The organism is Bacillus pretiosus (assembly GCF_052947655.1).
In genome coordinates, this window is sequence record NZ_JBRFUV010000002.1 from 346,029 (window position 1) to 429,962 (window position 83,934).

Annotated in this window: 69 protein-coding genes and 12 pseudogenes; 32 read left to right on the top strand and 49 right to left on the bottom strand. The window is 32.7% G+C overall.

The features are described 5' to 3' along the window. Window positions 1-774: 774 nt before the first annotated feature. Window positions 775-2,244: pseudogene (locus ACU8YW_RS28805) on the bottom strand (HAMP domain-containing methyl-accepting chemotaxis protein); the annotation flags it as partial. 317 nt (window positions 2,245-2,561) lie between these two features. Next, the gene (locus tag ACU8YW_RS28810; RefSeq protein WP_446894131.1) at window positions 2,562-3,359 is read right to left on the bottom strand and encodes a cell wall hydrolase; all 798 of its coding nucleotides are present in this window, start codon (window positions 3,357-3,359) and stop codon (window positions 2,562-2,564) included. 308 nt (window positions 3,360-3,667) lie between these two features. On the opposite strand from ACU8YW_RS28810, the gene ACU8YW_RS28815 reads away from it, so the two are divergent. Then, window positions 3,668-4,141, top strand: coding sequence for a CDI toxin immunity protein (locus ACU8YW_RS28815; protein ID WP_001283878.1), 474 nt, complete (start codon window positions 3,668-3,670; stop codon window positions 4,139-4,141). A gap of 32 nt (window positions 4,142-4,173) precedes the next feature. Here ACU8YW_RS28815 and ACU8YW_RS28820 read toward each other — a convergent pair whose 3' ends face one another. From ACU8YW_RS28820 to ACU8YW_RS28880, 13 genes and pseudogenes are all read right to left on the bottom strand, one after another. Further along, the gene (locus tag ACU8YW_RS28820; protein WP_179875871.1) at window positions 4,174-4,335 is read right to left on the bottom strand and encodes a hypothetical protein; all 162 of its coding nucleotides are present in this window, start codon (window positions 4,333-4,335) and stop codon (window positions 4,174-4,176) included. 377 nt (window positions 4,336-4,712) lie between these two features. Continuing rightward, the gene (locus tag ACU8YW_RS28825; RefSeq protein WP_426934412.1) at window positions 4,713-4,877 is read right to left on the bottom strand and encodes a hypothetical protein; all 165 of its coding nucleotides are present in this window, start codon (window positions 4,875-4,877) and stop codon (window positions 4,713-4,715) included. A gap of 1,448 nt (window positions 4,878-6,325) precedes the next feature. Further along, window positions 6,326-6,637 (bottom strand): annotated as a pseudogene (locus tag ACU8YW_RS28830) (Rpn family recombination-promoting nuclease/putative transposase); the annotation flags it as partial. 9 nt (window positions 6,638-6,646) lie between these two features. After that, a complete protein-coding gene (locus ACU8YW_RS28835) occupies window positions 6,647-7,231 on the bottom strand; it encodes an SMI1/KNR4 family protein (protein ID WP_098230687.1) in 585 nt (194 codons plus the stop codon). Window positions 7,232-7,323: 92 nt separating this feature from the next. Beyond that, window positions 7,324-7,752 carry a hypothetical protein gene (locus tag ACU8YW_RS28840; RefSeq protein ID WP_088062825.1) on the bottom strand — a complete coding sequence of 143 codons (429 nt, stop codon included), beginning with the start codon at window positions 7,750-7,752 and terminating at the stop codon, window positions 7,324-7,326. Between the two features lie 46 nt (window positions 7,753-7,798). Continuing rightward, a pseudogene (locus ACU8YW_RS28845) lies at window positions 7,799-8,130 on the bottom strand (transposase). A 345-nt stretch (window positions 8,131-8,475) separates the two neighbouring features. Beyond that, window positions 8,476-9,168 (bottom strand): hypothetical protein, encoded by a 693-nt coding sequence (locus ACU8YW_RS28850; RefSeq protein WP_426934413.1) that lies wholly within the window; start codon window positions 9,166-9,168, stop codon window positions 8,476-8,478. 543 nt (window positions 9,169-9,711) lie between these two features. After that, complete coding sequence (locus ACU8YW_RS28855) at window positions 9,712-9,921, bottom strand: hypothetical protein (protein WP_446894132.1); 210 nt, start codon at window positions 9,919-9,921, stop codon at window positions 9,712-9,714. A 1,147-nt stretch (window positions 9,922-11,068) separates the two neighbouring features. Then, window positions 11,069-11,509 (bottom strand): hypothetical protein, encoded by a 441-nt coding sequence (locus tag ACU8YW_RS28860; protein ID WP_426934414.1) that lies wholly within the window; start codon window positions 11,507-11,509, stop codon window positions 11,069-11,071. A 402-nt stretch (window positions 11,510-11,911) separates the two neighbouring features. Then, the gene (locus tag ACU8YW_RS28865) at window positions 11,912-12,895 is read right to left on the bottom strand and encodes a hypothetical protein (RefSeq protein ID WP_426934415.1); all 984 of its coding nucleotides are present in this window, start codon (window positions 12,893-12,895) and stop codon (window positions 11,912-11,914) included. 218 nt (window positions 12,896-13,113) lie between these two features. Continuing rightward, window positions 13,114-13,689, bottom strand: a complete 576-nt coding sequence (locus ACU8YW_RS28870) for a DUF2306 domain-containing protein (protein ID WP_426934422.1) — start codon at window positions 13,687-13,689, stop codon at window positions 13,114-13,116. Window positions 13,690-13,998: 309 nt separating this feature from the next. Beyond that, complete coding sequence (locus ACU8YW_RS28875) at window positions 13,999-14,970, bottom strand: hypothetical protein (protein ID WP_426934416.1); 972 nt, start codon at window positions 14,968-14,970, stop codon at window positions 13,999-14,001. Further along, a complete protein-coding gene (locus ACU8YW_RS28880) occupies window positions 14,970-15,839 on the bottom strand; it encodes an RNA-binding protein (RefSeq protein WP_426934417.1) in 870 nt (289 codons plus the stop codon). The genes ACU8YW_RS28875 and ACU8YW_RS28880 overlap by 1 nt, the downstream gene beginning before the upstream one ends. A gap of 108 nt (window positions 15,840-15,947) precedes the next feature. Here ACU8YW_RS28880 and ACU8YW_RS28885 point away from each other — a divergent pair, with 108 nt between their 5' ends. Further along, entirely contained in the window at window positions 15,948-16,292 is a 345-nt protein-coding gene (locus ACU8YW_RS28885; protein ID WP_426934423.1) for a hypothetical protein, read from the top strand. 92 nt (window positions 16,293-16,384) lie between these two features. Here ACU8YW_RS28885 and ACU8YW_RS28890 read toward each other — a convergent pair whose 3' ends face one another. After that, a complete protein-coding gene (locus ACU8YW_RS28890) occupies window positions 16,385-16,495 on the bottom strand; it encodes a YjcZ family sporulation protein (protein WP_000505681.1) in 111 nt (36 codons plus the stop codon). Window positions 16,496-16,774: 279 nt separating this feature from the next. Here ACU8YW_RS28890 and ACU8YW_RS28895 point away from each other — a divergent pair, with 279 nt between their 5' ends. Beyond that, the gene (locus tag ACU8YW_RS28895; RefSeq protein ID WP_025118671.1) at window positions 16,775-17,200 is read left to right on the top strand and encodes a DUF4879 domain-containing protein; all 426 of its coding nucleotides are present in this window, start codon (window positions 16,775-16,777) and stop codon (window positions 17,198-17,200) included. A 470-nt stretch (window positions 17,201-17,670) separates the two neighbouring features. On the opposite strand, the pseudogene ACU8YW_RS28900 reads toward ACU8YW_RS28895, so the two are convergent. The 13 genes and pseudogenes from ACU8YW_RS28900 to ACU8YW_RS28960 all read right to left on the bottom strand — a co-directional run. After that, window positions 17,671-17,874 (bottom strand): annotated as a pseudogene (locus tag ACU8YW_RS28900) (hypothetical protein); the annotation flags it as partial. A 492-nt stretch (window positions 17,875-18,366) separates the two neighbouring features. After that, entirely contained in the window at window positions 18,367-18,966 is a 600-nt protein-coding gene (locus ACU8YW_RS28905) for an NDxxF motif lipoprotein (RefSeq protein ID WP_136804545.1), read from the bottom strand. Beyond that, window positions 18,963-19,538, bottom strand: a complete 576-nt coding sequence (locus tag ACU8YW_RS28910; protein ID WP_086396668.1) for an HAAS signaling domain-containing protein — start codon at window positions 19,536-19,538, stop codon at window positions 18,963-18,965. Before ACU8YW_RS28910 ends, ACU8YW_RS28905 begins: the two co-directional genes overlap by 4 nt. Next, window positions 19,492-19,845: a PadR family transcriptional regulator gene (locus tag ACU8YW_RS28915; RefSeq protein ID WP_000993663.1), complete on the bottom strand. Its 354-nt coding sequence runs from the start codon at window positions 19,843-19,845 to the stop codon at window positions 19,492-19,494. The genes ACU8YW_RS28910 and ACU8YW_RS28915 overlap by 47 nt, the downstream gene beginning before the upstream one ends. 303 nt (window positions 19,846-20,148) lie before the next feature. Further along, window positions 20,149-21,855, bottom strand: coding sequence for an ABC transporter ATP-binding protein (locus ACU8YW_RS28920; RefSeq protein WP_086396667.1), 1,707 nt, complete (start codon window positions 21,853-21,855; stop codon window positions 20,149-20,151). Window positions 21,856-21,938: 83 nt separating this feature from the next. Beyond that, the gene (locus ACU8YW_RS28925; RefSeq protein ID WP_189340011.1) at window positions 21,939-22,058 is read right to left on the bottom strand and encodes a class III lanthipeptide; all 120 of its coding nucleotides are present in this window, start codon (window positions 22,056-22,058) and stop codon (window positions 21,939-21,941) included. Window positions 22,059-22,099: 41 nt separating this feature from the next. After that, window positions 22,100-22,219 (bottom strand): class III lanthipeptide, encoded by a 120-nt coding sequence (locus tag ACU8YW_RS28930; RefSeq protein WP_189340010.1) that lies wholly within the window; start codon window positions 22,217-22,219, stop codon window positions 22,100-22,102. Between the two features lie 41 nt (window positions 22,220-22,260). Beyond that, window positions 22,261-22,380 carry a class III lanthipeptide gene (locus ACU8YW_RS28935; protein ID WP_189340010.1) on the bottom strand — a complete coding sequence of 40 codons (120 nt, stop codon included), beginning with the start codon at window positions 22,378-22,380 and terminating at the stop codon, window positions 22,261-22,263. Window positions 22,381-22,421: 41 nt separating this feature from the next. Beyond that, a complete protein-coding gene (locus ACU8YW_RS28940; protein ID WP_189340010.1) occupies window positions 22,422-22,541 on the bottom strand; it encodes a class III lanthipeptide in 120 nt (39 codons plus the stop codon). 41 nt (window positions 22,542-22,582) lie between these two features. Then, on the bottom strand, window positions 22,583-22,711 hold the full coding sequence (locus tag ACU8YW_RS28945) for a class III lanthipeptide (RefSeq protein WP_189340009.1): 129 nt from the start codon (window positions 22,709-22,711) through the stop codon (window positions 22,583-22,585). Window positions 22,712-22,833: 122 nt separating this feature from the next. Next, the gene (gene lanKC, locus ACU8YW_RS28950) at window positions 22,834-25,437 is read right to left on the bottom strand and encodes a class III lanthionine synthetase LanKC (protein ID WP_426934715.1); all 2,604 of its coding nucleotides are present in this window, start codon (window positions 25,435-25,437) and stop codon (window positions 22,834-22,836) included. Window positions 25,438-25,505: 68 nt separating this feature from the next. Further along, window positions 25,506-25,643 carry a class III lanthipeptide gene (locus ACU8YW_RS28955; RefSeq protein ID WP_100910529.1) on the bottom strand — a complete coding sequence of 46 codons (138 nt, stop codon included), beginning with the start codon at window positions 25,641-25,643 and terminating at the stop codon, window positions 25,506-25,508. Between the two features lie 117 nt (window positions 25,644-25,760). Continuing rightward, window positions 25,761-26,402, bottom strand: coding sequence for a trypsin-like serine peptidase (locus ACU8YW_RS28960; RefSeq protein WP_254914779.1), 642 nt, complete (start codon window positions 26,400-26,402; stop codon window positions 25,761-25,763). Window positions 26,403-26,958: 556 nt separating this feature from the next. On the opposite strand from ACU8YW_RS28960, the pseudogene ACU8YW_RS28965 reads away from it, so the two are divergent. Then, a pseudogene (locus ACU8YW_RS28965) lies at window positions 26,959-27,280 on the top strand (IS4 family transposase); the annotation flags it as partial. Between the two features lie 300 nt (window positions 27,281-27,580). Here the strand turns inward: ACU8YW_RS28965 and ACU8YW_RS28970 are convergent. From ACU8YW_RS28970 to ACU8YW_RS29010, 9 genes are all read right to left on the bottom strand, one after another. Then, entirely contained in the window at window positions 27,581-28,177 is a 597-nt protein-coding gene (locus ACU8YW_RS28970; RefSeq protein WP_426934716.1) for a YddI family membrane protein, read from the bottom strand. Window positions 28,178-28,228: 51 nt separating this feature from the next. Then, window positions 28,229-29,467: a bifunctional lytic transglycosylase/C40 family peptidase gene (locus tag ACU8YW_RS28975; protein WP_446894133.1), complete on the bottom strand. Its 1,239-nt coding sequence runs from the start codon at window positions 29,465-29,467 to the stop codon at window positions 28,229-28,231. Between the two features lie 97 nt (window positions 29,468-29,564). Beyond that, entirely contained in the window at window positions 29,565-31,964 is a 2,400-nt protein-coding gene (locus tag ACU8YW_RS28980; protein WP_446894134.1) for a CD3337/EF1877 family mobilome membrane protein, read from the bottom strand. Between the two features lie 32 nt (window positions 31,965-31,996). Next, window positions 31,997-32,479, bottom strand: coding sequence for a hypothetical protein (locus ACU8YW_RS28985; protein WP_262750156.1), 483 nt, complete (start codon window positions 32,477-32,479; stop codon window positions 31,997-31,999). A gap of 1 nt (window position 32,480) precedes the next feature. Then, on the bottom strand, window positions 32,481-35,021 hold the full coding sequence (locus ACU8YW_RS28990) for an ATP-binding protein (protein ID WP_426934719.1): 2,541 nt from the start codon (window positions 35,019-35,021) through the stop codon (window positions 32,481-32,483). Between the two features lie 59 nt (window positions 35,022-35,080). After that, complete coding sequence (locus tag ACU8YW_RS28995; RefSeq protein WP_097890861.1) at window positions 35,081-35,485, bottom strand: TcpE family conjugal transfer membrane protein; 405 nt, start codon at window positions 35,483-35,485, stop codon at window positions 35,081-35,083. 39 nt (window positions 35,486-35,524) lie between these two features. Next, a complete protein-coding gene (locus tag ACU8YW_RS29000) occupies window positions 35,525-35,815 on the bottom strand; it encodes a hypothetical protein (protein ID WP_000421394.1) in 291 nt (96 codons plus the stop codon). Window positions 35,816-35,817: 2 nt separating this feature from the next. Next, window positions 35,818-36,924, bottom strand: coding sequence for a conjugal transfer protein (locus ACU8YW_RS29005; RefSeq protein ID WP_426934720.1), 1,107 nt, complete (start codon window positions 36,922-36,924; stop codon window positions 35,818-35,820). Window positions 36,925-37,926: 1,002 nt separating this feature from the next. Then, window positions 37,927-39,636 carry a hypothetical protein gene (locus tag ACU8YW_RS29010; protein WP_426934721.1) on the bottom strand — a complete coding sequence of 570 codons (1,710 nt, stop codon included), beginning with the start codon at window positions 39,634-39,636 and terminating at the stop codon, window positions 37,927-37,929. Window positions 39,637-42,090: 2,454 nt separating this feature from the next. Here ACU8YW_RS29010 and ACU8YW_RS29015 point away from each other — a divergent pair. Next, window positions 42,091-43,788: a helix-turn-helix domain-containing protein gene (locus ACU8YW_RS29015; RefSeq protein WP_098133170.1), complete on the top strand. Its 1,698-nt coding sequence runs from the start codon at window positions 42,091-42,093 to the stop codon at window positions 43,786-43,788. Window positions 43,789-43,907: 119 nt separating this feature from the next. Here the strand turns inward: ACU8YW_RS29015 and ACU8YW_RS29020 are convergent, their stop codons facing one another. Both ACU8YW_RS29020 and ACU8YW_RS29025 read right to left on the bottom strand, forming a co-directional pair. Beyond that, window positions 43,908-44,717: an alpha/beta fold hydrolase gene (locus ACU8YW_RS29020; protein WP_426934652.1), complete on the bottom strand. Its 810-nt coding sequence runs from the start codon at window positions 44,715-44,717 to the stop codon at window positions 43,908-43,910. A 136-nt stretch (window positions 44,718-44,853) separates the two neighbouring features. Next, a pseudogene (locus tag ACU8YW_RS29025) lies at window positions 44,854-45,121 on the bottom strand (CD3324 family protein). 103 nt (window positions 45,122-45,224) lie between these two features. Between ACU8YW_RS29025 and ACU8YW_RS29030 the strand changes: the two are divergent. Next, a complete protein-coding gene (locus ACU8YW_RS29030) occupies window positions 45,225-45,383 on the top strand; it encodes a hypothetical protein (protein ID WP_426934653.1) in 159 nt (52 codons plus the stop codon). A 140-nt stretch (window positions 45,384-45,523) separates the two neighbouring features. Here ACU8YW_RS29030 and ACU8YW_RS29035 read toward each other — a convergent pair whose 3' ends face one another. From ACU8YW_RS29035 to ACU8YW_RS29045, 3 genes are all read right to left on the bottom strand, one after another. Beyond that, window positions 45,524-46,114 carry a hypothetical protein gene (locus tag ACU8YW_RS29035; RefSeq protein WP_446894135.1) on the bottom strand — a complete coding sequence of 197 codons (591 nt, stop codon included), beginning with the start codon at window positions 46,112-46,114 and terminating at the stop codon, window positions 45,524-45,526. 171 nt (window positions 46,115-46,285) lie between these two features. Beyond that, window positions 46,286-49,360, bottom strand: coding sequence for a type IV secretory system conjugative DNA transfer family protein (locus ACU8YW_RS29040; RefSeq protein WP_426934654.1), 3,075 nt, complete (start codon window positions 49,358-49,360; stop codon window positions 46,286-46,288). Next, a complete protein-coding gene (locus ACU8YW_RS29045; RefSeq protein ID WP_426934655.1) occupies window positions 49,332-50,882 on the bottom strand; it encodes a replication-relaxation family protein in 1,551 nt (516 codons plus the stop codon). Before ACU8YW_RS29045 ends, ACU8YW_RS29040 begins: the two co-directional genes overlap by 29 nt. Before the next feature lie 474 nt (window positions 50,883-51,356). Here ACU8YW_RS29045 and ACU8YW_RS29050 point away from each other — a divergent pair, with 474 nt between their 5' ends. The 3 genes from ACU8YW_RS29050 to ACU8YW_RS29060 all read left to right on the top strand — a co-directional run bounded on the left by ACU8YW_RS29050 (window position 51,357) and on the right by ACU8YW_RS29060 (window position 54,526). Continuing rightward, complete coding sequence (locus tag ACU8YW_RS29050; protein ID WP_098858627.1) at window positions 51,357-52,043, top strand: hypothetical protein; 687 nt, start codon at window positions 51,357-51,359, stop codon at window positions 52,041-52,043. A gap of 600 nt (window positions 52,044-52,643) precedes the next feature. Further along, window positions 52,644-53,078, top strand: a complete 435-nt coding sequence (locus ACU8YW_RS29055) for a hypothetical protein (protein WP_064472955.1) — start codon at window positions 52,644-52,646, stop codon at window positions 53,076-53,078. Next, the gene (locus ACU8YW_RS29060; RefSeq protein ID WP_064472956.1) at window positions 53,078-54,526 is read left to right on the top strand and encodes an FtsZ/tubulin family protein; all 1,449 of its coding nucleotides are present in this window, start codon (window positions 53,078-53,080) and stop codon (window positions 54,524-54,526) included. Before ACU8YW_RS29055 ends, ACU8YW_RS29060 begins: the two co-directional genes overlap by 1 nt. Before the next feature lie 25 nt (window positions 54,527-54,551). Here the strand turns inward: ACU8YW_RS29060 and ACU8YW_RS29065 are convergent, their stop codons facing one another. Then, the gene (locus ACU8YW_RS29065; protein ID WP_064472957.1) at window positions 54,552-55,301 is read right to left on the bottom strand and encodes a MerR family transcriptional regulator; all 750 of its coding nucleotides are present in this window, start codon (window positions 55,299-55,301) and stop codon (window positions 54,552-54,554) included. Window positions 55,302-58,176: 2,875 nt separating this feature from the next. Between ACU8YW_RS29065 and ACU8YW_RS29070 the strand changes: the two are divergent. The 8 genes and pseudogenes from ACU8YW_RS29070 to ACU8YW_RS29105 all read left to right on the top strand — a co-directional run. After that, a pseudogene (locus tag ACU8YW_RS29070) lies at window positions 58,177-59,160 on the top strand (DNA primase); the annotation flags it as partial. Between the two features lie 739 nt (window positions 59,161-59,899). After that, window positions 59,900-61,777 carry a group II intron reverse transcriptase/maturase gene (ltrA, locus tag ACU8YW_RS29075; protein WP_426934656.1) on the top strand — a complete coding sequence of 626 codons (1,878 nt, stop codon included), beginning with the start codon at window positions 59,900-59,902 and terminating at the stop codon, window positions 61,775-61,777. A 103-nt stretch (window positions 61,778-61,880) separates the two neighbouring features. Further along, window positions 61,881-62,249: pseudogene (locus ACU8YW_RS29080) on the top strand (DUF3854 domain-containing protein); the annotation flags it as partial. Between the two features lie 282 nt (window positions 62,250-62,531). Next, entirely contained in the window at window positions 62,532-63,653 is a 1,122-nt protein-coding gene (gene tnpB, locus ACU8YW_RS29085; protein ID WP_426934657.1) for an IS200/IS605 family element RNA-guided endonuclease TnpB, read from the top strand. A gap of 334 nt (window positions 63,654-63,987) precedes the next feature. Further along, window positions 63,988-64,218: a hypothetical protein gene (locus ACU8YW_RS29090; RefSeq protein ID WP_353841944.1), complete on the top strand. Its 231-nt coding sequence runs from the start codon at window positions 63,988-63,990 to the stop codon at window positions 64,216-64,218. A gap of 22 nt (window positions 64,219-64,240) precedes the next feature. Continuing rightward, on the top strand, window positions 64,241-65,212 hold the full coding sequence (locus ACU8YW_RS29095) for a sigma-70 family RNA polymerase sigma factor (protein ID WP_426934658.1): 972 nt from the start codon (window positions 64,241-64,243) through the stop codon (window positions 65,210-65,212). Window positions 65,213-65,912: 700 nt separating this feature from the next. Further along, window positions 65,913-67,610 (top strand): hypothetical protein, encoded by a 1,698-nt coding sequence (locus ACU8YW_RS29100; protein WP_446894136.1) that lies wholly within the window; start codon window positions 65,913-65,915, stop codon window positions 67,608-67,610. Window positions 67,611-67,630: 20 nt separating this feature from the next. Further along, window positions 67,631-69,754 (top strand): adhesin, encoded by a 2,124-nt coding sequence (locus ACU8YW_RS29105; protein WP_426934660.1) that lies wholly within the window; start codon window positions 67,631-67,633, stop codon window positions 69,752-69,754. Between the two features lie 125 nt (window positions 69,755-69,879). Here ACU8YW_RS29105 and lepB read toward each other — a convergent pair. Further along, window positions 69,880-70,433 (bottom strand): annotated as a pseudogene (lepB, locus tag ACU8YW_RS29110) (signal peptidase I). Window positions 70,434-70,702: 269 nt separating this feature from the next. Here lepB and ACU8YW_RS29115 point away from each other — a divergent pair. The 5 genes and pseudogenes from ACU8YW_RS29115 (at window position 70,703) to ACU8YW_RS29135 (ending at window position 72,792) form a co-directional block, all read left to right on the top strand. Beyond that, a pseudogene (locus ACU8YW_RS29115) lies at window positions 70,703-71,223 on the top strand (peptide ABC transporter ATP-binding protein). Between the two features lie 21 nt (window positions 71,224-71,244). Next, window positions 71,245-71,430 (top strand): hypothetical protein, encoded by a 186-nt coding sequence (locus tag ACU8YW_RS29120; protein ID WP_088062789.1) that lies wholly within the window; start codon window positions 71,245-71,247, stop codon window positions 71,428-71,430. 72 nt (window positions 71,431-71,502) lie between these two features. Then, the gene (locus tag ACU8YW_RS29125; RefSeq protein ID WP_306008713.1) at window positions 71,503-71,856 is read left to right on the top strand and encodes a hypothetical protein; all 354 of its coding nucleotides are present in this window, start codon (window positions 71,503-71,505) and stop codon (window positions 71,854-71,856) included. 306 nt (window positions 71,857-72,162) lie between these two features. After that, window positions 72,163-72,504 carry a DUF4257 domain-containing protein gene (locus ACU8YW_RS29130; RefSeq protein WP_330939196.1) on the top strand — a complete coding sequence of 114 codons (342 nt, stop codon included), beginning with the start codon at window positions 72,163-72,165 and terminating at the stop codon, window positions 72,502-72,504. A gap of 93 nt (window positions 72,505-72,597) precedes the next feature. Next, window positions 72,598-72,792: a hypothetical protein gene (locus tag ACU8YW_RS29135; protein WP_426934661.1), complete on the top strand. Its 195-nt coding sequence runs from the start codon at window positions 72,598-72,600 to the stop codon at window positions 72,790-72,792. Between the two features lie 1,072 nt (window positions 72,793-73,864). On the opposite strand, the gene ACU8YW_RS29140 is transcribed toward ACU8YW_RS29135, so the two are convergent. Both ACU8YW_RS29140 and ACU8YW_RS29145 read right to left on the bottom strand, forming a co-directional pair. Beyond that, window positions 73,865-74,029, bottom strand: a complete 165-nt coding sequence (locus ACU8YW_RS29140; protein ID WP_088123255.1) for a hypothetical protein — start codon at window positions 74,027-74,029, stop codon at window positions 73,865-73,867. A gap of 380 nt (window positions 74,030-74,409) precedes the next feature. Next, window positions 74,410-74,706, bottom strand: coding sequence for a hypothetical protein (locus ACU8YW_RS29145; RefSeq protein WP_426934662.1), 297 nt, complete (start codon window positions 74,704-74,706; stop codon window positions 74,410-74,412). A gap of 129 nt (window positions 74,707-74,835) precedes the next feature. On the opposite strand from ACU8YW_RS29145, the gene ACU8YW_RS29150 reads away from it, so the two are divergent. From ACU8YW_RS29150 to ACU8YW_RS29190, 9 genes and pseudogenes are all read left to right on the top strand, one after another. Then, entirely contained in the window at window positions 74,836-75,465 is a 630-nt protein-coding gene (locus ACU8YW_RS29150; protein ID WP_426934663.1) for a Holliday junction resolvase RecU, read from the top strand. 138 nt (window positions 75,466-75,603) lie between these two features. Continuing rightward, entirely contained in the window at window positions 75,604-75,975 is a 372-nt protein-coding gene (locus ACU8YW_RS29155; RefSeq protein ID WP_426934664.1) for an ArpU family phage packaging/lysis transcriptional regulator, read from the top strand. 333 nt (window positions 75,976-76,308) lie between these two features. Beyond that, a pseudogene (locus tag ACU8YW_RS29160) lies at window positions 76,309-76,587 on the top strand (hypothetical protein). Window positions 76,588-76,946: 359 nt separating this feature from the next. Further along, a complete protein-coding gene (locus ACU8YW_RS29165) occupies window positions 76,947-77,138 on the top strand; it encodes a hypothetical protein (RefSeq protein ID WP_088064891.1) in 192 nt (63 codons plus the stop codon). 236 nt (window positions 77,139-77,374) lie between these two features. After that, window positions 77,375-77,563: a hypothetical protein gene (locus ACU8YW_RS29170; protein ID WP_088610551.1), complete on the top strand. Its 189-nt coding sequence runs from the start codon at window positions 77,375-77,377 to the stop codon at window positions 77,561-77,563. Between the two features lie 109 nt (window positions 77,564-77,672). Then, a pseudogene (locus ACU8YW_RS29175) lies at window positions 77,673-77,918 on the top strand (response regulator transcription factor); the annotation flags it as partial. Window positions 77,919-78,344: 426 nt separating this feature from the next. Continuing rightward, a complete protein-coding gene (locus ACU8YW_RS29180; RefSeq protein WP_426934665.1) occupies window positions 78,345-78,944 on the top strand; it encodes a hypothetical protein in 600 nt (199 codons plus the stop codon). A gap of 64 nt (window positions 78,945-79,008) precedes the next feature. Further along, entirely contained in the window at window positions 79,009-79,320 is a 312-nt protein-coding gene (locus tag ACU8YW_RS29185) for a hypothetical protein (RefSeq protein ID WP_097890072.1), read from the top strand. Window positions 79,321-79,505: 185 nt separating this feature from the next. After that, a complete protein-coding gene (locus ACU8YW_RS29190) occupies window positions 79,506-79,667 on the top strand; it encodes an aspartyl-phosphate phosphatase Spo0E family protein (protein ID WP_097890037.1) in 162 nt (53 codons plus the stop codon). Between the two features lie 240 nt (window positions 79,668-79,907). Here the strand turns inward: ACU8YW_RS29190 and ACU8YW_RS29195 are convergent, their stop codons facing one another. Then, a complete protein-coding gene (locus ACU8YW_RS29195) occupies window positions 79,908-80,315 on the bottom strand; it encodes a YndA family protein (RefSeq protein WP_000734339.1) in 408 nt (135 codons plus the stop codon). Between the two features lie 398 nt (window positions 80,316-80,713). On the opposite strand from ACU8YW_RS29195, the gene ACU8YW_RS29200 reads away from it, so the two are divergent. Continuing rightward, on the top strand, window positions 80,714-82,144 hold the full coding sequence (locus ACU8YW_RS29200) for an IS4 family transposase (RefSeq protein ID WP_426934666.1): 1,431 nt from the start codon (window positions 80,714-80,716) through the stop codon (window positions 82,142-82,144). Window positions 82,145-82,411: 267 nt separating this feature from the next. Here the strand turns inward: ACU8YW_RS29200 and ACU8YW_RS29205 are convergent, their stop codons facing one another. After that, complete coding sequence (locus tag ACU8YW_RS29205; RefSeq protein ID WP_446894068.1) at window positions 82,412-83,842, bottom strand: IS4 family transposase; 1,431 nt, start codon at window positions 83,840-83,842, stop codon at window positions 82,412-82,414. Window positions 83,843-83,934: the final 92 nt, after the last annotated feature.

An 83,934-nucleotide genomic window follows, 5' to 3' on the forward strand; every position in this document is an offset into this window, starting at 1 on the left:
TGCATGCTGTTGTATTCTTTTTTGTACGGTTTGGGCAGGTCTCGAATCATTTATTGTTTGGTTAGTACTGCTACATGCTGCTATTTGAGAAACGAATGCTGTTATGCAAGCGATCTTAATCCATGATTTTCATCGTAATATCTTCCTTCTACTAAAGGCGTGTAAAGTACTATCTTCATTTTATTCCCGATATTTTTAAACAACTAAAAAAGGACACACCTATGGCATATGTATGCTTAGGTATGTCCTTTTGCAAGATAGATTTAGAGATATTTTGTTACTTTCATCATATCATAATTCGCTTTAATTTTATATACAAAATTAAAGATGTTAAAATATTATTTCTCCTTTACAAAATTAATTCTCTTCTGCGCGGAATCATATGATAATTTTGCCCCAAGCGATGTCCCTGTTTTTTTGATTTAAATCCTGAGATTATATCTGTCATATTCTTTTTTTATAACTTTTTAATCTGGCTTGCTTTGATTCTTTTTTCAAGTATCATACCAGAAACGATGAACTCAAAACCCTTTTTATATTGTTTGCATAGATAATTTGTTTTCCTTATAATTACCCTCCCTTGACACAAAGGACATTTTGTCACCCCCTCAAGATTGCTAGATAACAAAAAATTAGAGAAAATACAAATTATGGAGGGAACGAAACACAATAATGAATCGCAATTTTACTAAATAAAAAATCATCCTTTGTAAGAAAGGATGATTTTTTATTTAGTGCGTGGATTTCTACTAATATGTAGACTTACATACACTACTACTTTTGAAGAGTAAATTGGGAAACAATCTGTTTTAATTCCCCAGCTACGCTGTGCAGATGTTCAACTGAAATTGAAATCTCCTGAACAGATTTTTCTTGCTGTTGAATAGACTCTTTTACCCTATCGGCTCTATCAGATGATTTTTGAGAAATTTGAGCCATGTCTTCTGCAGAGGCAGAAACCTCTTCACTACTCGTTGCAATTTCATCTGTAGACATAGATACCGTTTGAATTTTCTCAGATACTTGCTGTACTTTTTCTGTGTGCATTACTACTTGTGTACCTGCTTGTACCTCATTATCCACTTTCCCCATCATGTCTACGGTGTGGTTCGTTGTTCCCATAACTTGAGTAATAAGCTTCTCAATTTGTTTTGCAGACTCACTAGATTGTTCGGCCAGTTTTCTTACTTCATCTGCCTCAATTGCGGCGTTTAATGCTAATAAGTTAATTTGAGAGGTAATACCTTGCATAACATCAATTATTTTTACAATTTCTTCCGAATGCACCTTCATAGTCTCAGCCTGTTTAACACTGCTTTGTACTGAATTTTGGATTGTATCCATTTGTTGAATCATTTGTTTCATTAATTGGTTACCACTCTCTGCATCTAACGCTGATTGAGCAGACAGTTCATTTACAGAGGATGATGTATTCACTATACTCTGCATTCCCTGTGTCAACTCTTCCATCGCACTCGCAGTTTGTTCCATTGCTTGCATTTGGCTCTCTGCGCCATTGGCAACTTCCTCAATATCCATCGTAATTTTCTTTGCTGCACTGCTAGACACTTCTGATGCAGATAGCACTCCGTCTGCATGTTGGAATAAAAACTGAACATTATTCTCTACTTCTTTCATATTTGTTCTTAGCCCTGCAATCATCTCGTTAAAATCACTTACTAATACACCTAATTCATCTTTAGCATTATAATCACTATTTACAGTTAAATCTCCTTCTTTTGCCCTTTCCATCATACGACTAACCGTTTGTAAAGGAGCAACTATAAGCTTGCTAATAATATAACTTACTATACATATAACGATTGTTATAACAACAACAATAATAATAAAAGTACTAATGGATCTACCTATCATTTTTTGAGAATCCTTAAATACTTGGTCAGCTAATTTCGATACATACTTTTCTAAATCTAAAGCATAACCAGCTAACTCTACTCCCCTCGGTTTTAATTCCTTTTGAAATTCATTTATCATGTGGGAGTCGGTTGTTACTTTTGCTTTTTCAAATAACTTTTTATATGTTTCCATATAACTTGGCAAGGATTTCTTCAAATTCTGAAATAGCTCATCCTCTTGCATGCTTAAATTAAAGCCATCATCATATTCTCTTAATAAAGAATCATATTTCTTAAAATCATTTTCAATATTACCGATGATTTCCTCTTTATTTGCTCCCTCATTTTGTGAAGCTGTAATTAATTCTAGTAGGTTATATTCTAATGAATATAGTACTAAAATTCAAAAGAACGTGTATAAAAAGTGACAAACAAAAGATATATTGTTAATAGCAATAATATTAATACACAAGTAAAATACACGATAGAAATATGCTTTCTATTCTCTTTCCAATTACGTATACTGGAAATTATAAAACTTACTATCACCATGCAACAAATCCCTACCAAAAACACCAATACATACTCGTGAATAATAACACCACAAATTAAAAATATAACTGCTAATATTGCTAATAGTGAATGAACTACACGCAAAAATAACCTCTCCTTATCTCATTGGAAACATATTAATGTACTGTTAGTTTATTTAGCAAACAGATGGTTTCCAATTTGGGCAACGGTTTGACGTGTTGTAATCCATTTATCAGTCGAGGTTTTGGGATTGTAGAAATAAAGCCAATCAGAATTTGTTCCTTTTGAAGTGAGAGCCTCTTCTACTGCTATTTTTGCTTCCTGTGTAGCAGGCTGATTAATTCTACCGTCTGTAACAGGAGTAAATGCATAACCATTTTTAATCGGTTCATAAATTACGTCTGTAATTGTATTTGGAAAACCATTTGCGTTAGCACGATTTAATACTACCTTTGCAACCGCAACCTTTCCTGCATGCGGTTCTCCCCCTGCTTCTGCATTTACTAATCGAGCCATTAAGTCCACTTCTTGTAATGAAATACCAGTATCAATCTTTAAGTGTTGACCGACAAAAATATGGTCTTCATCTACGTTATTGTTTTGTTTTATAGACTGTATTGAAACTTTATATTGTTGTGATATAGAACTTAATGTATCCCCGCTTTTCACTTGGTAAATTGCTTGATATGTATTAGTTGAAACTGTTGAATTATTTTTTTGAACATATTCGTTTGCAGTTGACGCTACCGGAATTGTTAAACGTTCTCCAATATTAATTTGATCATTTGCTTTATTGTTTTCTTGTTTAAGTGATTGTACGGACACCTCATATTGTTTATTTATTGCTTCTAGGGTATCATTCTTTTGAACCGTATAAACCGTTGAAGCCGCAGTCCCTACTGGACTTGATACTACTGTAATCATTGCAGCAGATAATGGTAACCAGGTTTTCGCCTTACATAACTTCATTCAAAAAAGCCTCCTAAAAATTATTAAGTACTCTTAATATGTTTAAGTTAAAACAAATCAAGCTATCTATAGCGTAACAAAACATTGAATTCAAGTCATTGAATTTGTATTTCTATATAATAACTGAGTTGCTTACGATATTGAAATTGAATTATTATAGTTATGTTTCAAAAGGATTGAACAATCTAATTCTTAAACTAAATATGGTGAAAGTAGAGGCTGATTTCAATCGCCTAATAGTTTCTTTCCAAAGAACTGTTTCTATATGCTATACTGACTCCTAATTAATTGTAGAAGGAATGATAAAAATGAGTGATAGATCCTCAAGACGATGGAAAATGCAACAAAAATTACGGGCACTGAAAACCAAAAATAACAATGATACAAACCCTTTGTTTAATGAATGTATTGAATCCCTCGGAGCAGAAACTCTCATTTTCTCTCAAAATAAAAGCCAACAGATTGTAAATACTTTAATAAATTCATTTCCTATAACTGTCTCTGGAAGAATAGATTGGGAACAGATAGACAATCAATTAATAGCTTTAAATAAAGAGCAACTAATTTCCCTTATTAAAGAAAACAAACCAGATTTTGATGAACAGATTTTTATATTATGGGATAATAATGAAATCCCTGTAATAAGCACAAATCTTGATAAAGTATTCCAATCACTAGTTGATATTGATGCAGTCAGTTTTTATTTCTGGTTATTGGATAAAGAATATAAATTTATAATTGAAATAAAAAATGAAGAAATGATTATGGTTGGATTTAGCTAATAATCCAATCCACTTTCCTCATTCTTTTTTTTCTATAAATGAGCTTTTTCCACCGAAGCTATGTCGCCTTTAGCAATACGAGTACCTCTTTCAATTTCATGATCTTGCATAATTTTCCTCTTTAGGAACTTCATTGTTAACAACCAACACTCCGACTTCTCCGTGGCAACTACTGTCCACCGTTCCAAGAACATTGTGTTCCTCGTTATACCGATACGGGGATGTACCTGCAATTCATATCCTGGTAGAGCCTTAAAAACTTATATTTTTGGGACACTAGCATGTTTCTTTTTTCATTTATAAGTTTAATATTTCTTATACGGCATTTGGATTTTGCGATGTAATTTCAATCGAGAATGGGAATTCCCTCTCACTACTTGTCTATTGTCTTGTTATTCGCTTTTTCCTAGTGGGTTATAGCAAACGACAAGACTATTATTTTTTCTTCTAATCCCGTACTTATATTCTTTGATTTTGTTATTTTTCCTTAACAACAAACAAGACGCCAACCAGATCACGGAAGCGCCTACAATACTTGCTATAAACTTAACTAAACCTATTTACCTTCACGTCATTTACTTCTTTGTTTCCATACCCCATTCTCTTTACGATAAGTATTCTTTCCATTCATGAATCCCGCTGTATTACCAGGAATGCTATATTTTTTATTCTTAGCTTTCTGAACAGCTTGCAGATCCACCTTCCATTGTTTTAACAAATCCTCTTTACGTCGCATCGAATTTGTACCCCTTATATTGAAAAATAAATTTAATAATCATATTATATATATTTAAATATATTTTTTTAATAAAAAGAGAGCACCCCCGCTACCGGTGCTCTCAATGTGAATCGGGGTTATCCTGAGCATTGAATAGGACACGAAGAACTCGTCCTATTACATAATATGCTTGTCCTTATAATAATGTGCATTAAAAAAGCACCCTCGCACAGGTTCCAAATAATACATATACTTTGAATTAACTAACATGTTCGAAAAGACCTTTCCATATCATTGTATGATTATAAATTATCTTTATACTTAAATGACTCCTTAAGTATGTTTAATGTATAATTTCTATATAACTAAAAAAAGCACCTGCATCATATAACTTTCTATTTTTCTTAACTATTCGCTTTATGTTTGGTGGTTGGGAGAAAACCAAGAATCTTCTCATTTATACCCCGTAGGTCCAGTCAGTACTTCTGTTGTCCCCTCACCTTCGCTAACCAATTATGGTTACGCAACATGATACCTATTAACACATAAATCTATATATATAGTTGTAAAAATGAATGGTTAAGTGTTAAAATTGCATAGGTACTCTTTAAGGAGTTCTCATATAAATTAACAAGAGTTTAAAAATTCTCGAATCTTAGCCCCTTGGAGCGCCCTCCAAGGGGCTGAACTAATTAAAATATAAATTATATGCACCTTTATCATTTTCATTGACTCCATATATTGCATATACGTAATATTTTTGTGAAACATCACGGGTTTCAAATACAACATTTTTAAAAAAACTCTTATCTTTCCATAAGAGTTCTTTTTTTAATAATGCATTTGTTTAAATTCTTAAATTTTGCCAGACAGTCCAGTAATTCTCAATACTTTGTCAATCTTCCTGATTGTCGAAACCCATATACATAATTATTTTCACCTTAGCATCCTAATAATAAAATAGTAAAAAGGTACTCGAAAGAGTACCTTTTTTCTCACTGACCACCATTACATAACGCGGGAAAATAAGATGTGGATGAGAATTCAATACATATTAATAAAATTAAGACGGTTCAAGTTTGAGAAGGGCTCCTTAAGTTAACTATTCTTTTTGGAAAGTAACTTTACACATAGAAAAAACCTCATATATTGAGACCTTATAGTAAACATTTTAGTATTTTCTTCCTACAAAATCTCAGCGAGAAGAATCATAAAAAAACATATTGAATTACTGAAGAATTCTGTTCTCAACATTACATTAGATTTGCATCATATTTATTAATCGTGAATACATTTCACGTTCTTCTTTCGAATTTTTTATATAATTGTGAGCAGCATGAAAAACATCAAAAAATTGATTAAGAAAAAGCACTGCCAAAATCTTCAGCAATGCTTTCCCATTAAACGTACTATGATAACGAACGTCTATTTTTTTCTACTCATGAGTTCTATATACTCGCATATATTTATTTTAGATTTAAGATACTTTTTATTTCCTTCACACTCAACTTACTTGCTTTTGCAATAGTTTCAAGCGGTACACCAACTTCATACATCCCTCGGATTATCTGCATCTTACCTTGCTCAATTCCTTTTTCCATGCCCTCTTGTTCTGCATGCGCTAACTTAGCTTGTTCATCTAGAAGTAATTTCTCTCGAGCTTCATATGCTGTTCGGAAAGAAGAATCATAGCTCATATTTTCCCCTTTATTTATTGCCTTTTGTAAAATTGGATCTTGATTCATCGCAATCTCCTCCAATATTTGAGTAAAATTCTTCACACATTATTAAGATTCTTCTTCGTCTAGAAAATTAAAATTACCATCAATAAGACTCTGTAAATACTCATCAAAGCTGTTTGCAATCACTTCATATTCATCAGGATCATGTAAAAAACGAATGATTTGACCACATACACCTTCATCAGAAGGGTTAAAATCAATATACAGCTTTGATGTTCCACCGTTGTTCATACAATCTGAAAAGTGAATATACGTGCCAGGGAGAAGTCCTTCTGGATTTATCTTGGAGTCAACAGCATCCTCGTCATCTTGGTATTCTAAAAGATAGGAGACGTCTTCTTCTTCTTTTGAACTTTCAATCATCTCCTGTGTAGAAAGCAAATAATATGGATACTCTTCAACATCTGAACCTAAAATACATACCGTGACTTCGTTTTCTCCATATTTCCGCCAATATGTACCATCGATATTTTCAAGTAAAGTGATTAATGATTCTGGACAATTTGGATATTTCGTCCTTAATATATCAATATCTCCTTTTGTAGCACCGTATGCTTTATTTAGTGCTTCGAGATCATCTGTTGATAATGCTGCTTTCAAACCGTTTAAAAATTTGTTTACCAAATCCATTATTTTGTCCTCCCCAAAAACAAATATAAATTTTCTTAGTCTATATACCTAACATAAATAAGATTTGACCTTTAACCGTTTACACATCTAATTTAATTAGTACCATTACGTTCTAGCTCTTCTCGATTAAAGTACTGTTCTAGTAACTCTTTACCTGTTTTGATTGTAGTATAGTACTCTCCACCATACAGTTTCCCTTCTGATGGTTTATGGAAATCTTCGTATTTAGGGAAGTCTTCATTCTCTTCAAATGATTTCTTTGCAATTTCCATGTCTTCTGCTTCTATTTTAGCAAACAATCTACCTATACCGAATAACCCTTCATCATCAATACTTTCTTCTACAAGATAGTGTTCCTCTTCCTCTATAGGTGTCATTTTACTTTTTCTAACAGAATATAGATGACCCGTTTCTTCTTCTCTTACCGTAATAAAAATCCAACCAACTCTTACAACTGTACAAGGTTCTAATCCTAATAGTGTATAAGCAACTACCTTTTGGTCTTTCACATATTTCCCCATTTTATCTACCCCTTGTTGTTTATTTTGTTTAAAAGTTAAAATATTTTCAACGTGGTGATACATATCTATAACCATATAAAACAGTAATTCCCTTTACTACAACTGTTTTTTTTCAATGCTTTTCACTACCTCCTTTCCTGTTAAACAATTCATATATTAAATATAAATTGCAAATTCTATAGGTTCCTTTTTGGGTTTTGCTTCTTCAAAATAATATAATTCTTCTTCATCGGCACTTAACTCTAACTCCCAATCTTCAAAGTTAGTTTTATGTATGGATAGTGCATGAGATTCAGGCGATCCTATTTCATATTTTAAGTCTTTAACAAAAACACGGTCTATGCCATGCCAGTTCCTTTTTCTTCCCATTTTGGTCATCCTTTTCGTTCCTATTAATAATTTTTTCTACTTCTATTAAGCCAATTATTATCTATGAAAACATTGGAATATCTCCATTTTTATCATACAGGATAAAGAATAATTAAACCAATTATTACCATGTGTTTCTAAAGTTTTTTGAAATGGCGTTATTACTTTTTAACAAGTTTATTATTCGCGTACATCAAGTGTACAATGATATTTATTTTGCCATTATTGAAACAGAGTAAGATAGTAGCTAGTTCATCTTAAAGCGAGCTTTTTAATTCTAAATACAAAGAGCTATCATCATTAAACATGATGATAGCTCTTATATTAATCCAAACTAATTTCTTGATTATTTTTTTATAAATCCCCACCAACTAAAACAAGTTGTAATTGTTCATATATTTCCTGTGTATCAGGTGTACTTTCTGCCTGCTTACGTTCACGTTTAACTGTAGTATCATTTTCCACTAGTATTTCTTCTTTAGTTTCTGCGACCATTTCTATGTGCTCTAGTACAGCTACACGCTCTAAGCCTTCCATTTCATCTAAATCTTCTACATCATCTGCATCGTCAATTATTTCTGATCCTTCTGTTTTTATAATCTCCCTCTGTTCTTTTTTCAATTCAATTACTGCTGGTTGCTCTTGTACTATGCTCTCTTTTTCAAGGTTAAATTGAGCAACTTCAATTACCTCTAAAGGTTTATTTTTAGTATTTGAAATTTTATTTGCTTTTGCTATAGCAATTTTCACTTTCATCGCTCTTAATGAAGAGGATATTTTATTTAGTATTCTTCCTAATCCATAGAAACGAATTGCCTCAACTATAACACCCATTGCAATTCCAAAAATCCATGAGCTTGAAAAATACCCAACTAAGCTAAATGTTATAACTCCTGGTAAATATAAGCTAGCATAGGCTATTAAATTAGGTATAGCTTTTTCTACTGTTAATTTGAAGCTATATTTAATTATTAAATATATAGCACTTAACCCCACTATTAAACCAGCCAGATTTAATAATAAATTTTTAAAAGTTTCACCTATCATTGTAATTTCCTCCCTTTATGAAAGAAAATGCTCTAAAGGCAAATCTATTAGAGGGTTATAGGATGGTTTCACCTCATGTAAAACCTTCTCTACTATAATTTCTGCATATTTAAGCATGTAATCAGTTAAACTATTACCCTCTTCTAACACGCTTCCACAATCCGCCTTCGGAAACAAGATTTTCTACTCTTTTACCATTTCACTAATACAATAATTCATTTCATATTCATTGAAATTGAACTTTAACACCTAGAAATATTTAAATAACTTATTGTCATAATAACAAGGTACAGTCTCCATCTCTTTTTTCTCTAATAATCTTTGATAAATAGGTTCTCCCAATTCTTTTAAAGTACCAATTCCATACTTTTCTCACCTATAACGTTACGTATTGCAGCAGCTGGTGATTCTTCAAATGAAAAAGGTATATGATCTTTCTCTTACCAAATCATGTCCCCTAATGATTGGTTTACGGCCATTAATTATAATTAGAAATATTGTATATTTTCCCTTTTCAGCATAAAACTGAAACTGTGATTCAAATTAATAACTTATTGAGTTTTTTTCTTCAGTACCAAACTTCAAATTGGAAATCCCATTATCAATCGCATCTTTTATACTTTGAACTGTACTCTCAATGCCCCCAATTATTGTGCAAAGTAGTAAGGAAACACACTGTCCTATATCCGCAACAACATGTGCAAAGCAAAAGGCAGATTGATATGTTTTACCTTCTACTAGAACTTCTATCATCTGCTGATGAGTACCAGATCTCTCAACTTCCTCTAAAATCTTAGCTATTCGCTCAAATCCATTTAGTTCATTCGTTTTAGTAGTAACATAAATTATGTTTCCTCCTACTACTTAGTATGAAATTTGTTTAATAAGTTAGTGGAAGTGTTACAAGCCCTTTAGAGTAACTGCATAATAAAATTCCTTTTCAAATATATACAACACCCTTCATCCTTTCCTTATAGAAATATCTATATAAACGGCATAAGCCTAATTGTTTTTAAACACAAAAAACCCTTTCGGGTATATGAATTTTTGTAAGCAAGGCTGCTTTACAAAGTCATTTCCCCGAAAGGGTTGTAGTATTTATGGATTATAAAAAAAAAGAAAGTCTTACATACATTATATAAATTATCATCATCATATTCAATTTATTTTCAACAGAATATTCAGACTCCTATTTGTATTCAAGTTCTATTTTTCTTTATAATATGGATATATTTTAAAGGATTAAGCTATAATTCCTCATTACCTTCTGATATGCATGTAGAAAAAAGTCAAGATTCTAATAATTTTCCTTTTTTACTATAATTAGATTGATATATATGCAGACTATTTGTTTGCTATAGTTTCTTATCACTTCTTGATATTATATGATATTTCACCACTGAAGACCTCTAAAATAACATTATTTAGGGATCTCCATTTATGTATAAAAGCACTAACTTTATATACTTAAAATATAACATGTGTAACTTTTGACTAAGTTTGATAATTCGCCTTTAACTATTAGTTCTATATTAGGAGTGGATCTTATGGAAGGAAAAACATTGATAAAATATATTTTTTACTTTTTTCTTATTTACTTGTTTATATACCCTCATTTCCAGTTATAGTTGTTCTTAGTATGGCTGGTGCTTCTCCTGATGTAGAACATACTATACTAGAATGGATAATTACGATTTTTGAGTTATCTGTTACAATTTTAGGTGCTTGGTTTTTTAACTTTATTTTCAAAAATATAATAGGAATTAAGAAGAATACAAAATTCACCTGGACTATCTGTATTTTTCATTTAATTCTTATTCCTTTGACCTGGAGACTTCTTCTTTATTATTAGGTTATCAATCTTTTTTATTAATAAAACTACATTTCAAACCCTGATTATTTAATCGTGTACTTGCATACTAAAAAAATAAATTCCTGTGTTTGTCTTAAACAAATATTCTTCATAACAGCATGCATAATAACCTCCTGGATCTAATTTAATCCAATAAACCTCATCTGGTTCTTGTTTGAATACATTTAATAAATGCTCTATTATAAATTCCTTCGAAGTCAATCCATTTAAATCATATCCGCACGGTATTTTCCCAAACCAAGAAGACTCTCCATTGGGATATTGGCAAATTAGGAATTCTTTTTTCCACTCTTTCAAGCGGATGAGTTCTAACGTGTCATTACTAGTAGCATATGTCGCCTTTTTGGCAAGTACAAAAACATTGTCCTTTTTATTTTCTGACATAATACTAAGCTCATAATAATTCCTCACGTATTCGGCTGTATTTATATCTGCAAAATCACTTAAGATTTTATTAATTGTATTCATTTTTTACTCCTTTTAAACGATGCTTTAAAATAAAGTTTGATCAAAAATCTCTTACCAAATTAGATTCTATGACTTACAAAAAGAATCGATTTTAAAAAAAGATTGATTAAAGCCAACTCTTTCCTTAGGATTGCATGAACAGTTTTCATAAAAAAATTTGTTCATTTTCCTAGAAAATATAAACTTTTGGTTGATTCATTCTAAAGAGATATTTCATACTGATACAACTTAATTCATAACTTTATACTTTTTAAAATTATACGACTTTCATTTGAAAATATAGCATTAATAACTAATACAAACTTTCATTTTCTTTAAAAAGCAGCAAAACCATTCATGCACTTTGCATCGAAAAAACAAAGTTATCAATAGAACCTATTACATATTATTTTTGATATACAATTATTTTATAAGTTCATAGATGTTACTACTGTTTTGAATTTTCTCTGACGTTAGCCAGAGTGAATAGCTTGTTCTATCTTTGTTGGATACAAATATATCAAATTTCTCGTTATGTAGTTCTTCTTTAAGAATCGTGACCACCTTTGTCAAATCCTCCATTACATCGGGATCATTTTTATACTCCATAGAACTGTCATTAAAAACTATCGTAGCTTCATATTTTGGACATTTCCCTTCCTTCGGATGTGCACAAGTAATATCTTTAATTACAAAGCGGTCATTTTGAATTTCTTTTAATCTTTCAACGACTTTTGTTTGTGTTTCAATTAAATATGTCCAATAACCGCTTACTTTGTCTTTCATTGTTAGTAGAAGTTCTTCTTTCGTTATACCCTTTTGCACATCTTCGAAAGGAAGACCAATCGATTTACCATTATAATCCTCAATTTCAAGTTCTGTTATCTTTCTATTACTCTTTTGAATGAGTTGGAATAATATATGTAAACGATCTAATTCTATAGTTTCAAATTGACTATAATCGATTTCCTTACTCATTTTTAAGGTTAATAACAACTCATCTGTTGGTTTTTCTGCTGCATTGTTATAATCTACTATATATTGAAGAACATTTTTATTTTCAGATTCCTCGTAACCTAACTTTTTCATTTCTTCAAGAATGGGTTTGAATTTCTTATATTCCTCGTATGTGTTTTTCCCATATTCGTATTCATCACCTTGTATTGTGGAATAGAAGATGCCATTTACCTCTACTCGAAATTGAATATTTTTATTATCCTTTGCCTGAACAGTATGGTACGTATGTCCCATATTTCCTTCATGTATCCCGCCCCAATCTGTTACAACAACATCGAAACCATATTTTTCTTTTATATATTTTTTCACCTGATTTTCATTTTCATAATTGCACCCACTCAAACATAAGAAACATAACACTAATAACCATACATTTTTCATTCTTTTCATATAACCCCTCATATCCCTTCCTTACATAAGAAACGTTCTCTGGTTGAATACCGTAAAAATATTAAAAGGTAAAGTATTTTTTGAATAACGTACTTCATTCGTTCAATTATTTTTTCGCTAGCGTCACCGTAGGTTACTCCATAATCTCAGCGGGAAAAATCACAAAAAAACATTGAATTGCTGAGGATTTCAATCCTTAACATTAAATCAGATTTGCATCATAAATGTACATCCTCATTTAACAGGTATTTTCCTTTATTAAGTCTTTGTCTTATAAATAATTCTGCAATAATTAGATTTGGTACCCATGCTAACCAAGCAATAACAGTGTAACTAACTTCAAACTGCTCTAATCCAAATAGCAATACAAACAAAGGTAGCCAAATTCTTAATGTAACTGCCGCAAAGGTTAAAGAATAATTTCTAATCACCCAATTTCGATGGTCTTGAATTTTCTTATTCTTAACTCTATTTAATGCTTGATATGCTGATGTTAGCCAAAATACGGATAACAAACCGAGACCAAGCTTTGCTACCAATCCCCCCATAGCGTAAAAGGATAAGTACAGTCCTGAAACGCCGCCTAATAATATACCAACCATATAGATTCTCCCAACTATTCGATGACGGTTAATATTCTTTCCTCTAAATTTTGTGGATAATGTAAACGGACCGATTACTAATGCTACTATACTAGTTGTAATATGTATAAATAACATTATATACCAAAAAACAATTAATTTAGATACAAACATAAGCTTCATTTTGACAAGTCCTGTTTGAAATCCATCCATAATAAAATATTGGGCCACAACATAACTAGCTACTAAAATAGCTAAAAAAATGAATATAAACCAAATTTTACTGCCCCCTTGTTACATTTAGGGCCATTTGATTATACATTACTGTTCATTCTAGGAAGGAATAGAAAAGCCTTATTTAATTATCTATTCAACACATTGTTTTTTCATTAAAACAACTCTAATTGAAGTCTATAAAAAATGAAATTAGATATATTGCAAACAAAAATTGAGTTATGAAAATCCATTCGTCGTTAAAACAACAAAGAACCGCTTCAGCATATTTAACTGAAGCAGCCCTTGTTATCTCAAAAATGGTAATGCTGCTTGCTGAATACTGCTTTGAGTTGAGACATAAAATGATTTTGCAAACCCTTCATTGTGAATACATTCATCTATTACAAGCATTATAGGAATCTTCCGTAAGTCTAACATTAGCTCCTTTCTAACATGTTCTGCTAAAGCAAGATTAGATATAGATAATATAAAAATTCCTGGTAAACTCTTCGTGTTTTCGAAATTCAATAAATTATTTGGTCCATTTTGAATTTGATCTTCCCAAATTCTCAATCTCGATTTTAAGTGCTGTGCATATCGCTGCCCCTGTTGCACCCTTTCAAATATGAAGTTTTGATTTCCAATTGGAGTTTTAATTTCTCCAACAGCAATGGGATTATATCCGGTACCAGTACCTTGTAGCTTTGGATACCAGCACCAATTTTTTAATAACTGTTGGCCTACTGCAAACTCATATTTTATTTGATTCATAGTGACAAATCTTTGTATACTCGCCACCCCAAGTTTTAACCACTGCTCTGGCTTTAAAGAATAGTTTGTATTACGGTTATGATAAGCCCACATCATCAAATGACCTGCAGTATTTAATGTAATTGGAGCAGATGTTTTAGGCTGATCCGGAAATAGCCCCGATTTCATCTCCCATCTACTAACAAACCCATACAGTACTAGTTTTTTCAGCGATTCCGAAACCTGAGACCTACTAATTTTAGACTCCACAAAATTTTTAATTTGAGCTTCTGTAATCGCTAATGAATCCCAAATAAGTTTTAGTATTAAATTGTCTTTTTCATTTATAAAACCTGAATTAATTCTGTCATAAATACTACGTAAATCTGTGAGTGGTTTGAATTTATCTGGAAGAATTGGTCCCCCCTGTAAAGAGGGGTCATCCCAAAGTGATAAAGATTGGTCCCTATTAAGCCAAAATTGAACCGCCTTTCCATTCTCTTGTACGGAAACCTGCGGCGCACTCATTAGTTATATAAAAACGCCGTTGGGTCGTTAACTTTTTTACGTCCAAAAGGAAACTTGAAGATAACCCCCGACCCTCTCTCTTTTTCTACATCCACATTTACAATTCTCATACTTACTACTTCATCCAATACTGGCTGTTCGATTGTTTTAGGGACAATTCCTTTAATTGTGCAGCCTTGGTCCAATTCAACAAAAACTCCAAAACGCGGGTCAACATTTACAACTCGCCCTACAATTGTGTCCCCTTCAGCTAATTCAGATAACAACTGATAAGGATTTTCCACTGCCGCTTTCCTAGAAACGTGAATTAGTCGTTGCTCCGGATTAAATTGTAGAACCTTAACTGGGATACGTTCACCAATAGGTGCATAGCGATCCACTGCGTTTTTATACACTCTTCCATAGTTTAGTTCATGTAACTTCATGAAGCATTCCGCACCATTAATGCGTAAAAATATAGTAGGAACCTGAGCATTCATATTGTATCCAGTTACTTCTGCTTCGTAGGTTGGCTCTTGCAGTCTTTCATCTTGCTCCAATTCTATTAATTCACGCATTAAAGCATCCGCAGATCTTCTGCTTGCTTCTTTTACTGAAACCTGAACTTTATTTACATCTAGTTCATCAGACATTTGAGTAATTACTACGTTAAAAATATTACCTGTGAATTGTGTAATACTTCTAAAAGAATAATCTGAGAAGTCCTCTTTCTTACAAATACCTATAATCTTTCCGTTTTCAAGGGCGAACTCAGCATATTCAGTATCTGGATCGTCTTTATCGTGTCTTTTAACCGCTCTCAATACTGCTTGAATTGGCTCTTTATATCTACGTAGTCCCTGTAGCTTTTCATAAGTTTTTGAATCCATAAAAATATCTCCTCTCCCTCGTTCAATATTTATAAAGTTCAAAAATAATACTTCTACTTGAATTATTGATACTTTTAGCTAAGAAACTAAGATTTTTAGAAATATTTTCTGAAATTTATAATCTTGCTATTTTTCATATTTATAATCTCTATTATTTTTTCATTATTTTCAAAAGGTGAAACTCAGCAAGAAGCAAAAGAAGTTGTAGACGACATTGTTACCGGTCCTAATGGGAAAACACTCTTAATCGTTGCTGTGGTATTTGTAATCGGAGGGATATTTATTGTTGGTAGTATTGTAAATAATGGCTATGAACCACCTTCAAATCCAAGTATGCGAAACGATCGTACACCTTTGAATTGTGCTCATTATGGTGGCGAATGGGACACAGGTGGTCTTTTTGGAGAAGCTAAATGTGTTTATAATAAAACTGATGAATTGGATAATGAATAGTATATAAAGGCCTTATCTTTTCTATAGGAAGATGAGGCTTTTTTATGCATAAAGAAAAGACACCCAAATAAGAGTGTCTTTTCCCATAGTTTTTAGCAGAAGCAAGAAGCTCCGACAATTATTAATAAGATAAATAAGACAACTAATAAAGCAAATCCTCCTGCAAAGCCACAGCCGCCACCGCAGCTACCACCAAAGCCCATAATATTTCCTCCTTTAAATAGTAGGAGAAAAATAAGGAGTCACTCATGTATTTTAATGGATTCAAATTACTTTATGTTTTTATGGATTAATTGAGCAGGTCCTTTTGAAAATAGTTTGTATATCGAAAGTAGAGGATTAATTATCCTGCATGTCAATCAATATGCTAAATTGCATATCTAAAAAAGTAGAATTTGTTAACGTTTTCAAAATAAGGAATATTCTTATAAATTTCTGTTAATATCAAACTTGTACTTATTATAAAACAAGGGGATGTTTATATGTTTAAAAAAGTTACATTGGGGATATCATCATTAGCAGTGGCAACGGTAGTTGGGTTAGGAATGGCATCGGAGGCATCAGCAGGGCCAGCAGCACCTCTAACTTCTTTAAGTGTAGTAAAAGTGGAATCACAATTGGGTGGAGTTGAATACATTACCCCTAATAGTTTTAGTACAACTAAAGATCATGGGGGAAGTTACTTATATGTTTACACAAAAGAAATAGGGTATGGACAGTTTCCTTTTGCCAAAATGAATGGATTTGATGTAAAAAGTATTGGTTCACAAATAATTGGTGGTAATCCTATTGTAGGTTGGGAATATAAATGGGACGCATCAAATCATCAAGAAGGGACTTTTGAATATCAAAAGACTTCAATAAACTATCCAAGAGATACGTGGCGCACTTCGTTATATATTAAATAATTAGTTATATATATTCGTAGCATGATAATCCCTTCACAATGTGTGGGGATTTTTTCATAAAAAAAAGACACCCTAAGGTGCCTTCCTCCGACCTGAACCACGTTCATTTAGTATAAACCTATCCGTATTATCCCTTTGTTATACGTGTAAACACATCCTATAAAACAGAATCGTCTATATACACCAGATTGCTAGTTCACAAAATATCAAGAGATTTGAGATCAATATGTTACGTCTTTCAAAAGAATCTGCTTTATAGAATGTATCCACAATATATATTTTACTACATGTAATATTTATATAGTGTATTTTTTTACAAATATGTATAATTGCATAAAGTTTACAAGAAAAATAGAGTATACTTTGGTATTGTGTAATAAAGATATAGCCCACCTCCGGAAATAGGTGGGCTTGTTTATGTAATGTAGAATAGATTCAATGTATACTGTGAGGGGGTCAGTAGGTATTAATCATAGCGCCAAACTTTGTTCATATTTCTCTACATCTTCCATAGTTTTAAATATTAATACATCAAAAATTCTTTTTTCATTCCCACATACGACAACAAAACCATCCGTTGCTTCCAAAACCCTACCGACGACGCCATCCGTAAGTTTAATACTGGTGAGATGTTTTACGTTCAGTTTTTCTTCTTTTTGAATATAAGGGGTCACCTTACATGCCCATCAACTTAAGAAAACAAATCCACCCCAAAACGAAAAAATGAGCTTTTTCATTACAAATTAGCACAAAATCTTGTTCTGGGGGTAGTTGCATTTTCTTAGCTTGATAGCGATGGGGTGGTACCCCTACTTGGCTAGAAAAAAACTTATAAAATATAAGGTAATAAACAAAAAAACACCTACCAATATGAGGTGAACCCGAATATTGGTACATGAAAAAAACACCTCCTGAATTCGCATACTAAATATGCAAATTCAATGGAGGTGTTTTTTTTCATCTCCCCTCTTCCAGTCGCTAACATTTAAAATACAGAAAGCCTTCCTTTGTTTTACTTTCGATATTGTAGAGAGATAAAACTTGTATAACAATTGAAGATTTTAGTAAAGTAACTTTGAATATATTTTTCATGTAAAAATATTCCTTAACGTACAATTTTCTTTTTTGGGTCGCGTGCTCCCTATAAGTTCTTGAACTAAATAACATTACCCTCCAAATGCTTTAGTATCAATATTGTTCTTATTAAGGAAATTTTCTATTTTTTTCTGCTCTCTTCCATTCACTACATCGACTTGATCAATTATTGGTTTCTTTGGAAGATCTCCGTTACTTACGTCATCTATAAAATGATCAAGTCTTTCATCTAGTTTATAAAGGGTCTCATTTAAAGCTGTGATGTACTGGCTAATTCTTTTAGATTCTTCTTGATAGCTTTCGGGCAATGTATTATTTAAAATATAGTTAGAAAAATTTTTATCATTTTCTTTTAGAAGCTTGTAAATTTGGCCTAATTTCTCTAATTCATTTCCTTGCAATTTTTTTTCTTCGTCTATAATCTCTTGAAATGGTTCACTAGCATTAGATAACTCTTCATAGCTATCCAAGTATGTTTTTATACTTGATTTTATTTCTTCTTCGTCTATTATTCTATTTTGTTTTTCAGAGGTAAAAATATTACTAGGAATCTCTACGTTTTGCATAGGAGGCATTTCATCTTTTGTAGTATCAACATTTTCCTTTTCCTTTTGTGAACATGCGCTTAATATAAAAAGAATAAAGGCGCTATAAAAAATCTTTCTCATCATAGTTTATTCCCCCTGGCAATTAACATATTCCATCTCAAGTATTTAATGAATAGTCTAAAAAAGGACTTCCCAATATAATACCCTAGGAATGCTAAAATAGAACCCACGATAACCCCTTTTATAGAATCGAAAACTTCTCCAACTCCAATTGTACTAAATCCATTAACAAATCCCATTATAATTAAAATCAATGGAGACAGAATCATGATAGGGACACTGATGATATAAGCTAATATAAATGGTGTCAATATTACCAGTGTAATTAAACTCACTATAATAATAATACAATTTATTAAACTTAATCCCATAATTGACAACATTGCTGTAAGCATATTTTTAATATTTTTATGCTCGTCAACCTTCTTAATAGAATAAATTGCATTTAATTCTTTAGCAATCTCTACAGGATTTCCTAATTCTTTAGAGATTTCCTCTTCACTTTTATTTGTATGTTTTCCCTCAGTAAAGTGAATAACATATTCAGCTATTATATCCTTTTTTTCTTTTTCAGGCATAAACTTCAAACTATTTTTGAGTATTTTCAAAAAATCCTTCTGGTTCAAGTTTATCATTCTCCTCGATAAAGCGATTAATTATTAGGAAAAACTCATTCCATTCAAATTTCAAATCTTCAAGTTTATCAACCCCATCCTTTGTGATTGTGTAGTATTTTCTAAATGGTCCTTCTGTTGATTCTTGATGATAGGTAGTTAGATGTTTTTCTTTGACTAGTCTTCTTAATATTGGATAAACAGTGCCTTCAGATATGACAATTTTACTCGATATTTTTTTTACTAATGCATATCCATATTCATCCCTTTTATTTATTATCAATAAGACTATTAACTCAAGTACGCCTTTTTTAAACTGAGCATTCATACTTTATCACCAGCATTTTTAATTATTTCTAATCGAAATATTCTAATAATAGTTTATATTAAAATGGAAAATAAGTCAAGAATTCCCTTTTAAGTAAGAAAACGAATCATCTTCGTTTTCTTACTTAAAAGAGAATTCTAAGAAACATATAACAAATCTTTGAACATTAGGCATACTAATATTCGTACTAAAAAAAAGAACGTGAGGGGTATGGAAAATCAAAACTTATTCAAGTAAAAACACTATCAGTCTGATGCTGTTTCTATTTAAATACATATTGGTTTTCCATACTAGAACCACTTATTACATTACCATAGATATAAACTCTTTATATCTTTTATTTATTTCACTAACTCTTTCATGTGAGCCTTTGCATACAATCTCTCCATCTTCAAGGAATAATATATTATCATCCGGTTTTACTTCTTCTAAATTATGAGTTACTTTAATTACTGTCTTCCCCTTTGTAAGTGTCTTTATAGACTCTAAGACTAAATTTCTGGATTCTATATCTAGATTAGATGTAGGTTCATCTAACAAAATTATATCCGGGTTTTTTAAGAATAATCTGGCTATATTCAACCTTTGTTTTTCCCCCCCTGATAATTTATCACCACTCTCGCCTATGTTCGTATCAAGTTTATCTTTTTGCTTTTCAACAAATTCTTCTAAATTTGCATATCTTAAAGCTTCTCTTATATTAGATTCATCAATATACTTTTCATCAAGACCATACAGCAAATTTTCCAAAATAGTACCACTAATTAATGAGGAACCTTGACTTACTATACCTATGTTTTTTCGCAACTCATAAGTATTCAATTGATTGATATTTACATTGTCTATCGTTATTTCACCATTTGTTGGAAAGTAAAACTTCTCCAATAAGTTAATTAAAGTTGTTTTTCCGGATCCAGACGGCCCAACAATAGTTAAAGCTTCTCCACGTTTTATATTGAAAGTAATATTTTTTAGAATCAAGTTATCTTTATATCCAAAGTTAACTTGTTTAAAGGATACCTCGTTTTGAAATGCATATTTAGTATTGCTAGTTTGTTCAATTTCATTATTATTCATTATAGTATTTAAACTCTTGATAGCACCGTTTGCTTTGTGGTACTCTCCAATAAACCCACTAATTGAGCTCATTGGGGTCATCATTTGAAATGCATAAATAACGAACGCAATTAATGTACTGATAGATAACGTTCCTACCGATATTCTATAAGCTCCATACCCCACCACTATTAATAAACCTAGAATAAGTAAAAGGCTCACTAAAGGTGCTACCATGGCGAAAATTTTACTTTCATATAAGTTTGCATTATACAGCCTGTCAATACACTTATACATTATTGACTTTTCATGCTTTTCTGCTGTAGAAGCCTTCACCATTTTTATATTTTTAAAAGTCTCTTGAGTTTTTGCAATAAAAACAGAAATTTCCTTTTGTTGTCTATCCCCCGTTTGTTCCGTCTTTCTCATAAGAGGAAAGATGATACCAAATATAAATGGGGAGATTATTAGTATAACAATCGTTAATTTCCAATCTAAAATAATTGTTAATGTTAATCCACCAAGTATCATAATAACACCCGTAACTAATTTAGGGATGTGGTACGTTATTAGATCCTTTATAATTTCCGTATCATTAACAATTCTACTGGATAATTCCCCACTATGGTGCTCATCAAAAAAGTCAACTTTAAAATGGAGCATCTTAGTATATATATTTTTTTGTAAATCACGAATTATCATGTTACCAAATTTAGCTATTATATACTGATTTACTGATTCAATTATAGACTTTGCTATTAGAAATAATACCAACCCACCAATCATCCATAGACTGATCTTATTAACTGAAAATTCATCGACAATATCTTTCACTAAAAGCGGGAATACTAGGGATGCTACTGTAAATAAAATTGATACAATTATTATCGTACTTAGAAGTAACTTTTTTCTTCTATCGTTAATTGCTAGAAGGAGCACTTTATATGCATTCATTTATATTCACCTCATTAAATTAAGACAATAAAGTTTGATTGATCAAACTCTATTGTCTTTATGGAGAAACAAGTATTTAATGTTTAGCAGAAGAACCAGCTTGCATTGCTACTTGTTTTACATTGAACACTTTTAGAGGATTGCGCCTTCAGTTGAACATCTTTAGAAATAGATTCTTTTTGTAAAGATAGTACTTTATTCATTTAATACCCCTCCGTTCTTTCTATATTTGATGTTTTAATGCTTAGCAGAAGAACCAGCTTGCATTGCTACTTGTTTTACATTGAACACTTTTAGAAGATTTCGCCTTCAATTGAACATCTTTAGAAATAGATTCTTTTTGTAAAGATAGTACTTTATTCATTTAATACCCCTCCGTTCTTTCTATATTTGATGTTTTAATGCTTAGCAGAAGAACCAGCTTGCATTACTACTTGTTTTACATTGAACACTTTTAGAAGATTTCGCCTTCAATTGAACATCTTTAGAAATAGATTCTTTTTGTAAAGATAGTACTTTATTCATTTAATACCCCTCCGTTCTTTCTATATTTGATGTTTTAATGCTTAGCAGAAGAACCAGCTTGCATTGCTACTTGTTTTACATTGAACACTTTTAGAAGATTTCGCCTTCAATTGAACATCTTTAGAAATAGATTCTTTTTGTAAAGATAGTACTTTATTCATTTAATACCCCTCCGTTCTTTCTATATTTGATATTTTAATACCTAGCAAAAGAACCAGCTAGTATTACTTGATGGGGAACACCCCAGACTTATGCTTGATTTTGCTGGATTTTGGCCCTTACCCTTTTGTTTTGTTTTATTCATTTTTTGTAATGCAAGAACATCTTTCATTTTTATCACCCCCTTTTATATAAAGTAATTTCCCTATCCGTGTAAATAATTCCTAAAGTAAATCTGATGTTTTTCTTTGGACTATATCGTTTACAAATCTCAGTATCCTTATGGTTGAAGGGTCATCTTTCGATAGAAGAAAGGGGTTCAACTATATTTTGTAAACTTTCTTCTGTAAAAGTTGAAGAACTAAATACTTTTTCTAAATTGAGTATGGGTATCCATGAATGGTTCTTACTTTCTAAAATATCATTTATCGTTAACAATAAACCAGAAGAGCCAGACATGATATCACCAGAAATTCTAAAACACGAATCACCAGGAACAAATATACAATCAGCATCCTCTAATAAGTGTAAATTAAGTGTAAATAATGCCGAATTAACCAAACTACTTTTTTGGGTATATAACTCTAATAAATTTGCAACAGCTAAAATGCCCGTAGTTCCTTGAAATAATCCAGCATTATAAAAGCATTTACTTTTTGATATTTTACTAATACCCTCAATTTCTTTATTCCATTTCTTCAATTTTGCATTTATCTCTAATTCAACAATCGGTAAAGCTAAACCACTTCCCCCACCGGCAAGATAAGGTAATATCCTAAAATCATCATCAATTTGATACAAGCCAGTATCATCGAATATCCCTAGTTTCATTTCCTTTTCCAATGCCTGTTCTGATAATACTAACCATTTATTATCGTTTGTTTTTTTATACAGTGCAGTAAAATACAGGGAAACCCCAGCCCAACTGGTCATAACCCCTTTATCAACAACATCGTAATCATAAGTAATAATTGGTGCATCAGCATTCAACTTGTTTATTAATAATTCTCCGATATAGAGACAAATATTTAAATATTTAGGATCATTGACTTCGTAACTAAATCCTAAGTATGCAAATCCAATTCCACTTAAACCTGTTGCAAAAGAAATATCTTCAATGTGTTTAAAATCAATAAACGAGTCGAATAGAGCCTTTGCTTTCTCCTGATAACCTAGTTCCCATAAAACCGATGCTATCCCCATATTACCGGTGAATAAACCATTTTCTAATTGAATAAGTTTATTAATATCTTGATTTTCAACCCAATCTTTTGCTTTCTGATTTATTCCTCCAGTTCTATGTAATGCCATTGCAACACCAAAACCACCGGTTAACACATTTAGCATGCCTGTCTCCATTTCATATTGCCGAATGTCTCCAGGTAATAGCCTCTCTTCATTTTTAACGTCCTTTAAAATAGAATTACGCAATTTTAATTTCATGGCTGATAGGTCAAATTTTTGTTTCATTTGTCCATTTGTAGTCAGTAATTCTTCCATAGGACGTGATCCGTAAAATTCACATAATGACTCAATACGTTCAATTATTGTATTTGCTTTTTCTCCAAATACAACTCGAATCCAATTACTATGAATAGTGTCCATATTCCAGGATATATCTTGGACACAACCAATTGGTACAAATAGCTGTTTTGCTATCCTTAATAATGCAAACCAATCACTTTGTTCTTTATTCATTTCTTGATTCCCTATGAAACCGGGAGTCATTAATCCAGAAAGAGAATCGCTTGTTGAACTTGCAGTTTCAAAATCAATTAATCTAATTTTCTCTTCTGGTGTAATTATGATATTAGCAGGTTGTAAGTCCCCCATACCTATATCATTTCTATGAAGTTCGTGTATAGACTCAATTAGTTGATTGATGATATTTATACAGGATTTTGTATAAGATTCGTTTTTTATATTAGAACTAAAAGGGTAGTTCTTCACTAGCCATTCAGATAAAGAATCACCTTCAATATACTCTTCTTCTATAAAATAATGTTCCCAGGCACGGAAAGAACTTATTTTTTTAACTGGGTATTGTGCCTTTTCTAATTTATCTAATATCTCGCTTTCATTAACAATTCTAGAAAAAGCATCCTGCCCTTGAGCGTCTACTGCAGCATGAGGCCTTCCTTCTTTTAGAATGACTTTCATATTATTACTTTTATTTTTACAGATATAAACGCCACCACCATTACTAAAATGCAATGCTTCATTTATATCAAAATTATCTAGAGGAGATGAGGTGTCAACTTGATTCAACTCTTCATCCATTTTTCTAATTTCTATTGGCTCTTCTACAAAATTAGGTAAGTAATAGTAAGGAACTCTTTTATCTTCAATAAGTTCACCTTCTAAATTTTCTATAGCATCAACTTTCTCGCCATCTATATATACATACCTAGACATGAAAGCACCATATCTAAAATATATATTAGAGTTATACCATCTTTTGTCATTCAATATATAAGGGCCAGGTTTTAAATGGGCTAAGTTGCTTTCTAATAACCTCAATAAATCAATAAATTGATCATCATTTTCAGGATATATAGTTATAAACTTCCCTGACGAACCTCTATCTCCGTATTTAGAATCCTTCAGTACTAGCTCCTTATTACTTCGGACATATTTAAACGATATGTTTCTTTCTATCATTAACTTGGAAACAATATCTAAAGTTTTTTGCGATTCTCTGATATCCGTACTAACATGAATTTTCCATCCTTGTTTAGGGAGTCTTGCACTTTTAGGCATTAGGTTTGTCCAATGCTCACCATCAATTAATACATAATTATCAAATGGATAGTCTACGTTTAATAACCCTTGACTAATTTCATCAGCAACACTATAGTAAGGATTTTTATTTATATACTTTATATACCTATTATCCATTAGAACCCCCCTATATAATACATAAGCACAAATTAACTAAATTGATTTGTGCTTATGTATTTAAATTATTATTTAGGACTAACACAGAAAAAAAGGCTTAAACCACTTTGGGTTTTACAATTAACACTAACATTTGAACCAATGGGCTTATCATTATTTTTATGTTTTTTTAAACTTTGCAATGATAAAACATCAAATCTAGACATAGATATCACCACCTTTCTATACTGTGTACCAATTTTACTGTATCACCTTAATTGGCAACCTTATTCAACATGCGGATACATCAATTTTTAAAGAGGGCTTATATAGTTTATAAATATTCATAGTTTATAAATATTTATATTTTCCAAGTTACTAACCTTTTTATTTGCTTGTAGAAATAAATTTTCTATATGTTCTCCCCAATAAGGTCCCCAAATTATATCTTTAACACTATTAAACGACAAACTTGTATTAGAAAATTGAAAATATTCATTATTCATTTTCATTATCCAAGGACTTCCTGAACTGCCCACGCCCAACTTTCCTTTTAAACCTAACAATGTTGAATTATATATATGGTCTTCAAAAGTAATATTTCTTATTACCTCGACTTTTTTCTTTCTGAGGAATTTTTTACTTATGTAAGGTACTAATGCATTCTGTTTTTTTGATGAGTTATTAAATATAGGTTTGATTAAATTGTCCATTGCTACAGGAGGTTCCCTTAATGTCAAAAAAGCAGTGTCATAGTCTACTATCCCATTATTAACCCACTCAGTACTAATGTAGATTTCTTCAATTTCATATTCTTTATTATCATTCGTTATAAAGGTTACTTCATTTGCAGATAATTGTTTATACCAGTCAAAGACACAATGTGCAGCAGTACAAACTATGGGATAGTCCAATCCTTTAATTAAGGAAGCATTACTTATAAACTTGGTTTTATTTTGTTTTATTTTCAATAATCCTGTATTCATTGTTTTTTTTTCATTATTTTCCATAGTAGATAATTTGATAATTATTCCTCGCTTCTTTAATTGGTATAAATATACAATAATCCTAAAATGAGGATAACTCAATATTTTCTTTGTAAAGTAATGTGTTATGTATAATAGTGTTCTATACATAAGACTAGGGTTTCAAACGCAAAATTCTTAAAGTAACTGTAGGGTACAAGGAGTATTACCAGCATTTTTTAAAAACCTTCACGCTAAGAATGGTTCTGTTGCAAGGTTTTTAAAATTGAGCTTAAATTCTGCAACAGAACCCATAAGTTCCCCACTCAGCCTCCTGTAAAAAGGGAGGAAATGATTTATAAAATAAGGATTCATGATGTACCATACTAGATATTTGGTAGGTGACGTGCCTCTTCTGTCTATATTCTCTTCACCAATCTTCTATATCGCTTGTTGGCATCGTATTATAAAAGATCCTTAATCCTTTGAACTGTATCCATAAATCATGGACACTAAAAAAACCCCATGATTCGGGGTTTTTGTGTATTTTTATCAAAAAACCTCGTTATAATGGAACCAACGATTGGAATGCCATTCGTATTGGTAACTGATTGCCATTCTATTCTGCTCTTCTACCATGTTTCAAATGCGGCAATTACTTCTTATGAAAAAAACGAGAACTGAGTGAATATAAGGCCATATATATGATTAAAGATTACTTTCTTCTTCTTTTCCAATCTATACAGAAAGACACCCAAGTGCTATCAAAGATCCTAATTCGCCTGTTCAACCTCCTACAGCAAAACAGGCAAAAATCTCATCGATATGAGAAGCAAATAGTCTTTGATATATTAGGTGTCGTTTACAATTGTACTATGTCTGATAATCAAGCGGCTTAAATCAAAAAATTGAAACCCATTAGGGTTTATTTCGTATGCAAATCTTTAAATTCCCTACACGTAGCTTTTAAAAAAAAGAAACAACCTCTACTATAATTAACGTTGTATGGGCTTAGCTTGATAGCGATGGGGTCCTGCCACATCAGGTATTATCTACATAATTGAAGAGATAAAACACCCATACATTAGTAATTACTTCACGACCCTATTGTAAGTTTACAAAATTCCCAAAAGACCCCTCTCATTAAAAATAAAAAGAGGCACTTTTTTAGTAATCTACATGTTAAGTGTGTACAAATCCTAAGGCATACGATCTTTTAAATCTGCTAAAGGTATAAGCTTGTCGACAAGCCATAATTTCTTATTTCCATCATAGATAAGATTTATTTGCATTAATGACATATTATCAGATGAAACACCATTAACTGTAATTTTACTTTTCACTTTTGCCAATACATTTGCTTTTGTAGTATCCAAAAATGCATAATACAACTCGCCACCTGTGTATTCAGATTGAAATGAAACTTTCTTCTTTTCTTTCTCATCTCCAGTTCCAGGAGCAGATTGCGTTGGTCCACCTGGTGGTGTTAATTCTTTCTTTGCATTTGGTGTTATATATGCATCGATATTAGCAAGGTAAGATTCGCCTTTACCTGTATCATAAGTACGGAAAGCTTTAAGAAATCGTTCTGCAGCTTCTTTTACTTGTTGTTGATTATTACTCTTTAGAGCTGACAATTCCTTTTTCGTATCGATGTATTGTGCCTCCACCTTTTCCACTTTTTTCGTTAATTTTATATTATCAGTTTTAAGTTTTTCGTTATCAGATTGATACTTTATCAAAAAACCTACACTAGCTATTAATAAAATTGCTATTATAATGGTGATTTTATTCATGATTTACCTCCTTTTCGCAGTTTCATAAGTTGCTAGGTGTTACATGCATTATTATCTAACTACACGACCATACCCCGCAAAATGCTGTTGAAAATATGGTTTACTTAAATCAGCATAGCCAATTGGATCGCCAGCATGATACATTGTATTATTTCCTACATAAATGCCAACATGCGTAATGTAGTTACTTGTAGCATAAGTGCTATGGAAAAATACTAAATCTCCTGGCTTAGGATCTGTTACACGTTGGGTTTTATCCCATTGGGTTTGTGCAGTACCAAATAAATTAATACCAACCCTTGAATAGGTATACTCAACAATTCCACTACAGTCAAATGATGTATTTGGTGTTCGCCCTCCAAAAACATATGGCCATCCTTGATACTTTAGTGCTTCTGTCATAATTGCTTGGAATACATCATCACCTAAAACGCTACCACCAGCAATTCCACCAGAACCACCAGGGGTTTGACCAGGTTGATAGTATCTCATAATATGTGGGACATAGTCTGGATCACCATAACACCAATTATTAGCTACTGCCTCTGCACTTCGCCATGAACCACATTTATACCCATTTTTAGCTGATTGCTCTGCAGAAAATGCCCTTGCATTCTCGTGAGTATATCCACCTTTCGAAACTGCGTAGTTAGCATAGCCAGTTCCGTAGTTATAGCACTGTAATGTAATATTTTGATCGCCGTTGGATTTTTTATGACAATCAGCAAAATGCATTAAACCATATTTAATACTTTCTTCTGGATCTGTAAAATAACCCGGAGGATGATTTTGTGATTCAGAACTTTGCATAACATCCAATTGTGTTCCAGAACTTTCTTGTTGAATAAGAGCTAATATTAATGGAGTCATTGCTTCTATGCCATGTTGCGCCGCATATTTCCTTACCAATGGCTCCCATCTCATTACTTCAGGACTGACACTTGCAGTACCTGGGGCAAAAGGACCACCAATTCCTCCAGGACTAACTTCATCTTCACTCATTGTGGCGGTTAATAAAAATATCACTATACCTAAACCTGCAACAACAGCCAAAATAACACCGGCTACTATTAATAATGGCTTTGCAACAGCAACTGTAGCTGCCTTCTGTGCTACTTTAACTGCTACTTTCTTACCTACTTGTGCAACTGCTTTACCCGCTAATTTTGATCCTTTACCAGCCGCCTTCCCTAAAGAATGGCCTGCCTTTTTCAAGGCAGGCTTAGCATTCCCTAGTTCAGCTTCAGGATGATGTTCATTTTCATGGTCGCGATTTGGTTCCGCACTCAATGTATAAACCCTCCCTCGTGTGCTGAATTATTTTGGTTTTATGGTTTCTTTTGCTTTTACATTTTTTAAAGCTTCTTGTTGTGTTTATGCTTTTGTGTCAACTTTTTTTAATTGCTGCCCCTTCTTTTACCTGTTGCTGATTATTCACTTTAGGAACACTTTTAGTTTGTTGTGGATTAACCGATTTTACTTCTACTTGTTTTTGTGGCGTACTTACATGTGAATTAGTGACTGGTTTACTCTCAATCGATTTCGGTTGTGATGGTGTTGTTCCTGACTGTGGTGCTGTGATTGGTTTACTCTCCATCGGATTTGACTGTAATGGTGTTGTTCCTGACTGTGGTGTTGTGATTGGCTTACTTTCCATCGGATTCGATTGTAATGGTGTTGTTCCTGACTGTGGTGCTGTGATTGGTTTACTCTCCATCGGATTTGACTGTAATGGTGTTGTTCCTGACTGTGGTGCTGTGATTGGTTTACTCTCCATCGGATTTGACTGTAATGGTGTTGTTCCTGACTGTGGTGTTGTGATTGGCTTACTTTCCATCGGATTCGATTGTAATGGTGTTGTTCCTGACTGTGGTGTTGTGATTGGTTTGCTCTCCATCGGATTCGCCGGCGATGGTGTTGTTCCTGACTGTGGTGTTGTGACTGGCTTTGTTTGACCTGTTGGTGTTTTAATTGTTGCTGCTGGTTTTGCTTCTGCTTTTACATCTTCTTCTTTACTATTTAATTCCTCATTTGATTGCGCTACTGGTTTAACATCCGCTTTTACATCCTCTTCTTTACCTTTTAGTTCTGCCTGTTGCATTTCAGTGTCATTACCTTCATGATTCCCTCGTACTGCTAATTCTGGATTCTCTTTAGTTGCGGCTACTTCTTCCTTAACCCTTTCCTGCTCTTGATTACCTTTTCTATCGCGAACACCTAAATTTTCTTCTTTTTTCATTTGATTTATATTTTTTTCTTTTTCTGCTTGCATTTGTTCTTTTCCCTTGCGTTTACCATCTGCTACCTTTTCTTTTCTATCTGCATAGTTTTCTTTCAACTGTTTAAACTTACTATAGCCTGATTTCCCAATTTTCCCTGCTGTCACAGCACTCGCACCAGCTACTGCTACACCTTTTCCAACTGCCTTAGATCCATGTTTAACATCACGATATTTCTGCCTAATATTACTCATAGCATCTGAAGCTCGCGCTGCTCCTGCACTTGCCGGTACTGTAGTAATTGCATCGAAAATTGTTTTACGGTATAACCAAACACCTAAGAATGAAAGTACTTGTAATGCAGCTACAACTAAATATCCATATTTATCGGTAGCGCTAAATAGGATTGACGATACCCAAAACATTAAAGTTACCAGAAAGCCTATTGCTACTTTCATTAAAAGTGTTCTAAATAATTCAGCTAAGAACCTTTTAGCTGTTCCAGTCCAGGCTGGAACTAATGCCATTAATAACATTACAGGTGACATTAAAGCTACAATAATAAACATTAATTGATAGAATAACATCGCCATACTGCATAATCCAAGAACAATCCATAAAGGTAGATTAATTGCTCCAAGTAATAAAACAAGTGCCCCTCTTTCAAAAGTAGCATCTAACGAGAGCGTTTGGTTTTTCTGAACCTCAACTTCATCCTTTAAAAGAGCTTTTCTTTCATCAGGATCTGTCGTTGTTAACATTTTCTTAATTCTCTCATCACCAATTTTCTTCATATCTGTTGTACCAAACTGTAATAACGTATAAGGTTGTTTGATTAATAGAGTATGCGTTAAATCAGTGATAGAATCGACACCACTTGAATATCCTTCACTTGCTCCACTAATACTTTGAGTTGAATCAAGAACAGTTTTATTTACTTGTTCGGAGAAAGTATTAAGTCCTTTGATGATATAACTTGAATTCGCAAAAAAACCTAGGGTGAAAACTAAAATACCTAATGCTTTTAACAATCCTCCTAGCATCTCTGACTGGCGTCGTTGTACAAAGCCTACCCAGATAACCCAGCAAGCTAATAAAGCTAACATGAGTCCAATTAATTCACTATATATTCCATTTCCCCAAGAACCATTGAAGCCTGCCGCTTTAGAGATTACATCACCTAACTTATCTCCAACATCAGCTACTATATTTAAACTCATTGATTGGCCTACCATACTAGTCACAAAACTACTAATTGCAAGGTTTACTGACCACCCAATACTAATTAATATAAAAATAGTTGCTACAATTTGTTCTTTAATATTATCTTTCCATTTCCAAAATTTAAGAGATTCTCCAAATCCACCTTCTGAAGTATAAACATCGATGCCATAACTACTTGGTGGATATTCTTCATATTTTAATGTTTCCTTATTCTTTGGAATGATATCGTCTATAAGAGAAGGTCTGGGTTCTTCCTCTGCATATACTGGAGCAGCTTTAAAAAGTAAATTAAATGCTAAAAGCAAAGTACAAATTAATAACAATAGGGTAATAAACTTTTTCATTACATGTTACTCCCCCTTTTATGGGAAAACCATTAGTCTTTGGAACTAAACTCATTTGTCGGTTTAGTATTTGCTAATTCATCAATTTCATTTCGTTCAGGGCCGGTATAACTTCGAACTTTGAACCCATCTTCTGTACGAACTACTCTTACCCATTTCACTGCTTTATCGATATTCTTAGGGGGCTTCTTTGAAATAAAGTTATACATAATTGTGTCCTTATCTACCACATATTCTTTTACAGTGTAATCTTTGTAAGATAAATTATTTTGAGGTCCTTTATTAGGGTCCAATATTTTATTTTTCTCCCCATCGACAACTAATTTACGTATTGTTTTATAATCATGTTGTAAGTCAGCCTTTACAAAGTCCAACATCATTTCTCTAGGAGTGTGTCCCTGTCTATCTTTTTCTTCTCCTACATTTGTTTCGCTATTTCCACATGCTGCGCTCAAAATTAGAGCGCCAGCACATAGGCTAGATAGCATTAATTTTTTTAGTTTAGTTTTTACCATGTTAACTCACCCCTACATTTATTTTTTCTCCCCCTTCTTCGACAAAGGTTGCATTAACTTCCTGCTTTTCATCATCATTTGACTTTCTATAATTCTTTCTTGCATTTGGTCTTGTATCGAATGCATCGTATAAATCCTTAAACACTACATCCATTGTGACAACACCTGTTCTTCCTTGGATATCTTGGAATAAACATTGTCCTGTTTCTAAATTAGTAATAATCGCATGATTTTCCTCATTATCAGGTAATCCAAAGAAGTCTAAAATTGAAGAAATCTCTTTACTGTCGGTATTATGGAATGAGAACTTCATACCGATATTATTCTTAAATGTCTCATCACCAAGGTCACTTGCACTTTGAGTTGCAAAGTATACTGCAGAGTTTAAGGCACGACCTTCACGAACTAGCTTACGAGCCAACTCTCGCCCTTGAGAAGTTCCCATGATTGCCCATGCTTCATCTAATAGAACAATTTTGAATTTAGTAGGGTCCTTTTGAAAGAATTTTCTTGCAAATGAAGATAGAGACATCAGCATACTAACTGATAGATTTTCCTGTAAGGTATAATCTTTCGGATCTTTTTGAATATCTGGCATATCAAGATGTTGAATTTGTATGATATTTACTGCTGTATCAAGTTCAATATCTCTATTTGTTCCATCACCAAAGATTAAGTGTGCAAATGATAAATTCTCAAATGCTTGAATATGAGCGGCTAATTGTTGATCCACTTTATCATCACTATCTTCAAGATATTGAGACACCGCTGTTAAGCACGGCTCTTCCATTCCTGCTACGAATTCTACAGCTGAAGCCAAGCGCGGGAATTTCTCCGAGTTATCAGGTTTAATACCTGTAATGAAAGTAAGAATTGTCATAGCTAACTCAATTGCATCTTTTCGGCTATGTTTATGAATAATAAATGGGTCTAATTTCCCTTCATCTCGCCTATCAGTCCCCAGTGTAATTACGTTTACCTTACCTTCTAAGCCGTGTAAATCTTCTGTCCAGTTCCCCCTCTCACCTTTCGGATCGACTATTAGTGTTTGAGCTCCTCCTAGTACTGCTAGGTAAACAATTAAGTTCGTTCCAAATGATTTACCAGAACCAGTACTTCCTGTTACCGCAACTGAAAGTGCGCTCGTTTTTTGATTTGCAACAGTATTTGTCGCTGCGAGAGAAGGTGTCATATAAACTGCTTTGTTTAAAATACCAGTTGTACCTATATAAAATCCGATATTATCACCTAAATCTTGTGTTGCACCAAACATACCGGCCGCCAGAACCCCAGGCTCCATAAAGTGTATATAATCATTTACATATCTTCTAGCACCAGGGATAAATTCATTAAACAGCAAGAACTGGTCTCCATATGGTCTTACTAGTTCAATCATCATCTCTCTATAAATAGAAATGAGTGAATTGGTATTTCGACGCATTGTATCCAAATCTTCAGCACATATACAGAAGGATACTGATGTCTTAACAAGTGGCATACGTGTCTTTTGTATAAGGGCTTGTAATTCAGTAGCTTCTTGAACACCCTCATACACGTTTAGTCCAACAGTTTGTGAATTTTCCCTTGCATGTGTTTCTTGATCTTCTAAATCTTTTTTCTTTTTATTTAGTTTAGATAGAGCTTTACGGTGGTTAATATTTTCTGTGCGTATACTTAGTTCGATTGGGAAATCTATATTTTGGATCATATACATCCACTCTTGGTCTGGAAATTCCATTGTGTATGGAATCTTCGATGCCGATAAGAAACTCATATACGCTGGATACTCTAATCCATCAGAACCGATTTGGGACATTTCTATATGTCTTCCTTTAACGTCTATCTCCGATTCTGTTAGGCGTAACAAGCTCTCTTGATTCGGAAAGATAGCAGAATCGTCATCAACTACCGGTGGCGTCCATCCTGCTGTAACAGGTGCTTCCAATGTACGATAGAAGTTGCGTAATACAATCCATTGTGTTTCATTGGTTTCTAAACTTCTTACTGCTAAATGTTTTCTTATTTTATTTCTAAAGGCGCTAGCTTCCCGTTTATACATCTCCAAATCAGTTTTTAGTATTTTGGTATCACCAAGTAATCCAAACTGTTCTGCAGTGTTTTTAAAGGTATGAAATGCAGTGTAAAGCATTTCCTTAAGTCCTTCTTGTATGTGTCTTACTTTTAATTTCACACCTATAAAATAACGATATTCTACAGCGTTTTTACCAAATTTTCTTTCTAACTCATGGACAACGTCATCAGTATGATCGATTGCCAGCTCTTTTAGTTCACCGCTTACTGTTTCTTTAAACTCATCGGCTTTTTCTTTGAAATTCTGATAAACAGGTATCATTAATAGATGTTTTTCTTCTTCATAATTCCAAAATAAGCCGAGTTGTCGCATAAACAACGTATTTTTATCATCGTCTCCTTTAAATTCATAAGGAATCCCGTATACCTCATAATACGCCCAGCAAGAACCATCTTGGTTAAAAATCAAATTATCATGAAAATATTTGACTGGAAATTCAACCTGATTCATTTGTGCCTCCTTAGAGAAGAATATGAGACTAAACTAATTCTTCCGTATAGATTAATTAATTACTTTTTCTTAATTGAATCATCCTTAAATCGAACTACTGTCTTATATTGATAGCTTCCAATATTTCCAGTTGCATCTTTATAACGACTCAACTTCTTTTTTTCAAATGTAAATACAAAGAATCGATACATAAATTTGTGTGGGCTTTTTCCATCCAATTCTACATTTCCAAAGAAGTACGCTACACCACCAGGTAATATTAGATATTTAAAAAAGACGTTGTCTCCTAATGGTAAAATCTGTTGTAAGAATATTATTATTAATAGTGTTCCAACAAAAATCCCCAGCTGCCTGTAAGGTACAGGGAAAGGGAGTGTTATATCCCTTATCCCATATAAACTCTTAGGAATATCCCATATAGAGTTGTAAGTCCTTACTTCCTTGCGAGTCGGTTTCTGAGTCACTTATACCAACTCCTTAAAATTTCTATTTTTTACTAATAATTATTTAAATAATAAATTATATAATTTTGTTCCAAGATCTTTGAATACATCTGGAGTGAATACAAACACAGATACAATCGCACAAAGTACTAACCAACCAATTAGACCAGCCATTTGTCTTTTTACAAGTAAAACTATTACACCGATGATTGCTACAACTAAAAAAATGGGACCTAACTGAGCTACTAACCAGTTTTTTGCATTCACTCCAAAATTAATGTTGCCTAAGACCGCTGCATCCGTAATAGCAGGTAATTGCTGAGCAACCATATCTAATCCCAAAAGCTCCATAATTATTTACCCTCCACTTTCTCTAATGTGTTTTCAAATTTCTTCATAGAGCTAATTGAAAACTTGTTATCTTTATTTACAAGATTTAAATCATATGTGTATGTGTACTCTAAGCTGCTATCATTGTCTTTTAACTTAGCATCAACTAAGACTCTGTATCCTTTATCCTTATCTTCATAAATTTGTAGGTTTTCTAATTTGCTAAATGTCATAATACCTTTTAGTCCATTTGTTATATTACTTTTTTCAAAGTAGTAAGCAATTTCTTCTGGTGTTCCTTCTGTATACACTTTAAATACAGATTGTAAAAATTGTTCTACTTTTTTTATTTCTGCATCTGTATTAATTTCTCGTCCTTCTGATTTGAAAGTGGCTACTTTATAAGATGCCTTTTCTCTCTCTCCATGAACGATTGTAGGATTGTTAGGGACTACCATCTTCCCTTTCTCCATTAAAACTGGTATAGAGAAGTACCTTATAACTTCTTTTGGTTCTTTTGATGTGTCTGGAGCTTGTGTCGTTCCAGGAGCAGGATTATTTACAGGTTCTAGTTTCTGAATGATTTTCAATGTAACTTCTGCTTCATTTCCTTTTTGTCGGACCTCTACTGCTTCCGATTTAACTAAAGTACTAGAAGCGTTTTTTAAAGTATCTCTATTTAATCCACCTTGCTCATCAGATCCTTCAACTAGAAATTTCTCTAATCGTTTTCTTCGTTCTTCAGCTACATTCATATCAACTTTCCAATTAAAATAATTAGCGGCAAAATTATTCGCATATGCAATTAATTCTGCTTCTGACATTTTAATTTTTACGGGTTCCTCTTTCTTTTCCTGAACAGCTACTGCTCTAGGAGGACCGGCAAGTTGGATAAATGAAAGGGAGCTTCCTGCAATCATGAATCCCATCACACACCAAAATGTAACCTTACCTACTTTTCTTCCTGTTATTGCTGGAACTTTCTCCCTTGTTTTACGTTTCTTCTTTTCTTTAAGTGCTTCTGAATTTTCTTGTTGCATATCTAATATTTCAGTTGTTTTATTCTTTGCTTTTTTAAAGAATGTAAATTTCTTTTTTTCGGCGTTTTCCTGGGATTTCTTTTTTACCATGTCTTCACCTCTCTTTTTAAATGGTTAGGAGATTACAAAGTTCATTGTAATTTCCACTAACCAACTATCTACTTTAAGTATGATTTACTTTTTTCGGAAATCTAAGAGAAATAAAAAAAAATTATGTTTTATATCAAAATTTTTTTAGAATGATTAAAACTAAATATAATGTTTATTAAAGTACATAAAAAAAACAATTCCATTAAGAAATGAAATTGTTTTTACACAGGATCTATTCTTTATAGTAAGTATTACACAATATAAAAACCTAATATAATATATATCTTTAATATATATAAAGAAAAAAGATAAAACTTTTATACAGAGAAAAAATCGTCTTAAAACATTGCTATACTAAGGGTTCATCATTACTCTAGCCGTAAAAAATCATAAAAAGTAAATACTGGGAATGTACTTAATGAGCTGGATGATGATTAAAAACTACATAATATCGTAAAGTAGGTATATAAAAACTACATATAATCATCGTTAATTTGATGCAAGTAACAGAATAAATAATAAATGTAAATTCTGATGACTTACGAACAAACTTTCCACATTTATAAAAAACTACACACAATTTATTAACAAATTGGTCAAAGTTAGGAACAGTATCCACTTTTTAAACAGAATTAACAGATGTTTTTCTGATTTTAAGTAGATTAAGAGATAGAACATGATAAGAACAGTACTTATGGCTATATCTTATACACATCAGATCAAATTTATTAAGATATCAACAGAATAATAATAAATATTTCTGCTTTTTTGTAGGTGAAATGATATAAAAAGATTGAAAATTCAGATTTAATAACTTAAAAATTGTGAATATCTCATTTTGTTTCACATGCACTGTATGTAATTGCATAAAAAATAGAGAGTTGTGATCATTAAATTTGAAAACTGACTCTCTACTTTGCTTGAAGTAATACACTCCACAAGTTATCTCCAACACGAATAGCCCTCCACTTTTGTTTTTTTCAAAAGTAGAGAGCTGTATCATTACATTGCTGGAAGCAGCTGATCAACCGTATGTGGTACTTCACTTGTTGAACGGTAATATGCTTCTAAGGACTGTAGAAACTGAATTAAATTAAAGTCTTCAGGGACCTCAATTACACGAATCTTTTCCTTCGGCAATTTATCAATTTTTTCAATGAACAGTTCACGAATTTCACTAGGGATTTGATTTCCCTTATGCCCACTAGACTTTAAGAGTTCGCGTATTTCAATTTCTAATGCTGTATATGCGTTAATGTTTACGCCTTGCTCATAAGCATACTTTCTAAATAGTGATTCTTCTTGATACTGCAGGTAATTACGATGATAAGTATCTATAGTTACAGGTACAGCATATTTCGCATGAAGCAGGTCATGCGCTTTACGGAATAGCTTTTGAACATTACGTAAAGAGTATATAGCAAAATGAGTACCAAATTTAAAAATGGCCTCTTCTTGTTCATGTTTAGGTACATTGTGTGTAATTAAAGGATAAATTCCAGTTTTAGCAGCTGTGTCTAATACACGATATTGAGAAGATTGCTTTAATAATTTACTTAGTGTATAAACAAGCTTTTTAGGATATCCTTCTTGTCGATCAATCATTTCTCGTAAACCACGAACTACTTGGCGAATTTGACGGTGACAAGAGTGTTTTAAAACATTAATGAATTGGTTCATATCCTTGGCAAATTCAGCAATATTCATTTCAACTAACAAGTTTTCTATAAATTTAACTTTACGCTTATATGTATCTCGTGGTGTAAATGGATCACGGTATTCTGCTCCTTCTTCTTTCGCGCATAAGAAATCAGGATGCACAGATAAATGCAATGTTGTGTATTGCTTTTTATTCTTCTTCCCTTTTTCTAACTTGCAAATTTTAAATAAAGGAGATCCGGTAGCAGATAGTTTTGTTTCTAGTTCCTCAAGTACAGCACGAATCTGATGTGGGTATTTCTTATGTAAGTAACGATACATACCACCAAAGTGTGTTGAGTTTCCTTGTTCGTCAACTTTGAATAAAGAACGTTTCAGGGTAGTTTCGCGTTTCTGCTGCATTGCTACATCCATGAATAGTTTCTTAGCTGCAATGGATAACTCAAAGAATTCTTTGGTAAATACGATCGGGCTAATAAATGTATAGGCATTTGCTTTATTTGTTTCCTTATTCATGAAATCATTTAAGATGATTTTATATTTACCACTGTACTCATTTTCGATTGTAATGATGTTATGGAAGCTTAATTTCTTCAAAGCCACATAAAATTGTGAGTGGTGAATATGTGCAAATGCTTCTTTATAATTTTTATAATCTTCCCAAAGCATATGGATCGATACATGTGAAAGCTCACCATATGTATTACATTTTTTATGAAGAAATAGAAATACTTCTAAATCAGCATTTGTAATTCCGTATAGCTTATGTTTTCTGCCTTCGTTTTTATCAAATTCACTTACTTTATCTACAATCTTTTTCATTTTCAGTGAAAAAGATGGCTTTGCTTTAGCAACAAACCCCTCTTCATCTGCAATTCGTTCTTCATAAGACATTGAATTCACAATGTCTTCTAAATAAGTATCTTTAAAACCGTAATATTTACCTTCTAAAGCTTCTACTAACTTTTGCCATGATTTAATTGTTACAATTACCGGTGTTGTTGTTTCACCATTCAAACTACGTTTGTTCTTTATAACGAAAGGTTTTGCCATCTTTTTCACCTCCTTATATATTAAGTTGCAGTTTTCCCCACAATTAGATATAAATTATCATTTTTGATTATATCAAATCGAATACTGGTGAAATCTGTCCCTTTAAGAGAAAAAACAAAAAAATGAAACGTGCCTCTATCCCTTGTGCGACAAGGGGTTTGACGTTTCATGAAAAAAAGTTTGTTGCCACCATAGGGCTATGAAGTTTTTTGAATATGAAACGTAGTATATAGTGGGAGAAATCCTCTGAAACCATTGATTTTATAGGGTTTTCATCCAATTCCGTTTGAACGTTGTAGCCATCATATAGCTATAACGTTTCATGTTTTTAAAACAAGTTATATTTTATTAAAAACTGCTGTAACCCTTGGTACATATAGGTTGTTTGGGTTTTTAAAGTGAAAGTTGTAGCCATCATATAGCTATAAACGTTTCAGTTCGTTTCATGTTTCCTGCCATCATATAGCTATAACGTTTCATGTTTTTAAAACAAGTTATATTTTATTAAAAACTGCTGTAACTCTTGGTACATATAGGTTGTTTGGATTTTCAAAGTGAAAGTTGTAGCCATCATATAGCTATAATGATTTTAGCATTTTTTCTTTCATATTTTATGAAATGGCTTTATATCAACGTTTATTACTAATTTACATAGAATAAAAAAATTTTTAGTCAAATGATTTTCAGGATATTCTCGTTTCATTTTTTCAACGTTGTAGCCATCATATAGCTATAACGTTTCATAAATTACGAAATTGTAGCCATGATAAAGCTATTCATTATTAAAAGTAAGAAGTAATAGCCATGATAAGGCTACATAGTTTCAAATAAGAAGTAATAGCCATGATAAAGCTATACAGTTTCAAGTAATAGCTTATAGCCACGATAAAGCTATACAATTTCAAATAAGGGCTTATAGCCACGATAAAGCAATATAGTTTCAAATAAGAGTTAATAGCCACGATAAAGCTATACAATTTCAAATAAGGGCTTATAGCCACGATAAAGCAATATAGTTTCAAATAAGAGTTAATAGCCACGATAAAGCTATACAATTTCAAATAAGGGCTTATAGCCGCGATAAGGCTATATAATTTCAAATAAAAAGTAATAGCCGCGATAAGGCTACATAGTTTCAAGTAAGAAATAATAGCCACGATAAAGCTATACAATTTCAAATAAGGGCTTATAGCCATGATAAGGCTACATAGTTTCAAATAAGAAGTAATAGCCATGATAAAGCTATACAGTTTCAAGTAATAGCTTATAGCCACGATAAAGCTATACAATTTCAAATAAGGGCTTATAGCCACGATAAAGCAATATAGTTTCAAATAAGAGTTAATAGCCACGATAAAGCTATACAATTTCAAATAAGGGCTTATAGCCACGATAAAGCAATATAGTTTCAAATAAGAGTTAATAGCCACGATAAAGCTATACAATTTCAAATAAGGGCTTATAGCCGCGATAAGGCTATATAATTTCAAATAAAAAGTAATAGCCGCGATAAGGCTACATAGTTTCAAGTAAGAAATAATAGCCACGATAAAGCTATACAATTTCAAATAAGGGCTTATAGCCATGATAAGGCTACATAGTTTCAAATAAGAAGTAATAGCCATGATAAAGCTATACAGTTTCAAGTAATAGCTTATAGCCACGATAAAGCTATACAATTTCAAATAAGGGCTTATAGCCACGATAAAGCAATATAGTTTCAAATAAGAGTTAATAGCCACGATAAAGCTATACAATTTCAAATAAGGGCTTATAGCCATGATAAGGCTACATAGTTTCAAATAAGAAGTAATAGCTTATAGCCACGATAAAGCTATACAATTTCAAATAAGGGCTTATAGCCACGATAAAGCAATATAGTTTCAAATAAGAGTTAATAGCCACGATAAAGCTATACAATTTCAAATAAGGGCTTATAGCCGCGATAAGGCTATATAATTTCAAATAAAAAGTAATAGCCGCGATAAGGCTACATAGTTTCAAGTAAGAAATAATAGCCACGATAAAGCTATACAATTTCAAATAAGGGCTTATAGCCATGATAAGGCTACATAGTTTCAAATAAGAGTTAATAGCCATGATAAAGCTATGCAGTTTCAAGTAAGAAGCAGCTGGCGTATTTAAGTTGTGACCTAAAGTAACAAGTTTCTAGTCGTTAAGCAAAAAATCAGTGTATTTAACTAATTTACTTTTAAAAATTGAAATTGTATTGTAAAGTAGTGATTTTACAAATAGAAGCAGTTTTATATAATTAAAGACAAGTAAAGAGAATTTAAATGATCCACAATAAAAAGAGTAAAAATCAACAATTGTGCGGATTATTCAGATAACATTTCAACTTAAAGGTTATGTAGCCATCATATAGCTATGAGGTTTCATAGTGTTAGGATTTATATTATATTGGTTATTAACATTGTTAGGAGGTACTTAAATATGGAGAAAGTATTAGTATTGTTCAGTGATGCCCTCCTACTTGCTGCTCCAATCTATGAAGAAAATAAGCAGTTATGGGCCAAATGGCAAAAATATTATAACGAAGTACAAGAGAATCACGATAAATTAGTAACATCAGCTAATATATCCCCTTCATTCTCAACACTTGTTTCTTGGCTGGGGCAGAAACAAGAACAAGGAATATCGTTGTTGAACATTTATGCGAATCTAGATAAATATAAAATTGAGATTCAAAATGTATTAGATAAAATCATTGAACAAGAGTTTGGAGAAAAGTTTGAAGCAGTTGAACCAACTCAAATTTTAAATCCTGAACATGGTCATATAAAAGATTATATAGCAGATATACCTGACGAATATTATCCTGTATCAAATGACGCAATGTACTATCAATTACGTGATGGAATAGCAAAAAATCAGTTTGAAGAAGATGAAGCAGCAGCAAAAACGGTACTGCCATTAGAAACAAAAAATTCAAGCGGAGTTGCACAACTATCTTCACATAAAGATGAGGATTTGAGATTAGTGAATACAAATGAAGCAGAAAGATGGTCTATATTGGTTGATGGAGTAATTAGTAATATGGATGATCTTACAGCAGATTGTTTGGATACCATTACAATACAATGGTTGAATCAAGCTAAATCTCCAGATGAATTCATAGATTTTAGTTATGAGAATGTATTGGAATTATGTAATATGCCAAAAGCATCAGCAAACGGTGTAGAGTATTATCGTGCAGAAGATAAGATAAAGGTAGCACAACGTATTGCAGCGTTAGCAAGCATCTTTATTTATTTGAATGATGATAATGAAGTTGTAGTATTGAACGATCAAGCTGAAACTGGGGAAAAATTTGAAGTAAAACGTGAAGTAATCAAGAGACTATTCGTACTGGACTCTGTAGTGTTATGGAGAGATAAGAATACTAATGAATATATGGGGATAGAATCCTGTAAGATTAAACCAGGTAGTTTCTTATCGGGCTATTTGTATGGATCTAATAGCACAACTGCTTTATTATCGAAAAAAGCATTAGAGTATAATAGCTATAGACACAAGTTTCATAAACGTTTAATACGTTATTTATCCTGGCAGTGGCGAATCCGTCAACAATACAGTACTTTAAAAAGACCATACTCCATTGGTGGGGAAAAAGGTCTACTATCTGTAATGGGTATTACAACTACAAAGGGTCGCCCAACTCGAATTCGTGAACAACTAGAAAGTGTTTTAATTGATTTAGAAAAAGAATGTGTCATTTCACATTGGGCGTATGCAGAGGAATTGGATGAAACAAGGATAGGAGAACGTAATTGGTTTAAGAATTACTACTCCAAATTAGGAATCATTATCTTACCACCAAAAGAATTGATGGATAATATAGATAGTATGGTAAAGAAAAAAGTAATAGGTATGCAAGAGAAGCAGGAGGATCATTATATTGCAGAGACAGTAAAACAAACTCCTGAGGGATCAGAAGATGTGATACGAGAAAAAATTATGTATCAGCATATGCATCAAAATAAAACAATGCGTGAGATAGCAGATGAAATAGGTTTATCCCCTGCTACGCTTTCAAGATTCTGTAATAACAAAATGAAGCGTATTTCAAAAAGTGTTAATGAAAAGCTAAACAAGTGGTATGAAAGACAAATGATTATAGAGTCTATGTAAAGAGAAGCAGATACCTTTAAATGGAGAGGTAACTGCTTCTTTTTAGTTTGTTCATATTCTGCTGTTGATATCTATACGCGCCATTGTGCTCATACCTTACCCATTGATACGTTTCCTGATTAATTCTCAAGAACGTCGTGTAACCTCTCAGCAAACTCTTTATGATGCACTGTGTTATAGCCCGCATGGTGTCCGGGAAACTCTACGAATTCTGTTCCGAGGTGTTCTGCTAAGTTGACTGCGCAATGGTAAGGAAAAAATTCTCTTGAAGTACTTCCGCCGGCTGAACGTACCTGTATCGATGTAGGTTTTAATGGGGTCTTTAATGCATTGATATTTAAAGTATAGCTGAGAATTCCCGGGATTTCATACTCAGTGAAATAAGTCGAATTACCGAGTAGTCGCTCTGTTAGCATATCCTTCGATAGTCCGAAATTGCTATCATCAATATTTGACAATAACTTTATGACCTCACTTTGATGATTTGTCTTAAGGTCTTCCATGAAATTTATAGCCTGCTTCAACTCATTTTCAGGTAAAAGTTGTAATAAAACCGGCTCGTGTGGGATTAGTAACTGTACTTGCTCAGGATGGCGTATGCACAGATCAAGTCCGATGACAGCACCAGAACTACTTCCGAATACATAAGCCGGTTCATTGGTCAGATTAGCTAGCAGCAGGTGAGCGTCTTCGCTATGTGTGTGCACATGATAATCCTCAGTTTTATTGACGAGGTTGCTACGGGAATGACCACGACGATCGTAAGTAACAACGGTATACCATTTAGCAAGATGGTCGGCGATATTATGGAACTTGTCGGCATCACCACCCCCACCATGGATCAAAAGAAGAATTGGACCTGAGCCACGCACCTCATAGTAGATGCTTGCTCCAAGTACTTGCAATGTTCCGTTTTTTACTATCCTCATTTGTACATCCTTCCTTTCTTCTGTCATTTCCCTTAACATTACACAATTGGCGAATGATATAAAATGCAGGAAATGACTAAGAAACAAATTCGCCATAAGAAAAAACAATGAGCATCATTTCATAAGTGTATCCTTTTTATTTATTTAGAGTAGACAATTTTTTGATTGTTTCAATGGAGAGGTGATATTCATCAGCTATTTGATTAATCGTTCTACCGTTTAATAGAAGCATTTCTGTCATCGATCAGCTTTCTTGTCCCAGAACGTATACCCCGTCTCTGATGAGAGGTTTTAGGTTTAGGAATATATATTATTTCTCCTGGAACATACTTTTGAATTTCTAATATCAGCTTTTTAGGTAAAATAGCCGTTGTTTTTAAATAGCCCCTTTCTGCTAACTTCATATCTGTCCGTATTAATCCATAAACGCACTCGATTACTCGGTGGATATCATGTGTACTTTTGTACATAATAAGGTTTGCAAATGTTAAAGTCAGGAGGGTTTGTATGCAACATGATAAAAAAGATATAGAAACGTCTGGTTCTATTATGAAACCAAATTTTGCAGAAACTGATGCACAAAAAGTGAAACAAGAAATTCAAAATGATGTAAGAGAAGGACAAGGCGCAATGACTTCCCGAAAAGCAGGTGCAATGCGGGATTAAGAAACCACTCCTTACTGTTTTTTATTTAGTGAATGTTTTAAACAGTAAGGAGATAACCCATTAACGGCTTTTGTTTCTTAAAAAATCATTTTTACTTTCATATAAAGTTTATTTCACGAAGTATCCCCATTAGAAATAATCTATATTTTGTTTGACTTTTTCAAAAAGAAGTTTAACTTGCCGTGATATAAGGAATTCCAAAATTGTCTATTGTAGTTATCATCATTTATTAATATGTTAGTATCAAACTCCACTAATTTGTTCTTCAAATCATGAAAAGTCCTTATTATATCACAATCTTTGTAGTGCCCCTGCTCTACTAGCTGAACCCAATACTTTTTAAAGGAATTGAAGCAGGAATGCATTTTCTCTATAGAAGAATTAACAAAATATCTTTCTACTCTTTCCGTAATTTCATGTTCTAGCTCATATATTTCTCCTGTGGGCTGGTAGATAGTAATTAGATTACCTGAATCCATATTACTCCCGATAACAAGGTATGGTTTAAACTTCTCTAAACTCGCTAAAAATGCTTTAGTATATTCTTTATCCAATATCGATAAAGAAAAATCATTTTGTTTTGTCCATTCCACTACATCTAAAAGAAAACCATTTGAATAGGTGTAAAATTCTACATTGAGACATTCGAATTCATTTCCTTTAATTTGATGATTAAGTAAAAAGTGCATACTATCCATGGGCAAATTTAATTTGGCAATCTCCACTGTCATTCCTCCAACCCTTATTATGTAATCCATTTTCTGGTTCTTCACAAACTTAATTAAATTTTAGCATAAAGAAATGGTCTCCTTGGGGGAAGTTACATATGAAATAATAAAAAGGTATGAGTTTACGACCCACACCTTTTTACCAGTAGAAATATTCGTTATATGCTTAATGTATCAATCATGATTAATGTCACCTTCGATATATTGACTGAGTTTATCCTTAATTGCCGCACTTTCTGGAGTTACTTCTGCTACTTTACGATTGTGAAGACGAGAGCCACCTTCCATTTCATCTAAAGGTAATGTATTTTCATCATCTTGAGGAACAGTAGCAGCCATTTGTTGTAACCACTGCATTGTTAAGTTAGATGTTGTATTTTTACCATTGATTTCTGCAGTTCGTTGAATTTCCTGTTCCTGCTGATTATGGGTAACAGTTGATGTGTAAGCAGGTTCTCTATATTGTGGTGTATGCTTCGCCCTTCGCACTTCTATTGGAGTTTCAGTAATAACTGGTGCTTTGGTGTTAAGTTCAATAGGTTCTCTATGTTTACTTGTATCTGGTACATTTTCTTTTTGAACATCCATTACTTTATTAATTTTTGCGGATTCTGTTGTATTAGAAGTAGCAATTGATGTTGTAGTGTCCTCCTTTTCTAGATTAGGAGCAGAATTTCTTGAGTAATCTTGAACAGACTGATTATTTGTTAGCTCACCTTCATTGTCAGTAACATCTTCATTATTATAAAAATCGTAAGTATCAGGATTTAACGTTTGTAACCAACCTTCTATTGCAGTAGGCGCTGTTTTAGGTGTACTCAATTCCTCAATTACAGTTTCTTCACTATCAACATCTGTATCTGTGACATAATCCTCATATTTAATTTCCGCATTTAATGACTCTTCACGAATTTTTAGCCAATAAGCAGCTGCTTCTGCATCAACTTGAATTTTAGCTGTTTTAAACTCAGTGGCAGGAACAAAGTTTGCATTTACTTGTATTCCTCCTTGAGGAGCATTATCTTTTACAATTTTAGCCGCACACTGGAATGCTTTTTGAATTAAGATATCATTTTCAGAAAGAATGGGTACTTCTGTTTTCGAATAAGAGTAGGATGTTCTACGTGTACTTTGTGTTTTCGTTTCTGCTGTTACCATATCAATTTCTTGATCACCTTCACGTGCCTCATAAACTGTTTTCGTACCCATTAGCTTACTAAACAATTTAGCGTCTTCATTAGTAACATCACCATAAACAAGTTTGTTACGAAATGTTCCTAACAGGATATCCATGAATCTTGGGCCATGTTCAATTGCCAATTGACTAATTGTTTGTGCAATAACAATTAAAGGTGCTTTATATTTACGTGATTGAGCAGGAAAACTTTTAAATGCTTTATAAATGTAATCCGCAAACTCATCGACTAAAACAGGATGGTAAGGAGATATGTTAGGCTTACGACGGAAAACAGCATTCTGTACGGCATATAAACACAATTTACCGAATACATCAGATAGATCAGAAAGTTCCCCTTTCGCTGTATTGACTAACAGAATACCTCCAAATTCCAAATGCTTCTCAAAATCAAAATTCGATGGACCACATAAAACACGACGGAGCAGAGGCTGAGCAGAAATATCATTTAATGTGTTTCGTAAACCACGAACGAAGGTTTCTTGTTTATCAATAATCTTAGGTTGCCCATAGTATTTCCCTTCAGTATGATAAACAACTTCCCCTCCCCCACGGCCACCAGAAATTTCGGGAACATAATTTAAATCAAACCATTCATCTACTTGTTTCATTATGCGCCAATGGTTTCGTTCATCTCTATCTGGAATAGATTCAATATCATTTGGAAGTCGTTCTTTTAATTTGAGATGCATCTCAAAAACGAGATTAGCATTATTATACATATCAATTAAATGTTCAAATCTAGCTTCAAATTTTGAATCATGGAGTTTTAACAAGTAAATATGTTGTTTAAGATGGGAACGCTCAGATTGAACGAAGAAAGGATTTCCTGCTCCATTATCAGAGAGCCCTGTTAATACTGAACATAACATCTCAGCGACTTTATCAACTGGACCACGTACAAAATTTATTGAAGGGGTATCAGGATTTGTTGGGTCTAAATAGAAAATAACACTTTCGGGAATCTTGTGTGCCAATACCAAGTTATATACCTTTTCACAGAAGTCATTAGATGGCTCGATAACTGTAAGACCATTTACCTGCGTTCCTTTTACATCCTCTGAATGATAATCTTTTCTTGCATATAAGGTTTTAAAGTTATTAATCATTGAAGCCATATAGTCAAGAATTTGATTAGCAATTGGTAAACCAAGTGCAGCTGATTTACCTGTACCAATGTTACCGATGATCATTATATTAAGCGTTAGAGACTTACCCTGTATAACTGCCATTTCCCGTGTTGCACTATTAGGACCAAGAAAGATATCAGGGTCTGGCAATTTTGATGGGTTTTTTTCAGTGAAAAACTTGTGTAATGAAGTAGCAAGTTTTCGTTGACGATCATCATTCAAAAAGGAAAGCATCCAACCAGGTATTTTAAATACGTATTCCCATTTTCCGAATTCATCTAAAAGCTCTTTTTTATGTTCATAAAAAATCTTAAAGAGCCATAAGAGTACGAGAATAATAATAATTACAGGTATAGCAAATACAAGGTGCAGGATATTACTAAAATTTGAAAGTATAGTATCCTCTAATCCTTTGTCATTTAGTGAAACTTCTCCAGCTTTCGAATGTAAGAATGGAATAAATATCTTAGCTAATGGAACACTAAACGCCCATAAGTACTGGGCAACTATACCAATTAACATCATCGAAAAAATAAACCATCTACGCTTTATCTCCTGATAGGTCTTAACTTTGGTTGATAGTTGCCAAGTATAAATTAAAATCCAAAAGCTAAAAAAGGTTTCAATGTAATAATTAGTTTCAAACGGATTACCGAAGATACTTAAAGTAGGTAATGGAGCCCCCATTTGTATTGACCAGAAAGAAGCATATTTATAAATTCCTCTAAACGCAAAATACCAAGCTAGCAGAAGTAGTAATGTCACAACATAGTAAGATGAGCGGGCTGCTAAACGATATTTCCAGCATTTTGTAAGATCGATTGTAACTGTATAGGAATTTTTTTTGTTCTTTCCGGCTTTTGGATCCTCCCCATTACCTGGTGCATTATTGAGTTCAGCATTCTTTTGAACTGCATTCTCCAAATTCTTGTTTCACCCTCTCTTTTAACGAATAAAAAGCAGCGGTGAAATTAAGCAATTCAGCAGAAGTAGCCAATAATATATTCTCTGGTGCTATGGAATTGTGATACAGATCAGTAAAAATGGCTTGCTGCCCATGCTCTAATTCATCCGCTTCATATATCCCCAAAATTTTAATTGGGTTTAGTGTTCGGTGTTGATTTTGCATGGCCAACAATCCTGATAATTGTTGTAATTTTAAGTGTGTGTTAACCTCCCCTACCTTAAGTATTGTTAATATACACAATATTTCTAAGTAATCTAAAGATTTTTTTTCTTCATCAGGTGCTTTTTTTCGTAATACCAAAATGTGTTCTGTTAGCTCAAGTAGTTTAGAATGCTGAATCCCTTTCGCTTGCATTTCGTTTTTATTAGATATCCACTCTACCGAGTAAGGGAAAGAAGAATTTATGTTCAAACGTTCTGTGATTTTTTTGAGCAGATGACTTTTGCTTAAACTATTAATTTCGCGAATTTCTTGAAGAATATTGTTTATTACAAGTTCCGATCCACCCATGTTGCATACGTAAACATCTAGGTTATTCACTACACTTAAACGTGGTATATTGCTGAAAGCTTTTTTTAAATTTGTTACACGTGTAGTTCTTTTTTTGTAGGTAGAAATTGTGTGATAGGAATCATCGATTACTGAAAATAACACGTAAAACTGTTTAGACGGATTAGAAGCAGCGATATCAAGATATTTTTTCAGTTTGTTTTCTAGAAATGGAATGTTTTCTGTTCCTGTATCAACTTCAATATTGATAATAGAATCGTTACATGTAAGAACCCAATCAGGAATGATTAATGGGTTTCCCTTTGAGTCTGGATAAAACTCTTTAGATGGACGAAATGAATAAACGAGTTGAGGTAAATCTTGTTGGAAGGAAACGGGTTGAAGTTCTGGCTGAAACATTTCGCGATACTCTTCATCTTCGTATAAGAAGTAAACATCATTTGAATCAGAATACATTAGGTTGGGTAAATGTAAGTCTTGCTTCACAATTGAGTTTAGTGGAAAAAGATAATCGCCGTTACCACCTACAATTGCACCGGTATGTTCATTTTGGGATTCTGCTTCAAGTAGATTTAGCACAAATTGTGTAATAGCTATATTGTGTTCATATTGCCTTTTGGTAACAAACGAGGTATTGCGATCAGTAATTAATTTTAAACGATATAATATTTCTGCTCCCTTTGAAGCGATAGAAACGAAATCCAGTGTGAAGCCACGCTTTTTTCTCACACTTATATTTTCTTTTTTTATTACTTTCATTTTAGCCCACTTAGTTAATTTGGATGAAAATGTAGTTCGACTTATAGGCTCCCCACGTATCAATTCATAAAATTTTCGTAATTGAATTTGAGATACTGTTCGTTGTTCATATAAAAATAAAACTGTAAAAATATCAGAACGATTAAAATAAACTCCACGATCATTCTCTCCGACGATATATTTAACGGCATGATCAAATGATTTTTTCAATTTTAAACACTCCCTTGATATGGAAATAATATACGGAAATCTGCATAAAATCGGGTGTAATTGTCATGTAATGAAAGTAATTAATGTTGGATAAATTAAGCAGTTCAGTACATAAAAGTGATTAGTGTATATTTTAGCTGAAGATTGCAAAAAAACAAACCATTATCCCCTATGAACTCTTGGTTTAAAGATACATATTATTTCGTCAGGTGTGAGTAATAAAATACAATGTTATCAAGTGAAAATTTGCTATCAGAGTTCGTCATATGTATTCCGTCATATATGTGTAGAGTATCAAAAATAGATAAAATGTACAGTGAATATACTTTTGTATAGATGAAATTAAATATTAAACGGAATTGCATTTAATTCTGTAGAGGTATTTATTTATCAGAAGGAAAAATTACATCATAAAAGAAATAAGTAAATAAACATAATAAAGTAAATGAAAATTGTGTATATTTCATATTTTGCATGTTACAATCTGATTTAAGGGGTGAAAAAATGCGGAATTGGAACACAGAATATGGGTTAATAACAAAGATAATACAAAGTGAATTTGAAGCAGACTTTCTTTATAACAAGGTAACCAACACATTAAATAATGAATATGAGATAATTCCATTACGGTTTGCAGCTCTAGATCCTTATAAAATTTACAATACTTCACAAGTTAGTAGAATATTAAGGATAAAATCTAACAAATTAAGATATTTAATTAACAGATACGGTGAATACATCCAATTAAGAAAAAAAAGAACTAAATATATTATTTCATTTAAAGCTGTATATAGGATATATTTAGTGCATCTATGCTTAACAAAGAAATTAATTAGTTCATCTGAGTTTAATCGCTTCATGACCTTACATGTTAGTTATAGTGATTATATTGATATGAAATTGACAAGTTATACTGACAAGTTTGTAGAACTTAATTTCAAAGAGAATCAAATGAATAAAAATGAATCACAATTTTATGTGCTATTCCTACAAATCTCAGAAATAACTTCCGAATTAATAAAAGAAATAACTACATATAACATGACATTGACATCCCCTTTCCTTTCTGTAGACAACCAACAGAAAAATGAGTTATTAAAAAAGAAGCGGGATCATAAAGATCTGTTTAATAAACTAAGGGTTTTATATAAAACTATATAGTTAAAAGAGTAATACTCAAGAAGTATTACTCTTTTTTTAGGGTTATATACACGTTTTATTTATAAGTCTTTCATATAAGTCTTTCATATAAGTCTTTCATATAAGTCTTTCAAATAGGATGTGTGAAATTTCTTGGTAATATTTTATTGACATGAAATTAATATGAAAGTATATAAAGCCTTTAATGATAAGTGTTTTTATACACACCTTATATGTAGTTCGTATATATAAGACGTGTAAATCTAATGGCCATGATAATAGAATGTTATTTTAGAAGTATTATATGTCGGAATTATAATTCTAGATACAAATATACATAAATACTGCACCCATATTTATAATTTAATAGTTATTGTTAGTTATATGAAACCTGATATTAACATGTTTTGTTCACTGCTTATATAAACGACTTTCATGTACGTCTTATATAATTGTTGTTGGTATATAAGACATTAGTTCAATTTTACATTTTGTGAATCTATATAAGCCTTATATATAACAACTCGATATAAGTCTTATATATAATGACTTGATATACGTCTTGCAATGATGTAATATATTTTTAGGAATAATTAACCAACGTTTTAAGGGGGGAACAACTTGAACGAGGTATTAAGTGAAAAATATAAACAAAACAAATTTACTGAAGAAGTTGTGGAAATGTTTGCAGACATTATTGAAGAAGACGAAATACTCTACAATGTATTTCATTACATAGGATCTCAAGTAAACAAACAATACCAAGAAACAAAATATATGAGAGGTATTTCAATAAATGAGATAGTAGAAAGTGTTGTTATTGATAGGAGAGTAAAGAAACCTAAGGGTAAATCCTATTCATTAGAACTTGAAAGAACTAACATTTCAAGAAGATCAGCGGAAGGTAGTGTTGCTACTTTAGCTTCAATGTCATTAATAACAGAAAAAATTATGCATCCGTATAAGTTTTTAATTTCAACTATTAGGGGGCAGCAAGTATTAGTTGAATTAAGCAAACGTAAAAAAAGTAATGAGAATAAGGGAGAGATAAAATAATGGCAAAAAACTTTCTGAAAAACGAAGTAGCAGTGAAAATGACTATGGTTGGTTTTGGTCAAGCTGGAACTAGAATGGTAGATAAGTTTGCTGAGTATAAGCATACAGACGGTACAGCAGTTTATAATTGCCTAGCATTGAATAGTAATGATGGGGATTTAGCAGAACTGAAAAACGTGCCAAAAAGCAACCAAGTTTCACTAAAATTAGGTGGTTTGGGTAAGAATCCTGAGCGTGCTGTAAAGGTGTTAGAATCTAATGAAGAAGCTAAGGATAAACTAAAAGAATTTATAACGGAACGTGTCAGACCAACTGATGAGTTAGTGCTATTTTTTGCAGGTTTAGGTGGTGGTACAGGTACATCTACAATTATTCAAGCAATTGAAGAATTCACTGCTTTTCATAATAAACCTGTAATTGCTGAAGAACTGAAAAGTATGGCAATGAAAATTCCTAGAGAAGAATTAATCAAAAATCAACAAAAGTATGCAAGAATTGCTTTCAATAATGCAATTGAACGTAAAGATTTTATTAAAATGGGTATTGTGGTTACACTTCCAGTTAGAGCAGATGGGCCGGATGTACTAAGACAGGTGAATAAATTTTCACAAGAAATTTGGAAGTTAGCTAATGATCCAGCGAAAGGCGTTGCATTTGTTGTATTTGCAGATAACCAACATTTCTATGATGAGTTTAAGGGATTAAACGAGAATGAGAAAAAAGGCATCGGAAACTCACGAGACTATGCAAATCAGCGTATTGGAGATATTATTCATGAGTTAAATACAGCTGCAAACGGTTCAGGAACATCAGTAATTCTAGATTCTCAGGACTTTAAACGAATTTTACTAGAAAGAACAGGTTGTTTAGTAATTAATAAGGTTTCACGTAATATGAATCAAATTGAAAACAGTAAAGAAATTGTAGATATGTTCTCAGAATCATTGAAAGGAAGCTCATTCCATCACCCTATTGACCTGATGAAGACAAATGAAAATGGAGATTTAGAGGCATCAAAGGTACATCATTTTGGGATGTTAGCAATTTTAGATGAACAGAAGAACCTTGATGATTCATTTATGGATGATGCAAAAGTAGAAGTAACAAATAAACTACCAATCAATGGAACTGTTTTTAATGGTTATTTAGTTAGTAAAAATGACTTTATGGGTAGCGTGTATACTTTCTATAAGACAGATGCACTACCATCTCGATTATCTAAAGGATTAGTAGAAGAATATAATGAATTTAAGGAAAAACAAAGTCAAATTCAATATACAAAGTCTCAAATTACTACTATTGAAGCGCAAGACTCGGACGATGATTTCAATATTAACTTTGGTGATTACTTTGAATTAGAACCAGAGAAAGATGAAGAACCGCAAAAGCTAAATGATGAAGAATTAGCGGCATTTATGGATCCTGATAAGATGTTCGGAACAAAATAAAAAATAAGCCTGGAATTTTCCAGGCTTATTTTTCTGTTTTCATTACATTTTGCATGTATTCAATCATGTTCTCATCAATATAGCTTTCTATGAAAAGTTGTTTTCTCGCAAGATCTTCCTCTTTTTTAAACCAACCCACTTTTTTAATACGAGTTTCTTCTGGCTGTGTATTCCATTCTTTTTCAGCTTGTTTTCTTAACTCTGTACGCGCTCTATGTTGAATAATTATATTATCTAGTCTTTCTTGTCTTTGGCGCTCTTTTAACCTCTCAGGGTCTTCTGGTTCAGGTAGCACCGCACGTATAGCATCTTCGAACTTTCCTTGATACTCTAATTCAATGTTTTGTAAATGCATTTGAATTTTTTGTTCTACTATTTTTTCAATAGTCGCTGCAGCTTCCTGCATGTTTAATTGGGATGAGACTTCACTGGTTTGATTTTCTGGAGAAACAGGTCTTAGTTCAAATTGATGTGGTAAAAGCTCAATAATTGCATCTAGCGACCACTTTTCATCCCTTTTTAGTTTGATAAATAAAGCTATGTCTAAATCCAGTGTGTTATATAACTTTTCGTTTGTATTATTGGTTCTTAATGTTCCGTGTAACCCCTTTTCTTCTAGGATATTGAACCAATTGTATACAGTGTTATGATGTCGACCTACTAATTTAGAAAACTCTGTTATTCGCCAAGCTTTTTCAAAAGTATCTTCATGACTAGAGTTTGTATTATTGGACTCCATATGTTCAGTTGTATTTTTGTTATCTTGTTCAATCATCGTTATACCTCCTTGAAATATAATGGCCATAGCAAAATGTAATTAACATATAAAATGAGATTAACATGTTAAGTATCTTTCGGCGATATAAACCTCAATACCTTTGTTGATTGACATTCACATGGAATGTGTCATTGATATATAAAGCATCACTTGTTAACATGAAGTTGATAAATCAGCTTTTGAATTAACTATTGTTAATGTCCTGTTGATAATCCGTTAGTTATTAATGATTATTGTTGCTATGAAATTAACAAATTAGTCTACAATATATTAATGATAAGAAAATATTAGTGATTTGTAAATAAATTATAAGGATATAGCATTAAACTTAAAGACTTAAAAGCTAAAAAGTATGTATAAATGTAGAACAAAAAGCCCATACTAATAATAAAGAAAGGGCTATATTTATTATAATTTATGATAATCGGTAGTAGAAAGCTAAGAAATGAATAGTTTATTGGCTTCAGTAGGTCTTTAGAATGCACATGAAGGTTATTGAGTTACTTTAATATAAACTCATTTTTTATAGGAGGCACCGCCCTTTACAAGGGATCTCTATATAATCAAAATTGATTCATACAATTGCTACTTTTAGATCGGAAGTAATAAAAAGCGATTTATTATTTTTGGCTACTATCAAAATGCCTTCAAGAATGATATCCTCCCGACTTATCCAGGGGATTTTGCTATAAAAAAGGTCTCTTAATAGATATAGAATCTAAAACTCTATTTGTATGTATATTCTCAACGTTAGAATCAACAATTGTTAATGTTATGTCAATACGCGTTAATGATAAATTGTTATGACACTAGTATTAACGGACAACAAACTCTATTAACATGTCAATCTCAGGTTATATATCAATGATAAATAAAGAGAAAACTGTTATTTTTTTGACGCTAATAAGAAACTATTGATTGTATGAAGTTCTTGCTATAACTATAGTACTTTTAGAGTGTTTTTTGATATTTCGATAGAAATCTGTTGTGGCAGATAAATTTTTAACTAATGCAGATTTTGAAATCCTCAGATCTGCTTCTATGCGCGCTTCAACTTTTTAATTGTTAATGTCATATTAACGTTAAACGAAAATTGTTGATATAACATTAACAATTTAGATAGCATTTCTCTCTACGCTTAACTGTATAGACTATATGTCAATGATAAACAAAGGATGAAAAACATTGAATTGCTGTCGTCATTTATTATTGCGATTAGATTTTAACTGTTTTTTGATAGTGTGAAAACATTTTCTAGGATAGATCATCACTAGATTCACTTCGAACAAACCACCACAGAAGAAAATTTTCACCAATATAGATTTTGAAATCTGGAAGACCATAAAAACTTCTTCTTTTTGGACGCCTTATTGTTAATGTTATATCGATATCAATTAGAATAATATTGATAACAAAAGAAAATAGGTACTTAACATGTCAATCTCAGGTTACATGTTAATGATAAATAAAGGGAAAACTATTGATTTTTTGGGTGTTACTAATAAGAAACTATCAATTATATGGAATTTTTGTTAGTTCCTTATCACGATTATAGTACTTTTAGAGTGTTTTTTGATATTTCGATAGAAATCTGTTGTGGTAGATAAATTTTTAACCAATATAGATCTTGGGTCTTCGAGATCTGTATTTTTGCGTATTTCAACTACTTAATTGTTAATGTTATATTAATGTTAAATACAAATTGTTGATATAAGATTAACAATACAGATAGTATTCCTTTCTATGTGTTGTTTTTTAACTATATGTCAATGATAAATAAAGGATGAAAATCATTGAATTGCTGTCATCATTTATTACTCAATTGAATTTTTAGCTATGTTTTGATAGTGTCGAAACATTTTCTAGGATGAATTGACACTAGATTCACTTAGAGAAAACTACCACAGAAGACAAAATCCAGCCGATATAGACTTTGAAATCTTGAAATAAATAAACATTTCTTCTTTTTAACACCATATTGTTAATGTCATGTCAACCTTAATTGGAATGATGTTGATAACAAAAGAAAATAATCACTTAACATGTTAATCTTAGTTAACATGTTAATAACAAACATGGGATAAAAATCAGTTATCTTTTCAGCGATATCAACATGAGATTGATAGTTTTATGTTGTTTCTTTTTATATCTTACTAGCATTGAAATATTTTCAATGCTAGTTTATTAATTAACATACTTCCGTAAAATCTGTTTCAATGGACTAATGTTCAACTAATATAGATCTTGAAGTTTAGATAGGTATAAACATTTTTGATAAGTATCTGCTTGTTAATGTTAATCGGTGAATACTAGTGATAAAGTTGGCACGCTTCATTTAACATGTTAATCTCACTTGATATGTCAATGTCAAATGTGGAGAAGATGTATTGATTTTCTGTGGATATTGACATGAGATTGATAATTATATGATTGTTTACAAAAAATACATTATGGTAAACAGTAATGCGTTTAATAGCGCAATTAATTGGTTAGTAGGGAATATACTGTATCAAAAAAATTCAGCAGAGAAACATTAATGAACCGTTAATAACGGGGATCCTTATAGCTTGGTAAATATAGATTGCTAAAATAGCATCTGATTCTGAAGAAGTTCTCGCTTCAAAGAGCCCAAAAGGGGTTAAGGAGTGAGATGCTCATGTATAATTATGGTGTGGAGTTTAATAAAATCTGGAGATTATTTGATTAAATTGAGAATTTTTAGTATATTCTTATTATAGCTTGTAAATTTTTTTATTTTCTAGTGATTACATAAAGCCCTTCGGGTTACGGATTAAATTACACGTTTGTGTGGTATTTAACCTCCGTATCCCAAAGGGCTTTTTTATTTGATTAAGGAAAAAGGAGATATGTGATGTCAATTGAAAGGTTAGCAGCAAGTAGAGTATTAAGACCAGTGAGAAGCATGAATAAGGGGCGTAATGAGAGATGGTTTGAATATTATAGAACAACATGCCCTATATGTGGTAAGCAAGGATGGTGCATGGTTAATGATTCTGAAACCAAAATAATATGCGGACGAATTTCATCAGAAACAAAATTCGGGGAAGCAGGCTATTTACATATAGTAGCTGAAGATCAAAAAAGGGGATATGACTTTTCTCAAGATCAGATGATTAAGGAACATAGGAAGAAAAATGATTACACCCTTGATATTATTTACACTTTATTCCTAGAATTTCTAGACGTGCGAGATGAGCATATTAAAATGTTAAGGGGATCAAAACGCAGGATTACAAGAGAAGTTATAAATGTTAGAAATTACAAAAGTTTTCCTCTTAAACCTTGGGATACTACGAAAGAGCTAATAAAAAAAGTAGGGGGGAAAACAAGCTATATTGTTGGAATTCCAGGATTTTATGCAAATGAAACAAAGGATGGAAGATATTTCACGTTTGCAGGAAGGAGAGATTCTTTATTAATACCTCAGAGAAATATATATAATCAGATATGCGGTTTTCAATGTAGAATTGATAATCCTGAATATATGACAGTTGTAAAAAATCATAAACCAAGCTTTAAGGCAGAAGTTATTGAGCAACCCAATGCTATAGAGGTGACCTATAAAATCAATGGGAAGATAGAGCCTATATTTAAAGGTAAAATCGATGTTAAAGAATGGTATGAAATTAATTATGAAGGTGAAAAATTAGGTGAAGTACAATTAAAGTTAGAAAGTAAATATATTTGGATAAGCTCAGGTGGGAGATTTCATGGAGCAGGGGTTGGGAACCCATTGCCAATACATGTAGCAGTACCTAGTCGGGAGCTGAAAAATTGGGAACGTGGAGAATTAATAAAAAAGGATAATGTATGGATTTCAGAAGGCGGTCTAAAGTGTGCGAAACGTTCCACTATAACTGCGTAATGCAGGAAATGTGGGGATATATTCGGTGAATATATCTAACTATTTACTCGAATTATTAGGTGAAATTCCTAATCACGATGAATGAACAAATTTCGTGTCTATAATACTCCAACATGCGGTATAAGCTGTAAATTATACGGTATGAAGCTCGGGGAAGTCGTAATTCAAGTAACCTAAAACCTTGTGTCACGGTGAAAGTAATGCGGTAGTCCTTAAAAACGACCTATGATGAGGAAACGAACCCATGTATGAACTGTCGTGACTGCCTAGTCCTGAAAAGGACGGAATGTAAATGGTATCTGCTCTATTTTATAGCGGAATACTCAAACTACTTGAAATGGTAGTTTGCTATGGAAACAATTGTTCATTAAATCCAATAGATTTACCGGCAGAGAGTGGGCATCTAAGGGTACGTAAAAGAAGGGATAGAGTAAATGGAACGTTTGAAAGCTATGTGATGGATGGATTACAGTCCAAATGAAGCACGTAGCTGGCAGAGGTGTCATAGTAGTGTTAATCGTTGGCTCAATGACGTTACTATAAGGATTCTTCCGAAGTGTAGCATAGAGGAAAAACCAACGGGAGCGAAGGACACCAGTCGATAATCTAATACTACTTAACTTATCAACGTCCAGACAAGGTTTATCCGAGTAAACAGCTAATTCATGATAACCAACACTTCAATTTTCAGAATGAAGTAGGTGATTCATTGAAGGTACAAAGACGGTTGATTAAATCAGAACATGACCTAACGAAATTAATAGATGAAATGCACTTGGTAGCGAAAGAAGGCGGTCACTTTTTTGGTATTGCAGAAATGTTTACTAATGAAGAAGTTATAAAAACCGCGATTCATAAAATCAAGAGCAATCAAGGAAGCAAAACGGCAGGCGTAGATGGTAAAACGATCGATGATTACTTACAAATGGATAAAGACGAACTGATCAAACTTATTAGTAGTCATATAGAAAATTATGAACCTAAGCCTGTCAAACGAATTTATATTCCTAAAGGCAATAGCAAAACCAATGATAAATCCCAAATGCGCCCACTAGGCATTCCAACCATGATTGACCGTATTATACAAGAATTAGTTAGAATGTTTATTGAACCTATTGCAGAAGCCAAATTCTACAATCATAGTTACGGATTTAGACCATATAGAAGTACTGAACACGCTCTAGCAAGAATGAGGGATGTGGCACGTAGAAGTAAGACTTTTTGGGTTGTAGAAGGTGACATAAAGGGGTATTTCGATAATATTAACCATAACAAGCTAATTGAAATTATGTGGAATATGGGAATAAAAGATAAAAGGCTGTTAGCAATAATTAAAAAAATATTGAAAGCGGGATATGTCGAAAATGGACAATTCCACAAAACGACTAAAGGTACTCCACAAGGAGGCATAATTAGCCCGCTGCTAGCAAACATTTATCTAAACGGATTTGATTGGTTTATTGCTAAGGAGTATGAATTTCATCCTTATACCGATAGATACCAAACACGAAGAGCAGCCTATCAGAAACTTAAAAAGGATGGTCACGAACCTACTTACTTAGTTAGATACGCTGATGATTGGGTAATTCTTACAACAAGCGAGAGTAATGCTAGGAGACTTCTTAGTAAAGCACAGAAATACCTAAAACACAAGATGAAACTTGAATTGTCTACGGAGAAAACTCTTATAACTGACCTTCGTGTCAGACCGGTTACATTCTTATCGTATGATATGAGATTCGGTTTAACAAAAGAGAACAAATATGCTCCGTTACTTTATCCGAACATGAAAGCAGTTAATAAGGCGATAAAAGAAATTAAAAGCTACGTCAAAAAGTTAAGATATAGCCCAAATGATGAATGGTTTGCCACAAATATTGAAAAAATCAATGAAAAGTTAGTTGGCATTAGTAACTATTTCAACAAAGGGATTAGTAAGAAAACTCTTAGCAAAATTGACAACAAAATATTCTGGGGAATGCTGAAGTCGTTTAAATCGTATTTCAAATATGAGAAAAACACTACACTCATGGAAAACCACTATGTACCACTAAATACAGTTGGTAATAGGAGAGTAAGACATGAGAAGTATAATTGGAAAACTTTCGCCATTGAAATAGATAACATTAAAATAGGTGCTACTAAATGTGCGATAACGCCAGTGCAATACTCCAGAAATTTCAACCAAGAAATGACGCCTTTTACCGCTGAAGGTAGAAAATTATATGCGCAAAGGATGGAAAAGACACTTCCACTATGTAGACCAACAATATACAAAGCTGACGAACTTTATATAGCCCATAAAGATAAAAACAGGATAATGACTAATTTCGAGTTCATCATGAATAAGGATTATGCGTATAACAGGGACAAAGGGAAGTGTAGGGCATGTGGATGTTTCTTATATGGAAAAGGAAACTGCCATCATAAAAATCCCAAATTACCCCTAAATGAAGTCAATAAGGTTAATAATTTAATCTCGCTTTGTACAGAATGCCACAAACTCGTGCATAACAAGCAAGCTATCGAAGGGAACGCTAAAAGAGTTAGGTTAATTGAAAAGCTGAGGAAAAATATTAAAAGTTAAGGGTATTACAATGACTATCGCGAGGTGGCTCATTGTCCATAAGAACAGATTACCGATGGCAAGCCGTATGCGGTGAAAATCGCACGTACGGTTTTGAGTGGGGGAAAAGATGGAGATTATTTCAAAGTCTTACCTATCACTATCTGATATTGCTGCAGAAAATTTAGACGAGCTTCTAACAAATGAGGAAAAAGTAATGTATGGTACCACAGTTGTATCAATACCAGGGGTTAAAGTATGGAGAATATTAATTGAACCATTGAAAAAAATGGGAGTTAAACAGGCGACGTTCGCTTTAGATATGGATATGATTACAAATTCAGATGTTCAGCGGTCGTTATTAGAATGTGCCCAAACGCTGTATCAAGAAGGGATAAGTATTAATTATGCAAGTTGGGATATTACTCTTGGAAAGGGGCTAGATGATTTACTGTTAAACGATTATATTCCAGCAATAGAGAAAGTGAGATAAACGCTATTTTAATTGAAATAAGTTAAAAAACATATTAATAGGGGATATAAATGATTAATTACTTTTTTATAGTATAACTAGAATGAGTGATTTTTATCATTTTAGCCAAGAAGAATCCTTCCTCAAAGAACGAGAAGTGAGTAGGTGGGAGATGAATTGGCTTCGGACAAGGGATGGCAGGAAGCCATCTTAATTGTTCGACATACAGAAAGTGTTACTTCGCTACCTATCAAATGTACGTTCGGTATATGATAGGTATATACCGAAATGGAGGTGAATGAAATGATAATCAATAAAGCCTATAAGTTTCGTATCTATCCAAATCAAGCACAAGAAATTCTAATCAACAAAACGATTGGTTGTTCTCGCTTTGTATTCAATCATTTCCTATCCTTATGGGATCACGTATACAAAGAGACTGGAAAAGGCTTGACCTATGGTACATGCTCTGCCAAACTCCCTGCCATGAAGAAAGAGTTTGTTTGGCTAAAAGAAGTGGATAGTATTGCGATTCAGTCGTCTGTTCGCAACCTTGCCGAGGCTTATACACGCTTTTTAAAAAAACAAAACAGCGCACCGCGCTTTAAATCTAAGAAGAACAACGTTCAATCTTACACCACAAAACAAACAAATGAAAATATTGCCGTTGTAGGGAACAAAATAAAGTTGCCGAAACTAGGCCTTGTTCGATTTGCCAAAAGTCGCGAAGTAGAGGGACGTATTGTAAATGCGACTGTTAGACGAAACCCTTCTGGCAGATATTTTGTGTCACTATTAGTTGAAACAGAATTACAAGAACTTCCGAAAACACATTCTTACATTGGAATAGATGTAGGACTAAAAGATTTCGCTATTTTGTCAGATGGAAAACCCTATAAAAATCCGAAGTTTTTCCGATCATTGGAAGATAAGTTGGCGAAAGCACAGCGTGTTCTTTCTAGAAGAATGAAAGGATCTTCTCGCTGGAATAAACAACGAGTCAAGGTAGCTAGAATTCATGAATACATATCAAATGCTAGAAAAGATTACTTGGATAAAATCTCAACTGAAGTCATCAAAAACCACGATGTTATCGGTATAGAGGATTTGCAAGTATCGAATATGTTAAAGAATCATAAGTTAGCAAAAGCAATTAGTGAGGTATCTTGGTCACAATTTCGAACTATGTTGGAATATAAAGCAAAATGGTATGGCAAACAAGTCATTGTCGTATCGAAAACATTTCCTTCCAGCCAATTATGTTCTTGTTGTGGATATCAAAATAAAGACGTTAAAAATTTAAACCTACGTGAATGGGACTGTCCTTCTTGTCGTACACACCATGATAGGGATATTAACGCAAGTATCAATCTAAAGAATGAAGCGATAAGGCTTCTAACCGCAAGGACTGCGGGGTTAGCCTAATCAATTAGAGTTCGATAGAACTCTTTACTTAGGAATCCCCCACTTTCACTTCTAAACGAAGTAAAAGTGGGGGTAGTTCAAACGTGTTCTTGATAGTCATCAAGATTTATATAAATATAATTAGTTTAATCATAAGGGAATGATAGATATTTTAATACCTCAGTAATTTTTTAAAATTTTTAGAATAATTTATTTTACATTTTTTTATAATCCTATATCATATACATACAGGATAAATTTGGAAGAATTTTAGGGCGGAGTTTCGTATCTATGTAATATCAATAGTAGTTTTTAATTACTAAATAATACTATTCATGTATACGAGGTGAAACAAATGGAGAGACGAGTAAACGAGAAGAAAACGAAAGAGCAGTTTTTATATGAAAGAAGAAGACAATTAGAAATAATGGAGGGTATTAGTAGCATCTGCAAAGGATGCGATACTTATATAGAATTGAGAAAAACGAAAGCACATAAAGAAGTGGCCAATACATGCGCAAGGAATTGTAAGTTGATTAGTAACGTACAAAAGGAGACAAAAATGTTTTTAGAAACAATTCGTTAAAAATGAGAAGGGAGGAATAGGTATGAACGAATCATATAGCAGCTTGAATCGCGATGAGTCATTAAATAAAACTATAACACAAGGTTCTACTGCAAGAAGTATTAAGCCAATGGCAAATCTAGAAGAGAACACTTTTGAAATTAAGGAAATTGGGAATTATAAGGTACTATCAAAACAAGAAAGTTTAAAATTATTTCAGCGGTACAAACATGGTGAAAAGGATCTACGTGATTATTTGTTTCATGTGAATGTAGGACTAGTATTATCTATTGCAAGAAAGTACAAAAACAAGCACCCTGATATAGAGTTTGATGATCTGATTCAAGAGGGTAATGAAGGAATGTTACGGGCAATGGAAGATTTTAATCCGGCTTTAGGTTATTGCTTTTCCACGTACGCTTTTTGGTGGATACAAAAAAGCATGTTAGGAATTATATGTAAAAAAAAGTCTGGCCCCTTTAAAATCCCTAATTATGTGAATCAATTTAATTTAAGATATGTCGAGTTAGAAGATAAATATCTACAAATGTACAACAGAACCCCTTCAGTGGAAGAAGTAGCAAAAGAGTTAAATGTAACTAGCGAAACAGTCATTAAGCACAACGTATATTATAAGCGAGCTACTACTATGACTTTGGATGTAGATACAATAAATGAAGATATAGGTATATTAAATCCATTCTATGATGATAGTTCAGCAATTCCGTCAACAAATGAGATGGTAATTGAGGACTTAAATTACGAGATATGGTTAATATTTGATGAAGTATTAAACCCAAAGCAAAAGATGGTACTAAATCTATGTTTTGGTCTTCTAGATGGTAAAGTATATTTGCATAAAGAAATTGCAAAAGCACTTATGATAACAACTGAAAGAGTGTCACAAATAAAGGATGAAGCAATTAAAAAATTGAAGAAATGTGACTATAAAGATGAAATTTTTAATCTACTACATGAAAAGTTGAAAGTAATGGATGAACTTAATATGGGATAAAAATATATATTCATATTTATCGGAATATACAGTATAAAGAGCGTGTTGTATCTTTTTCTATCTAAAAGTTGGAAACAAATTGATGTATTAAGGGTATAACATGTACTTCTAACTAATCACCACTTAACGTCCTTACGGACTGTTTGAAGTGGGAGATTCCTGCGAACACCGATGTATCCACTGGTTATCTTAGCATGCTCTGCCCGTAGTCCCTACAGTGAAAACATAAGTATCTTGTACGTTGACTCACCACGTTTCCTACTTTAGCTTGGTTTTCGCAACTTCGGCAAACGTGGGGCGCAAGAACGTTGAAGATATGAGGTTGGTTGCAACATTTTTCTGCAACCAACCTCATATCTTCAGTTTTCAAAGAGCAATCTGTACAAGTATATGGTAGTAAACATGTTGGCTTATGCCAACCGACATTCATCTCCCGCCTAAAATTGGTGTTTCATACTCTCACATTTTAAGGAAGGAGTTTTCTGGCGGAAAACGATAAACTCAATAGATGGTAAATAAAAAAGGATAAATGGGTGCTACCTATTTATCCTTTTTTTATTTATCATGCTTAAAAAAATAATATTCTCTCTAATTTTCCTTAGTTTTTCTGTAGAAATATCTCATGATTAATTATGAAGGATAAATAATTTAATTACTCTCATTAATGAGGTACTGATAGAAAGGAGGCCATTGTTGTTATATGCAAAATAATAAAAAAAGAAACGTAATTAAAGAAAGGATTAGACAAGAAAAAGAACGACGAGAGCGATTACTAGCAGAGGAAGAAGAACGATATGAGGATGTCTATAGAGATCCAGTAAGTGAGCAAATACAACAAGAGCATTCAGAACAACCGCAGAACCAACGTGAAGAAAGTGTAAATGTAAATTTACCTAAAAATGAATCTTCAAATAGTAACCCAGCTCTTGATTGGATTACTACAATTCAAAAACAGGCAGGCACTTCTGAAAATGATTTAAAAATAGAAGAAACAGAGGAAGAAGCAAGGGAACGTGAAGAAGCGGAATCCCGTAGAAAAGCAGAAGAAGAAGCAAGAAAACAGGCAGAAGTAGAAGCGCGTAGAAAAGCAGAGGAAGAAGCAAGGAAGCGTGAAGAAGCGGAAGCGCGTAGAAAAGCAGAGGAAGAAGCAAGGAAGCGTGAAGAAGCGGAAGCGCGTAGAAAAGCAGAGGAAGAAGCAAGGAAGCGTGAAGAAGCGGAAGCGCGTAGAAAAGCGGAGGAAGAAGCAAGAAAACAGGCAGAAGTAGAAGCCCGTAGAAAAGCAGAGGAAGAAGCAAGGGAACGTGAAGAAGTAGAAGCCCGTAGAAAGGCAGAGGAAGAAGCAAGGGGACGTGAAGAAGTAGAAGCCCGTAGAAAGGCAGAGGAAGAAGCAAGGGAACGTGAAGAAGTAGAAGCGCGTAGAAAAGCAGAGGAAGAAGCAAGGAAGCGTGAAGAAGCGGAAGCGCGTAGAAAAGCGGAGGAAGAAGCAAGAAAACGAGCAGAAGCGGAAGCGCGTAGAAAAGCAGAGGAAGAAGCAAGGAAACAGGCAGAAGCAAAACGGAAGGAAGAAGAGAAAAAACTTGAGGAAGTAAGAAAAAGAAGACTAGAGGAAGAAAAGAAAATAAAAGATGCACAAAAGAGACAAAAAATAGTTGTGGCTAAAAGCGAACCCGAAAGTGATGAAATTAATTTAAATAATGAAAGAAATCAACCAAATGAAACTAAATTTGAACAAGAAGAGAAAGTCGCAATCGATAAAAAAGGAATCTTAAATAATATGAAAAAATATAAGTACGCTATTATAGGAGTCGCATCAATTGTTTTATTAGTAGTAGCAGGTTTTGCCTTTAGCAATATGAAAAATTCACAGGCTGCATCTGCAAATAATGTAAATAGTTTGGAAGTTAATGCGAATCTAATAAATGGGTTAAGGTTATCTGCAGTTCAAAAATATCAAGATGCTGCCTTGAAATTTGATAAAGTCGATTATAAAAAATTAGGAAAAGAAGATAAAAAGGCGGTTTTATTTACGTATCTATTAAGTGGTAAAGCACAGAAGGCAATTGACTTAGAACAAGATTTTGCAGAATCAGTAGTTTCATATTATATAGCTGTAGATAATTTGAAAAAAGTAAAAGAATTAAAAACACAAAATCCACTAATTAATTTTGAAATTGCTGCATTAGATAACAAGCATGAAGAAGTTATCAAATTAAGAGATCAAGTGCCACTAGATGGCAGAAGAGAAGGAATTATTGTTAATAGTTATTTGAAATTAAATAAATCCGAGGAAGCTAAAAAGTTTGCTCAAAAGGTTGGAAATAAAGATTTACTCGAAAAAATTAATAATTCTACACCTAATAGTTCTGCTACTTCTGTAGCAACTATAAGTGCAGGTTAGGTAATAGGGAGGAATTAATTGTGCCTTTAGATTATTCGAAAATTTTAAAGAAAGTGTTACTTACGACTACTGTAACTACCTTAAGTGTTGGGGTAGTTACAGGCTGCTCACTGTTTTCTTCTGAAAAGAAGAGCACTAAAACAGCATCAGTATCTAAAAAGAAAAAGGATAGTGAAAAAGAAAAGAAAAAAGATGAGAAAAAAGAAGAAAGTAAGAATGAACCGACTGAAAATCTAAATACTAATGATTTTGATGAAATCATTGATAATGCAAAACGTAGCTCTGACCAAAATTTAGCCGGTATCATTGAAAATAACAAAACCAAAAAGAAATTTGATGACTTAACAGATTCAATTGCAACCGCAGCTATAAACTCAGATCGAAACTTAGCCTCAGTTATTGACGGTGATAAATCAAATAATCGTTTTTCAGATTTAAATACTTCAATAGCATCAGCAACAAACAATCCTTCTGTCTCGGATAATAAGGATAGTAAGAACTTTGTATTTGGTGGCGATCTAAATATTAATGATGGTGTGGCTATTGCAGATAACTCAATACCTCCAATTAATAATGATAAAAAGCCACCTACTTCGGGTGACACTAGTGGTGGGGAAGTGAAACCACCAACAGGTGGTGAAGGTAATAATGGAGGCGGTACAAAACCACCAACAGGCGGAGATGGTAATGATGGTGGAGGCGGTACAAAACCACCAACGGGCGGAGATGGTAACGATGGTGGGGGCGGTACAAAACCACCAACGGGCGGAGATGGTAATGATGGTGGAGGCGGTACAAAACCACCAACAGGCGGAGATGGTAACGATGGTGGTACAACAAAACCAGAAAAGGATACAGTGGCACCAGTAATTACAGCGAAACAAGGTGTAACTGTTTATGTAGGAGATAGTTTAAATGCAGGAGATTTAGTAGAAGTAAAAGATAATAAAGATCCAAACCCAGTAGTAACAGTGGGAGCGTACGATACAAGTAAAGCAGGGGCAATTCAAGTAACAGTAACGGCAACAGATGCATCAGGAAATAGCTCAAGTACAACAGTAACCGTCAGCGTAGTAGAAAAAGAGGAAGAAAAGGATACAGAAGCACCAGTAATTACAGCGAAACAAGGTGTAACCGTTTATGTAGGAGATAGCTTAAATGCAGGTGATTTGGTAGACGTAAGAGATAATAAAGATCCAAACCCAGTAGTAACAGTAGGAGCGTACGACACAAGTAAGGCAGGAGAAATTCAAGTAACAGTAACAGCAACAGATGCATCAGGAAATAGCTCAAGTACAACGGTAACCGTCAAAGTAGTAGAAAAAGAAGAGGAAAAAGATACAGAAGCACCAGTAATTACAGCAAAACAAGGTGTAACTGTACAGGTAGGAGATAGCTTAAATGCAGGAGATTTAGTAGAAGTAAAAGATAATAAAGATCCAAACAAAGTAATAACAGTGGGAGCGTACGATACAAGTAAGATAGGGGAAATTCAAGTAACAGTAACAGCAACAGATGCATCAGGAAATAGCTCAAGTACAACAGTAACCGTTAAAGTAGTAGAAAAAGAAGAGGAAAAAGATACAGAAGCCCCAGTAATTACAGCGAAGCAAAGTGTGACAGTACATGTAGGGGATAGTCTAAATGTAGGAGATTTAGTAGAAGTAAAAGATAATATAGACCCAAATCCAGTAGTAACAGTAGGAGCATATGATACAAGTAAGCCAGGTACAATATCAGTTCAAGTAACGGCAGCTGATAATGCGGGTAACAGCTCAACTGCAACGGTAACAGTAAAAGTAGTAGAAAAGGAAGAAGAGAAGGATACGGAAGCACCAGTAATAACAGCGAAACAAGGTGTAACCGTACATGTGGGAGATAAATTAAGTCCAGGAAGTTTAGTGAATGTAAAAGATAATAAAGATTCAAATCCATTAGTAACAGTAGGAGCATATGATACAAGTAAGCCAGGCGCAATATCAGTTCAAGTAACGGCAACCGATAAGGCAGGAAACAGCTCAACTGCAACAGTAAATGTGGTAGTTCTTGAGAAAGAAAAGCCAGAGCAAAAAACAGCTGAAACAACATTTAAAGAACAAGGTAATGGATTACTTGCAGCAAATTCTAATGATGTAGCTAAATAGGTTTTTACCAAAATGATAATATGGTAAAAGTAAAGAATCTCAACTACTAGTAGGGATTCTTTTTTTATTAATTAATATACGGAAAATTCTATTATTTTATCTTGTAATGGATTTATACTATTTTCTTAAAACTTCCCAAGTCTATTGAATGGCTTATAGCGTAGAACCGCCTTGCCTTCTATATTATTCAAAGGTATAAAGCCTATTTCTTTAAATCTCCTATCTAAACTTTCCTCACGATTATCTCCTAATACAAAAATTGTATCATTCGGAACCCTATCGAAACCGTAAATACTTTTTAATGAAAAATCAGCTGTCTTACCTTTTGAGTATAGATCTTTTACCACAAGTCCATTTATATAAAGCTGTTTTGATTTATTTCTATTGTATCTTCAGGTAAACCAATTACTCTTTTTATAATTGTTTTATTATTAGAAGTGTTTTCTAGGGGGGAATTAACAACAACTATATCAAATCTTTGCAGAGCTTCTATTGAATGGATGAAGTGATTAATTAAAACCTTATCATTATTGAATAAGGAGTTTCCCATAGAAACCCCAGAAACCTTATATGGAAAAAAAACGAACTGTCTTAGTAAAAGCAAGGTAATACCAATTATAAAGATTGATATTGGAAAAACAGAAATTAGACGTTTTTTCAATTTAAGATCAAATTCCATTCTGAAGGTTTATAATATTCATCATAACGAATATTTAATGAATTAAATATTCTGAATATGGTTGTTTTTGTAGGTGTAATTTGTTAAAATTAAGTATACCTTTTTTAAATTTCGATTTTTTATATCTATAACTACTATAGCCCTTTCGGGGTTTCGATTTTCAAAGATAGTTTAAGTTATTTACTTTTACTTTCTTTTTAAATACAACTCCGAAAAGGGCTTTTTTGCATTTTTTGGAGAACATCACAATGTGAAAGGATGAAGACTTTATGAAGATTAAGAGATTATTTTTAATGTTAGGCGTTTTAGCTATGATGTTTGTTTTTTATAACACCTTTATAAAGGATGAACCTCAAACAGAAGCGTTAACACCAATCAAAGTAGAAGATTTGAAAGAAAAAATTCAATACGATTATTTGTTTGAAGATGAATTATCACAAAATGTGATTAACGACTTAGGAGGGCAATTCAAATTAATATTTGATGATATTGATAAGAATGGCCACTTAACTATTTATCAAAAAAAAGAGAACTAGAAATGTTTTTAGGAAATCATGTAACAACTGTAGAATTAGCTGATGAATTTACATCAGATTATTTTAGTACAAATAAGAATTACAAAGTTACTTATAAAAGTAAACCAAGTCTATTTAATTATGAAAAACCAAGAACTATTACAAAAGTCAAAAAAGGATTGTTTTTGGTAAAACAAAACGGCTTAATTCTGGAATTTAAATATGTACCAGAAATAAATGGATTTCGAGTTTCTGAGATTACATATTTAAAATAAGAAAATATCGGGGGATTTACTATGTTATTACAAATCAGAACTGTTATTGCTGATGCATTAAGAATTGATGAAGAAGTGAATGGTTTTTTGAAGTATTGTGCTAAGCATGGAAAAATAGTTGGAAAAATAACACCAAGCGGATTCATAGAACGTGAACAAGGCCAACCGCTTTTGGTTATGGTAATTGAATATGAAGAGAAAAATTAACTGTAGTTATGAAAAAGATGAGGATTAATTCCTTGTCTTTTTTATTTTCTAAGAAAGGTGAATATATCGAGTATGAAAATAATAAAAAAAGTGGCCGTCTTTAATAACAAAGAATTCTCGAATTCTTTGTTAGAAATGAATAATCGGGAATCAGATGTGGCGGATTTAATGGTCCCATATTATTATTTCTTATTTAAGCGTAAGGTATTGTGGTTAGTACGTGAGACAGGAACTAGAATAATAAACTTATACAACTATGAAAATGAAGAGAATAAAAAAGTAGCATTTGAGATATTGGAATTCTATATTCATCAAAATTGTAGTGTAATCTACAGCATAATTGATGGGAGATTGAAAAAATTAAATAACCATCAGGCTTTAGAATTATTAGAAAGTGTAAAGATATCAAAGAATTTGATTTGTTAACTTGAGAAGTTAAATAACAAAATGAATTTTCTGAATTTAAAGATAAAACAAACTTCAATGTGATATAATTTAGTTGCATTTTTTTCTTTTTCTATTTTTATATCACTAACTATTTATAACCTTTCGGGTTAATGAAATTACACAAAAAGGAACTTTATGTTACTTTATTTCATTGTGTAAACAATTCATTTTCCTGGAAGGTTATTTGTTTTTGCCTGAAAGGGGTGATGCTATGTCATAAGAACTAATTATTAATTAGAAACTGCTGCTGCAATGTTAAAAGTTTTTCCAAAAGGGGTGCATATTATGTTGGTTACAGTAATTGTGTCAGTTGTGGCTGGTATGGTCTCAGGTTTGGCTAGTCATTACATTACAAATAAAAAGTTTTTGTTGCCTCGTAAGAACAAGCTTGCATTTCACCCGGGTTTCTTGGGAGAGATGTTCGTAGGAAGTATTGCTTCACTTGTTGGTGTTGCAATGTTTAATCCTGAAACAATGATGGATATTCTTAAGGTGAGTATTCTTGCTGGGATTTCAGGGCAAGCCTTCCTGCTGCACAATCGCCTGGCAACGGAACAAGTAAAAACCGACGAGATTCAGTCGATTTCAAAGAAATTGAACGAACTCGAAAAAAAGAATAAGGAATAAAAGAGGAGTAATCTGGTATAAATAGAAATAGAGAGATGAGGAGATTTGGTTATGTAACGGCCAAATTAAGAGAGTTGAGTTGAGGTGAGCCCGATGTCTCGAAAGGAAATTTTTGATTATCTAGATGATCAAGAAAAGAAAGATTTAGCAGAATGGACAGAAGAGCTTAAGAATGCTCAATCTAAAAAAGCAGTTAAACTTTATTCAGATAAGATAAAGGAACTGCTAGAAAAGATTGAACAACGAATGATTAATTCAGGAGAGGAAGCAGCGACGGTTAGCTTCTAATTGAATAGCAAGATAAAAAGAGGCTGGTGGAGAATTAATCCATCAACCTCTTTTTATCTTATAAATATAAAAACATTTTCTCTTTATAAAACGAAAGATTAAATAAGTGAGATTGCTGATGAATTTTCATTATTAATATCTATAGCGAGTTGTCCAAAGGGGTAAGAGGCAATGTGTATACCTTCATTTTGAAAGAATATTATAAATGTCTTTGATTACAACAATTATTCGAGGTCGATCAAAAAGCAAGAGAACAAGAAAGAGTTCATTTAATCCAAAACTTTTTCAATTTAGGTGTTTCAGTTGAAATCATAGCGGAAGCAACTTCAGTGAGTGTAGAGGAGATAAAAAGAGTAGTTAATAATTAAGTAATACATATATAAAGTTAATAAAGTTTTAATTCTCACTTTAAAAATATAATAACTATCTATCTTATAAAGGAAATAGAACTTACTGAAGATAACATATGAATGTTTCATAAATGTATCAAAAAAGTGAACAAAATCGTTATTTTGTACATCAAGGTAGTCAGCGTAATTAAATAACTGCTTGTAAAAAAAGAAGCCCCACAGGAAATATTACAGGGCTTCACCAAGTTGAGTTATGTCGTATTCACAAGGGATTTTAACATGATATTTGTGTTGAATGAACTGGTAAATGTGTCCAAGTAATTTGGAGCTATTTTATAAAAAAAGAGAAGCGCTTAATCAGGACGCTCCTCTTAATGCCAATACACAATAACTATCCCATTATAATGTATAAGCGTAAAATATTTAATAATTACCTTCATGGTAAATATTTCATTTTTTATTAGTTTAAAACCTAAAAAGAGCACTTAATAAAGTGCTCTCGTGACGAGATTATCCATTTGTAAAGACTATTTCAATATATAGAGAAAGGAACACAGAATATTATATGTATGCCCAGTTAATTGAGTGCTTTTTACAATCAAAGAGCAGCTAGCAAAAGCTAACTACTCGGTTCTCCAAGGGGGAACAAGGAGAAAATCTAATGTCATCTACAGTATTGACGGAATATTGAGTTTTAATCAAGAGAGATTATATTTTACAAATTAGATTATGATAGCCGATATTCTCCATATTGACCAGAAAAGAACCCAAAATTCTATTGAAATTCCAAGTGTTCTTTTCCTAGTTTTTTGAAATTCTTTTATTAAATAGCCAACAGCACTAATTGCTATAAGAATGAAAAGAATAAGTTCTAGTGTAACTGGCATTTGATCTACTCCTAATCTATTGATTTAATTCAGTATATAACGATTGCAAGATATTTTTTGTGGTTAGTGGTGAAAAATTAAACAAAACCATCTCTTTACGAAAAAAGGTCCTGTTGTCTCCAACAGAACCTTTCCTAAAATGGCAAAGAGTAACTCTTACCTTACTCTTTGTTTATATACTACAGGAGTGTTAATGAAAATCCAAGGCTCCTTATATTGAGAAATAAAGAAGAATCATTCTAAAGAATCTTATCTTTGTTATAAATATAAGAGCAGTTAGCAAAAACTAACTGCTCATCTCCAAGGGGGAACAAGGAGAAAAATCTAATGTCATCTATATTATTGACGGAATATTGAGTTTTATTAACAAGAAACTACGTTTAACTTAATGCATAGCCCACAATCAAAGTTAGTGTTAAAAACACTGATAATAACAATGTTAGTAAGACTGTTGCTACACTCCTAAGCATCGCAATCCAATTATTCATCTTAGAAAATCCTATAATGCCAGCAAAAAAAGTTCCTATTGCTAAAACTAGTAATATAAATAAAGGGTGAATGTGTAATGAATTCGTGGAAAATTTGAATAGTTCAAGTGGAATGTCAAAATATAAACGGAATAGTCCAACGCAAATCAAAGAGCATATAAAGGACCATAGATTGATGTTATGCTTCATTGCTTCCTCCTATGTTATTAAAATATTTCCATTTAATTTTACTGGGAAATTAAAGAAAAAGATAGCGGTTATAAATCGAAATGAATTTTTTAACAAAATAATTCTTTGAATAGAAAGAGAGGAATAACAATGGGACTAGGAAACCGTGGAATGGCATTTGAAATGCTTATCAATCTAGCGAACGAAATGTATCAAAGAGGTGGAGTGGCGCTTATAAACAAGCGTCCGACTCCTGTAAAGGTGTTAAAGAGTAAAGGTGGCCGTGTATTAAATAGATTCTATGAAGCTAAAAGTACAGTGGACTATGATGGCGTTTATAAGGGACGAGCTATTGCGTTTGAAGCGAAATCTACAGAGAATGCTACACGTTTTGATTTAAAGAATATTACACAGCATCAACTAGATTACCTGGAGAAAGCAGAGAAGATGGGAGCGATTTGTTTCTTCCTTATTGAGTTTAGCAAGGACAAGTCGGTATTCGTGATACCACTATCAGTCATTCAATCTTATGTAAGGATGTCTCATCAACCGAAGGGGAAGAAGTCTATACCGAGAGCAGACTTTGGTATTTATGGATACTTAGTAGATCAGACAGAACGAGCGCCGATTGATTATTTACAATACATCGATGAGCAAGGATTTACACCGGTAATAGATGGCATGATTCAATTTGATCAGGACCATACAAGGGTAGCGAATAACATTGAAGCAGCAAAAGAGAAGATGAATAACAAGAAACGTAAATTAAAAAAGGCTTAATGGATAGCGGAACAATGGCTAACAGTGTGGTGGGGGCTGTATTGTAGTCATCATGCCCTTATTCAGTAGTTTGACAATAAAATTTCACGTACCTGATGTGAATATAAAAACCGAAATTTGAAATAGGAGGATTCCAACTTGGAGAGACAATTGACTTTGTCACCGGATATCGATGATAAGAAAGTACAAAAGGACGTAGTAAGCGTATTAAAGGAATACAGAGCACTCAAGATGCGATTCTGCAATGACGTGGAGAAAGAAGGGAACAGTTTGTTTCCTGAGTTACGTAATTCAAGGAATATGAGTAAATGGAAGGTGCAGCAGGTTGAAAAGGCACTTAATAACTTATTAGATGAGGATGAGCGTAATATTGTAGAACGAAAGTTCCTGACAAATGAGAGAGTAAAGGATTCAGATGTTTATCACGATCTATTACCCAAGAAGACATACTTCTATGAGAAGAAGCAGAGTGGGGTTAAGTTGATTGCTACAGCGCTGGGAATAATCTAAGAAGCGCGAACAAAACGCGAACTTTTTGGGGGACTAAATAAAAACGTAAAAATTATAAGCTATTCCTATAAACAGTTCTTTGAAAAAAGAATACGTTTTTGGGATAGCGTTCCCATTATAATAACGTTAATCGGTGACGCGGAGGCGTGGAGAAGGTTGAGAGTTATCTTGACCTTGGAAGAGGAACTTTTACGATTTGTTTTTTTATTTCTCTCCATTAGATATGTGAACTATGGGGAGTTTTGAAAAACTTAACTTTTGAATTACTTAATAAAAAAATATATAATTATATTAATGTTAATATATTAAGTAGTTAAAAATGGGGAAATAAAAATGAAGATTAAATTTGATGTGGTTAAAGATGAAAATTTTGATTTTACTTTATTAGAAACAAAATTGCTGAAAACTTTTAAAGAAGTAGATAATGTAGCAATAATTGAAAAGGTTGAAGATAAAATTTTTGAAAAAGATGATGTGCAAACCCATTTGGCGGAGATTACTATTAATGTTACAGGAAAAAATATTGGATAAAGATCAGCTTCAGCTAGTATATTCATTGTTCTAGAAAGTCTATCAATAGAGCTATTCAATATTAATATTAGTACACATTAAGCATCCAAAATGGATGCTTTTTTCTTTGTTATATAGAAATTACACATTAAAACAGTGAACATTCTAATAAGGCAAGCATATGATGAATCGTGGGACGAGTTATCATATGAGGTGAAACTTGGAGCGCCATACTTATTTGTTGAAGGGTACCTAATGAACGGGTACTCTTTTTATTTTGCACCTTTTATAAGGACAAGCATATATTGGAGTATGGGGTAACCCCACTTCATATATTTGAGCACCTGCAATCGTAAGGTGCTCTTTATTTTGTACAAAATGGTCATTTGAATTAAATGATTATATAAATAGATAGAATCTAATTATTTGATTCACATTTTAATCCAAGGGGTACAAATTCGATGCGGCGTGAAAAGGATTTGTTGAAACAATGGAAGGCGGATTTGCAAGCTTTACAAGAAGAGAAGAGGCTGAAGAAGAAGGATAAGAAAAACAATAAAAAATATAGCATTCCTGGTAATACAGCTGACTTCATGAATGGTAAGAATACTTATCGTAAAAAGAATGAGGTATGGAAGCAAAGAAATAAATGACGTGAGGGTAAATAAATCGATTAAACCAATAGCAATTATCGTAGACGCTGCCGTAATCTAGGTGGCGTCTTGTTTGTTGTTAAGGAAAGATAAGGGGTGAAATGGATTTGAAGCTTAAAGACTAGATAATAATATTATTACTTTAAAATGCAGAAAGTAGACTAGTAAACAAGCTGTTTTTGTTTTTTAGCATAAGATATGATGAATCTTAAAGTTAAGAGGAGGTAATCATATTTATGGGATGTAATTGTAATTTCAGACATTGCAGAGATTGTAATAGATTTTGGAATGATTTAATGTTCTGCGGACGCAGACATAGAGATTGTGATGACCGTCGTTGTAGACGTGACTGTGACTGTGATGAATGTCGTCGTAGACGTAATCATGATCATGATCGTGACTGTGATAAGCGTAAGGATTGGTAAATTCCTATTGGAGAGGGCTTTGAAGAAAAGCGCTCTTTTTTTGTACATGGATTTTCTGGTCTTATTTGTTGAGGAAGGATAAGGACTAACAAAACAAACGAACACAACGGATGGAAATGATGAGGAAGAGTCAGTCGAATTGAAGTCAGATGGAAAAGAGTATGGCTTAACGAAACGCGAGTTAGAGATTTTGAATCTTTTGTCTCAAGGAATCCGTTATAAAACAATTGCTTCGAAACTTTACTTATCAAATGGCACAGTTAGAAATTATGCCTCTACTCTTTATGACAAGCTAGAAGTCAAAAATCAGGAAGAAGCCGTGCAAAAAGCAAGAGATACAGGATTACTCTCGTAAGAGGGAGTGCTGTCATCTGCTAGGGGTACGTGAATTTCAGGGACCAAACTTCAAAAAATGTAATTTGAATGTCTGTTATAGGCGATTTTATAGATTCTATAAATAATGTTTAATTTTTAATAAAGACAATCATATAAAACCCAACATAATCGATCTTATGTCGGGTTTTATAGTGAACATTAGCGTTGTAACCCTTATACATGAGGATGGCCCCCATACCCCGAATCAGTCACATATCCTTGAAAACCACCAGTTAAATACAAACTGAATAACTCATTATTATTTTTAAACATTTTATTATGAAAAAGTTAGAGAATTATCTTAGTTATTAAATAGATTCTGCCTATACTTTAAGTAGAGTCCAATTTATTAAATTTAAATAGTTTATATGCTCATATATAGAATTTTGAAGGGGGTATATTGTAAATGATTCCAACGTCAACATACGTGGCTAAATGGGTATTAGATAACTTAACACTTGCATCAAGACCAAATCAGGGGATCAAACTAAGTACATTTAAAAAGTTAGAGAAACTTTATGTAGAATACAGAGAAATGATTGAGGGAGATACTAGCTTTGAAATCACACATTATTTGCTAGAGTTTATCAATCCCCATAATCTCTTTGTAGTAAGAGAGGGTTACTATATATTTGATAATAAAACAATGAAATTTATTAAAGTATCGGATGATATTCATTTTTCAAATCAAAGCTTAGCGTATTGTAATAATGGAGTTGCAGTGGATTTAATAAACGGAAAAATGCATTTTTTAGAAGGGCATTATTATAAAGTTAAGACCTCATATGTTGATTTATTAAAAGGAGAAACTATCCCTGTAATGGTACTAAGTCATTTAGATAATAATGTTGGAGTATCAGTTCCTTTGACAATGTTTAATGAGGAAAGAACTTTTAAAATTTCAGAGAATTATATAGTTGATCTTACCTCAAAAAATTGTAACAATGAGAGTGAATTTAGTGAAAAGGGAAACATAATACGATTTTTAAAACCTTCTATTGTGTAGTTAAGATATATATGTTAATTAAATTCATAATGAATTTAAGAGGGTGAAAAAATTGTCTTTTGAAATGTATACAGCCTTTCGAGGTAAAGTAATTATAAAGGATGAATATAAAGAATTGGTGGAATTAATAAGTACAGGAAACTGGGAAGAAGAGAATGACTATTATACAAATTTAAAAGGCTATGAATGGTCATTTATAGCCAATCTAAAGAATTACAGAGTTAAAGAACATAACGTAACACCTATTTCATTATTTATGAATGTGATATTAAAAGAAGTAGCAGCACATATTATAAAACTGGAAGTTTGGTATGGTGAATCTGATGGACCAGAAGAATATATTTTTATAAATAATGAATTTATAAAGAAGTTGTAGCAGTAATAGAATATTGCTGCTTTTTTATTTCTTAATAGACTAAAATTATTGTTGTTGGCTTCATATATATTCATTTATAATAGAATATGGAAAAATTTACACTGCAATAATAAAGATTTTATTATACAAGAGCTGGGAGCAGCTCTTTTTATTTTGTTCAGGGGGAGTGTGAAAGAAAAAAGTTTATGTTAGTGACGAAGTTAAATGATCTAATAGAAAATAAAAAATTAGAATTAGTAGAACTGGTAAATAAACATGGCTTTAGTCATATGAAAGTCCTCCATTTAAGTCAGGAAATTGATAAATTAATTAATAAATATATGATTATAAAAAAAGGAACCCTATAAAAGTAGGGTTCAAAGGGAACAGATACATAAAATAAATAAAGAATAATTTAATTATATAAGAAAATTGATACCGTAATATTGAGAAAGTGTAAAACCTTAATTAATTATTTTCGTTTGAAAAGTGATGTGATTACTATTTTAAAATTAAGAATAAATTTAATAGAGAGAGCTGTTTAACGAATTAAGTTAACAGAAGACAATATAGTTAGTAAACAAAGAGCGGAACATTTTGTTAATGAATTAATCAAAAAAGATTAAATGCATCTTACTGCTAGATCTTGATTTCGCAAAAAATTCCGCTTCATTTCCTCCATCCACAAAACCACCAATATTTCTGAAAACCCCACATTCACCAGGTCCTAAATATCGTACGCCTACATAATCATTATAGCTATCAGGATCGTACTCCCATAATTCAACTTTTAACTTACTAGTTGAACCTACTTCAGCAGCTCGGCAAATCTTGTAATCTCCACCAGTCGAGGCATATACATAACTTTCAGCACCATTTGAATATAGCGTTTCTTCTCCTAAGTAATCCCATCCAGAACTAAAAGGCTCTATTGTGTTTGCAAATGTAGAAGAAGGGACCAACATTACTAACAACGTCGTTACGAATGCCATCATACTCATTTTTAATTTTTTCATTCTTATTCCGCCCTATTTTTAATTGAAATTTATTGTTCTTCACATAATACATAAAATATTTTGTTTTGTTGCAAATAAATGAATGCTTTAAAATAATGTTGTTTGAAAACACTTCTATCCATATGTTAGGGGTAACTCCACATTGCTATTTAGCTAATAGGGGTCTCGCGCGATCAAGCTAAGGTTTTTAATTACCCTCTAAACGAAAAATTAATTTCTCTATAGTTGTTAATTTTAGGGAATTAGTTCTTTTTTTATTTTTGAGGTGTTGACTTTTCTTAAGTTGATAGGCATGTGGCAGTACCCCACATCCATCAACTTAAGGATTCAGACTATTCTTGAATTTAAAAGCACGTTACTATTTTCTTATGTTAATGAGAAAGGATGACGTGCTTTTTATGAATATGAACCAAAAACAAGAGTTATCTTTATTTGCCGAAGAGTTATATCGATATATGTCTCCCGCTACACTTAATCAATTAGCTATAGAAGCAGGCGGAATGAAACGAAAGCGCAAGTGCCACGGGCACCATTTCTTATCTTTGTGTGTATGGTTAAATCAACAAATCGCTACTACCTCTCTTACTCAACTTTGTAGTCAATTAGAAACTTCAACAGGAATTTTATTAAGTCCGGAGGGACTTAATCGACGATTTAATTCGGCTTCTGTAGCCTTCTTTCGCACTGTATTTACTACACTTCTACAAGCTAAAATTGGAGGAGTATCTAAGATTTCTCATTCCCTTTCTTCTTATTTTGAGCGAATTCTCATCCTTGATTCTACAACCTTCCAGGTTCCAGATCGATTCGCAACTACTTATCCTGGTGCCGGAGGATGTAGCCATACAGCTGGTGTAAAAATTCAACTAGAATATGACTTGTTGAGTGGAAAATTTTCTGATGTGGAAATTGAACCAGGAAAACGAAGTGATCAGGCATATGGTGCGACTCGAACAGGTATGGCACAAAAGAATGGACTATATATTCGTGACTTAGGATATTTTCGTCTACAAGACTTTAAGTCTATTCAAGATAAGCAGGGATATTATTTATCACGTCTTAAGTTACCAACTAAAATATATAGAAAAGAATTTGAAACAGTGGTATTTAAAACAAAACCCGCTCAATTAAAACCGATATATATACAAATTCATTTGGAAGACATCATGAAACAATTAAAGCCTGGCCAAGTGTATGAATTACATGATGTATATGTAGGGAGTAAAGACAAACTACCTACTCGTATTGTAGTTTATAGATGTACCGAGGAGCAAAAACAGAAACGTCTACGTGATCGAACTATTCGTGAAAAGAAAAAAGGAATTACATATACAGAACGTACAAAACTTTTACAAGGTATTACGGTATATATGACAAACATTCCTACGGAATGGGTACCAAAAGAGAAAATTTATGATCTATATTCACTACGTTGGCAAATTGAGCTGTTATTTAAAATATGGAAATCTTGGTTTCAAATTCATCGTTGTAAATCTATTAAACAAGAACGATTAGAATGTCATCTTTATGGGCAACTCATTAGTATTCTATTATGTTCTTCTACTATGTTTAAAATGCGAGAACTCCTGTTACGTAGGAAACAGAAAGAGCTAAGTGAATATAAAGCGATGTATATAATTAAGGATTATTTTTTACTTCTTTACCAAGCATTACACAAAAACACCCAAGAATTATCAAAGGTTCTCCTTCGTCCGTTTAACCTCCTACAGCACAACGGACGAAAATCTCATCGATATGAGAAAAAGACAGTCTTTGATATTTTGGGTGTTGTTTATGAGTATACCACTTCTACTCATCAGGTAGCATAGTAAAAAAATTGAAGCCCGCCAGGGTTTATTTGATATGCCCACTTTTATAAAATCTATAAAAGATAATAAAAAACTATATGGGAAGACCGTATTTTGTATAAAAATATACCTTAAGTTGATGGATGTGTGGCAGTACCCCATCGCTATCAAGCTAAGCTTATGCAAAGTCAATTTTAGACGAGATTGTTTCTTTTTCCTAAAGGGCAAGTATAGGTGATTTAAAGATTTGCATACGAAATAAACCCTATCGGGTTTCACTTTTTTGAATTAAGCGGCTTGATTATCAGACAGGGTACAATTGTAAACGACACTTAATATATCAAAGACTGTTTTTTTCTCATATCGATGAGATTTCCGCCCGTTTTGCTGTAGGAGATTGAACAGGCGAAGTAACACCTTTGATAGCTCTTGGGTGTTTTTTTGTATAGTTTGGAATAGAAGAAGAAAATGGTCTTTAATCATATACATGGCTTTATACTCACTAAGCTCTCGTTTTTTCTTCATGAGGAGCAATTGTCGCATTTGAAACATGATAGAAGAACAGAGTAGAATGGCAATCAATTGACCATATAAATGGCACTCCAATCGTTCTGGTTTTATCCTTTTACAATGATGAATTTGAAAGAATGACTTCCACGTTTTAAATAAAATTTCGATTTGCCAACGCAAAGAATACCAGTCATGTACCTGTCCCATCGGGACAATATCTGTAGGGGTGTTTGTCATATATACATTGATACCACTGAGTCGTTTACTACGAGGAGAATACTTCATTCCTTTCTTTTTTTCTCTTACAGCTTGATCTTGTAATCGTTTTTGTTGCTGTTGTTTTGTTAATCGATGAACAATTACACGAGCTGGCACTTTATCAATCATTCCTACATAAGCATCAGCTATTTCACATGTTTGTCCTGGTTGAAGGGAGTTCATTAACGTCTCCATATCTATCTGTATATACTCTGTACCTTTCTTAATTCTTCCATCTTGAAAATAATCAGGGCTAGGATTTTTTTGATACATACGTGTATTCGACTTGATACGAGAGATATAGTAGGCCTCTTTATCTTGTATATATTGAAGGTCTTTTAAATGAAAATAACCTAAATCTCGGATACATAAATCATTCGCTGTCACAGTTGGGGCACACAGAGAGCCGTAAGTGCGATCATGTTGTTTACCTGGACCTGTATGAATATGTAGGAACTGTCCACTTAACAAATCATACTCAAGTTGAATTTTTATCCCAGCTGTATGGCTGCATCCTCCTGCACCTGGATAAACCGATGAAAATACATCCGGGAGTTGAAATGCAGTTGAATCTAAAATACGAATACGCTTGAAAACAGAAGTGTATGGAGAAGAAATCGGCATAGATGCGGCCAATTTTTTGCTTAGTAGTTCGGCTAGTAGGTGTTGTAAAAGTTGGACGGCCGCCTTATTAAACCGTTGATTCAGTCCTTCAGGACTGATGAGTACTTCCGTTGATGCTTCTAAACAGCTAGATAACTGAGTTAAAGAAGTCATAGCTACATTTTGGCTCACCCATACACATAAAGCGACTAAATCTTTTGCTTGGTACTTACTAGTTCGTTGTACAAAACCAACATCTCTAGCAAGATCCCGTAAGGTATTTGGAGATAAAAAACTTTGAATCTCTTGAGCAAATAGTTGTAATTCATCAGACACAGAAACAGACATAAAAAACGCCACCCTTTCCTATGATTCTACAGAAAGAATAGCGTATTTTTTCATTTTAGGGGGGATTTTGTTTTATTAGCTTGATAGTGATG

Coding starts and splice junctions, on each gene's coding strand:
- ACU8YW_RS28880 (WP_426934417.1), bottom strand. CDS start 15,839: ATGGATTCAAAAACTTATGAAAAGCTACAGGGACTACGTAGATATAAA.
- ACU8YW_RS29150 (WP_426934663.1), top strand. CDS start 74,836: ATGGGACTAGGAAACCGTGGAATGGCATTTGAAATGCTTATCAATCTA.
- ACU8YW_RS28970 (WP_426934716.1), bottom strand. CDS start 28,177: ATGAATAAAATCACCATTATAATAGCAATTTTATTAATAGCTAGTGTA.
- ACU8YW_RS29100 (WP_446894136.1), top strand. CDS start 65,913: ATGCAAAATAATAAAAAAAGAAACGTAATTAAAGAAAGGATTAGACAA.
- ACU8YW_RS29030 (WP_426934653.1), top strand. CDS start 45,225: ATGCAACATGATAAAAAAGATATAGAAACGTCTGGTTCTATTATGAAA.
- ACU8YW_RS29035 (WP_446894135.1), bottom strand. CDS start 46,114: ATGACAGTGGAGATTGCCAAATTAAATTTGCCCATGGATAGTATGCAC.
- ACU8YW_RS28940 (WP_189340010.1), bottom strand. CDS start 22,541: ATGAATAAAGTACTATCTTTACAAAAAGAATCTATTTCTAAAGATGTT.
- tnpB (WP_426934657.1), top strand. CDS start 62,532: ATGATAATCAATAAAGCCTATAAGTTTCGTATCTATCCAAATCAAGCA.
- ACU8YW_RS28920 (WP_086396667.1), bottom strand. CDS start 21,855: ATGAATGCATATAAAGTGCTCCTTCTAGCAATTAACGATAGAAGAAAA.
- ACU8YW_RS28895 (WP_025118671.1), top strand. CDS start 16,775: ATGTTTAAAAAAGTTACATTGGGGATATCATCATTAGCAGTGGCAACG.
- ACU8YW_RS28985 (WP_262750156.1), bottom strand. CDS start 32,479: ATGGTAAAAACTAAACTAAAAAAATTAATGCTATCTAGCCTATGTGCT.
- ACU8YW_RS29205 (WP_446894068.1), bottom strand. CDS start 83,842: ATGTCTGTTTCTGTGTCTGATGAATTACAACTATTTGCTCAAGAGATT.
- ACU8YW_RS29145 (WP_426934662.1), bottom strand. CDS start 74,706: ATGAAGCATAACATCAATCTATGGTCCTTTATATGCTCTTTGATTTGC.
- ACU8YW_RS28860 (WP_426934414.1), bottom strand. CDS start 11,509: ATGAATACAATTAATAAAATCTTAAGTGATTTTGCAGATATAAATACA.
- ACU8YW_RS28930 (WP_189340010.1), bottom strand. CDS start 22,219: ATGAATAAAGTACTATCTTTACAAAAAGAATCTATTTCTAAAGATGTT.
- ACU8YW_RS28980 (WP_446894134.1), bottom strand. CDS start 31,964: ATGAAAAAGTTTATTACCCTATTGTTATTAATTTGTACTTTGCTTTTA.
- ACU8YW_RS28935 (WP_189340010.1), bottom strand. CDS start 22,380: ATGAATAAAGTACTATCTTTACAAAAAGAATCTATTTCTAAAGATGTT.
- ACU8YW_RS29015 (WP_098133170.1), top strand. CDS start 42,091: ATGGAGAAAGTATTAGTATTGTTCAGTGATGCCCTCCTACTTGCTGCT.
- ACU8YW_RS28875 (WP_426934416.1), bottom strand. CDS start 14,970: ATGAGTGCGCCGCAGGTTTCCGTACAAGAGAATGGAAAGGCGGTTCAA.
- ACU8YW_RS29170 (WP_088610551.1), top strand. CDS start 77,375: ATGGGATGTAATTGTAATTTCAGACATTGCAGAGATTGTAATAGATTT.
- ACU8YW_RS28835 (WP_098230687.1), bottom strand. CDS start 7,231: ATGGATTTGGTAAACAAATTTTTAAACGGTTTGAAAGCAGCATTATCA.
- ACU8YW_RS28890 (WP_000505681.1), bottom strand. CDS start 16,495: ATGGGCTTTGGTGGTAGCTGCGGTGGCGGCTGTGGCTTTGCAGGAGGA.
- ACU8YW_RS29185 (WP_097890072.1), top strand. CDS start 79,009: ATGTATACAGCCTTTCGAGGTAAAGTAATTATAAAGGATGAATATAAA.
- ACU8YW_RS28840 (WP_088062825.1), bottom strand. CDS start 7,752: ATGGGGAAATATGTGAAAGACCAAAAGGTAGTTGCTTATACACTATTA.
- ACU8YW_RS28865 (WP_426934415.1), bottom strand. CDS start 12,895: ATGAAAAGAATGAAAAATGTATGGTTATTAGTGTTATGTTTCTTATGT.
- ACU8YW_RS29190 (WP_097890037.1), top strand. CDS start 79,506: ATGTTAGTGACGAAGTTAAATGATCTAATAGAAAATAAAAAATTAGAA.
- ACU8YW_RS29020 (WP_426934652.1), bottom strand. CDS start 44,717: ATGAGGATAGTAAAAAACGGAACATTGCAAGTACTTGGAGCAAGCATC.
- ACU8YW_RS29180 (WP_426934665.1), top strand. CDS start 78,345: ATGATTCCAACGTCAACATACGTGGCTAAATGGGTATTAGATAACTTA.
- ACU8YW_RS28870 (WP_426934422.1), bottom strand. CDS start 13,689: ATGGATGGATTTCAAACAGGACTTGTCAAAATGAAGCTTATGTTTGTA.
- ACU8YW_RS29000 (WP_000421394.1), bottom strand. CDS start 35,815: ATGGAGCTTTTGGGATTAGATATGGTTGCTCAGCAATTACCTGCTATT.
- ACU8YW_RS28825 (WP_426934412.1), bottom strand. CDS start 4,877: ATGCGACGTAAAGAGGATTTGTTAAAACAATGGAAGGTGGATCTGCAA.
- ACU8YW_RS28925 (WP_189340011.1), bottom strand. CDS start 22,058: ATGAATAAAGTACTATCTTTACAAAAAGAATCTATTTCTAAAGATGTT.
- ACU8YW_RS28905 (WP_136804545.1), bottom strand. CDS start 18,966: ATGATGAGAAAGATTTTTTATAGCGCCTTTATTCTTTTTATATTAAGC.
- ACU8YW_RS29165 (WP_088064891.1), top strand. CDS start 76,947: ATGCGGCGTGAAAAGGATTTGTTGAAACAATGGAAGGCGGATTTGCAA.
- ACU8YW_RS28955 (WP_100910529.1), bottom strand. CDS start 25,643: ATGTCTAGATTTGATGTTTTATCATTGCAAAGTTTAAAAAAACATAAA.
- ACU8YW_RS29125 (WP_306008713.1), top strand. CDS start 71,503: ATGAAAATAATAAAAAAAGTGGCCGTCTTTAATAACAAAGAATTCTCG.
- ACU8YW_RS28915 (WP_000993663.1), bottom strand. CDS start 19,845: ATGAATGCTCAGTTTAAAAAAGGCGTACTTGAGTTAATAGTCTTATTG.
- ACU8YW_RS28820 (WP_179875871.1), bottom strand. CDS start 4,335: ATGTTCTTGGAACGGTGGACAGTAGTTGCCACGGAGAAGTCGGAGTGT.
- ACU8YW_RS28945 (WP_189340009.1), bottom strand. CDS start 22,711: ATGAAAGATGTTCTTGCATTACAAAAAATGAATAAAACAAAACAAAAG.
- ACU8YW_RS29135 (WP_426934661.1), top strand. CDS start 72,598: ATGTCTCGAAAGGAAATTTTTGATTATCTAGATGATCAAGAAAAGAAA.
- ACU8YW_RS29005 (WP_426934720.1), bottom strand. CDS start 36,924: ATGGTAAAAAAGAAATCCCAGGAAAACGCCGAAAAAAAGAAATTTACA.
- ACU8YW_RS29090 (WP_353841944.1), top strand. CDS start 63,988: ATGGAGAGACGAGTAAACGAGAAGAAAACGAAAGAGCAGTTTTTATAT.
- ACU8YW_RS28815 (WP_001283878.1), top strand. CDS start 3,668: ATGAGTGATAGATCCTCAAGACGATGGAAAATGCAACAAAAATTACGG.
- ACU8YW_RS28810 (WP_446894131.1), bottom strand. CDS start 3,359: ATGAAGTTATGTAAGGCGAAAACCTGGTTACCATTATCTGCTGCAATG.
- ACU8YW_RS28855 (WP_446894132.1), bottom strand. CDS start 9,921: ATGATAGAAGTTCTAGTAGAAGGTAAAACATATCAATCTGCCTTTTGC.
- ACU8YW_RS29095 (WP_426934658.1), top strand. CDS start 64,241: ATGAACGAATCATATAGCAGCTTGAATCGCGATGAGTCATTAAATAAA.
- ACU8YW_RS29140 (WP_088123255.1), bottom strand. CDS start 74,029: ATGCCAGTTACACTAGAACTTATTCTTTTCATTCTTATAGCAATTAGT.
- ACU8YW_RS28990 (WP_426934719.1), bottom strand. CDS start 35,021: ATGAATCAGGTTGAATTTCCAGTCAAATATTTTCATGATAATTTGATT.
- ACU8YW_RS29120 (WP_088062789.1), top strand. CDS start 71,245: ATGTTATTACAAATCAGAACTGTTATTGCTGATGCATTAAGAATTGAT.
- ACU8YW_RS28850 (WP_426934413.1), bottom strand. CDS start 9,168: ATGATAGGTGAAACTTTTAAAAATTTATTATTAAATCTGGCTGGTTTA.
- ACU8YW_RS29200 (WP_426934666.1), top strand. CDS start 80,714: ATGAATATGAACCAAAAACAAGAGTTATCTTTATTTGCCGAAGAGTTA.
- ACU8YW_RS29060 (WP_064472956.1), top strand. CDS start 53,078: ATGGCAAAAAACTTTCTGAAAAACGAAGTAGCAGTGAAAATGACTATG.
- ACU8YW_RS29010 (WP_426934721.1), bottom strand. CDS start 39,636: ATGGCAAAACCTTTCGTTATAAAGAACAAACGTAGTTTGAATGGTGAA.
- ACU8YW_RS28910 (WP_086396668.1), bottom strand. CDS start 19,538: ATGATAAACTTGAACCAGAAGGATTTTTTGAAAATACTCAAAAATAGT.
- ACU8YW_RS29130 (WP_330939196.1), top strand. CDS start 72,163: ATGTTGGTTACAGTAATTGTGTCAGTTGTGGCTGGTATGGTCTCAGGT.
- ACU8YW_RS28960 (WP_254914779.1), bottom strand. CDS start 26,402: ATGAATACAGGATTATTGAAAATAAAACAAAATAAAACCAAGTTTATA.
- ACU8YW_RS29065 (WP_064472957.1), bottom strand. CDS start 55,301: ATGATTGAACAAGATAACAAAAATACAACTGAACATATGGAGTCCAAT.
- ACU8YW_RS29050 (WP_098858627.1), top strand. CDS start 51,357: ATGTTACAATCTGATTTAAGGGGTGAAAAAATGCGGAATTGGAACACA.
- lanKC (WP_426934715.1), bottom strand. CDS start 25,437: ATGGATAATAGGTATATAAAGTATATAAATAAAAATCCTTACTATAGT.
- ACU8YW_RS29195 (WP_000734339.1), bottom strand. CDS start 80,315: ATGAAAAAATTAAAAATGAGTATGATGGCATTCGTAACGACGTTGTTA.